Here is a 115,343-nt window from a genome sequence, read left to right as displayed (position 1 = left end):
CCGATCCGGCACACCCCTCCGGACCGGTGACCGAGGAGGGCAAGTGATGACCACGGAGTCGCCCGAGAAGCTGCTGACGCCGGTGCTCTCGGAGTTCTGGGACCAACCGGAGTCCTGGACGCTGGAGACCTATAGGCGACACCACGGCTACGAGGGTCTGCGCAAGGCCCTGGAGATGCCGCCCGACGACGTCATCGCCTACGTCAAGGACGCCGGGCTGCGCGGACGCGGCGGCGCCGGCTTCCCCGCCGGCATGAAGTGGCAGTTCATCCCACAGGGCGACGACAAGCCGCACTATCTCGTCGTCAACGCGGACGAGTCCGAACCAGGTACCTGCAAGGACATCCCGCTGCTCTTCGCCAACCCCCACTCGCTCATCGAGGGCATGGTGATCGCCTGTCACGCGATCCGCTCCAACCATGCCTTCATCTACCTGCGTGGTGAAGTCGTGCCCGTGCTACGCCGCCTGCACCTGGCGGTTCGCGAGGCGTACGAAGCCGGCTACCTCGGCAAGGACGCCCTCGGCCCGGGCAAGAACCTCGAGCTGACCGTGCACGCCGGCGCCGGGGCGTACATCTGTGGTGAGGAGACCGCGCTGCTCGACTCCCTCGAGGGGCGTCGCGGTCAACCTCGGCTGCGTCCTCCCTTCCCGGCCGTCGCCGGCCTCTACGCCTGCCCCACTGTGGTGAACAACGTCGAGACCATCGCCTCGGTTCCCACGCTGATCCGCGAGGGCCAGGACTGGTTCCGCGGCATGGGCAGCGAGAAGTCCCCCGGCTTCACGCTCTACTCGCTCAGCGGCCACGTCGCCCGCCCCGGGCAGTACGAGGCGCCGCTGGGCGTGACACTGCGCCAACTGCTGGACATGAGCGGCGGGATGCGGCCCGGCCACCAGCTGAAGTTCTGGACGCCGGGCGGCTCCTCCACCCCGATGCTCACCGACGAGCACCTCGACGTCCCGCTGGACTACGAGGGCGTGGGCGAGGCCGGCTCCATGCTCGGCACCAAGGCGCTCCAGTGCTTCGACGAGACCACCTGCGTCGTACGCGCCGTCACCCGCTGGACGGAGTTTTACGCGCACGAGTCCTGCGGCAAGTGCACGCCGTGCCGCGAGGGCACGTACTGGCTGGTGCAGTTGCTCCGGGACATCGAAGCCGGCCGTGGTGTCCCCGGCGACCTCGACAAGCTCGACAGCATCGCCGACACGATAAACGGCAAGTCCTTCTGCGCCCTCGGTGACGGCGCGGCAGCACCCATCTTCTCCTCGCTCAAGTACTTCCGCGAGGAGTACGAGCAGCACGTCGCACCGCGTTCGCCCGGCGACGCGACCGCTCGCGGCTGCCCCTTCGATCCGGCCGCGACCACGGCCTGGGCCGACGGCCCGCACGCCAAGACCGCTCACCAGGAGGTGAAAGCGTGACCGTGACAACCGACGCGAAGACCTCCGGTGGCGGCGAGGCCCCACCGCCGGAGGACCTCGTCTCCCTGACCATCGACGGCGCCGAGATCAGCGTCCCCAAGGGCACCCTGGTGATCCGCGCCGCCGAACAACTCGGCATCGAGATCCCGCGGTTCTGCGACCATCCGCTGCTCGACCCGGCCGGCGCCTGCCGGCAGTGCATCGTCGAGGTGGAGGGCCAGCGCAAGCCGATGGCCTCCTGCACCATCACCTGCACCGAGGGCATGGTGGTCAGGACCCAGCTCAGCTCGCCGGTCGCGGAGAAGGCCCAGCGCGGGGTGATGGAGCTGCTGCTCATCAACCACCCGCTGGACTGCCCGGTCTGTGACAAGGGCGGCGAGTGCCCGCTGCAGAACCAGGCGATGTCCACCGGTTCCGCGGACTCCCGGTTCGACGGGAAGAAGCGCACCTTCGAGAAGCCCGTACCGATCTCCGAGCAGGTGCTGCTCGACCGGGAACGCTGCGTACTGTGCGCCCGCTGCACGCGCTTCTCCAACCAGATCGCCGGCGACCCGATGATCGAGCTGCTGGAGCGGGGCGCGCTACAGCAGGTCGGCACCGGCGAGGGCGACCCCTTCGAGTCGTACTTCTCCGGCAACACCATCCAGATCTGCCCGGTCGGCGCGCTCACCTCGGCGGCCTACCGGTTCCGTTCCCGCCCGTTCGACCTGGTGTCCTCGCCCAGTGTGTGCGAGCACTGCTCGGTCGGCTGCGCGACCCGTACGGACCACCGGCGCGGCAAGGTGATGCGCCGGATGGCCGCCGAGGACCCGGAGGTCAACGAGGAGTGGCTGTGCGACAAGGGCCGCTTCGGCTTCCGCTACGCCCAGCGCCCGAACCGGCTGACCACCCCGCTCGTACGGGACCCGGAGACCGGTGAACTGACCGAGACCAGCTGGCCGGAGGCGCTGGCGGCGGCTGCCGCGGGCCTGACGGCGGCCCGCGAGCGCACGGTCCGGGACCGGGAGGCGGACGTCCGCACCGTGGACGCCACCGGCACCGGCGTCGGGGTGCTCGCCGGCGGCCGGGTGACCTACGAGGACGCCTACGCCTACGGCAAGTTCGCCCGGGTCGCGCTCCGCACGAACGACGTCGACTTCCGTGCCCGGACGCACACCGCGGAGGAGGCGGAGTTCCTCGCCGCGCACGTCGCGGGCCGTGGCCTGGACCTGGACGGTACGGGCCTCAGCCACACGGCGGTCGAGCGGGCGCCGGCCGTGCTGCTGGCTGGCTTCGAGTCGGAGGAGGAGGCCCCCGGCGTCTTCCTCCGACTGCGTAAGGCGCACCGTAAACACGGCCAGCGCACGTTCGCCCTGGCGACGCACGCCACCCGCGGCCTGGAGAAGGCCGGTGGCACGCTGCTGCCGGCCGCTCCCGGCACCGAGACGGAGTGGCTGGACGCACTGTCCGGCGGCGTCGGACTCGACGAGCGGGGCGCCGAGGCCGCCGAGGCGCTGCGCGCGGAGGGTTCGGTGCTGATCGTCGGGGAACGGATCGCGGCCGTACCGGGCGCCCTCACCGCGGCCGTACGCACCGCCGCCGCGACCGGCGCGCGACTGGCGTGGATTCCGCGCCGCGCGGGCGAACGCGGGGCCGTAGAGGCCGGCGCCCTGCCGGATCTGCTGCCCGGCGCCCGGCCCGCCGGCGACCCGGGCGCCCGCGAACAGGTCGCGTACGCCTGGCGGGTCGCCGACCTGCCCAGCGGCCAGGGCCGGGACACCGGGGCGATCATCGAGGCGGCCGCCGCGGGCGAGCTGCACGCGCTGGTCGTCGGTGGCGTGGAGGTCGCCGACCTGCCTGACCCGGCGCGCGCCACCGAGGCGCTGGAGGCCGTCGACTTCCTGGTGAGCCTGGAGCAACGCCCCTCCGAGGTGACCGACAGGGCGGATGTCGTCCTGCCCGTCTCGGCCGTGGTGGAGAAGTCCGGCACCTTCCTCAACTGGGAGGGCCGCGCCCGGATGTTCGAGGCCGCGCTGAAGCCGGACCAGATGACCCGCCGACACGTACAGCCGGACGGCCGGGTGCTGCACATGCTCGCCGACGCGCTGGACGTGTCACTGGCGCTGCCGGACGTCCGGGCCACCCGCCGCGAACTGGACCGGCTGGGTGGCTGGGACGGCTCCCGGGCGGCGGCACCGCGGCATCGGACGCGGTCCGCGCCGCAGCCCGGCAGTGGACAGGTGGTCCTCGCCGGCCACCGCATGCTGCTGGACCAGGGCCGACTGCAGGACGGCGACGAGGCGTTGGCCGGCACCCGGCACGCCGCGCTGATCCGGGTCTCCGCCCCGACGGCGGAGGCGTTCGGGCTGGTGGACGGCGCGGAGGCACGTGTGACGGGGCCGGCGGGCTTCGTACAACTGCCGCTGTGCGTCACGTCGATGCCGGATCACGTGGTGTGGCTGCCGCTGAACTCCACCGGGGGCGGCGCGAACCGTGACCTCGGGGCGCTGCCCGGCCAGCTCGTTCAGGTCGGCCCGGCACCGGCACCCGCAGCGGCGCCGGTCCCCGGGGCGACGGACGCGAGCGCGAAGAAGGTGGAGGCGTGATGCACGGCAACGTTCTCGCGGCGGCGGACCTGTCGGCTTTCGGCACGGACCCGTGGTGGCTGATCGGGCTGAAGACCCTCTTCTGCTTCGCCTTCCTGCTCGTGATGATGCTGCTCTGCGTGATCTTCGAGCGGAAGATCCTCGGCTGGATGCAGCTGCGTATCGGCCCCAACCGGCATGGTCCCTGGGGCATGCTGCAGTCCCTGGCCGACGGCGTGAAGCTGATGCTCAAGGAGGACATCACGGTCAAGGGCGCGGACAAGTTCGTCTTCGTCCTCGGACCGGTCATCGGTGTCATCCCGGCCTTCATGGCGATCGCCGTAATCCCGTTCGGCCCGGCCGACGAGGTGTCCGTCTTCGGCACCGAGACCGCCATGCAGTTGACCGACCTCCCGGTCGCGGTGCTCTACATCCTGGCCACCGCCTCCATCGCGGCCTACGGCAACGTGCTGGCCGGTTGGTCATCCGGCTCGACCTATCCGCTGCTCGGCGGCGTACGAGCCACGGCGCAGGTGATCAGCTACGAGGTCGCGATGGGCCTCAGCTTCGCCGCCGTCTTCCTCTACTCCGGGTCGATGTCCACCTCGGCGATCGTCGAGTCGCAGGACGACCGCTGGTTCGCGCTGCTGCTGCCGGTGTCGTTCGTGATCTACCTGGTGGCCATGGTCGGTGAGGCGCATCGGCACCCGTTCGACATGCCGGAGTCCGAGGGCGACCTGGTCGGCGGCTTCAACACCGAGTACTCCTCCATCAAGTTCGCGATGTTCATGATGGCGGAGTATCTCCACGTCATCACCGTATCCGCGCTCGCGGTCACCCTCTTCCTGGGCGGCTGGCGCGCGCCGGCGCCTATCTCCACGTACTGGGAGGGCGCGAACCACGGCTGGTGGCCGATGCTCTGGTTCGTCCTGAAGCTGGCGATGATGATCTTCGGCTTCATCTGGATTCGCGCCTCGCTGCCCCGGGTGCGCTACGACCAGTTCATGAAGCTCGGCTGGAAGGTCCTCATCCCGGTCTCGATGGCCTGGCTGATGCTGGTCGCGACGGTGCGGGTGATGCGGAACGAGGACTACTCCTTCACCGACATCGTCTACTGGGTGGCCGGTGGGGTCATCCTGGTGCTGCTGCTGTCCTTCCTGGTGGACATCTTCCGGGAGCGCGGCGAGAAGGCACGAGCCGCCCAGGAACAGGCGGAAAGCGGGCAACAGCCGGGCGCGGGCGAGTCGTTCGACCCGATGGCCGGGGGCTACCCGGTGCCGCCACTGCCCGGTCAGACACTGCCGCCCACCCCGCGGCGGCGCTCCCGGGCGGCGGATCGTGAGCTGGTCGATCCGGCCGGCGACCCCGCCGACCCGGACGAGTCCTCGACGAGCGGCGGCGGCAAAGCGGCGACCCCGACCAGGGCGGCCGACTCCGCCAACGCAGCCACGTCCCAAGGAAGGGGTGCAGACGGTGCCTGAGAATCCCGTGGCCGGCTTCGGCGTGACCTTCAAGGCCATGTTCAAGAAGCGGCTCACCGAGCAGTATCCGGAGTACAAGAAGCCCACCGCGCCCCGGTTCCACGGCCGTCACCAGCTCAACCGGCACCCGGACGGGCTGGAGAAGTGCATCGGCTGCGAGCTGTGCGCCTGGGCCTGTCCGGCCGACGCGATCTACGTCGAGGGCGCGGACAACACCGAGGAGGAGCGGTACTCGCCGGGCGAACGGTACGGCCGCGTCTACCAGATCAACTACCTCCGCTGCATCCTCTGCGGCCTGTGCGTCGAGGCGTGCCCGACCCGCGCGCTGACCATGACCAACGAGTACGAACTCGCCGACTCCTCCCGCGTCGCGCTCATCTACACCAAGGAGGAGCTACTGGCCGGGCTGGAGGAGGGCATGGTCGAGTCCCCGCACGCGATCTACCCGGGAATGACCGAACGGGACTATTACAGCGGCCTGGTGACGGAGGCCGCTCCCGGCACGGTCCGGCAGGAACCGCACTCCAAGAACCCTGGTAACGAGCCGCCCCAGGAGGCCGCCCGGACCTTCGGCGCCGCCGAACCGGCCGGCGAGCCCGGCCCGGAACCGACGGTCGCGCCCGCGGCGGACGGACAGGCGGTGAACGAGAAGTGAGCACCACCCTCGCCGCGAACGCGCTCGCGGCAACCTCCACCTCCACCGGCGAGGCCGTGCAGTTCTGGGTGCTGGGCACCGTGGCAGTACTGGGGGCGCTGGGCACCATCCTGATGCGGCGTGCCGTGCACTCCGCGCTCTGCCTCGGCGGCACGATGATCATCCTGGCCGTCTTCTACCTGGCCAACGGCGCGTACTTCCTGGGCATGGTCCAGATCGTGGTGTACACCGGCGCCGTGATGATGCTGTTCCTGTTCGTGCTGATGCTGGTCGGTGTCACCGCGGCCGACACGCTACGGGAGACCATCAAGGGGCAGCGTTGGCTGGCCCTGCTGTGCTGCCTCGGCTTCGCGGCCCTGCTCCTCGGGGGCATCGGCAACGCCTCCGTGCGGGGCTTCACCGGGCTGGAGGAGGCCAACGCCGCCGGGAACGTCCAGGGACTGGCCCGACTGATCTTCACCGACTACCTCTTCGCCTTCGAGATCACCGGAGCGCTGCTGGTGACCGCGGCCGTCGCCGCGATGGTCCTCACCCACCGGGAGCGGATCGCCGGTCGCGTCAGCCAGGCGGAACAGTCCAGGCAGCGGGTGCGGGAGAACGTACACGTGCCGCCGCTGCCGGCCCCGGGCGTCTACGCACGCCACAACGCCGTCGACATCCCGGGCCTGTTGCCGGACGGCACGCCCTCGGAACTCACCATCAACCCGACACTGCGCGGACGTGGTCAGGTGCGGGACGTCTCCGGCGAGGCCATGGCCGAACTGGCCGCCCTGGAACAGCGCACCGAGGAACACCTCGGGCGGGACCAGGACCCGGCGGACCGTACGCGAAACGGCCGGGCCGGCGTCCGCAACGGCACGGCGGTGAACGGCTCCGCGAAGGACGGTTCCGCGAAGGACGGTTCCAAGCCGAACGCCGACGGACCCGCGTCGGACGAGCCGCGTGATCCGGACGAGCCGGACGAGACCGGCGCGGACGGCGGCGGCCAGGAGAGCAAGGGCCAGGAGACCGACGGGTCCGGGGAGAAGGAGAAGGCCAAGTGAATCCGGTCAACTACCTCTATCTCGCGGCGCTGTTGTTCGCCATCGGCGCCTCCGGGGTGCTGGTGCGGCGGAACGCGATCGTCCTGTTCATGTCGGTGGAACTGATGCTGAACGCCTGCAACCTGGCGCTCGTCACCTTCTCCCGGATGCACGGCAACCTGGACGGCCAGATCGTCGCGTTCTTCACGATGGTCGTCGCCGCCGCCGAGGTCGTGGTCGGGCTGGCGATCATCGTGTCGTTCTTCCGCTCCCGCCATTCGGCCTCGGTCGACGACGCCAGCCTGATGAAGCTGTAAGGAGTACGACCAGTGGAAGCACTCATCGGGCTGCTCGTCGGAGCCCCGCTCCTCGGTGCGGCCGTCCTGCTGTGCGGCGGTCGCCGGCTCGACCGTACGGGCCACTGGCTGGGCACCGCCCTGGCCGCGGCCTCGTTCGTGATCGGGCTGATCCTGTTCATCGACATGCTCGGCCGGGAAGCCGAGCAACGCGCCATGCACCAGCACCTGTTCAGCTGGATTCCGGTGGCCGACTTCCGGGCGGACGTCGCCTTCCAACTGGACCAGCTGTCCATGACCTTCGTGCTGCTGATCACCGGAGTGGGGACGCTGATCCACCTCTACTCCGTCGGCTACATGGAGCACGACGAGCGGCGGCGCCGGTTCTTCGGCTATCTGAACCTCTTCCTGGCGGCCATGCTGCTGCTGGTGCTCGCCGACAACTACCTGCTGCTGTACTTCGGCTGGGAGGGCGTGGGCCTCGCCTCGTACCTCCTGATCGGCTTCTGGCAGCACAAGACGAGCGCGGCCACCGCCTCGAAGAAGGCCTTCCTGGTCAACCGGGTCGGGGACATCGGTCTGGCCATCGCGGTCATGCTGATGTTCACCACCTTCGGCACCTTCACCTTCGGGCCCGTGCTGGAGTCCACCGGCGCGGCCGGCGAGGGCAAGCTGACCGCCATCGGCCTGATGCTGCTGCTCGCCGCCTGCGGCAAGTCCGCCCAGGTGCCGCTGCAGTCCTGGCTCGGCGACGCGATGGAGGGCCCGACCCCGGTCTCCGCCCTGATCCACGCCGCCACGATGGTGACCGCCGGCATCTACCTCGTCGTCCGGTCCGGCGCGATCTTCAACGCCTCTCCGGACGCCCAACTGGTGGTCGTCACCGTCGGCGCGGTCACGCTCCTCTACGGTGCGATCGTCGGGTGCGCCAAGGACGACATCAAGAAGGCGCTGGCCGGCTCGACCATGTCGCAGATCGGCTACATGATGCTGGCCGCCGGACTCGGGCCGATCGGCTACGCCTTCGCGATCATGCACCTCGTCACGCACGGCTTCTTCAAGGCCGGCCTCTTCCTCGGCGCGGGTTCCGTGATGCACGGGATGAACGACGACGTGGACATGCGGAAGTACGGCGGGCTGCGGAAGTACATGCCGGTCACCTTCGTCACCTTCGGCCTCGGCTACCTGGCGATCATCGGCTTCCCGGGTCTGTCCGGCTTCTTCTCCAAGGACATGATCATCGAGGCCGCCTTCGCCAAGGGCGGCGCCCAGGGTTGGATTCTGGGCAGCTGTGCGCTGCTGGGCGCGGCGATCACCGCGTACTACATGACCCGCGTCATGATCCTCACCTTCTTCGGGCCGGAACGCTGGTCCAAGGAAGGCCCGGACGCGCGGCACCCGCACGAGTCCCCGAAGAGCATGACGATCCCGATGATCGTGCTGGCCGTCGGTTCCGTCGGCGCCGGCTTCGTCTTCGACCTGAACGAGTCCTTCGTGCACTGGCTGGAGCCGGTCACCGCGCTGGAACACGGCCATCCGCCGATGTCCGCGATGACCATCACCGCGGGCACCGTGGTCGCCCTGCTGATCGGGGTGGGCACGGCCTGGGCGCAGTACGGACGCCGGCCGGTGCCCGTACAGGCGCCGCGTGGCAGCCTGTTGACCCGGGCGGCCCGCCGGGACCTGCTCCAGGACGACTTCAACCACGTCGTGCTGGTCAAGCCCGGCGAGTACCTCACCCGCGGGCTGGTCTACCTGGACCACAAGGTGGTCGACGGGTTCGTCAACGGCACCGCCGCCTCGTTCGGCGGCCTCTCCGGACGGATGCGGCGAGTCCAGAACGGTTTCGTACGCAGTTACGCGGTCTCGATGTTCGGCGGTGCGGTGCTGCTCCTCGCCGCGACCCTGCTGATGAGGGCGGTCTGACATGTCATTTCCCCTGCTGACGGTCACGGCCGCGGTCCCGGCGGTCGGTGCGATCGCCACCGCCGCCGTGCCCGCCGCGCGGCGTACGGCGGCCAAGTGGCTGGCGCTCGCCGCGTCCCTGCTGACGCTCGTGCTGGCGGCGGTCGTACTCGTGCGGTTCGACCCCGGAGGCGACCGGTACCAGCTGACCGAATCGCACGCCTGGATCTCGGACTTCGGCGTGCGCTACGAACTCGGGGTGGACGGCATCGGTGCCGTCCTGATGGCGCTGACCGCGCTGTTGATCCCGTTCGTCATCCTGGCGGGCTGGCACGACCCGGACGCCGCGGAGGAGCGTGCCGCGTCCGACCGCCGCTGGCGGCCCACCCAGGGCTTCTTCGCGCTGATCCTGGCCGTCGAGGCGATGGTGATCATCTCCTTCCTGGCCACGGACGTCTTCCTCTTCTACATCTTCTTCGAAGCGATGCTGATCCCGCTGTACTTCCTGATCGGCGGCTTCGGCGACCGCGCCCACTCGCAGGGCGAGGAGGAGGGGTCCCGGCAGCGGTCGTACGCCGCGGTCAAGTTCCTGCTCTACAACCTCGCCGGCGGCCTGATCATGCTGGCCGCCGTCATCGGGCTGTACGCCGTCACCGCCGACCAGCTCGGCGAGGGCACGTTCTCCCTGCAGGCCATCGCCGACGCCCGCGCGGCCGGCGAGCTGGACATGGCGACCAACACCGAACGCCTGCTGTTCCTCGGCTTCTTCTTCGCGTTCGCGATCAAGGCCCCGCTGTGGCCGCTGCACACCTGGCTGCCGAACGCGATGGGGGAGTCCACCGCGCCGGTGGCCGTACTGATCACCGCCGTGGTGGACAAGGTCGGCACCTTCGCGATGCTGCGGTTCTGCCTCGGCCTGTTCCCCGGGGCCAGCGAGTGGGCGACTCCGGTGGTGATCGTGCTGGCGCTGGTCAGCATCATCTACGGCGCGCTGCTCGCGGTCGGCCAGCGGGACATCAAGCGGCTGATCGCATACGCCTCCATCTCGCACTTCGGCTTCATCGTCCTGGGCGTCTTCGCGATGACCTCGCAGGGACACAGCGGGGCCACGCTCTACATGGTCAACCACGGCATCTCGACGGCCGTGCTGATGCTGGTCGCCGGCTTCCTGATCTCCCGCCGCGGCTCCCGGCTGATCGCCGACTACGGCGGGGTGCAGAAGGTCGCTCCGGTGCTCGCCGGCACCTTCCTGGTCGGCGGGCTCGCCACTTTGTCGCTGCCCGGACTGGCGCCGTTCGTCAGCGAGTTCCTGGTGCTCGTCGGTACGTTCAGCCGCTACCCGGCGGCGGGCGTCGTCGCGACCGTCGCGATCGTGCTGGCGGCGCTGTACGTCCTCGTCCTGTACCAGCGGACGATGACCGGTGAGGTGAAGGACTCGGTCAAGCACATGCCGGACCTGCGGCCCAGGGAACTCGCCGTGGTCACGCCGCTGATCGCGCTGCTGATCCTGCTGGGCGTCTTCCCGAAGCCGCTGACCGAGATCGTCAACCCCGCGGTCGAGCACACTCTCTCCGACGTGGAGAAACACGACCCTGCTCCGGATGTGGAGGCGGCCAAGTGAGCACGAATTCGCTCCACAGCCTGTGGACGACGGCGGCGGAGGAGCCGGGGGCGATCCCCACTCCGCACATCGAGTACGCCGAACTCTCGCCGACCCTCATCGTGATCGGTGCCGCCCTGATCGGCATCGTGATCGAGGCGTTCGTCCCGCGCAAGCACCGCTACACGGCCCAACTGCTGGTGGCGGTGACCGCGTTGGCCTCCGCTTTCGCCGCGGTGGTCGGACTCGCCGTGTCCGGGCGCGGCTCCGGCGAGTCGAAGATCGCCGCGATGGGCGCCATCGCGGTGGACGGCCCGGCGCTCTTCCTGCAGGGCACCATCCTGCTGGTGGGGCTGATCTCCGCGCTCATCTTCGCGGAACGTCGGCTGGACCCGGTGGCGCACGGCAAGCAGGTCGACTCGTTCGCCGCCCAGGCCGCCGCCGCACCCGGCGGCGAGGCCGAACGCGAGGCCGTACGCGCGGGCTACACCACCACGGAGGTCTACCCGCTCGTCCTCTTCGCCATCGGCGGCATGCTCGTCTTCCCGGCGGCGAACGACCTGCTGACGCTCTTCATCGCCCTGGAGGTCTTCTCCTTCCCGCTGTACGTCATGTGCGCGCTGGCCCGCCGCAACCGGCTGATGTCCCAGGAAGCGGCGGTGAAGTACTTCCTGCTGGGAGCCTTCTCCTCCGCGTTCATGCTCTTCGGCGTCGCGCTGCTGTACGGCTACTCCGGGGCCATCGACTACGCCGGCATCGCCCGGGTCATCAGCGGCACCGAGCCCACGACCAACGCCACGCTCGCCCAGACCACCGGAAACGACGCCCTGTTGCTGATCGGTGCCGCGATGGTGCTGCTGGGCATGCTGTTCAAGGTCGGCGCTGTCCCGTTCCACATGTGGACCCCGGACGTCTACCAGGGCGCTCCGACACCGGTCACCGGCTTCATGGCGGCGGCCACCAAGGTGGCGGCCTTCGGTGCGCTGCTGCGCCTGCTGTACGTGGTGCTGCCCGGCCTGCGCTGGGACTGGGAGCCGGTGATGTGGGGCGTCGCGATCCTCACCATGCTGGGCGGTGCGGTCCTCGCCCTCACGCAGACCGACATCAAGCGACTGCTGGCCTACTCCTCCGTGGCGCACGCCGGCTTCATCCTGGCCGGTGTCATCGCGACCTCGGAGGACGGCGTGTCGTCGGTGCTCTTCTACCTGGCCGCGTACTCCTTCGTCACGCTGGGCGCCTTCGCGGTGGTCACGCTCGTACGAGACGCCGGCGGCGAGGCCACGCACCTGTCCAAGTGGGCCGGACTGGGCCGCCGTTCGCCACTGGTCGCGGCCGTGTTCGCGGTCTTCCTGCTGGCCTTCGCCGGTATTCCGCTGACATCGGGCTTCACCGGGAAGTTCGCCGTGTTCAAGGCGGCGGCGGAGAGCGGCGCCGGGGCGCTGGTGGTCGTCGGTGTGGTCTCCTCGGCCATCGCGGCGTTCTTCTACATCCGGGTGATCGTCCTGATGTTCTTCCAGGAGCCGAAGGCGGACGGACCGAGCGTGGCCGTGCCGAGCCTGCTGACCACGGCGGCGATCGGCGTCGGCGTCGCGGTCACCGTGGTGCTGGGCGTCGCCCCGCAGTACTTCCTCGACCTGGCCGGGCAGGCTGGCGTGTTCGTGCGCTAGGCCCGACCGGCGTCGCGCCCCGGAGCGCCGCTGTCCAGCCCTTGGGGGCCGGACAGCGGCGCTCCGGGGCGTTTGCCCCCGTTACCCGGGTGACAGATCAGGCACCGGGGTGTCCGCGGCCGCTGTCCTCGGAGGGCTGGGCGGGGCGACGACCTTGGTGAAGGTGGTGGTCCTGCCGGAGCGCCACGTGACCTCGAGGATGTCGCCCGCGAGGCTCTCGGCCCTGCCGCTGCCGTAGTCGGTGCCGCCGCGCCGGCACTTCAGGGTGAACGAGGTGTCGCCCGTCATCCCGCCCGTACACGCCGGACCGTCGGCTACCGGAATGGTCCGGACCTCCTGTCCGTCGAAGGCCAGGGTCATCGCTTCCCGCGGGTCCGCGGCCGGGTGTATCCAGTCGCCCTGCAACTCCTCCCGGCTCACCGCCCCGCTGTCGGTTCCACTCCGTTCCGGGGCGGAAGAGGCGTCGTCGGCCCGCTCACCGTGACCGCCGCCGGCGCCGCGGCCGCTGAACAGCACGGTCGCGAGCGTGCCGGCGCCGACGGCCCCGCACAGGCGAAGAACTCCGCGCATCGGTTCCTCCTCGCTGAGGTGTGGTGAGCTTGCACAGCCCACCCGCGTCGCTCCACCGGGTGCCTCAGGCCGTCCGGCGGCCCGCGCTTGTGGAGACGGGGCCGCCCGGCACCCTGGAGCGGGTGCCGGGCGGTCGTCGTGTGGTCGGTGCCGGGCGCGACGCGCGAGGCCGTGGCGCCGTGTGCGGAGCTCCTACGGCAGTTCCGCGGCGTCGGTGGGAACGTCCGCCGACGGCAGGTCCTCCGGCGAGGTCGGGAGGTCCTCCGGAACACTGGGCATGTCGGCGGGGCCGCGCGTGAAGCTCTCCGTCTCGCCGTTGCCCCAGGCGACCGTCAACTTGTCACCCTCCAGGCTCCGCACCTCGCCCTTGCTGAACTCGGCACCGCCGTCCTGGCACTTCAGGCTGAAGCTGATCGGCTGTCCGGAGCCGACCTTGCCCGCGCAGGTCGTGCCGACGTCCTGGCCGGAGAGTCCCACGCCGCCCTGGTTGAACGCCAGGATCTTGGCGTTGCCCTCGGTGGCCCAACTGCCCTTCAGGTCAGCCGGGTCGACGTTCTGTGTCTCCTCCTGACCCTGGTCCTGCTGCTGACCCTGGTCCGAGGAGGAGTCCTTCTTGTCGTCCCCGCCGTCATCGCTTCCGCCACCGCAGCCACTCAGCAGCAATCCGGCGAGCGCCACCGCGCTGACAGTTCCGGACAATCGCAGTGAGGTTCGCATGTGGTCCCCCTAGGTTGATTCGGCAACGCGAGCCAACATAGCGCAACGAAGCCGTCGTCTCAGCGGGCGGGCTCGATCTGGCCGGTAACCTCCCCCAGACCGATCCGCGCCCCGTTCGGCCCCGGCGCCCACGCGCTCAGTGTCACCGTGTCGCCGTCCTGCAGGAACGGCCCCTTGCCCGCCGTCACTTCGAGAAGCGAGCCGAGCTGGTGCGGCTCCGGCCCACTCACCGTCCCCGAGGCGTACAGGTCGCCCGTACGCAACGAGGCGCCGTTGACCGTCATGTGCGCCAACTGCTGCGCGGCCGTCCAGTACAGCGAGGCGAACGGCGGCTCGGACAGCACCTCGCCGTTCAGCGTGACCGTGATCCGGATGTCGAAGGCGCCCGGCTCGTGACCCCGCTCCGCGCTGTCGTCCAGGTACGGGAGCGGCGTGAAGTCCCGGGCCGGCGGGGCGACCCGGGCCGCGTCCAGGGCCTCCACCGGGGTGATCCATGGGGACACCGAGGTCAGGAACGACTTGCCCAGGAACGGGCCCAGCGGCACGTACTCCCATGCCTGGATGTCGCGCGCCGACCAGTCGTTGAGCAGACACACCCCGAAGACGTGCTCCCGGAACCCGCCCAGCCCCACCGGTTCCGCCAGCCGGGACGGCGTCCCGACCACGAACCCCACCTCCGCCTCGATGTCCAGCCGCGCGGAGGGCCCGTACGTCGGCGTCTCCTCGGCGGGTGGCCTGCGCTGCCCCCGAGGACGTACGACGGGCGTGCCCGAGGCGACGACGGTGCCGGCACGGCCGTGGTAACCGATCGGCAGGTGCTTCCAGTTCGGCGTCAACGGCGCGCTGTCCGGACGGAAGATGCGGCCGACGTTGCTCGCGTGATGCTCACTGGCGTAGAAGTCGACGTAGTCCGCCACCTCGAACGGCATCCGGAGCGTCACCTCCGACAACGGGAGCAGGTGGCGCGCCACGGTCTCCCGGTACGCCGGGTCGGTGAGCCAGCGGCGCAACTCGCCGCGTACGGCCTGCCAGGTGGTACGGCCGGCCGCCAGCAGGGGATTGAGCAGCGGGGCGGAGAGCAACTCCGTGTGTGGTGAGTCGCACTGCCGGGCACAGGCGCCGGCGTCCAGCACGTGGTCGCCGAACCGGACGCCGATCCGGGGCTGTGCGGTGTCCCCCGCGGACGTGGGGGTGAACACGCCGTAGGGGAGGTTGTCCGGGCCGAAGAGGTCGCCTTCGGTGAGATCCAGCGCGGTGGCTGCGGTCATCGTGTGCCTCGCCTTCGAGGTCGTCGCCGGTCAGGGGCGCGGCCATTATGCGCTCGGTTCGCCTCCGGGCGCTCGTACCCGGTGTCGACACTCCTCGACACCGCACTCGCTCTTCCCCTCGGCCTACGGCCTGGGGAGACCCATGCTCACTCGCGGTGTGCCCAACGTGCCTGGTTCCGGGCCGGGGGCGAACCCGGAAGGCGATCGGACCGTCGGGCGGACCGGCGTGCGCAACCGCGAAAGGGGAGGTGAGGGAGCCCGGAATGTCAACGTGCTCCGGGTGATCTTCGCCTGGGCGGGGAGTGCTTGAGAGGTTCTTGGGTACGCGAACGCAGTGATCGTTCGGCGACCGGCTACCCTGCACCGGGAAGGTGGCAGAGAAGGCGACAACAACCGGCAAGCCGCGTAGACAGGAGTAACCCTCGTGAGCGTCGACGGGCCATTCGGGCTGAGCGAGCGCGACCCGGGCCTCGCAGCGGAGGTCCGGATCGGGCTGTCGGCCGTCGAGGAGGGCCTCACGGAGGCCACCAAGAGCGACGTGCCGTTCATAACGGAAGCCGCCCAGCATCTCGTACGAGCCGGTGGCAAGCGTTTCCGGCCGTTGCTGGCGTTGTTGGGCGCGCAGTTCGGGGACCCGAACGCACCCGGCGTCGTGCCCGCGGCCGTCGTGGTCGAACTGACGCACCTGGCGACGCTGTACCACGATGACGTCATGGACGAGGCGGACGTACGCCGCGGGGTGCCCAGCGCCAACGCCAACTGGGACAATTCGGTCGCCGTTCTCACCGGTGACTTCCTCTTCGCCCGTGCCTCCCATCTGCTCGCGGACCTGGGGCAGGACGCCGTACGGGTGCAGGCTGGCGCGTTCGAGCGGTTGGTCACCGGCCAGATCCTGGAAACCGCCGGGCCGCCCGAGGGCAGCAGCCCCATCGACCACTATCTGAACGTGATCGCCGGCAAGACCGGCTCGCTGATCGCGGTCTCGGGCCGTATAGGGGCCATGATGGCGGGCGTCGACGACAGCGCGGTGTCGATCCTGACGCAGTACGGCGAGCGTATGGGCGTCGCTTTCCAACTCGCGGACGACGTGCTGGACATCGCCAGCGACTCGCAGGAACTGGGCAAGACCCCGGGCACCGACCTGCGGGAGGGGGTGCCGACTCTGCCGGTGCTGTACCTGCGTGAGTACGCGGCCACGAGTGGCGCACCGGAGGACCGTGCGCTGTGCGAGCTGCTCGACGGTGACCTCAGCGATCCCGTGCGGCACGCGGAGGCGCTCGCGGGACTGCGTGGGCACCCGGCGTTGCAGCAGGCGAAACAGCACACCATCCGGTACGCCAGGGAGGCGGCCGAGATGCTCGGGCCGCTGCCGGCCTGCCCCGCCAAGGACGCGCTCACGGATCTGAGCGAGGCCGTCGTGCATCGCGCGGGCTGAGAGGACCATCCGGGCGCGCTTTCGGAACGTGCCATTCCAATAGAAGAAGTGTTCGCGTGTCACATCATTCCGTCGATCGTTTCCCATGTATTCGCAGGTGAATGACGCGGGGTGGCATTCTGGGAAAATTCTTCGGTTGGCCCGGAACCGGCGTGGCTGAGAGGCACGTCTCTGCTCCTGTCCGTAACAGGTGAGGAGGCGGGAGAAGTCTCGTGAACTCGAAGAGGATCATCGTCGGAATCTCACTCGCGGTCGCCACGGTAGTCGCGACACCGGCGGCCGGTCACGCGGCGCCGAGCGAGCCGGAGTGGGCGACCAGCCAGTCGGTCACCCACTCCAGCACGGCGGAAAAGGCCGGGTACAAGCGATGCCCGAAGGGCTACTTCTGCGTCTTTACGGGGAAGGACGGAACCGGAGCGATGGCTTCCTTCAAGCGGGGAGCCAGTAATCTGAAGGACTTCGGGATGAACAACAACGTCAGCTCGCTCGCGAATCGCACTGACAAGAGATTCAAGGCGTTCAACCGCCGCGGTTGCGAGAAGCGCATGTTCGTCGTGGGTCCGAAAGACCTGTATCCGCACATCGGGGGGAACCTGAAGAGGAAGTACAACAACAAGATGAGTTCTCTGCACGTGAAGAGGGAGTGCTGAGGCGGTCCTGACGCCGCTGTCGCCCCTGCTCCGCGGGGCGCGGACGTCCGCCTCGTGCCGAGGCTCGGTACGCCTGGGGGGCGCGGGCGTACCGAGCCTCAGGGGTGGATCCTCCTACGGGAGTAGTCGTACGTGGCCCCGCCGTCTGACGCGTATGGGGCGCTGGTTTGGTCCCATGGAGAGACCATCCCGCACCAGTTCGGGTGATAATGGCGGCAGGGGATGGACGAGTGCGAACCACGGAACCGCCGCCGACCACGGAGGTAGGCAGACACATGGCACATATCCCACCGAGGAAACCGGGCAAAAAGGCACTGCGCTACGGCGTGCCCGTCGCCGTGGCGGGTGTCGCGGCGGTGACCGTAGGACTGGTGCCGGCGCTCGCCGACACCGGCGACCCCGAGCTGCCGGAGGTCACCGCCGAGGAGCTGGTGGCGAAGATGGCGGAGTCGAAGACGGATCAGCTGACCGGCACCGTGAAGGTCGACACGGATCTCGGTCTGCCCTCCATCCCGGGCATGGCCGGTGGTGGCGGTGGCGAGGAGCACGGCGGCATGTTCGGTGGCGGCGGCGAACAGGCCGAGGAGCGTGGCGACACGAAGGGCGGCCCGTCCGAGAGCCCCGGCGGTGCTCCGCGGCAGAAGCTCATGGAGCTGGCCTCCGGCGAGCACACGCTCCGGGTGGCGGCCGACGGCCCGGAGAAGCAGCGGGTGTCCATCGTCGAGGACACCGCGGAGTACAGCTTCATCCACAACGGCAAGGACCTCTGGACGTACGACAGCGCCTCGGACTCGGCTTCTCACACCGAGCTTCCGGAGAAGGCGGCCAAGGGCGGACAGCACGAGAAGATGCCCGACCTGACGCCGCAGAAGGCCGCGAAGAAGGCCCTGGCGGCGGTCGACGACACCACCTCGGTGTCCGTCGACGGCACCGCCAAGGTCGCGGACCGGGACGCGTACCAGCTGGTGATCAAGCCGAAGGCGGACGCGAAGTCCACCGTCGAGTCGGTCCGGATCGCCGTGGACGCGGAGAACGGCACACCGTTGAAGTTCACGTTGATGCCGCGGGGCGGTGGCGAGCCGGCGGTCGACATCGGCTACACGGACGTGGACTTCCAGCAGCCGGACGCGGACCAGTTCGACTTCCAGCCGCCCGAGGGCACGGACGTCACCAGGGAGAAGCTCGGTGCGAAGGCCCCCGAGCTTGAGGAGAAGTTCCAGGACAAGTTCAAGGGTGAGGGCAAGGAGCTGCGCTCTGGGCTCGACGGACTGAACGTCCTCGGTGAGGGCTGGGACTCGGTGGTCGAGGTCGAGCTGCCGAAGAACGCGCTGGGCGGCCTCGTATCGGGTGGCAGGTCCGACGCGCCGCAGATCGGGAAGTTGCTGGACGGCTTCACCGACGAGGTGAAGGGTGACTTCGGCACCGGCAGGGTCATCGAGTCCGAGCTGGTCAACGCACTGATCACGGAGGACGGCAAGGTGTACGCCGGCGCGGTGACCAAGGACGGACTGGTGGACGCGGCCGAGGAAGCCGCGAAGTAGGAGCCGTTCACGTTCGCGTGACGGTACGTCACCCGCGGACCGCTGCCCCGGCTGTGGCCGGGACAGCGGTCCGCTTCGGCACAGGGAGCAGCATGGCGCGGACGGCCGAGGCCGTGGTGGAGACCAGCGCACTCAGCAAGCGTTACCGGGGCGGACAGCTGGCCGTCGACAGCCTCGACCTGTCGGTGCCGCGCGGCAGTGTCTTCGGGTTCCTCGGCCCGAACGGCTCGGGCAAGACCACCACCATCCGGATGCTGCTCGGGCTGATCGAACCCTCCGGCGGCGACGTGCGGTTGCTCGGCGAGCCGATGCCGGACGCCGCCAGGCGAGTGCTGCCGCGGGTGGGCGCGCTGATTGAGGGCCCGGCACTCTACGACTACCTCTCCGGTCGGGACAACCTGCTGCGCTACGACGCGGCGGACCCGACCGCCGATCCGCGTACGCGCACCGATCGGGTCGCTGCGGCGCTGGAGCGGGTCGGGCTGGGAGCGGCGGGTCACAAGAAGGCGCGGGCGTACTCGCTGGGCATGAAGCAGCGGCTCGGCCTGGCCGCAGCGCTGTTGCAGCCGCGCCAGTTGCTGGTGCTGGACGAGCCCACCAACGGCCTGGACCCGCAGGGCATGCGGGAGATCCGGACCCTCGTACGCGACCTGGCCGAGGACGGCAGCACGGTCTTCCTCTCCTCCCACCTGCTGGACGAGATCGAGCAGGTCTGCACGCACGCCGCCGTGATGAGCCGCGGCCGGCTGATCACCCAGGGCACCGTCGCCGAGTTGTCCGCGGGGGCGCGCGGCCGGCTCTCAGTCGGTACCTCGGACCCGGCGCGGGCGGCGGCCGTACTGAAGGAGCACGGAGTGCTGGACCTGGACGTGACGGAGGAGGGCGTGACCGGCGAGTTGCCGCTGTCCGACCCGCCGGACCTGGCGGAGCTGAACGCGGCGCTCGTACGGGCCGAGGTGCCGGTGCGTGCCTTCGGCCTGGCCCGGGCCTCACTGGAGGACGTGTTCGTGGCGCTCACCGGGGAGGGCTTCGATGTCGCGGGCTGACACCACATCGGCGGACGACGCCCGCGAGCCCGTGCCGGGCACGGCCCCGCCGGCCGAAGCGGGTGCGACGACGACTCAACCGGAGGCGGGCCCGGCCGGACAGGGGGGCTCGCTGGGGCGAGGTTTGAGCCTGTTCCGCAGCGAGTTGAGCATCACTTTCCGTCGGTGGCGCACGCTGGCGCTGCTGGCCGTGCTCCTGGGTGTGCCCGTGGTCGTCGGGATCGCCGTCAAGATCGAGACCAGCGACGGCGGTTCGGTGGGTGGCGGAGGAGGCGGGGGCGAGGGTCCCGCCTTCATCGCGCAGATCACCAACAACGGCCTGTTCCTGGTGTTCACGGCGCTGGCCGTGACCCTGCCGTTCTTCCTGCCGATGACGGTGGGCGTGGTGGCCGGGGACGCGGTGGCCGGCGAGGCGGCGTCCGGCACGCTGCGGTATCTGCTGGTGGCACCGGCCGGACGGACCAGGCTGCTGTGCGTCAAGTACGCCACCACGCTGGTCTTCTGCCTGGCCGCGACGCTCACGGTGGCGCTGTCCGCCCTGGTCACCGGCGCGCTGCTGTTCCCGGTCGGCGAGGTCACGCTGCTGTCGGGGACGACCGTCTCCTTTGGGGAGGGCCTGCTGCGGGCGTTCGCTATCGCGGTGGTGGTCGCGGCCTCGCTGGTCGGGCTGGCGGCACTGGGCCTGTTCATCTCCACCCTGACCAACAGCGGTGTCACGGCGATGGCGGCCACAGTGGGCCTGCTGATCACCGTGCAGATCCTGGACACCATCCCGCAGTTGGACGTCATGCATCCGGCGCTCTTCCCGCACTACTGGCTGTCCTTCGGGGACCTGCTGCGGGATCCGGTCTACTGGGACCAGTTGGTGAGGAACCTCGGCTTGCAGGGGGTCTACGCCGTCGTCTTCGGCTCGGCCGCCTGGGCCAGGCTGACCTCCCGGGACGTCACCGCCTGAGCTTCAAACGCGCGGTCCGGCGGGACGAGGGAGAACCCTACTCTCGTCGCAACACCCCAACGTTTTCGCGCGATTGGTGGCTTCCGCACGCTCCGAAGTGAATACTGACGGCGCTTCCACCGGGCGTCCCGGACGTCCCGGATGGAAGCGCGGCCTTCGTCCGTAGCCCGCCCGGCGGGCCCCCTCACTTCGGAGGAACCCCATGCGCCGTCAGTTGATCACCGGAGCGTTCGCGACAGGTACGGCCCTGGCGGCGGCGCTCGCCGTGGCCGCGCCCGCGAACGCGGCACCCGCGGACAAGCTGGACGTGATGTCCGGCTGGAGCCAGACCAGCGCCAGCAGCCAGGACGCCTTCCTGAACGCACAGGCGAACCAGGGGGACTGGGCGGCGTACGGCTTCGACTGGAGCACCGACAAGTGCAGCTCCTCCCCGGACAACCCGTTCGGCTTCCCCTTCGAGAACGCCTGTGTCAGACATGACTTCGGCTACCGCAACTACAAGGACGTCGGGCAGTTCGAGGCCAACAAGCCCCGGCTGGACAACGCCTTCCACGCCGACCTGAAGCGGGTCTGCAACACCTACTCCGGCGCGCAGAAGACCGCCTGCGACAGCCTGGCCTGGACGTACTACCAGGCCGTGTCCAACCTCGGGCTGTCGGCCGCCGACGTCTCGGTGCAGACCGGCAAGCCCGTTCAGGTGGCGCAGCCCACCAGCTGATCGGCCGCGTACGACGGATCGACCGGGCTGCCCTGGCATGTGCGCGGGCTGCCCGGTCATCGTTCCCGGGACGCTTGGGTGACCGTCCGGGGTGGGCCGGACGCTGGGCAGGCGGTGCTCGGGGTGGGAGGAACCCGGCGCCGATCGGGGGGAGTTGGCTGACCACCCGCGCGGACGGCGCCGGAACGACGCGAGCCGGGTCGTTCCCGGGCTACCGACGGGCCGCGGGGCGACCCTCGGAGAGTGCCGTCCGGACGGCCGCCTCGATGTCGTCGCTCTGCGCGTCCGAACCGCCCGGGCCGAGGTTCACCATGACCGTCGCCCCCCTGCCGTCGACCGTGGCGGCGGCCATCGTCTCGTACCCCAGGAAGTCACCGGTGTGCCCCCAGTAGCGGTCTCCGCCGGGTAGCTTCCGGGTCTCCAGGCCGAGGCCGTACGCGCGACCGTCCGCGCTGCCCGTGGACCGGGTCGTCATCATCTCCCGGAGCTGGGCCGGGCGCAGCAGGTCCCCGCGAAGGAGAGCGTCCAGGAACCGGTTGACATCGGTGCCACTGGAGATCATTCCGCCGGCTGCGCCCCCGACGGAGGGGTCGACCCTCGTGATGTCCAGGAGCGGCGCGTCCTCGCCGGGCTGCGCGTATCCGCGGGGGCGCGGGCGGGGGATCTCCGCGTCGCGCGGCACGAACGTCTCGCGCAGGCGCAGCGGTTCGATGATGCGCTCGCGGATCACCTCGCCGTAGGTGTGGCCGGTCACCCTCTCGATGATCATGCCGGCCAGCAGGTAGCCCGTGTTGGAGTAGCCCCAGTCGGAGCCTGGCTCGAAGACCGGGGGGTGCTCCAGCGCCGTGTCCACGAGGTCGCGGGGGTCGTGGCGGGCCAGCGGATCCTCGATGACCTCCTGCGGCTTCAGGTAGTCGAGGAAGTCGGGCAGGCCGCTGGTGTGCTGGAGCAGCTGGCGGACGGTGATCTCGCGTCCGTCGTTGCCGTGCCCGCGGACGACGCCGGGCAGGTAGCGTTCCACCGGGGCGTCGAGGTCCACCTGACGCTCGCCCACCAGTTGGAGCACGGCTGTGGCCGTGAACATCTTGGTCATGCTGCCGATCCGGAATCTGCTGTCGCGGTGCACCGGCTCCTCGCTCCGCACGTTTCCGACGCCGCTGGTCAGCACGGTGCTGCCGCGCTGGTCCCGCACCTCGGCGAGGGCACCGGGCGCGCCGTCGACGGTGGTCAGCCGCCGCAGGAGGTCATGCAGCCGGCTGTCGTCGGTGGTGGTGGGGGACTCCGCGGCGGTGGCCGTGGTGGCGGTGCTGCCCGGGAGGGTGGCCCCCGCTACACCGATCGCCACGGCGAGTGTGAGGGCGCTCGCGAGCGCTCGCTTGTGCTTCGTCACGTGTTCCCCGAATCTCGACATCATGGCCGCGGCGTTCCTTCTCGACCGCAGCCGCCCTGTGCCCCGCACCTTGCCCATCGGGCGCGGGTCAGCGCGATGGGGTGATCATCCGGATCGGTGGTGGGGTTGTCCCCCTTCCCGAGAACCGTCCGTCACCGCCCACGGCGGCGGTCGCCGTCCGGATGTGCCGTACCGCCCGGTACCTCCGGTCACCGTCACCGCCGAAGCACGGGTACGACCGCTCGGCGTGGCCCGGAACGGCACCCGGCTCGAGGCACTAGGACTGGCTGGTTTCCGGCCGCTCCTCCCTCGGGGCGTCGGTTGGGGTCGCGCGGTCGGCGTATCCGGTGGGACCACCGGAGGTGGCTTGGTCGGAGGAGCCCCGCGCGGAGGCCGCCCGCACGGCCGCGCGTTCCGCGGTACGGCCGGCCCGCAGTTCCGCCCGGCCCCGCTGCGCACGGCGTAGCGCGTCCCAGGTGAGCAGGGTCAGTGCGGCCCATACGAGCAGGAAGCCGGTCCAGCGTTCGGGCGGCATCGGCTCGTCGAAGACGAAGAGGCCGAGGAGGAACATCGAGACCGGCGCGAGGTACTGCAACAGCCCGAGCGTCGACAGCGGCAGGCGTACGGCCGCCGCGCCGAAGAAGATCAGCGGCAGCGCGGTGGCCAGGCCGGTGAAGGCGAGCAGCAGCCCGTGGCCCAGCCCCTCGGTGGTGAAGCTGGCGTCGCCACGCGCGCTGAGGTAGAGCAGGAAACCCAGCGCCGGCAGGAACTGCATGGCGGTCTCGGCGCTGAAACTCTCCACGCCGTCCAGCTTGACGCGCTTCTTGAGCAGGCCGTACGTCGCGAAGGTCAGTGCCAGGCTGAGCGACAGCCAGGGCACCTGGCCGTACCCCACCGTCAGTACGATCACCGCCAGCGCGCCGATGCCCACCGCCGTCCACTGCGCGGGCCGCAGCCGTTCGCGCAGCAGCAGCACGCCGAAGGCGATGGACATCAGCGGGTTGATGAAGTAGCCGAGGGACGCCTCGAGCACCCGCTCGTGCGCCACCGACCAGATGAACAGGCCCCAGTTCAGCGAGATGACCAGGGCGGCCAGGAAGATCAGCCCGAGCTTGCGCGGCTGCCGCAGCAGCGGCCGTATCCAGGACCAGCGGCGCAGCAGCAGCAACACCAGGGCGGCGGTGGGCAGCGACCACGTCATCCGGTGGGCCAGCACCTCGGTGGCGTCGGTGGATTCGAGGAGGTGCCAGTAGAGCGGGAGGAGACCCCACATCCCGTACGCGGCGAAACCGAAGAGCAGGCCCGTGCGGGCCTGACTGTCGGACTGCATCGGGACCTCCTGCGGGTAAGCGCGTTCGGCTGTGGGTGAGCGGCACCCTGCCGCCAGACGCTCTGAGGCGACTCGACGAAGCTAACGCGTGACCGCCCGGCTGTCATTTCCGTTTTCTGTGACGGTCATGACAGCCGGGCGGTGTGCCGTGTTGATCCGCTACGGGTTCACCCCGGCGTGCGGTGGCCCCGACGCTCCGGTCAGCCGACGACTGTCCAGGTGTCCCGGCCCGCCAGGAGCGTGCCGAGGTCGCCCTTGCCCTGCTGCTGCATAGCGTCCTCGAGCTGATCGGCCATCAGCTTCTCGTAGACCGGACGGCGTACGTCCCGCAGCACGCCGATCGGCGTACGGTGCAGGGTGTCCGGGTCGGCCAGTCGGGAGAGCGCGAAGGCCGTGCCGGGCGACTCGGCGTGCGCGTCGTGCACGAGGATGCCGTCCGTGCCGTGCTCGGCCACCTCGACGATCCGCAGTTCGCCGGTCGCCGGGTCGCGTATGACACCGCGCTCGCCCAGACCGTCCTGGGCGGGGAGCCCGAACCGGATGGGTTCGCCGTGCTCCAGCCGGATGACCGCCTCCTGCGCTTGCTGCTTGTCCTTGAGGACCTCGAAGGCGCCGTCGTTGAAGATGTTGCAGTTCTGGTAGATCTCCACCAGCGCCGTGCCGGGATGGTCGGCCGCGGCCCGCAGCACCGAGGTGAGGTGCTTGCGGTCCGAGTCGACCGTGCGGGCCACGAAGGACGCCTCCGCGCCCAGGGCCAGCGACACCGGGTTGAACGGCGAGTCCAGCGAGCCCATCGGGGTCGACTTGGTGATCTTCCCCGGCTCCGAGGTGGGGGAGTACTGGCCCTTGGTGAGGCCGTAGATCCGGTTGTTGAACAGCAGAATCTTCAGGTTGACGTTCCGTCGCAGGGTGTGGATCAGGTGGTTGCCGCCGATCGACAGGGCGTCCCCGTCCCCGGTGACCACCCACACCGACAGGTCCCGGCGGGCGGAGGCCAGCCCGGTCGCGATGGCCGGGGCCCGACCGTGGATGGAGTGCATCCCGTAGGTGTTCATGTAGTACGGGAAGCGGGACGAGCAGCCGATCCCGGAGACGAAGACGATGTTCTCCTTGGCCAGCCCCAGTTCCGGCATGAAGCCCTGCACCGCGGCCAGCACGGCGTAGTCACCGCAGCCGGGGCACCAGCGGACCTCCTGGTCCGACTTGAAGTCCTTCATCGACTGTGTGCCCTCGGCCTTCGGGACCAGGGACAGCGGTTGCTGGCTGTCGTCCTCGGCGAGGGGAAGGCTCCCTGTGAGGGTGCCGGACAGGTGCTCAGCCATTTGTGATGGCCTCCTTGAGAGCGTCCGCGAGCTGCTCCGCCTTGAACGGCAGGCCGCGGACCTGGGTGTAGGACTCGGCGTCGACGAGGTATGTGGCGCGTACGAGGGTGGCCAGTTGGCCGAGGTTCATCTCCGGCACGAGCACCTTGTCGTAGCCGCGCAGTACCTCGCCCAGGTTCGGCGGGAGGGGGTTGAGGTGCCGCAGGTGAGCCTGTGCCACCCGGTCNCCGACGACTGTCCAGGTGTCCCGGCCCGCCAGGAGCGTGCCGAGGTCGCCCTTGCCCTGCTGCTGCATAGCGTCCTCGAGCTGATCGGCCATCAGCTTCTCGTAGACCGGACGGCGTACGTCCCGCAGCACGCCGATCGGCGTACGGTGCAGGGTGTCCGGGTCGGCCAGTCGGGAGAGCGCGAAGGCCGTGCCGGGCGACTCGGCGTGCGCGTCGTGCACGAGGATGCCGTCCGTGCCGTGCTCGGCCACCTCGACGATCCGCAGTTCGCCGGTCGCCGGGTCGCGTATGACACCGCGCTCGCCCAGACCGTCCTGGGCGGGGAGCCCGAACCGGATGGGTTCGCCGTGCTCCAGCCGGATGACCGCCTCCTGCGCTTGCTGCTTGTCCTTGAGGACCTCGAAGGCGCCGTCGTTGAAGATGTTGCAGTTCTGGTAGATCTCCACCAGCGCCGTGCCGGGATGGTCGGCCGCGGCCCGCAGCACCGAGGTGAGGTGCTTGCGGTCCGAGTCGACCGTGCGGGCCACGAAGGACGCCTCCGCGCCCAGGGCCAGCGACACCGGGTTGAACGGCGAGTCCAGCGAGCCCATCGGGGTCGACTTGGTGATCTTCCCCGGCTCCGAGGTGGGGGAGTACTGGCCCTTGGTGAGGCCGTAGATCCGGTTGTTGAACAGCAGAATCTTCAGGTTGACGTTCCGTCGCAGGGTGTGGATCAGGTGGTTGCCGCCGATCGACAGGGCGTCCCCGTCCCCGGTGACCACCCACACCGACAGGTCCCGGCGGGCGGAGGCCAGCCCGGTCGCGATGGCCGGGGCCCGACCGTGGATGGAGTGCATCCCGTAGGTGTTCATGTAGTACGGGAAGCGGGACGAGCAGCCGATCCCGGAGACGAAGACGATGTTCTCCTTGGCCAGCCCCAGTTCCGGCATGAAGCCCTGCACCGCGGCCAGCACGGCGTAGTCACCGCAGCCGGGGCACCAGCGGACCTCCTGGTCCGACTTGAAGTCCTTCATCGACTGTGTGCCCTCGGCCTTCGGGACCAGGGACAGCGGTTGCTGGCTGTCGTCCTCGGCGAGGGGAAGGCTCCCTGTGAGGGTGCCGGACAGGTGCTCAGCCATTTGTGATGGCCTCCTTGAGAGCGTCCGCGAGCTGCTCCGCCTTGAACGGCAGGCCGCGGACCTGGGTGTAGGACTCGGCGTCGACGAGGTATGTGGCGCGTACGAGGGTGGCCAGTTGGCCGAGGTTCATCTCCGGCACGAGCACCTTGTCGTAGCCGCGCAGTACCTCGCCCAGGTTCGGCGGGAGGGGGTTGAGGTGCCGCAGGTGAGCCTGTGCCACCCGGTCGCCGGCCCGGCGCACCCGGCGTACGGCGGCGGTGATCGGTCCGTACGTCGAACCCCAGCCCAGCACCAGCAGCCGGGCCGGTCCCTCGTGCTCCGCGCCGGGGTCGTCGACCTCGATCGAGGGCACCTCGACGCCGTCCACCTTGGCTTGCCGGGTGCGGACCATGTGGTCGTGGTTGGCCGGGTCGTAGCTGATGTTCCCCGTGCCGTCCTGCTTCTCGATGCCGCCGATCCGGTGCTCCAGCCCCGGGGTACCGGGCACCGCCCACGGACGCGCGAGGGTCTGAGGGTCCCGCTTGTACGGCCAGAACACCTCGGTGCCGTCGTGCAGTTCGTGGTTCGGGCTCTGGGCGAACTGCACCCGCAGGTCGGGCAGCGAGTCCACCTCGGGCACCCGCCAGGGCTCGGAGCCGTTCGCCAGATAGCCGTCGGACAGCAGGAAGACCGGGGTGCGATAGGTCAAAGCGATACGGGCGGCGTCCAGCGCGGCCGTGAAGCAGTCGACCGGGGTGGCCGCCGCGACGATCGGCACCGGCGCCTCGCCGTTGCGGCCGTACATCGCCTGGAGCAGGTCGGCCTGCTCGGTCTTGGTGGGCATGCCGGTGGAAGGACCACCCCGCTGGATGTCGATGACCAGCAGCGGCAGCTCCAGCGACACGGCGAGGCCGATCGTCTCGGACTTCAGCGCGACACCCGGGCCGGAGGTGGTGGTCACGCCGAGCGCGCCGCCGAAGGAGGCGCCCAGCGCGGCCCCGATGGCGGAGATCTCGTCCTCGGCCTGGAAAGTGCGCACACCGAAGTTCTTGTGCTTGGACAGCTCGTGCAGCACGTCCGAGGCCGGGGTGATCGGGTACGAGCCGAGGAACAACGGCAGGTCCGCCTGCTGAGACACGGCGACCAGTCCGTAGGACAACGCGAGGTTCCCGGAGATGTTGCGGTACGTCCCCGGAGGGAAGGCGCTGGTGGCCGGCGCCACCTCGTAGGACACCGCGAAGTCCTCGGTGGTCTCGCCGAAGTTCCAGCCGGCCCGGTACGCCGCGATGTTCGCCCGCGCGACCTCCGGCTTCTTCGCGAACTTGGTACGCAGGAACTCCTCGGTGGAGTCGGTCGGCCGGTTGTACATCCAGGACAGCAGTCCGAGGGCGAACATGTTCTTGGACCGGCCGGCGTCCTTACGGCTCACCTCGAAGTCCTTCAGCGCCTCCACGGTCAGCGTGGTCAGCGGCACCCCGTGCACGTTGTACGCCGTCAGCGAACCGTCCTCAAGAGGGCTGGCGTCGTACCCCACCTTGGCCATCGCCCGCTTGGTGAACTCGTCGGTGTTGACGATCACCTCCGCGCCATGCGGCAGGTCGTGCAGGTTCGCCTTCAACGCGGCCGGGTTCATCGCCACCAACACGTTCGGCGCGTCCCCCGGCGTGAGAATGTCGTGGTCGGCGAAGTGCAGCTGGAAGCTGGACACCCCGGGGAGCGTCCCGGCCGGCGCTCGGATCTCGGCCGGGAAGTTCGGCAGCGTCGACAAGTCGTTTCCAAAGGACGCCGTCTCCGAGGTAAAACGGTCCCCCGTGAGCTGCATACCATCGCCCGAATCCCCCGCGAACCGGATGATGACCCGATCCAACTGCTGGATTTCCTTCGCGTCCGGCGACGGCTGCCCGGCTGGGCTACTGACCTGACTGGTCACGGTAATTCCGACCTCCTCGAAGCGGCTGCTCCACCGTAATCCTACGGGGCGGAGAACCCGGCACCTCGGCCACATGGTGGACGATCGCATGAGACGATCGGTGTAGATTCCGAGTGGCTCGACCCTCCACCCCCTCCCGCCTCCGCGGACTCAGGAGTTCAGGTAGGTCAGCACGGCCAGCACCCGACGGTGATCTCCGTCACTCTGGGACAGCCCCAGCTTCAGGAAGATGTTGCTGACGTGCTTCTCCACCGCGCCGTGGCTCACCACCAGCGTCGCCGCGATCGCGGAGTTCGTGCGCCCCTCCGCCATCAGCTGGAGCACCTCACGCTCCCGTGGCGTGAGCCCCGCCAGCACGTCCTGCTTACGGCTGCGCCCCAACAGCTGGGAGACCACCTCCGGATCCAGCGCGGTGCCGCCCTCCGCGACCCGCACGACCGCGTCGACGAACTCGCGCACCTCGGCGACGCGGTCCTTGAGCAGGTAGCCGATCGAGTGGGTCGAGCCCGCCAGCAGCTCCGTCGCGTACTCCTCCTCCACGTACTGGGACAGCACCAGCACCCCGAGGGTCGGATACGTCGCGCGCAGGCGCACCGCCGCGCGTACGCCCTCGTCGGTGTGGCTCGGCGGCATCCGTACGTCGGCCACCACCACGTCCGGCGCCGTCCCCGTTTCGGACAGCTCGGCGACCGCCTTGATCAGCGCCTCGCCGTCCCCGACGCTGCCCACCACCTCGTGTCCACGATCCGTGAGGAGGCGCGTGAGGCCCTCCCGGAGCAACACCGAGTCCTCGGCGACGACCACACGCACACTGTCCTCCATGTGTTCCGGGCCGGAACGCTGGCCCAGCCCCCGATGTGACGTCCCTGATGTGACGCCCCTGATGTGACGCACCCAGCTTCCCAGACGGGAACACCCGCGCGGAGGTTGTTCGTACGGCCCGTCCGTTCGGTGGAGGTTCCGACCAGGCGCGGAGCCGTACGGGAGGGCAGTACGGAAGCGAGGCCGGGANGCGAGGGTCTGAGGGTCCCGCTTGTACGGCCAGAACACCTCGGTGCCGTCGTGCAGTTCGTGGTTCGGGCTCTGGGCGAACTGCACCCGCAGGTCGGGCAGCGAGTCCACCTCGGGCACCCGCCAGGGCTCGGAGCCGTTCGCCAGATAGCCGTCGGACAGCAGGAAGACCGGGGTGCGATAGGTCAAAGCGATACGGGCGGCGTCCAGCGCGGCCGTGAAGCAGTCGACCGGGGTGGCCGCCGCGACGATCGGCACCGGCGCCTCGCCGTTGCGGCCGTACATCGCCTGGAGCAGGTCGGCCTGCTCGGTCTTGGTGGGCATGCCGGTGGAAGGACCACCCCGCTGGATGTCGATGACCAGCAGCGGCAGCTCCAGCGACACGGCGAGGCCGATCGTCTCGGACTTCAGCGCGACACCCGGGCCGGAGGTGGTGGTCACGCCGAGCGCGCCGCCGAAGGAGGCGCCCAGCGCGGCCCCGATGGCGGAGATCTCGTCCTCGGCCTGGAAGGTGCGCACACCGAAGTTCTTGTGCTTGGACAGCTCGTGCAGCACGTCCGAGGCCGGGGTGATCGGGTACGAGCCGAGGAACAACGGCAGGTCCGCCTGCTGAGACACGGCGACCAGTCCGTAGGACAACGCGAGGTTCCCGGAGATGTTGCGGTACGTCCCCGGAGGGAAGGCGCTGGTGGCCGGCGCCACCTCGTAGGACACCGCGAAGTCCTCGGTGGTCTCGCCGAAGTTCCAGCCGGCCCGGTACGCCGCGATGTTCGCCCGCGCGACCTCCGGCTTCCTCGCGAACTTGGTACGCAGGAACTCCTCGGTGGAGTCGGTCGGCCGGTTGTACATCCAGGACAGCAGTCCGAGGGCGAACATGTTCTTGGACCGGCCGGCGTCCTTACGGCTCACCTCGAAGTCCTTCAGCGCCTCCACGGTCAGCGTGGTCAGCGGCACCCCGTGCACGTTGTACGCCGTCAGCGAACCGTCCTCAAGAGGGCTGGCGTCGTACCCCACCTTGGCCATCGCCCGCTTGGTGAACTCGTCGGTGTTGACGATCACCTCCGCGCCATGCGGCAGGTCGTGCAGGTTCGCCTTCAGCGCGGCCGGGTTCATCGCCACCAACACGTTCGGCGCGTCCCCCGGCGTGAGAATGTCGTGGTCGGCGAAGTGCAGCTGGAAGCTGGACACCCCGGGGAGCGTCCCGGCCGGCGCTCGGATCTCGGCCGGGAAGTTCGGCAGCGTCGACAAGTCGTTTCCAAAGGACGCCGTCTCCGAGGTAAAACGGTCCCCCGTGAGCTGCATACCATCGCCCGAATCCCCCGCGAACCGGATGATGACCCGATCCAACTGCTGGACTTTCAGCACCGGGGCCCTGGTGCCATCGCCGACGATAGAGGAATGTACGCTGATAGACATCGCGACCTAGTCCTTGATCTCGCAGATGACCCCACCGGAGGTCAGGCTCGCGCCCACTTCCACCGTGAGCCCCTTGATCGTCCCCGCGCGGTGTGCGTTCAGGGGCTGTTCCATCTTCATGGCCTCAAGGACGACGACCAGGTCGCCCTCCTTGACGTCTTGACCCTCCTCGACGGCTACCCTGATCACCAGGCCCTGCATAGGCGAGGTAAGGGTATCGCCGAAGAGGGAAACGCCCGGAGTCTTGTGTCGGGGACGCTTGGGACGAGCGCCGCCAACCGCCGCGGCCCGCGTGGTCCTCACGCCCAGTGAGGACGGCAGTGACACCTCCAAGCGCCTGCCACCGACCTCGACGACCACCCTCTCGCGGTCCGGTTCCCCCTTCGCTCCGACGGCCCTGAAGGGCGGGCCGAAGGCCGGGATGTCGTTGCCGAACTCGGTCTCGATCCAGCGCGTGTGGACACGGAACGGCTCGCTGGAGCCGGTGAGTTCGGGGGCGAACGCCGGGTCCTTGACCACGGCACGATGGAAGGGGATAGCGGTGGCCACACCCGCCACGGTGCACTCCACCAGCGCACGCGCGGCGCGCTGCAGCGCCTGCTCACGCGTCGCACCAGTCACTATCAGATTGGCTACGAGCGGATCCCAGCCAGGGTCGATCACGCTGCCAGACTCCACACTGGTGTCCAGGCGTACACCGGGGCCGGACGGCGCTACGACGGAGGTGACGGTTCCGGGCGTGAGCAGGAAGTTCCGGCCCGGATCTGCGCTGGTGACGCGGAACGCGATCGAGTGGCCGAGCGGATTGGGATCGCCGTAACCAAGCTCCTCGCCGTCCGCGAGGCGGAACATCTCACGGACCAGGTCCAGACGGGTGACCTCCTCGGAGACCGCGTGCTCGGCCGGGAGACAGGTGTGGATGTCCAGGAAGGAGATGGTGCCGTCCACGCCGACCAGAAACTCCACGGTGCCCGCGCCGACGTAGCCGACCTCCTTGAGGATCGCCTTCGACACCGCGTACATCCGCGCGTTCTGCTCGGTCGTCAGAAACGGCGCGGGCGCCTCCTCGACGAGCTTCTGGTCGCGGCGTCGCAGTGAGCAGTCGCGGGTGGAGACGACGACGACGTTGCCGTGCTGGTCCGCCAGGCACTGGGTCTGGACGTACCGGGGCCGGTCCAGATAGCGCTCCACGAAGCACTCGCCACGACCAAAAGCCGCCACGGCCTCGCCCGCCACCGAGTCGTACAGCTCGGGAACCTCCTCCAGGGTGTGGGCGACCTTGGGACCGCACCCGTCACCGGCGGCCGGCTTGATGACGATCGGCGGGCCGTGCTCCTTGGCGAAAGCCACCGCCTCCTCGGGTCCGGCCACCGGGTCGGAGGTGCCCGCTATCAGCGGGCCTCCGGCGCACCGCGCGACGCGCCGGGCGGTGGCTCTGTCGCCCAGTGCTCGAATGACCCGCGGCGACGGACCGATCCAGGTCAGGCCCTCGCCAAGGACGGCCTGCGCGAAGTCCGCGCTCTGGGAAAGCAGACCGTGGCCGGGATGAACCGCGTCGGCCCCCGTGGCCTTGGCCGCGACCAGCATCTTGGAGATGTTCAGGTAGGTGGTGTCCGGTGAGTCACCGCCCAGCGCGAACCCCTCATCGCCAGCCCGAACGTGCGGAGTGTCCCGGTCTGGGTCCGCGTAAACGGCTACGCTCGCGATCCCCGCGTCCCGGCATGCCCGAGCGACGCGGAGGGCGGATTCGCCATGGTCGGCGATGAGCACCTTGTGTATGGCCATGGAGACATTTCCTCCTGCGTCGAGAAGTTGCACAAGGGACTCTGTGAGCGCCACGCATCGCCAGTCAGTCGTGCTGCTCCTGAAATGACGTGGCGAGGTAACGGCCCCAACCGTCGGCCGATATCTCGAAGAACTGCCTGGTGTCGAGCTCGAGCCGTAGCTCCTGACGGAACTTGGCGAGGGTGCGCATCGCGCCCAGCGAGTCGTAGCCAAAGTCCAGCAGGTTGAAGTCACCCGTGAATTCGGCACGCGGCACACCAAGTTGCTCTGCCAGAACTCTCCAGACGTAGTCGTCGAACGCGTGCTCGCGCTCGTCGGCGGTCAGCCCGAGTGCCCACTTCAGAACTTCGTCGACCTCCTCCTGTCGCTCGGGCCCGGACTCCTCCAGGTAATCGATGTCCGACAGGATCGGCCGTACCCGCTGGGATTCCAGCAACGGTTTGACTACTTCCCAGTCAACCTCCGCGACGATGCGCTGCCACTCGCCACTAGCGAGCGCGCATCCCAGGTGAGCGAGCGCGCTTTCATGGTGAAGGGCCCGGAATCCGGTGGCGGCCTCCCGCTCCGGCTTTCCGCGCCCGCCCAACCCGCTGACCATGTCCCAGCGGCCCCAGTTGAGCGTGGTCGCTGGGAGGGCACGGGAGCGACGGTGTGCCGCGAGCGCGTCGAGGAACTGGTTAGCCGCCGTGTAGGCACCCATGTGTGTGGCTCCCCAGACGGAGGCCGTGGAGGACATGAGCGCGAAGAAGTCGAGTGGTAGATCCGCCGTCAGCTCGTGCAGCAGCCAGGCACCGTCGGTCTTCGGTCGCAGTACCTCGCGGAAGACCTCCGGTTCCGCTTCGGTCAGGTCCTGGCCGAGGGAGAGTCCCGCCGCGTGCACGACTCCGGCAAGCGGCCGAGAACCACCGCGCAATTCGGCGATGAGACCGCGCATGGCCGTCTCGTCACAGACGTCCACCGCGACGACCCGCACGTCTGCACCCCGATGCTCCAACGCCCGGACAGCCGCGACACGTTCGGCCGTTTCCGGCCTCAGGGTGCCATCGTCCCAGACTTCGCGGGGCGGGAGCCCGGTGCGGCCGACGAGTACCAGGTGCCGTGCCCCCGACTCCACCAACCAGTCGGCGACCAGTGTGCCAACGCCTCCGAGACCTCCGGTGACCAGGTAGACGCCATCCGGCCCGGCCACCCGCGTCGTCGCCGGATCGGCATCGGTACGCCGAGTCAGCCGCGGTACCAGGGACTTGCCGCCCCGCACCGCGATCTGGTCCTCGGCCGGGGCGATGTCGTACAGCAACATGGCTGCCAAGGCGTCCAGGTCCGTATCGGCCTCCGGGTCGAGATCGACACTGCCGCCCCACAGCGCGGGATGCTCCAGCGCGATGGTCTTGCCGAGACCGATCAATGGCGCGGCCCCCACCGTCAGCGGGCCACTCTCCTCGCCTGTCGCCTGAGCGCCCCTCGTCACCACCCACAGCCGGGAGTCGTGCGAGGGAACGGGAGCGCTGCCGTTCTCGACGGGTCGGGCGAGTGAGTACACGATCTGTGCGAGCGCCTCCGGGCCCAGGACGCGTGCTCTCGCCATGTCCGCGGTGTCGGCCACGTCACTGTGCGGCACATCGAGGCCCCACATGTGGACGATCCTGTCCAACGGGCCCGCCTCCCGGACGAACTCGGCAACGGTGTCGACGCCTACCGTCTCCAACCGGCCGGTACCGGTCTGGGCGACGTCAGTCGCGTAGCACATGAGGCACTCGTCACCGGCCTCCTCCAGCCGCTGAGCGAGCAGCTCGGCCATGCCGGAGGCGTCGGCGAGCAGCAGTGTGCGGCCGGGGCGCGCGAGGGCGTCGCCCCCTCGCCGAAGGGAGGTGTGGGCAGGGTGCCAGCTGAGGTCGTAGGCTCCGGTTCCCTTCGAATCGTCCCCGCCGCACGTGGTGGGGGCGCCGGTGAACGTCTCCCCCACCGGGAAGGTGTAACGCTGCCGCTCAAAGGGGTAGAGCGGCAGCTCGATCCGCTGCCAGGGGCCGTCCTGCTCGGGGGACCAGACGATCGGCGCTCCCAAAAGGTAGAGCCGAGCGAGGCTTCTGCGGATCTCAGCGGCGTCGGAACCGCCCTCGCGCACCGACGACAGCCACTGCACACTGTGGTCCGGCATCGCGCGTGCGCCCATGCCGAGCAGTGCTCTGCCGGGCCCCACCTCCAGGAAGGTGCTCACCCCGGAGTTACGAAGCGTCTCCAATCCGTCGTGGAACCGCACGGTGCCGCGTGCGTGACGGCACCAGTATTCCGGATCCCGCAGGGTGTCGCCGTCCACGAAGTCCCCCGTCACGTTGGAGACCAGGGGAAGCGTCGGTGCCCGGGGCGTGAGCGCGGCGGCGGCGCGGCCCAGTTCGGGCAAAGCGGCTTCGGTCAGGGGCGAGTGAAACGCGTGCGAAACCTTCAATCGCTTGGCGGTGACACCGCGCTCCCCCAGCTCGGCCTCGATGGCCTCGATGGCGGCGAACGCTCCGGAGAGTACGGTGCTTTCGGAACCGTTCACCGCCGCGAGGGCCACGCTGTCGCCGCGGTCGCCCACGACGTCCAGGGCGTCGGTCTCCGAGAGAGGCACCGCGAGCATGGCGCCCGGCTCCGATAGTTCGTCCATGGCCCGTGCGCGTGCCGCGATCAATGCGGTCGCTTCCTCCAACGTCAGCACGCCGGCGACGCACGCCGCGGTGATCTCCCCCACACTGTGCCCTAGGACGGCTGTCGGGCGGATGCCCCAGGACAGCCAGAGCTGGGCCAGCGCGTACTCCACAGCGAACAGCGCGGGCTGCGTCCAGCGCGTACGGTCCAGCTCGGCGCCATCGGCCGCGAACACGATGTCCAGCAGAGGCTTTCCCAGGTGGTCGCGGAGAAGTTCAGCGCAGTCCTGGAGCGCGTCATGGAACACGGGCTCGGTCGCGTACAGCTCGCTCGCCATGCCGGCATACTGGGAGCCCTGTCCACTGAAGAGGAACGCGACTTTCGGGCGGGCCCGGAGCGGCGCCCTCCCCGCTTGGGGGGTACCGGTCGCTCCTTCGGCGAAGCGACACAGCTGCTCCGCCATCGCGGCGGGCGACTCACCGACGACAGCGAGCCGGTGGGCCTGATGCGCGCGTTGAGTGTGGGCACTGTGGCACAGATCCCGCAGGGCTCCGCCGTCCGCGCTCCGGCCGAGGTCCTGGAGGAAATCGGCGTACCGGGCTGCGACGGAACGCAACGCTTCGGGGGTGCGGGCGGAAAGGGCCAGCAACTGTGCGTGCTGCGGCAACTGTCGCCGATCCTGGCCCGGATCGGGCTCTGGTGGCTGTTCAACGATGACGTGCGCGTTGGTACCGCTGGCGCCGAAGGAGCTGACTCCGGCCGACCTCGGGCGGCCGTCCTGAGGCCACGGCACCGTCTCGGTGGGAACCCGAAGATGCAGCCGGTGCCACTCCACCATCGGATTGGGCTTGTGGAAGTGGAGGTTGGGCGGGATCACGCCGCGCTGCACCACGAGGATCGCCTTGATCAGCCCGGCGATGCCCGCCGCAGCCTCCAGGTGTCCGATGTTGGTCTTGGCGGAGCCGACGATGAGCTCGTCGGTGGCGTCCCGCCCCGCGCCGAGAACCGCCTCCAGACTGTGCAGTTCGGTGGGGTCGCCGAGTACCGTGCCGGTGCCGTGCGCCTCGACGTAACCGATATCGGTGCCGGCCACTCGCGCGTCGGCCAGAGCGGAGTGGATCACGGCCTGCTGAGCAGTGCCGTTGGGCACGGAGATTCCGCTGGCCCGGCCGTCGTGGTTGAGTGCGCTGCCGCGGATCACGGCGAGGACACGGTCCGAGTCCCGCCGGGCGTCCGAGAGGCGCTTGAGTACGACGATGCCACAGCCCTCGCCACGGCCGTATCCGTTGGCGGATGCGTCGAAGGTTTTGCACCGGCCGTCAGGCGCGACCGCCTGTGACTGGCTGAGCAGCACAAAACCGTAAGGATCGAGGATGGCGTTGACACCGCCGGCGAGCACCAGTTGGGTCTCGCCCGAACGCAGACTGCGCATCGCGTGGTGGACCGCGGTCAGGGAGGACGAGCAGGCGGTGTCGACCACCTGGGCGGGCCCCTGAAAGCCGAAAGTGTGGCAGACCCGGCCGGCGATGAAACTGTTCTCTCCGAAGAGTTGGTAGCTGTCGATCGCGTCGGCGGCACCGAACTGCTGCCGCATGCGCACGTAGTCACTGGTACTGGCTCCGATGAAGACACCCGTCCCAGTCCCGTGGAGCGAGTCCGGTGCGATGCCCGCGTGTTCCAGCGCCGCCCAGGCACTCTCGAGGACCATGCGCTGTTGCGGATCCATGCCGAGTGCCTCTGCCGGTGAGATGCCGAACAGCTGGGCGTCGAACTCTTCGGCCGTCTCCACGTAACCGGCGCGGGTCACGTACGCCTTGCCCGGTACGCCCTGGTCGGGGGCCTCGTACGGTGTCGCGTCCCAGCGGTCCGCGGGGAACGGCCGTATCGCGTCCGTACCCTCGCAGAGCAGCTTCCAGAATGCTTCCGGTGTTTCCGCGGACCCCGGGAAACGCAGACCCAGCCCGACCACGGCGATCGGTTCGTGCGCCATGTGGTCACGCTCCTCCAGCGCGCCGCGGAGTCGGGACACCATGTCCAGCGCCTGGGACAGCTTGTCACCGAAGTCTGCCTGTTCCCCGGTGGATTCCGTGGACGTCATGGAAGCCTTCCTCTGAAGTGGCACGGTGTGAGAAATGTGAGGTCGATAGCGCGGTCCGTACTTCCGGTCTCGACCCTGACAGTGGCGAACCACCCTCACAAGTGGCCTTTGGTATGACTTCGAAGCGGGTTGGACCGGCCCCGACGTGTCCCAAAGGACGAGTCTCGTCCCTGAGTGCCGAACCCGAAATCATCAGTTGTACTGAAGACGGGTATCCGCCGACCCTGTTAGCTTCGCATTCAGTCGCTTCGACCTCTCGAGGAGATTCCCATGCGACAAGAGCAGGACCCAGAGAACAAATCACCGACGCTGCTCAACAATCCGGAGCATGACGTCATAATCCTCGGTGCCGGCATTGCCGGATCGATCCTCGGAGCAATTCTTGCACGCAATGGAGCGCGCGTAGTAATTGTGGATGCCGGCTCGCACCCACGTTTCGCGGTGGGCGAGTCCATGATCCCGTACACCCTGCTCGGACTGCGTATCCTTTCTGAGCGTTACGGCGTCCCTGAGATCGCGACGCTCTCCTCGTACAAGGACTGCAACAGGGACATCGGTACCTCCTTCGGGCAGAAGCGGCACTTCGGCTTCCTGCGGCACACCGAGGGCAACGAACCAAATCCGCGCGAGGGGACCCAGTTCAGCACGCCGGGCATTCTCAACCGCTCCGGTCATCTGTTCCGGCAGGACACGGACGCGTATCTTTTCAACGCGGCCGTGCGCTATGGCTGCACCACGCGGCTCGGTTTCCGCGTAGAGGACGTCGATATCGCCGACGACGGTGTCGCTGTCATCGGTGGTGACGGCACCGAGATCCGCGGCCGGTATCTGGTGGACGCCAGTGGGTTCCGCTCACCCTTGGCCGAGAAGCTCGACCTGCGTGAGAACCCCTGCCGCTTCGCGCATCACTCGCGCTCCCTGTTCACGCACATGATCGACGTGAAGAGCACGGACGAGGTGCTGCGTCACGCCAAGGCGGAGCGGCCCCCCATCCCCTGGAACTCAGGGACGATGCACCACACCTTCGATCGAGGTTGGTTCTGGGCGATCCCGTTCAACAACCACCCGGGGTCGAAGAACCCGCTGGTGAGCGTGGGCCTCACCATGGACCCGCGCAAGTACCCGAAGACCGGGTTGAGTCCGGGGGACGAGTTCCGGGAGTTCGCCTCACGCTTCCCGGCAGTCGAGCGCCAGTTCTCCAGTGCCAAGTCGGTCCGCCCCTGGATCTCCACGGATCGACTGCAGTACTCCTCCCGGCACTCCGTGGGGGCTCGCTGGTGCCTGATGTCGCATGCCGCCGGCTTCCTGGACCCGCTCTTCTCCCGTGGCATCTCGAATACGGTGGAGGTCATCAACGCGCTGTCCTGGCGACTGCTTGACGCACTACGCACCAACGACTTTTCCGCAGAGAAGTTCGAGTACGTCTCCACGCTGGAGCAGGGGCTGCTCGACTACAACGACAAGCTCGTCAACAGCGCATTCATATCCTTCGACCACTACGAGCTGTGGACCGCGGTATTCCGCATCTGGTCGTTCGGCTCCGTTGTGGGCGGGTTCCGGCTCCAGCGCGCACTGTCCCAGTTCCGCAGGACGGGCAACGTCGACATCCTCAAAAAGCTCGAAGACGTACCGAACGTGGGACTGTGGTGGCCCGACCACGCCGAGTACGGAAAGCTTTTCGACTCCATGGTCGATCAGTGCCAGCGGTTCGAGAAGCAGGAAATATCGAGCGCCACGGCAGCGGATGAGCTATACCGTCAACTCGAGGGCGCCGACTACATTCCCAAGGGGCCGGGTTTCGCCGACCGTAACGTCCATTTTCTCCGCCCGTCACCGGCTAAACTCGCCCGCATGGGGATTTGGCTCGCACGCGAGGCACCAGCCGACATCAAGGACATGATCGGCGGCGTTGCCATCGAGATGGCGAAGACCGGAGCTCGCGGGCGCCGACTTTTCTGAGCGGATCCGCAGAGAATACAAACCGAACTTCCAGCAGAAACATCGAATAGAGAGGAAAGAAGATCAGTGGAAAAAGTCAAGTTCCTGTCCTCTGAGTCATTCCAAATGATAAGGGAGCTCGGCGCGAAGCTTCCGGAGTTGCCCGATGCCGATCTGCGGATCCAGTACCTGGTGAAGGATGTTCCGCAGCGTGGCGAGGTCCGATACGGACTCATCATCGAGCAGGGCCGCATCGCGGATGTACGTGAGGGAGTCATCGACGATCCCTCATTCGCCGTCACCATGCCTTACGAGGTGAGCGTGCGACTCCACCGCCTCGAGCTGACACCGCCCGAGGCCGCCGCGTCCGGACAGGTCACGGTCGACGGGGGCAAGGACCAGCTCCCGATCATGATGAACGTCGTCGGCCGTCCCGAGTACCAGGCGATGGTCAAGGAACTCGCCGACATCACCGAGTTCTGAGGGAGCCGCGGGCTGCGGAAGCCGTTCACCGACGAACCCTCCGCAGCCCGCTCAATGTCCACCGCCCTGCGGGGGAGGGCTCGGCCTGGTAGGCCCAAGCGCGTCCGTCCTGTCGAACATCGGCTTCTTCCCGGTTCACCTGACCAGCGGAGATCTTGCATGATGAGCGCTGAACACACGGAGTGGATCACTCTCACCACCCTCGGTGGTATCGCTCTGGTGCTCGTGGTCGGAGCGGCTTTCACCGCCCTCGCGCGCCTCGTGCGCCAGCCTACGGTCATCGGTGAGATCACCGCCGGGATCTGTCTGGGACCGAGCTTGCTGGGGCTGTTGCCCGGCAACCTGCCCGAGTACTTCTTCCCCCCGGAGATCCGGCCAATTCTGAACGTGGCTGCCCAAGTGGGCCTGCTCCTCTTCATGTTCACCATCGGCTGGCACTTCGACCACACCGCTCTGCGAGGCCGACGCCGCGCGACCGGCACCATCTGGCTGAGCGCGGCCGCGCTGCCGATGGCCCTCGGATTCGCCTTGGCCGCTCTCCTGTACAGCTCCTACCAAACGGCGGACGGCGAGCAGGTTGCGTTCCCGCACTTCGCCCTCTTCCTCGGTACCGCCATATCGATCGCCGCCTTCCCGGTCCTGGCCCGTATCGTCACGGACAATCAGCTGCACCACACCCGTGTCGGGAACTGCGCGCTAGCGCTCGCCGCACTGGACGACATTCTGGCCTGGTGCCTACTGGCCGTTGTCGTCGCCCTGGCCTCCGCGTCCGGCGCGGGCACGTTCCTGGGCGTCATCGGATGGGGCGTGGTCTACGTCGGCGTGATGCTGGGAATGGTCCGGCCCGCCCTGGCCTCCGCGTCCGCCCGCGCCAGCACCGCGGCTGCACCCGTAATACCCCTCCTCACCGCTGCCGGAGCCCTCACCTCGGCGTACGTCACCTCGCACATCGGCCTACACGCCATCTTCGGGGCGTTCTTCTTCGGCCTCGTCATGCCTCGCAACGACAAACAAGAACTGCTACGCCAGTCGGCGCTGATCCCGATCGAGCACACGAGCAAGCTGCTGCTCCCCATCTTCTTCGTGGTCACCGGGCTCTCCGTGGACCTGACCTCCCTCACCGCCACCGGCGCCGCGCACACGGTCCTGATCATCGTGGTCGCCTGCGTGGGAAAGCTCGGCGGTGTACTGATCTCCGCCCGCCTGACGGGCATGAGCTGGCACGACTCCTACACGCTCGGCCTGCTCCTGAACACCCGGGGCCTCACCGAACTGGTCATCCTCAACGTTGGTCTCGGCCTCGGGCTGCTCAGTACCGAACTGTTTACCGCGATGGTGATGATGGCGCTCGTCACCACCGCCATGACTTCCCCGCTGCTGTCCCGCACCCTTCGCCGCCCCACGGCCGCCCGCCCGGTGCCCGGCGCCCGGCGAGCGGGACGTACGACCGTCCCCTCCGCTGGATCACGCTGACCGCGCAGCGCTCCCATCAATCGCCGAGCAGGAGAGAACGAACCATGGACTTCGGCTGGAATGACGACCAACTGGCCCGGTACGAGAAGACACTTTCCGACGTACGCTCGGCATTCCCGTTCGAAGACACGTCGAAGGCAACGGTCCACTACCAGCGCGAGGACTGGCTGCGCCTGGGCGAGCTGGGACTGCTCGGGCTCAGTATCCCGACCCGCTACGGAGGAGGCGGGTTCGGGGCACTGGACACCGCGCACCACGTTGAGGCGCTGGGTCGCGGGTGCGCCGAGACCGGCCTGGTCTTCGGGGCGAGCGCCCACTTGTTCGCCTGCGCCATGCCCGTCGTGGACTTCGGTTCGGAGGCACTCCGCGATCAGGTTCTGCCCGGCATATGCACCGGTGAGCTCATAGCGGGCAACGCCATGACGGAGGCCGACGCCGGTTCCGACGTCTCCCAGCTGTCCGTCACCGCGCACCGCACCTCCGGCGGCTGGCTCCTCAACGGCGAGAAGAGCTTCGTCAGCAACGGCCCCCAGGCGGACCTCTTCGTGACGTACGGCACCACCGCCCCGAACGCCGGGCACTTCGGCATCACCGGCTTCGTGGTAACCCGCGACAGGCCTGGCCTTACCGTCGGTGCGCCCATGGAAAAGATGGGCCTGCTGCAGTGCCCCGCGGGCACCTTGCGGTTCAACGACTGCTTCGTCTCCGACACGGAGACACTCGGTGAACCTGGGCAGGGCGGAACGATCTTCCAGCACTCCATGGGGTGGGAACGCTCCTGCCTGTTCGCCGGATACGTGGGCCTGATGGATCGCCTCGTCGACCAGTGCGTCGAACACGCCCGCGCCAGACGTCAGTTCGGTCGTCGACTGACCGGTTTCCAAGCGGTTTCCCATCGGATCGCCGAGATGAAGCTGCGGACCGAGAGCGCACGCCTACTGCTCTACCGCGCCTGCTGGGAGATGGAGCAGGGCCTGCCCGCCACGCTGTCCATCGCGCTGTCGAAACTGGCCGTCTCCGAAGGCGCGCTGAGCAGCGCGTTGGACGCGGTACGGGTCTTCGGCGGACGCGGCTACCAGCGTGCCGACCGCATCGAGGCCGCGCTGCGGGACACGGTTCCCTCGGTGCTCTTTTCCGGAACCTCCGACATCCAACACGAGATCATCACCAGGGAGCTCGGGATATGAGGCTGTACCAGCTGCTCATCGATTCGGCAAGGACATGGCCGGAAGCCCTGGCCGTGGCCAGTTCCCAGGAGCGCGCCACGTACGCCGATCTCGACAGGCTCGCCGACCGCTACGCCACCGCGCTGGCTGCCCGCGGAGTGCGCCCCGGGGACCGGGTGATCATCTGGAGCCATAAGTGCGTGGCCGCGGTCGCCGTGATGCAGGCCGCGCTGCGGATCGGCGCGATATACGTCCCCGTGACCGGTTCCAACCCGCCTGCCCGGCTGTCGCTGATCGTGGACAGCGCGGACCCCACCCTCATCGTGGCGGACGGCGAAGCCGCGGAACGCGCCACCGATGCCGACTGGAGCGAGCGCCTCACGAGCTTCCCGGACCTCCTGGCGAACGACGCGGCCCAGACTCCACCGCCGCCGTACCGGAGCGAGCCCGATGACCCCGCCTACATCCTCTACACGTCCGGCTCCACCGGTACGCCCAAGGGGGTATGCATCAGCCATCGCAACGCGCTGGCGTTCGTCGAATGGGCGGCGGCAGAACTCGAAGTCGGTCCCGGTGACCGATTGTCCAACCACGCCCCGTTCAATTTCGACCTCTCGATCTTCGACCTCTACGCGGCGTTCCTCTCCGGTGCCTCAGTGCATCTGATACCTGAGGACATGGCGTACGCACCCGCCCAACTCGTGCGGTTCCTGCACGAGGAGGGCATCACCATCTGGTACTCGGTGCCGTCGGCGCTCAGCCTGATGATGCGTGACGGCCGACTCCTCGACGACCCGCCCACCGGACTGCGTGCCTGTGTGTTCGCCGGGGAGCCTTTCGCCCTCCCCCAGGTGCAGGAGCTGCGCCGAGGCTGGCCCAAGGTACGGCTGTTCAACTGGTACGGCCCGACCGAGACCAACGTGTGTACGTCCTACGAGGTCACGGAGAGCGACCTGGAGCGCGACACCCCGCTGCCGATCGGCCACGCCTGCTCCGGTGACACGGTGCTGCTGGCGGCCGACGGCGCCGCGGACGAGGGAGAACTCGTCGTCTCCGGGCCAACGGTGATGCTCGGCTACTGGGGGCGGGAACGGCAGGAGGGCCCGTACAGCACCGGAGACACCGCGCGCCAGGACGAGGACGGGACGCTCCACTACGTCGGCCGGCGCGACCACATGGTGAAGATCCGCGGCCACCGCATCGAACTGGGCGAAATCGAGGCGGCACTCACCTCGATGGGCTCCGTCGCCGATGCCGCGGTGGTGGTGGTCGGTTCCGGCGTGGACGCGCTGCTGCACGCCGCCCTCGTGCTCTCCTCCGGCGAGCAGGCTCCCTCGCTCCTCACCGTCAAGCGCCGCTGCGCGGAACGTCTTCCCACCTACATGATCGTGGACCGGATATCGGTCCGCGACGACCTACCCAGAACACCCAACGGCAAAATCGACCGACGACAGCTCGCCGCCGACCTCAAGGCAGGTGAGCTGTGATGGGGACGCCCGCCGCCGGACAGCGACTCTACGGCAATCCGCTGCCCGATTCCGTGGACCGGCAGACCTTCCGCTCCGTGATGGGCTCCTTCGTCAGTGGGGTGAGCGTGGTTACCACACTAGACAGTGAGGGTCCCAAGGGCTTCACGTGCTCAGCTGTCTGCAGTGTCTCCGCCACACCGCCGACGCTGCTGTCCGGGGTCAGCAACCGCAGCGGCACCCTGCGAACAATCCTTGAGACCCGCCGGTTCGCGGTGAACTTCCTCAGCGAACAGGGCGAGAGCATATCCAACCTGTTCGCGTCCGACAGCAGGACGAAGTTCGCGGCACTCGGCTGGGAGCCCGGCAAGGTCACCGGAATGCCACTGCTGGAACCCAAGGTGGCGCACGCCGAGTGCCTACTGACGCAGTCCGTGACGAGCGGAGACCACACCCTCATCGTCGGCAGGATCGTCGGCGGAGGCATCGAAGGGGAACGCCGGCCCCTGGCCTTCTGGCGCGGCGACTACGGGCAGCTACTCCGTCTCGGGCCGTCACACACGGAGGAATCATGAGGGCCAACGAAGCAGAAGCCGTGGCCATCGTCGGCGCGGGATGCCGCTTCCCCGGTGGCGGCACCGGGGTCGAGGGACTGTGGCAACTGCTGCGCAGCGGCACTGACGTGATCACTGAAGTACCGCCGAGCCGCTGGGATATGGAGCGCTATTACGATCCCGAGCCCGGCACCCCCGGCACCATGTACTCCCGCTGGGGCGGCTTCCTGCCGGAGGCGGACACGTTCGACGCCGCCTTCTTCGGCATCCCTCCTCGGGAAGCGCGACAGATGGACCCGCAGCAGCGACTGCTCCTCGAAGTCGCTTGGGAGGCGCTCGAGGACGCCGGGATTCAGCCTCACACGCTCGCCGACAGCCGTACCGCCGTGTTCACCGGCGGGCTCGGCGCAGACTACTTCCTCCTCCACTCCCAGCAGGCCGGCGTCGCCGGGGTCGACCCGTGGTACGCGTCGGGCAAGGAGCCAAGCTTCAGCTCGGGCCGGCTCTCTCACCACCTGGGGCTGCGTGGCCCGAGCATCTCGCTGAGCACTGCCTGCTCCTCCTCGCTCGTAGCGGTACATCTGGCCCGGCAGTCCCTGCTTCTCGGGGAGTCCGACGCGGCGCTCGTGGGAGGCGTGAACCTGCTTCTCGCCCCCGAACTGACGATGTTCCTGTGCCAGGCCGGGGCGATGTCCCCGGAAGGTCGCTGCAAGGTCTTTGACGCGGACGCGGACGGCATCGTACGAGGCGACGGCTGCGCCGTGTTGATCCTCAAGCGACTCAGCGACGCGCTCACCAACGGAGACGACGTACTCGCGGTGATCCGGGGCTCCGCCGTCAACCACGACGGGCACAGCGTCGGCCTGACCGTGCCCAACACCGAGGCCCAGCAGGAACTGCTCCAGGACGCGCTGCGCAGTGCCGGCATGGATCCGCACGACATCGGCTACGTCGAGGCCCACGGGACCGGCACCCCCCTGGGCGACCCGATTGAGATGTACGCGCTCGGCCATGTGCTCGGGCGCGGCAGGCCGCAGGACGAGCCGCTGATGGTCGGCTCGGTGAAGTCCAATCTGGGGCACACCGACGCGGCAGCCGGAGTAGCGGGACTACTCAAGGCGTCACTCGCGGTTCGGTACGGCGAGATCCCACCGCAACTCCACCTCAAGACGCCCAATCCGGGCATCGCCTGGGACATGTGGGGGCTCCGAGCCTCGTCCTCATCGGCGCCACTGCCCTGGCCGAGCAGCGCGAACCGGCCGCGGACCGCGGGCGTGAGTGCCTTCGGCCTCAGCGGCACCAACGCCCACGTGATCGTCGAGGAGCCCCCCGCGCGTCCCACGACCGCGGTCCCCGCCCATGGGACGGGAGGGCACCTGGTGCTGCCGCTGTCCGCGCGCGACGGCGGGGCGCTGCGCCAGTTGGCTGCCGCGCACCAAGCCCGGCTCTCACAGCTGGCCGAGGATTCCGGTGCGGAGAGCGCGAACATCCTTGCCGCCTACGTCGACACCGCCTCCCGGCGCCGTACGCATCACGCACAGCGCAGGCTCGCCGTCGTCGGCGCCGACGCCGCCGAACTGGCCGACGAGCTGGACGCTCAGTTGCGGTACGGGGACGCCTCGGCCGACGCGGCGGCCGACGAGCACCCGGGCAAGCCGGGCGGGGTGTGCTTCGTCTTCTCCGGTCAGGGCAGTCAATGGCCGGGGATGGGACGGCGGCTTTGGGAGCAGGAGCCCGTCTTCCGCGAGCGCCTGGAGCAGTGCGACGCGCTGATCTCCGCGCTCGCGGGCTGGTCGGTCGTCGCGGAGCTGACCGCCGACTCTCAGGAGTCCCGGCTCATCGACACCGAGGTCGCCCAGCCGGTCGTGTTCTCGGTCCAGGTCGCCTTGGCGGCGTTGTGGGACTCCTGGGGTGTGCGACCGCGGGCTGTGGTGGGGCACAGCATGGGAGAGATCGCCGCCGCGCACGTGGCGGGGGCGCTGTCGCTGGCGGACGCGGTACGCATCGTCGTACACCGCGGCCGGCTGCTGCAGACGGTCGTGGGACAGGGCCGGATGGCTTCGGCGACGCTATCCGAGGCGGAGGTGGTCAGCCTCCTCGAGTCCTACGACGGGCGGTTGCACATCGCGGCCGTCAACGGTCCAGACAATACCGTGATCGCTGGTGAGCCGTCCGCGGTTGACGCGTTCGTCGAGGCGGTGCGTGAGAGGGGTGCCGACTGCCGCAGGATGCCCGGGGATTACGCCTTCCACACCCCCGGGCTGGCCCCGTACGGCGAGGAGCTGGCCGACGTCCTGAGCGATCTCGAGCCAGACGAGTGTGCCCTCCCCATGTTCACCACGGTGCCGGACCCGCACGACGGCGCACTGCCGCCGTTCGGTGCGGAGCACTGGGCACGAAACATCTGCGCGCCGGTGCGGTTCGCCGACGCCGTCGGAGCGGCGATTCGGGCCGGGCACCGCATGTTCGTCGAGATCGGGCCGCATCCCGTGCTGGCGCAGCCGATCACCCGGGAGCTGGAGGAGCGGGGACACGAGGGCGTCATCGTGCCGTCGCTGCGACGCGAGACGGACGACGTACGCACCTCCCGAACCGCCCTGAGCATCCTCTACTCGCAGGGTGTGAGCACCGACTTCACCCACGTCAATCCGCGTCATGGGGAGGTCAGCAAGCTGCTGCCGACCTACCCCTGGCAGGGGGAGCGACTGTGGTTCCCGCAATCGGAGACGGACGCCGCGCCCCGAACCGCGCCCCCGCCGGTCGAGACCCTGCCAGAGCCGACGGCCGCGACCGCCGGCAGCCCGGCCGCCGCGTACGACGCCACGGCACTGGCCGAACTTGTCAGCGAACTAGTCGCCCGAGCGTTGGGGTTCGCGGACGGCGACGCGGTCAAGCGCGGCCAGGGATTCGCCGAACTGGGGATGGACAGCCTGGGCGCGGTGCAGCTGGCCAGGTCCCTGGATCGGGCCTTGGGCATGAAACTCCCCAAGACCGTGGCCCTGGATCATCCCACCGTCGACCGGCTCACCGATCATCTGCTGCCACGGCTTCCCGAGGTCGAGGCCGCCCCGCCGCACGAGTCCTCAGCGGCCATTCCGCTGCGAGAGGTGGGGACGCTGCCTAACGCCGTGCGCCTGCCGGAACCGGACGGCTCCGTCGCCCCGGAGCCCATCGCCGTCGTGGGCCTCGGCTGCCGCTTCCCCGGGGGAGCCGCGGGACCCGAGGCGTACTGGCAGATGCTGCGCGAAGGTGTGGACGCCATCCGCACCATTCCCGAGGACCGGTTCGAAGGAGCCGGGCTGTGGCGGGGCGGCTTCATCGACGGCGTGGACCAGTTCGACGCGCCGTTCTTCCGCGTCTCGCCCCGCGAAGCGCGTGTGATGGACCCGCAACAGCGGCTGTTCCTGGAAGTCGCCTGGGAGGCGCTGGAGCATGCGGGGCTACCCCCGAACACCTTGGCGGGCACCCGCACGGGCGTCTTCCTGGGCATGAACTCCACGGACTACGGCCAGATCGTCACCCGCCACCCGGACAACATCGACGCCTTCTACGGAACCGGTAACTCCTTCACAGCCGCCACCGGACGGCTGTCGTACCTGCTCGGCCTCAACGGGCCGAGCCTGGCCGTGGATACCGCCTGCTCGTCCTCGCTCGTCGCCATCCACCTGGCTGTGCAGAGCCTGCGCTCGAACGAGAGCCAGGTGGCGGTCGCGGGAGGTGTCAACCTCATCCTGAACGACACCATCCACCGTTCCACCAGCGCCATGGGCGCGCTCGCCCCGGACGGCAAGTGCAAGACCTTCGACGCCGCGGCGGACGGTTACACCCGCGGTGAGGGGTGCGGCATCGTCGTCCTCAAACCCCTGTCGGCCGCGCGCGCCGACGGCGACGACGTGCTGGCGCTCATCCTCGGCTCAGCCGTCAACCAGGACGGCGCGAGCAGCGGCCTGACCGTGCCAAACGGCCCGGCCCAGGAGGATTTGCTGCGCGCCGCGCTCACCGACGCGGACGTGCGCGCCGACGAGGTCGGCTACGTCGAGGCCCACGGGACAGGCACACCGCTCGGCGACCCGATCGAACTGCAGGCGCTTGGTGCCGTTTTGGGAGAGCGGCGAGAGAGCGAACATTGCTGGGTCGGCTCGGTGAAGACGAACTTCGGCCACCTGGAGGCGGCTTCCGGCGTCGCCGGATTCATCAAGAGCGTCCTGGCGCTGCGGCACGGCCAGATCCCACCGCATCTGCATTTCCGGGATCCGAGCCCGGACATCCCCTGGGACAGCCTCCCTCTCAACGTGCCGACCCGGCCCGTGGCGTGGGAGTCCCGCGACCGGCGGCGAGTCGCCGGAGTTAGCGCCTTCGGCTTCAGCGGCACCAACACGCACGTGGTGCTCGGCGAGGCGCCGTCGGCTCAGCCCGCGCGGGACGGGCGTGAACGGGAACCGGTGGCACAGGACGTCATCGGTGAGGGCACATTCGTCCTACCGCTGTCCGCCGCGACCCGGACGGCGTTGGAGGCGCAGGCACGAGCATACGGCGAACTGCTCACGGCCGACGCTGGTCCACACCCGGACCTCGCCGACCTGACCTACACCACGGCGCTGCGCCGCGGCCACCTCGACCACCGGCTCGTGGCGGTGGGCAACGACAGGGAACAGCTCGCCGAGCGGCTCGACACCTTCCAGCGCGGCGAGAGTGCCCCCGGTATCAGCGTCGGGCAGGCGGGCGAACCGCCGCGGCGAGGCCCAGTGTTCGTGTTCTCCGGGCATGGCTCGTACTGGCGGGGCATGTGCCAGGACCTGATGCGTCACGAGCCCGTCTTCCGAAACGCGATCGAGGCGTGCGACGCGGAGCTGCGTCACCATCTGGACTGGTCGGTCGCCGACACCCTCTCCGAGGGTGCGGAACCCGGGGCCGAGCTGGACCATCAGTTCCTGCTGTTCAGCGTCCAGTACGCGCTGGTGGAACTCTGGCGGCAACTCGGGGTGGAGCCAGCCGCCGTCACCGGCCACAGCATGGGAGAGGTGTCCGCGGCACTGTGCGCCGGTGCGCTCGACCTCTCGCAGGCCGTGGACGTCATGGTTCACCGCACCGAGGTGCTGAAGGACCTCATGGGCACCGGTGCCATGGCCATGATCGGCCTAGCCGCCGAGGACACCGCCGAGGAGCTCACCGGTTACGAGGACCGGCTCTGTGTCTCTGTGGTCAACAGCTACCGGTCCACGGTCATCTCGGGCGAGATCAGCGCCCTGGCCGAGGTCGAGGAGCGGATGCGGCGCAAGAACATCTTCTTCCGGAGGGTCGCGGCGGGCGCCCCCGCGCACAGCCCGCTGGTCGAGCCGCTCCGGGCAAGGCTGGTGGATCGTCTTGCCGAGCTGACGGCGGTCGCCCCGCGCACCCCGCTCTACTCGTCGCTGCTCGGCTCCCGGATGGACGCTCCGCCGGACGCCGAGTACTGGGGCCGCAACCTACGGCAGACGGTCTGGTACGCGGACTCGGTACGCTCGCTCATAGCGGACGGCTATGACACCTTCATCGAACTGTCTCCGCATCCTCTGCAGTTGACGCCGACCGAGCACGAGCTGGACGCCGCAGGGATCACCAACGCCCTGCTGGTGCCGTCGTTGACGCGGAACACCGACGGCCGCGAGGCGCTGCTCAGCGCTCTGGGCAAGCTGCATGTCGAAGGCCGCTCGGTCAACTGGCGGCGGCTGCACCCTGATGGCGGCCGACTCGTCACCACACCGAGCTACGCCTGGCAGCACAAACGCTACTGGGTCGAACACCAGACGGCGCCAGCCGTGGGCCCGGCGACGAGTACGGCGAACAGCCACCCGTTGCTCCTCCGCGAGCTGTTCACCACAGGTCCAGAGGGCTCCCGGATCATGGAAGCCGAGATCGACGGCGACCTGGCCGAACGGCTCGGCGCGGCCGAGACGGGCGCGGCCGCACGGTTGCCCGTGGCGGGGTGGCTCGAGATGGCTCTGGCCGCCGTCACCGGGAACGGCAGCAAGCCGTGCCGACTCGTGGACGTCAACCTCGGGCATCCGTGCTTCGTGACGCCACAGGAGACGGTGGTGGCGCAGCTGGTACTTACCCCCGGGCCGGCCGGTGCCTGCGACTTCGCGCTGCATACCAGACGAGCCGACGGCACCCGGTTCCGCACGGCGGCCACCGGCGGTTCGCTGCCCGGCAAGGGCGACGCGGCACCGTTCCCGCAGGATGGGCTGCCCGCGGCCTGGGCCCAACCCGATGAGCGGCTCACCGACTGGTGCGCCACCGCCGGGGACCGCGCGCCCCGTGTCCTCGCCATGCGCCGTGGCGAAGACGCCCTGGAGGTCGAGGTGGAGCTCCGCCCCGCGACACAGCGGTGGCTGTGCGGTCCGGACCTGCTTGAAACGGCACTTCGGCTACCGCGGCTGGTGGTCGGCGACGACGAGGAACGACTGGCGCTCAGCCGCGTCGGCTCCGTCACGGTGCACGGGACGCCGGGTGACCGCGTACGCATCGTCGCTTGGCGCGGCTCAGAGCACGGCGGTCGGCCACAGGCCCAGCTGCGTATGACCACGCCCGAGGGTGAGGTGCTGGCCGAACTGCGGGACGTGCTCCTGGAACCGGCACCCCAACGGGTGCCGACCGCCGAGGAGAGCCAGCGGGCCGCGCAGAGCCGCTACCGAATCGATTGGCCCGAGCGGCCCCACCCGGCCGAGCCACCCGCCAGCCGCACGGAGGCGGCGGGATGGGTGCTGCTGGCCGACCGAGGTGGCGTCGCCGACGAACTGTCGGATCTGCTGCGCCACTCCGGGCACACCGTACACACCCTCGTACCGGAGGAAGGAGCGCCACTATCCGAACGACTCACCGAGACGCTGCGTCGGATGCCGACGGGCTCGGTGCGCGGCATCGTGCACCTGACCGCGCTCGACCTGCCCGATCACGCGGTCACGGATGACGAGTCGCTCCTGGCGGCGGCCCGGACCGCCGCGTCGGTGCCCGCCGTGGCCGCCGCCGCACATGTGGTCACCGGTGCCTGCGCGGACCCGGCCCGCGTAACCTACGTCACACGAGGTGGGACGCGGCCGGAGAGGGGCGAGCTGCCCGCGCCGCTGCGTGCTCCCGTGATCCGCCTCGCGGGCATCGCGGGAGTGGAACGGCCTGCGGTCTGGGGCGGCGCCGTCGACCTGGATCCACTGGTCCACGACGCCGGGGTGGACGCTGCGGTCATCCTCACGGAGCTCCTGGCCACGGATGACGAGGACCACGTCGCTCTTCGCAACGGTCGCAGGCTGGCTGCCCGCGTCATCCGCTGCGCGCCGTCCGAGCCGCTGCTGGAACAGCAGGCGCTGCGCACCGACCGGACGTATCTCGTCTTCGGGGACGGCGCGGAGTTGGCTGGACACGTCGAGCGCTGGCTGAAGGAGCGTGGAGCGGGTTACGTGGTGACGGCAGGACCACCGGTAGCGGGAGACGAGGGATCGGGACCAGGCCGAGTGACGGGACTGATCAAGGAGGCGGAGGAACGGAACGCCCCCGTCGCCGGTGTGGTCTGGATCGGCACCGACTGGAATCTGGACGCTGCCGACGCCGCGCCGCCGCATCCGGACGAGCTGGCCGCACTCATCGGCGAACGGGCCCTGGGTGCCTGGGCGTTGCATGACGAGTGCCTCGCCGAGGGACTCGAACTCGACCTCTTCGTCATCTTCGGTTCCATCGCCTCGCTGTGGGGAGCGGTCGGCTCCGGCCGGCAGGCCGCACCGGATGCCCTCCTCGCGGCGCTGGCCGAGCACCGGGACTCGCTGGGCCTCCCGGTTCGGCAGATCGCGTGGGGACCGTGGGACGGCACCGGCCTGCTGGACAAGACCAGCGCGGGCCTGATGACCCGAAGCGGCCTGGAACCGTTTGCCCCCTCGGACGCCCTTGAACTCCTGGACCACACGATGGCGGGAGACGACGCCCTGTCGGCGGTGGCCCTGGCCGACTGGAGCCTACTCCTTCCCCTGTATCAGCAGGCGCTGCCCTGGCCTCTTTTCGACGAGCTGGCGGCCGAGGCGAGCGCCGTACCGACCAGTCAGAGCGAGTTGCTCGACCGGCTGAGGGGGCTATCGACGCCAGACCGCGACGATCTCCTGCTCGACTACGTCCTCGAGGAGGTCTCGGCCGTCCTCGGGCTGGACAACGCCGACGAACTGGGACCGGAACAAGGTTTCTTCGAGATCGGCATGACCTCCATCACCGTCCTGGAGATGCGCATTCGGTTGGAGCGCCGCTTCAGCTGCGATCTCCCGGCGACGCTGGCGTTCGAACATCCGACCTCTGCCGCCGTCGTACGCCATCTGTCCACGGAGGTGCTGGGCCTGGAGGAGGCCGCGGCGGACCCGGCGGAAGCGGCACAGCCTGCTCCCCCCACCAGCGCCGCCCCCACACCACCCGGCACCCGGCCGAGTGCCAAGACCGCCGGGTCGAACGACGAGTTGCTCACTCTGCTTGAGGGAGAGCTCGCCGCGGCGGACGAGCTGATCAACCGAACCTCGTCCTGATCGACGACGAATCTCAGAAGGGAAGGACCATGGACGCTTTGGCCGACGCCGTTGTCGCGGGTGCGCCACCTGAGGTACTGGAACGGGAACAGGTGCCGCGCGACTATCTCGCCGCGCACGTACAGGCGGAGGACACCGGCATGTTCGCCGGGGTCGAGGACAAGGACGTACGCAAGTCACTGCGGGTCGGTCGGGTACCCATGCCGGAACTGGCCCCCGACGAGGTTCTGGTCGCCGTCATGGCCAGTGCCGTCAACTACAACAGCGTCTGGTCCGCGATGTTCGAGCCGCTGCCCACCTTCAACTTCCTGCGGCGCTTCGGCAAGGAGAGTGACTACGCGGCACGCCACGACCAGCCGTACCACGTCCTCGGCTCTGACGCCGCCGGAGTGATCGTCCGCGCTGGTGCGGGGGTGCGGCGCTGGCGCGTGGGTGACCATGTCGTCGCGACCTGTATCCAGGTCGACGATCAGGAACCCGCCACGCACGCCGACGGCATGCTAGGGGCTGGCCAGCGCGCCTGGGGATTCGAAACGAACTTCGGCGGACTGGCGCACTACGCAGTCGTACGAGCGAGCCAACTACTCGCCAAACCGGGCCATCTGACCTGGGAGGAAGCCTCCAGCAACATGCTGACGGCCTCCACCGCCTACCGCATGCTGATCAGTGAGCGGGGCGCCCGGGTCAGGCTCGGTGACGTGGTGCTCATCTGGGGCGCGACGGGAGGACTCGGCGCTTTCGCCGTGCAGCTCGTGAAGAACGCGGGCGGCATCCCCGTCGGAGTAGTCAGCTCGGAGCACAAGGAGAAGCTGCTGCGCCGGCTTGGCTGTGACGTGGTGATCAACCGGTCCGAGATCGGCATCGGCGGGGATCTCACCCCGGAACGAACCATCGAGCAGGGCAAACGCCTCGGCCAGCTCATCCGCGCGGAGGTCGGTGAGGATCCGCACATCGCCTTCGACTACGTCGGACGCTCCACCTTCGGCGTCTCCGTGTTCGTCGTACGCCGCGGCGGGACCGTGATCACCTGCGGTTCCAGCACCGGGTACCAGCATGAGTACGACAACCGCTACCTGTGGATGAATCTGAAGCGGATCATCGGCAGCCACGCCGCCAACCTCCACGAACAAGCCGAGTGCAGCCGCCTGTTCAGCCTCGGAAAGCTGGTCCCCGTGCTCTCCACGGTCTACCCGCTGGAGGAAGTGGGTGAAGCCGTGCGGCTGGTCCAGCGCAACGCGCACATCGGCAAGGTCGGGGTGCGGTGCCTGGCTCCGCGGAACGGCACCGGCATCAACGACCCCGACCTGCGGGACCGCATCGGTGAGGAACGGCTCACCACCCTGAGGGATGCCGTGTAGCCGTCTTCCGACAGCGCGCGGCACCTCCTCACCAGTGGAAGAGAGGGGACTGGCAATGGCCAGGCAAGATATCGGCATTCTGAGCACCGGTTCATACGTCCCGAAGGAGGAGATCAGCAACGAGGAGGTGGCTGCCCGGGTCGGAGTGGAGACCGAATGGATCGAGCGGAAGACCCAGATACGGGGGCGCCGCTACGCGGCGCCGTCCGAAGCGACATCCGATCTGGCAATCCAGGCCGCCGAGAACGCGCTGGAACAAGCCGGATTGGAAGCCGAGCAACTCGACTACCTCATCCTCGCGACCTCGACCGGTGACTCGCCCCAACCCCCAACCAGTTACCTGGTGCAAGACGGGATCGGCGCCGCGAACGCCGCGTGCTTCGACATCAACGTGGTCTGCAGCGGGTTCGTCTACGGACTGGAGCTGGCGCGCGCCCTGGTGGCGCAGCGCCCCGCCGCCCATGTCCTGGTGATCGCGGCAGATATCTACTCACGCTGCCTCGACTTCTCCGATCGCCGAACCGCCGTGCTACTCGGAGACGGTGCCGGAGCGGCAGTGGTCTCCGCGGTCCCCGATTCCGCGGGCTTCATCGACTTCCGCCTCGCCAGCCGCGGCGACGCGCAGCGGCTCATCCGAGTGGAGGCGGGCGGCAGCAGGATCCCCACTTCCGAGGCGACCCTGGCGGAGGGCGGTCACTTCTTCCGTATGGAGGGGCGAGGGGTACGGGACTTCGTCATGGAACACTTCCCACCACTGGCGGCGGAGTTGGCGGCGAGCTGTGACGTCGCCCTTGAAGAGATCCACCACTTCGTACCACACCAGCCCAACGGCATCCTGCTGCAGCAGCTCGTCGAGAAGGCCGGTCTGGGCGCCGCGCTCACCCACCGCACCCTGGACAGCTACGGGAACATGGGCAGCGCCTCTGCCGCGGTCACCCTGGACGTGGCCCACCGCGCGGGTGACCTGCGTGCCGGCGACCTCGTCCTGCTCGGGACCTTCGGGGGCGGGATGTCCCTGGGTGCCGGCCTGATGCGCTGGTCGGGGGCGTCATGACGGAACATCTGTCCGCTTGCCCGAGCATACACCGGATCGGCGTCGTCGGTTGCGGGCTGATGGGCCTCGGCATCATCGAGCTGTGCGCACGTGCAGGTCTGGACGTGGTCGGTACGGTGCGTTCACCCAGTGCCGTCGAGCAGCGCCGGGCTCGCCTCGAGGACTCCCTGGCGAACGCCGCGCACCGGGGGAAGATCACCGAGGACGAGGTGCTGGCCTGTCTGGAACGGGTCCACTTCACCACGGACCTGCTGGACCTGGCGGACCGCCAGTTCGTGATCGAGTCCATCACCGAGAACCGTGCCGTGAAGACCGAGCTCTTCACCGAGCTCGACAAGATCGTGGAAGACCCCGAAGCGGTGCTGGCGTCCACCACCTCGTCCCTTTCCATCATGGGGATGGGCCGGACGACGAACAGGCCGACCCATGTGCTGGGAGTCCATTTCTTCAGCCCGGCCCAGACCGTTCCGCTGGTCGAGCTGATTCCCTCACTGCACACGGACGCTTCCGTGGTGGATCGCGCCGCGGACTTCCTGACCGGACCGCTCGGCAAGGAAGTGATTCGCTCCACGGACCGGACAGGCTTCGTGGTCAACACCCTGCTCGTGCCGTATCTCCTGTCCGCGGTGCGCATGGTGGAGTCGGGTTTCGCCACGCCGGAAGTGATCGATCAGGGCATGCGGCGCGGCTGTGGTCATCCGATCGGTCCTCTCAAACTGGTGGACCTCATCGGCATGGACGTCATCGCCTCGGTCGCCAACGCCCTGTACGAGGAATTCAAGGAACCCCTTTACGCGCCACCGCCGTTGCTGCGTCGGATGGTCGAAGGCGGACTACTCGGCAAGAAGTCCGGCCGCGGTTTCTACACCTACACCTAGCGCCGTGCGCATCCCATGCCAGCGCTGTTGCCTGCCAACGATGTTAGTCGACGGGCATCGGAAAGGAGATCTACCCAAGTGCCGCCATCATCCGCCGAAGAACAACTGACGCTTTACTGCCTCGCGCACGCGGGAGGCAGTGCGACTCCGTACCGGTTGTGGGAATCGTTCGTTCCGCGCGGGTGCCGGGTGGTGCCACTGGAGTTACCCGGCCATGGAACTCGATTGCGAGAACCACTGGACGAGGATCTCGACCAGCTGGTCGCGGGACTCCTCCCCACGGTCCGGTCCGCGGACACCGAACGTTTCGCCATTTTCGGGCACAGCTTCGGTTCGATTCTGGGATTCGAATTAAGCCGACAGCTATGCCGATTGGGTACTCCTCCCCGAGCACTGCTGGTAGCGGGACGGAACTCCCCTACCGGAACGCTCTCACACCGACCGATGCACGAACTGACGGACGACCAACTCATCACCGAACTCGCCCACTATGGCGGGCTCCCCGCGGAACTGCTCGCTGTACCGGAACTACTGCGGGCATACCTTCCGGCCATCCGCCACGACCTGCGCCTCACGGAGACATACACCAGGTCGCCAGGGCCGGCGATGCGGGTTCCACTCACTGTCTACGCCGGTCGCCGGGACAAGCTCATCGAGCTACCGCAGGTGTTCGAATGGGCACACGAGACAACGGCGGAATTCCAAATGTCGGTGCTTTCCAGCGGCCATTTCCTACTGGACGAGGAGGAGTTCAGAACCATGCTCGCGGCTCGTCTACGACGGCTCATACACACTTCGGAACCCGCGCCGGCCGCTGAACCCGCGCACACGACGAGCCTGGCACCCAGCGGACTCTGACACACCTGACCATTTCGAGAAGACATCCGGGAATTCACCTTACCCAGGGAGAAGAACAATGGACGTGACCGACCGCGACGTAGTGAGCAAGGTCATCAGCAAGTACATCGGTGACAACTTCTTGGACGGAAGCGATGTCTCTGAGTTGTCCGGCGACACCCCCTTGCTGGAATGGGGTGTACTCAGCTCGATGAACACCTCACTGCTGATCAATTTCATCCAGACAGACCTCGGAGTAGTCGTTCCGCCAACCCATCTCACCGCGAAAAATTTCACCAACGTGACAGCCATCACAAATATGGTGTGCGGTCTCACGGACGAGGCGGCGTAACCCCGCTTCGAATCCTCGGCAATGAGCACAGGACATCCACCTCGGGCGAAGGGCGCCCAGCGAAACGGAGAACACAGTGGACGCAGAGTTCGACGTCGGAATCATCGGCGGTGGTCCGGCGGGTTCGACCATGGCCTCCTACCTCGCCAAGGCGGGTCTCTCAGTGGCCGTCTTCGAGAGCGCGGTGTTCCCGAGGGAGCACGTCGGGGAGTCACTCGTACCGGCTACCACCCCCGTACTGCTTGAGATCGACGCCATGTCCAAGGTCGAGGAAGCGGGATTCCCCAAGAAGTACGGGGCGGCCTGGACCTCGGCCGAGGACCGCGACATCGACCACATGGGATTCCGTGGGCTGACCCACGACTTCCGCGGGGCCGGCGTCATGTTCAACGAACGCAGTCAGGAGGGGGTGGAGCGTGACCACACGTACCACGTGGACCGCGGCAAGTTCGACCAGATCCTGCTCAAGCACGCCGAAGAGTTGGGTGCCAAGGTGTTCCAGGGCGTGCGGGCCGGCAAGGTCGACTTCGACAGTGAGATACCGCAGATCGAGGCCAAAGTAGGCGGGAGAAGCGTCAACATTCCCGTCCGCATGGTGGTAGATGCCAGCGGCCGCCGTACGCACCTGGGAACGCAGCAGAAGTTCAAGGTGGCGGACCAGGTGTTCAACCAGTACGCGGTGCACTCGTGGTTCAAGGGAATCGACCGCCAAGCTCTCACGGCCGACAAGGAACAGGCCGACTACATCTTCGTCCACTTCCTGCCCGTCAGCGACACCTGGGTGTGGCAGATCCCGATCACGGAAACGATCACGTCGGTCGGCGTTGTCAGTCAGAAGCGCCGGTTCCAGGAAACCGGCGGCGACCGCGAGAAGTTCTTCTGGGACACCGTGGGCAGCCGTCCCGCGCTGCTCAACGTACTCAAGAACGCCGAGCAGACGCGACCATTCAAGACCGAGGGCGACTACAGCTACGGCATGACGCAGATCGCCGGCGACAACTTTCTGCTCGTCGGGGACGCCGCTCGGTTCGTCGACCCGATCTTCTCCAGCGGTGTGAGCGTGGCTCTCAACAGCGCCCGGATAGCCAGCCAGGACATCATCGCCGCCGCGGAGGCCGGCGACTTCTCCAAGGCGCGCTTCGCCACATACGAGGCGAAACTCCGCCGTGGTGTGCGCAACTGGTACGAGTTCATCTCCATCTACTACCGGCTCAACATCCTCTTCACCGCGTTCGTCCAGGACCCTCGGTACCGCCTGGACGTCCTCAAGTTGCTGCAGGGTGACGTATACGACGACGAGGAGCCCAAGGCTCTCGCCGCCATGCGCGAGGTGGTCGAGACAGTGGAGAACGACCCCAACCACTTGTGGCACCCGTATCTGGGTGATCTCAAGGCGCCCGCCACCGCGCCTGCCTTCTGAGGGAACCGTGTGACAACGCCATCAGCACCGCCTCCGCCGGCCAGCCGGCGGAGGCGGTGCCAGCCGCTTCCCGCCGCTGGTGCACCCAGCTCACCCGGTAGGGCCGAGCCCCCTCCAGCAGGGTGGTGGCACAGTTCCAGCCTTCCAACGGGTGCCAGTCGCCGTCCTCCCCGAGCGACCGCTCCGGCACGCCGGACCGGGAGAAGCCCAGCCGCTCGAACGGATATCGCATCCCCTGTCCCATCGCCTTGCTGTACGCCTCTTTCAGCGTCCACATCCTCACCAGTTCCGCGCTGCGGTGCTCAGGCGGTAACGAGGCCAGCAGGACGCGCTCCTGCGGGGTGCACACGCTCTGGTCCCACCCACTGCCGTCCAGCGGTCGGTCGGCGGCTTCCGCGTCCACGCCGATGCGGCCGACCCGGCTGACCGCGGCGACCTGCAAGGGGCCTGAATGGCTCAGGCTCACTTCGAGTTCGCCGCAGCCACGGACGTACGGACGCCCGTGCGGCATGTACCCGATGTCCACGCTCTCCGGAGGGGCGCTCAGAGCCACGGCCACGATGTGCCGGAAGAAGACCCGGGACGCGAGATAGCGTTCCCGCGCGCGGTGGTGAGTCAGTTCCAGATAGCGGGGCAGCTGCCCACCCAGAAGGCCGCGCAGCTCGGTCTCATCCGGGCACGGCGGCAACCACTCGAGCTCCCAGCCGTACGCCACGGCCGTTCCGTACCGCCGCAGGCTCTCGCGGACCGGAAACCAGGGGCCGACGGGTCCGGGTACGTGTACCAGGCCGTCGGAGGCGGTGGGCAAGGCATCAGCCGCCCAGGGTCGCCGGCCCGGCCAACGACGTGGCGTGCAGGTCGTAGCTGAGTCCTTCGTCATAGCGCGCCAGCACTTCCCGGTGAATGCGCTCCAAGCAGGGAAACGAGGCCTCCTCGGGTCGGGCGGCGCCGAGCAGTCCCACGATGCGGTGCAGCGCGCCCGTCAGCCAGCACGGCTCGGCCAGGAAGTCCCGTCCCCGGTCTCGTCGCTGCGACCACACCCCGACGCAGGCGGTGGCGGCGACCAGCAGCGCGTAACGCTCCGCGAGGGAACGAGCGTACGGGCCAAGCAGCGCCCCAGGTCCGGCCGCCTCCAGGGGCGCACACGCCTCGCTCAGTTCGGCGGCTTCCGAGACCAGACGGTTGAGCAGCTCGACCAGCGCGGCGCGGCAGCAGGGGTGCGAGGCCACTTCCCCCGCGTGTCCGACGCGCAGCGCGTGGAAAGCCAGCGAACTCAGCAGCGGGTCGTCCGTCGCGCGGGATGAGCAACGCATCGGCCGCGCCAGATCCAGCGCCGGCAGCGGGGCGTCCAGTTGGTACAGCGCGTCCGGAATCGATTCGCCCGGATCCCCGCTGTTGAGCACCCGTCGCCACGTGCGCGCGGGCAGCCGCGCGACCAGCACGGTGTAGGGGGGCACCTCATCTTCCGTGGGCCACAGTGGTGATGCCAGCCTGCTCAGTCTCCGCGAGAACCCCCGGTAGGGGTGGGCGCTGTCACGTCTCGCCACCTCCAACACCGTGCTCAGGTCGTGTCCGGCCTCCTTCAACACCCGTTTGGCGAGATATCCGGCCGCTGCTGAGCAGATGGGCGCCCAGTCGGGCACGAGGTGAGCCGCCCGCGCAGCGCAGAGCGTGACGCAGTCGCTCACCAAGAGATCCAGAAAGGCCCCGGCCAGTACGTCTGCCCCAGGCGGGGCTACGAGTTGGGATTTCTCGGACGCGTACCACGACTCCACCGCAGCACGCAGCAAGGTATCGAGGCGGGCCAGCACCGTCGACGCGTACAGACCATGACTCAACCGGGCGGCACGCAAGGCGAGTTCAAGGCCGCTACCCGGTTCGCCCAGTACGGTTTCCCAGCTGACCGTACGACTCCGTCCACTGGACGGCATCTCGTCGGGGGTGAGCAGCAGCGCAGTGTGATCGCGGTCCGGGCGCCCCGTATCATGGCGCGCCGTGACCACCAGCGCCTGACAGTCGGGCGGCGGCTCTGCCGTCCGTCCCGCGGACAACCGCAGTTCGTCGGCGTGTATTCGGGCCGTGAAGCTGTCGTGCGGCGCGGCGGCGCCACCTCCGGTCGGAGCCAGTCGGCCGCCTCTCAGCAGAAGTTTCCCCACCCGTCGTTGCTGGCGCTCGCAGCCACCGGCCCAGACCCTCAGTGCGGTGGGAAAGCCGCTGACTTGGGGCTCAGCGGCGGCCGGAAGGTCCATCCGGAGGACAGTGCGCACCACTTGGTGCAGTTCCTCCACACGACGTAGTCGACCGCCCACCCGCTCGGGAACGAACTCGGCCGGAAATCCGCAGGCTCGCAGAGCGAGCGAGACCCCATCCGCGGCGCTGCCCGCCTCCGAGAGGGAGCGTTCCAGGATGGCGATCCGATTCACAGCGGACCTTTCCATGCTTGTGTTCGGGCATCCGGCGCTCTTCGTCGGAGCGGGTCCAGCGAACGGCTCCCTACACGGCGGGGCCCATCAGAGTCGACACGGCAACGGTACGTCTGCTTGTCGCTGTTCTGGGGAAACGTGTCCCTCTCGAAGAAATCGACCGGCCCTTCACGAACAGCCGATTCCCCCTCCGCGTGCTGTCTGCCAGCCGCTTGGGGACCGTTGCTCCCGGCTCGCTCGTCCTTGCGCACCGACACTCCGGGGCGAGCCCCCGGCTCGTGACCGCTCCGTCGTCGGTGGAATGCGTCAGCCTCTTCCGACCACTCGGTGCGGGGGAAAGCACGGAGATTGTGTGTGCCCTCCCCTGCGCGGGTTCCCCTGTGCGGTGGGGAGTGGTGACGCGATGTCACACGAGCTCCCCTACGAGCACGGATTGATGGATCTCCTGAAGCACCATGGAAGGCTCCAGACCCAGTTCCCTGGCCAATGCGTTGCGCAGGTGCTGATACACCTGAAGTGCGCGCCACGCACAACCGGTTCGCTGCAGGGAGACCATGAACTGGGCGCAGAGGTTCTCATTGAGCGGGTTTTGAGCCACCAGCACTCTGAGTTCCGGGACGAGTGCCGCGTGCCTACCGATCTGCATGTCGGCGTCGATGCGTTGCTGCAGCACCGACATTCGGGCCTCGTTCATGCGCAGCGCCTCGAACTGCAGCACGTTGCCCACACGTACATCGATCAGTGCCGGCCCCCGCCACATGGCCAGGGCCCCGGTGAAGTGGTCGGAGGCGAGCCGATAATCTCCCGCCTCGGTCGCCCTGCGGCCGGCCTCGGCGAGCCGGTCGAACTCACGGCAATCGAGCCGCCCGCTATCGATGCGGAGCAGGTAGCCGCCCGGCTGCGTCACCAATATGTCCTTGGCCTTCCGGCCATCGCCGTGCACCAGTGCCTGGGTCATCTTCTGGCGGAGCTGTAGTATATACGTCTGGAGAATGGACGATGCGCTCTTGGGCGGGGACTCCCCCCAGAGCTCATCCATCAGTGTGGAGACGGTGACTACTCGTTCACCTTGCAGAATTAATAGCGCCAGCAACTGGCGCAGCTTCGTGGCCGTTGGCACAATCGAGATCCCGCCTTCGACAACGCTCAACGGCCCGAGTACATTTATCTCCACTATGCGACTCCCTTCAGTGATAGCGGTGACCCATGGGGCTCCATAGGTGCGTGCCGTACCGCACGCCACGAGAGGGAACTCAACAGGCCCATACATCAACAGATTGGCTAAGGTACCGAAATCGTTTTCCACTCGACAATGGCGAAAATACGACAATTTCCGTTGAATCGAATTACTTCACTCAGAGGAAGCGATCGAACTCACGGAATGCCAACGATGAGGAGTCTGATACATAAAGAAATCCTGAACATGGCCGGCGGGTTACTCAAGGATGACCATGATGGATGGAACAACGGAAGCGCCAGAGTCCGATGCGGAGACACCCGCGGATGGTTCACCCGCCGGCGAGGCGACGGAGGTGGAGTGCCGCCGGATGCAACTTTCGGCTCCGGATCAGCTTCGCGTCCTACACTGAAAATCTCCCACTTGCAACCTCTCTTGCAGAATCGCATAGAAAGGAACCCCCGTCCCCAGCATTTATTACACTATGATTCTAATTTTACGGTAAACGATCGATCGGAGGGCAAGCGATCGGTTTCCGGAGGGACAACCGACCTCGCCGCGCCAAGCGTCACTGCCTCATCATCTGGTGTCAAGCACTAACGATCAGCCGGCAGGATGCATATCGGTTGGCCAGACCGGGCAGTTTTAGGCCGGTCCTTTGCTTCCCCCTTCGGACCCTTAACTGGCTACACTCACGGCGTACCGCCTTGACCTACCGCACAGGAGCCAGGGCACGACCCAACGGAGCTGCGTAACGAGATCTTGGACGTGGGGTGCGGTCTAGGGGTATGAACTTCGACCTCCACGTCGATTACGATGGACCGCAGCCCACCGACGCCCCAAGGGGCCGCCTCAAAGATCACATCTGACCCGGGGACGGGCCGTTTCCCCTGATAGATCGCCTCATAGTCGACGACCCCCAGGTCGAATACCTCGTCGGACGGCTCTTCCCTCACGCGACTCCTCTCCTGGCACACAGCGAGGGGACGTTCCAGGCTGATATGGCAGCGCCGGCAAGCTGGAACGGTACAGTACCGTACCTCTCGGCGCCATGCGCGTACCTCACCCACTTCACTTCGGGACGCGGTCAGCCTGCCGAGAAGCGGAATGCGAGCGGCAGCACCACGTCATCGACGAGGACTCGGACGTCCTCGGCGTCGACCTCCTCGCCCATGTTGTAACGCCGAAAGAAGATGACGGCTGGTGCCAGGTCCCATAGCGGCTGCACATCGACGTCGGCCGGAATCTCTCCCCGATCCTTGGCCCGGGCGAAGGCACCGATGAGGTTTTGACGGCGCGTGGCGATGTACCCGTCCCGGATCGTGCTGGCCAGTTCGGGGTTGCGACCCAGCTCCCCGAGCAGGTCCATCATCACATCGCCAAACCGGTCCATCTCATCCAGCAGATCCTCCAGCGCGCCGAGCAGGTCGCCACGCAGTGCTCCGGTGTCACGCTCGGCGGGCAGGTCTCGGGTCGCATTCATGAAAGCAGCCACGATCAGGTCTGACTTGGACGGCCAACGACGGTACACCGTGGCTTTGCTCGCGTGCGCTCGGGACACGACGGCATCCACGGTCAGACGGTTGTAGCCCACTTCACGCAGCACCTCAAGGGTCGCGCTGAGCAGCTGGTCTTCGCGGGCCTGCCCGCCCCGCAACGATGTCGACATGCGAGCAGTTTACTCCAGGGTCACCGGAGTGGTACGGTACTGTACCGTACTTATCGGATTCACAAGGGAGCTTCCAATGTCGTCTCCATCCCTGCAACCGGCTGAGCCGTATCCACGCCGCTGGGCCGGACTGAGCGTGCTGGCACTGAGCTTGTTCCTGGTGGTCACGGCGAACATCGCGCTGACCGTGGCACTACGCGATGTCGCCGAGGAGATGCAGACGACGTCGAGCGAGCTGCAGTGGATGCTGGACGCCTATCCGCTCACGGTCGCGGCGCTCCTCTTCGCCCTCGGAGCCGCAGGCGACAAGTTCGGTCGCCGCGCCGCCCTCATGTGGGGCCTGGGAGGCTTCGCGGTATTCAGCGTAATTGGAGGCCTCAGCGACGAGCCGGGCCTGGTGATCGCCGCTCGGGTGGGCCTCGGCATCTCCGGTGCGCTAATCATGCCGGCCACGCTCGGCCTCGTACGCGTCACCTTCACCGAGGACTCCGAGCGCAAGCGCGCTTTGTCGCTCTGGGGAGCCGCCGCCGGCCTCGGCCTCGCCGGTGGCCCGCTGCTGAGCGGTGCCCTGGTTGAGCCGTACGGATGGGAGGCGTGCTTCTACCTCAACGTCCCCATCGCCCTTGTACTCCTACTGGCCACCCCGCCGCTACTGCCCGCCTCCCGCAACCGCGACGCCGGGCGCCTGGACCTGTGGGGCGCGGTGCTCTCCTGCCTCATGTTGGGCGGACTGGTGTACGGCGTCATCGAGGGGCCGAGCAAGGGATGGCTCTCGGCCGAAGTCCTGGGCGCATGGGCACTCTCGCTGGTCTGCATGGTGGCCTTCATCATCGTGGAACGCCGCATCAGCAACCCGATGGTCGACCTGACCTGGTTCACGAACAAGTTCTTCGCCGCCGGGGCCGGCTTCGCCGCACTGATCTTCACCATCGTGATCGGGATGATCTATCTCGTTTCGGTCTTCTCGCTCCAGTTTCTGGGTCATGACGCGCTGGAGGCGGGACTGCGGCTGCTGCCCGCTGGCGTCGCGCTCATCGCTGGCGTGCCCATCGGTGAGCAGGTGTACCACCGCGTCGGACCGCGCTGGCCCATCACGATCGGTGCGGCACTCGCCGCCTGCGGTGCCTATGTCCTGACCACGGCGGACATCTCCAGCGACGACATGGGCCTCATGGTTTCCGGCGTGTTGTTCGGGATGGGTACCGGTTTGGCCATCCCCGCCATGACGGACTCCGTGATGGCCAACGCACCGGCCGCGCGCGGCGGTGTGGTGGGCGGCACCTTCGACGCAGCGATCGAGGTCGGCGCGGCCCTCGGCATCGCGATCTTCGGCAGCGTACTCAACACCGTGTACGCCGATGAGCTGCCGGCACGGGTCACAGGTGCGCTGCCGCCCCCGGCACAGACCGTGGCCGAGGACTCGCTCGGCGGCGCGCTGGGTGTAGCGGCGAAGTTGCCGGATCCCGTGGCTGGACCGCTTGTCGACGGGGCACGCTCCGCCTTCATCGACGGTTACACCACGGCGTCCTACGCGGTGCTCGGTGCGGCGGTCGTCACCGCGGTGCTCGCACTCGCACTGGTGCCCAAGCGCGCCGCGGCGGGGAATGCACCGACAGCCGAAACCCCGGCTCAGATGCCCAAACCCTCCGAGGCTCCGACACATGGAGTCAGGCACCGCTAGACCGGCCAAAGCTTCTGGACCCTTCCGCGCCGGCGGCACTGTGGTTCAGGAGAGCGCGCCCGGGATACCCCCGACCCGGGCGCGCTGCCATGTCCGAGGCCGGGATTCACAGCGATACCGCTGACTCAGCATGGGGAATCTCCTCAACCCGCAGCCAGTGGGAGCCGACGCATCGCGTAGGCTCCCACTGGCATATGCCTCACGACTTGGGGCCGGTACCCCACCTCAATCCACGTCACCCACCCTGACGTGCACCGGTCCGTCTGCTATACCTCCTCTGTAGCACGCATATGGCACCCCTTCCGTACGGTGTGGGACGTGCCAGAGGGAGGAGCCATATGGAGCCCGAAGGGCTGGACGAACACGCCGAGTTCCCTATGACGCATACACTTCAGCCGCCCAGCTACGGTCTAGGTGACGCCATTGCCGGCGTCTCACGCCAACCCCCCACGCACGCGCAACTCTCGACCGCACCGCCAAGCCATGGCTCCGGAGCACGCCGCCTTCCTGGCTCGATTGTGCCGCCGCGTCGAAGGTGCTTCCACCAGAGCGCCATCACGAGGGGGCGCACTTTACAAGAAGTACCTTGTGTTCACTGGTGCATCGAGTTACTAGTTCGTCCTGTCACTGAGCGCGGAATGGACTCGTGAGGAAATGACGCAGCAAGGGAAACCGATAAGGGTTCTGATAGTGAGCGACCGGAGCATCTTGAGGGCGGGGTACCGAACCTTACTCGAAAGTAGCCCGGACTTCAAGGTCATCGACGAGGCCGAAAACATCGCGCAAGCCATCAAGGTCTCCGCGGCAAAGAGCCCCGACATAGCGATGCTGGACTCCGGCAGCTACGCGATGGACCTGGCCGCCATACGCCGCATGGTGGCGCTTCAGGGAGCACGATACACGCTGATGCTGGTGGAGAGCATCAATCAGCACACACGCCAGCTCCCTGGAATCGGCGTCGACGGGGTCCTGCTCAATCAGTCAAGCTCGGAGATGATTTGCGCCGCGTTGCGCATGATAGCCGCAGGATACACGTTGATATCCCCGGCGGGTGCCCCGAGGGTGGAGAGCAACACCGTTACCACAGTGCAGGACACCGGACACCTGGAACTTCTTACCCATCGCGAAGTGGACGTCCTTCGGCTCATCGCGCAGGGACTGACTAATGCAGAGATATCCGCCGAACTCTCAGTGAGCGACAGTACGGTAAAGTCACACGTACAGAATATGTTCAACAAGTTGGAACTTCGCAACCGCGTGCACGCCGTGATATTCGCCTACGAGATCGGGATCGTCACGGCTCAGCCTCCAAGAGAGCCGCAAGACCAGGCTGGTCTCGTGTTGACCTGACCTCGACTCGCCGTCGGGCTCGGCACAAGGCTCGGGCAGCGCGCCCCCGAGGGGCGGCGACACTCACTGCGCCGGGGCTCCCGCGCGCAGTCCGTCCATGACGAGGTTCAGCAGCCGGGTAGCGCGCGGCTGCCTGCCCCCGGGGGTCGAGCTGCCACAGGCCGGCGATGGCCAGGAGGAAATCGTCCGCGGTCACTCCCGGCCGGATGGTGCCGGCTTCCGCGTTGGCGCGGAGGAGGAGTTCGGCTGCGGACGTCACCGGGGCGTGCCCCGGTTCACCTGACGGATCTCCCCGTCCAGCGCGTCCAGCCTGGCGGTCGTCCAGGGCCGGACTCTCGGCGCCGCCCCTCTGCTCCAGTCTGGGGTCCGCCTCCTTCACCGTCGAGTTCGATGCCACGCACGCGTTCCCGCTCAAGCTGTTTCAGCAGGGAGGCGTGACTGTAGAGCAGGTTACGAAAGGTCGGGGCGTGTCGCTCCATCACCTTCTGCTCGGCGAAGGACACTTCCCGGTGGTAGCTGTTGTGCGTGGCCATCGCCTGAATCTCGTTCAGCCGCGGTGGAGGACCGGTGTCCCCGGACGGCTGGGCCTGGGCCGCGGACGAGAGCGCCGCGACCGCGGTGCACGCGATCGCGGCGGAGAGCCATCGACGAAGCGGGCTTGGGTGGGAGTTCGGGACGCTGACGACGTGCCACAACATCCCGCCAGCCCGTTACGCGGTCAACAACGCGCGCCGACCCGCACGAGAAGACCCGACGGCACTATCCCACCGAGGTGTACGCCACCACCCCGCGCCGCATCTCGTCGATCGCCCTACGGGCGTTCTTCGCGACGGTCCCCTCCAACGGCGCCGCGCTGGAGAGTTGCCCCAGGACGTCGATGACCTGCTTGCACCAACGGACGAAGTCGCCGGCGGGCATGTCGACGTCGCGCAGCACCGCGTCCAGCCCGTGCCCCTGGGTCCAGTGGTAGGCCGCCCAGGCGAAGCCGAGATCGGGCTCCCGCTGACCCACCCCCTCGGCCGCGGTGATGCGGTGCTCCTCCTCCAGGGCGTCGAGCCTGCCCCAGATCCGAACCATCTCGCCCAGGGCGTGCTTCGCCCGGCCACCCGGCAACCGGTCTGGCACGGCGTCGTCCGAGGCACGCGCCTCGTACACCAAAGCCGAGACGCAGCCGGCCAGTTCCGCCGGTGTCAGGCCCTCCCAGACCCCCTCTCGCAGGCACTCCGAGGCCAGCAGGTCCAACTCTCCGTAGAGCCGCGCCAGTCGCCGGCCGTCCTCGGTGACCTCGTCGCCCTGCAGGTAGTCGAGGTCGGACAGGAGGGCGTAGACCCGGTCGAAGGTGCGGGCGATGGTGTTCGTACGGCCCTCGATCCGACGCTCCAGTTGCCGGGTGTCCCGTGCCAGCCGCAGATAGCGCTCGGCCCACCGAGCGTGGTCCTCACGCTGGTCGCAGCCGTGGCAGGGATGACTGCGGATCTGCGCGCGCAGCCGTGAGATGTCGGCGTCGTCGACCGCCGTCGAGCGCTGCTTACGGTGCCGCTGCGGCTCGTGGTGCCCCGCCTTGGTGCGCAGCGCCGAGGCGAGGTCCCGCCGGGACTGCGGGCTACGCGGATTGAACGACTTGGGGATACGCATCCGCTCCAGGGGCTCCACCGGCACCGGGAAGTCGATGGAAGCGAGCCGTTTGACCTGACGTTGCGCGGTCAGCACCAGGGGGCGGGGGCCGTCGTGCTGGTCGTACCCCCGCCGGCCGGAGCTTCGGCCGGACGTCGTGCCGGGGTCGAGCACCAGCGCCAGGCCGGCGAACTTGCCGGTGGGGACATGGATGACGTCCCCGGACTTCAGCTTCTCCAGCGCCACCCCCGCTGCCGCCCGCCGCTGCGCGGCGCCCTGTCGGGCCAACTCGGTCTCCCGGTCCTTGAGGTCCCGGCGCAGCTGGGCGTACTCCTGGAAATCCCCCAGCTCACAGTGCATCGACTCGCGGTAGCCCTCCATCCCCTCCTCGTTCCGCTGCACCTGCCGGGAGATGCCCACGACCGCGCGGTCCGCCTGGAACTGCGCGAAGGACGTCTCGAGCAGCTCCCGGGAGCGGTGCCGGCCGAACTGCGCGACGAGGTTGACCGCCATGTTGTACGACGGCTTGAAAGAGGAGCGCAGCGGATACGTCCTCGCGCCCGCCAGGCCCGCGAGCGCCCCCGGGTCCATGCCGCGCTGCCACAGCACCACGGCGTGACCCTCGATGTCGATGCCGCGCCGCCCGGCCCGCCCGGTCAGCTGGGTGAACTCGCCGGGGGTGATGTCGGCGTGCTGCTCGCCGTTCCACTTGACCAGCTTCTCCAACACGACCGAGCGCGCCGGCATGTTGATGCCCAGGGCCAGCGTCTCGGTGGCGAACACGGCCTTGACCAGGCCGCGTACGAAAAGCTCCTCGACGATCTCCTTGAAGGTCGGCAGCATCCCCGCGTGGTGGGCGGCGACGCCCCGCTCCAGGCCCTCGAGCCACTCGAAGTATCCGAGGACGTGCAGGTCCTCGTCCGGGATGTCGGTGGTACGCGCCTCCACGATCTCCCGAACCCGGGACCGCTCGTCCGTGGAGTTCAGCCGAAGGCCGGAGTAGAGGCACTGTTGCACGGCCGTCTCGCAGCCTGCCCGGCTGAAGATGAAGGTGATCGCGGGCAGCAGCCCCTCCGCGTCCAGCCGGTCGATGACCTCCGGGCGGCTCGGCGTCCAGATCCGGCTACGGCGGCGTCGCTCACGCTCCCGGTCGGCCTCCCGCTTGGGACGTCCACGCCGCCGGTCGCCGTTCGAGTCCGGGCGGCTGTTCTCCATCCGGGCTATACGGACGAGGTCGGGGTTGACCTCCTTCTTGTCACCCTTCTCCTCGAACAGGTCGTACATCTGTCGACCCGCCAACACGTGCTGCCACAACGGCACCGGACGGTGCTCGGAGACGATCACCCGGGTGTCGCCCCGCACCGTGTCCAGCCAGTCACCGAACTCCTCGGCGTTCGACACCGTCGCGGACAGGGACACCAACGCCACCGAGGCGGGCAGATGGATGATCACCTCTTCCCAGACGGCGCCCCGGAACCGGTCGGAGAGGTAGTGCACCTCGTCCATGACGACGTACCCGAGCCCGAGCAGCGCGCGGGAACCGGCGTAGAGCATGTTCCGCAGGACCTCGGTGGTCATCACGATCACCGGTGCTCCGGAGTTCACGCTGTTGTCCCCGGTCAGCAGGCCGACCTTGTCGGCGCCGTACCGGGCGGCGAGATCGGCGTACTTCTGGTTGGACAGGGCCTTGATCGGCGTGGTGTAGAAGCACTTGCGCCCCTGGGCCAGGGCGAGATGGACGGCGAACTCACCGACGATGGTTTTGCCGGAGCCGGTCGGGGCGGCGACGAGAACGCCGCTGCCGGCCTCGAGGGCTTCGCACGCTTCGAGCTGGAAGGCGTCGAGTTCGAAGTCGTACAGGTCACGGAAGGGAGCGAGAGCGGTGGCCTCGGCGGCGGCGCGCCTGCGCGCCGCCGCGTAACGCTCTGCGGGGGAGAGTTCCTCGGTCATTGTGTCTACGAGCCTACCGGTCACCACCGACAGCGCCGGGTGATTTACCAGCCGGCCACCACCGGCTGCCCCACTGACCAGCCTCAACCGCCTGGTACGAGCCGCGTGGCCGTGCGCCCGTGGCCCGTACGCGGTCGGCGCGGCTCCGGTCGGCCCTGGGCGGCTCCGGCGGCTCGGTCACTCGGCGGCGAGGACCCGCACCGCGGCCGGCACGCTGCGTGCCGTCAGCGGTAAGGCGCCGACCGGCTCCCCGTCGGCGTAGCCCGTCGTGTCCGGCGCCTCCAGGGTGACCGTACGTGCCCGGTGGACGGTCACCGCGGGATGGCTGAGGTGGCTGCCCCGGTAGACCCGGGGGAAGACCCGCAGCAGGGTGGCACGGCTGCACTCCCCCACCACCGTGATATCGAACAGCCCGTCGTCCATGCGCGCGTCGGAACACATCCGCATGCCCCCGCCGTACGACGGCCCGTTGCCGACCGCGACCAGCGTCGCCGCCAGCTCGACGGGCTCGCCCTCGTCCAGCGTGAGGCGATACGGTACGGCACGCAGCGTGGCCAGCTCGGCGAGCATCGCGAGGTCGTAGCGCGACTTCCCGGTGGGCCAGCGCATCCGGTTCCCCCGGTCGTTGACCCGGGAGTCGAAGCCGCTCGCGAGGACGGATCCGAACCAGCGGTCCGCCACCCGCCCCAGGTCGATGTCCCGGCCCGTGCCGTCCTTCAGGGCCGCGGCGATCCTGCGGCCGGCCTCAGCCGGATCGCGTACGGGCAGTCCGGTGGCGCGGGCGAAGTCGTTTCCCGTGCCGACCGCGACCACGCCGAGCGGCACCCCGGTGCCCGCGACCGCTTGCAGGGCCAGTGAGGCCATGCCGTCGCCGCCCACCGCGATCAGGGCGCCGGTGTCCGACTCGACGGCGGCATGGGCACGGGTCAGGGCGTCGTCCGCATCATGACCGACCACGGTGCGTACGGCGAAACCCGCGTCGCGCAACGCTGCGGCGGCGGGCTGGGCGGCCCGGGCCCCACGGCCCTGGCCGGCCACGGGGTTGACCACCATCGTGATCTCACTGGTCACCGGGTCCGCCTCGCCGTCCGTGCCTACGTGGCATCGTCGAAGCGATCTGGCGGACCGCCCTCGTCCCCGGACCGGGCTCCCGTGTCAGGCGGAGCGGGCTGAGCGACTGGTTCCGGCGCGTGGTCGAGCGTGGACGCCTCGTCGTCGTCCAGGTCGGCGTACGGGTTGGCGCGCCTTCGGCGACGGTCGTTGGTGAGGCACACGCCGGTCGCCCCGAAGTACAGCAGCACGATCGGCAGCGCCAACGCACCCATGGTCAGCGGGTCGCCGGTGGGGGTGGCCATCGCCGAGAAGACGGCGATGGCCACGACCATCACCCGCCACCAGCCAAGCAGCTGGCGCCCGGTGACGATGCCGCCGAAGTTCAGCATGACCAGCAGCAGCGGAAGCTCGAAGGCGAGCCCGAAGACGATCACCAGGCGGGTGATGATGTCCAGGAACTCGTCGAACGGGATCAGGTTGCCCGTCCCCTCCGGCGTGAAGTCCAGCAGCGCGCGGGCGGCGGTCGGCAGCACGAAGTACGCGAGCACCGCGCCGCCGACGAACAGCGGGGCCCCCGCTCCCACGAACGCCCCGGCGTACTTCTTCTCACTGCGGTGCAGACCCGGCGCCAGGAAGGCCCAGAGCTGGTAGAGCCACACCGGGCAGGCGCCGATGACACCGACGGTGAGCGCCACCTTCAGCATGATCGTGAACGGCGCCACCAGTCCCTGGATGGTGAGCTCGGCACAGGCCTCGCCGTTCACCGACTCGCCGAAACCCTTCTCGCAGCCGACGGCCTCGCGCACCGGCTCCGTGAGGAAGTCCGCGATCTGCTTGTAGTAGACGAGCCCGAGGACGGCGACGGCGAGAACCGCCAACACCGCCTTCACCAGCCGGTTACGCAACTCCCGCAGGTGCTCCGCGAGTGGCATCCTGCCCTCGGGGTCCTTCTCCTTCTTACCCTGATTACGGGCTGATGTGAGCAACCCACGTCCTCGGTCAGTTGTCCGGTCGGAAGATCAGTTCCCCTCGCGGGTCAGGTCTGCTTCGTCTGCTGGCTCGGCTCCTGCTCCTGGGTCGGCCGGGAACTGCTCACGTCTCCCGGAGCCGCCTGGATCGTGCGCGGAGTGGACTGCTGGGCGTCGCTCGAGTCGGACTTGTCCTGCTCGGCCCCGTCCCCGCCGTCCTTCTTCATCTGCTTCGCCTCGCTCTTCAGGATGCGAGCCGACTTGCCGAGCGAACGGGCCATGTCCGGAAGCTTCTTGGCACCGAACAGCAGCAGGATCACGAGGAGGATCAGTACGATCTCCATGGGCCTGAGGTTGGGGATCATGTGCCACTACCTTCTCGCCGGGGCGGCGTCATCACTTGCCTGCCGTATGCGTCGGACTGGCTGCGCCATGCTGCCAGCGATCGTAACCCTGTGAAGTGGCCGCCTGGCAATCCCCATGCACACTCCACATGTGGGGTCTCACGGCAAACTCCCAGTGCACGTCCACCGTGTCAGGACGCAGCCCCCTCAGGTTACCGCTCGAACCCCCGGGCGCAGGAGGCCGCCGCCCGTTCGAGATCCTCGGCGGCCTCCGTGATGCGTTCGGAACTGTCACCCACCGCACGGGAGAATCGGCGGACCTCAAGGCCCACCCGGACGGCGAGCACGCCGAGCACCGCGACGCCGGAGAAGGCCAGCGTGAGGAAGAACATGGGCCAGAGCATGCACCGAGCCTAGGGTGTCTCCCCCAGTGCCGTCGCGCACCCCCTCGTACGGGCCGGGCGACGGCGGTGCGACACCGCGCGCCCCGGTCGGGTTCCCCGTCACTCCCCGTACGCGGCCAGCGCGTGCCGCGCCGCCTCGCGTGCGCTCTCGGCCAGTTCACGCGGGGCGACGATCCGGCCGTCCGGCCCGAGCCGCAACGCCAGCCGGCGCAGCGACGCGGGCTCCGGGGTGCGCAGGGTGATGCGCAGGCCGCCGTCCGGCAGTTCCTCGGCGCTGTCATGCGGGTAGTACTCCGCCACCCATCGACCGCCCGGCGCCACCTCGACCACCACCTGTGGATCGTCGACAGCGGGCTGTACGAGCCCCGCGGACAGGTCCCTGGGCTCCACCGCCGGTGGATCGGAGGTCTCGTCCAGCAGCCGGATCTCCGCCACCCGGTCCAGCCGGAAGGTACGGCGGGCCTCCGAGCGCCAACACCACGCCTCGACGTAGGTGTGACCGATGGCGAACAGCCGGACGGGGTCGATCTCCCGCTCGGTCACCTCATCCCGAGCCGGCGAGTAGTAGCGCAGCCACACCCGACGACGCTCCGCGATCGCGCGGTCGAGGTCCGCGAACACTCCGCTCTCGGACTCGAAGGTCACCGACAGCCGGGAGCTGGCGCCCGCCGTCTCCCCAGCCGCCGTCTCCAGCTTCGCGGTCGCCCGCAGCAACGCCTCCCGGTCGCTCTCCCGCAGGCCGGGCAGAGTGGCCACCGCACGCGCGGCGACCAGCAGCGCGGTGGCCTCGTCGGCGGCGATCCGCAGGGGCGCGGCGAGATCGTCGGCGTTCCGCCACCAGATGTGCTCACCGTCGGTGTCGATCTCCAGCAGGTCGCCGCCGCGATAGCTCGTACCACACATGGGCAGCACGTCGAGGTCCGAGATCAGCTCGTCGGTGGTGATGCCGAAGGCACGCGCCACCTCGTCAACCCGCGCACCGGGACGGTCCCGCAGGTAGGTGACCAGGGACAACATCCGGCGTGTCCGGTCGATCGCGTGTGACGCCACAGCCCTCTCCCTCAGCCCTTGGCCACGGCACGCAGCCGGTCCACGACGTCCGCCCGCAGCTCGGCCGGCTCCAGCACCAGCACGTCCGGCCCGAACTCGACCAGCCAGGCGTCCAGGCCGTGTCCGTACGGAATCTCCAACTCGTCCCAGCCGTCGCCGACTTCACGCACCATGCCGGCCCGGGCCCGCAGCGGGTATCCGGCACCGGAACGCAGGCGGATACGCGCACTGCGCGAGGACCGTTCGCCGGCCCAACGCTCGACGGACTCGCGCACGGTCACCTGATCCGGTACGGGCGCGGTGAACGCGGCGGCCTTGGAGCGTACCGCGCCGGTGATACGGGAGAGCCGGAAGACACGTTCGGCCTGCCGGTCCCGGTCGTACCCGGCGAGATACCACTGTCCTCGCCAGCACTCCAGGGTCCAGGGCTCGACCTGGCGGCGCTCCGGACGGGCGGAGTTCGACTTCCGGTAGTCGAAGACCACCGGTCGACGATCCCGGCAGGCGAGCATCAGCGGCTCGAATGCGGCCTCGCGGGCGGGGATGTACGGCTCCAGCGCGCTGTGCGGATACGCCTGCCCCGGCTCCCCGGACGCGCGCCGCGCAGTGGCCCCGTCCGGGCCTTCGCCGGATTCCTGGACCGGCATGCCCCCGGCGGCGTGCAGCTTCTGCAGTGCGCCGGAGGCCGCCCCGGCGAGTCTCGCCTGCTGCCACACCCGGGCTGCGAGCCCCAGCGCGGTGGCCTCCGCCGCGTCGAACGTGATCGGCGGCAGGCGGTTGCTGTCCCGACGGGCCAGATAGCCGGTCTCACCCTCGAGGTTCTCCACCGCGTCGATGACCAGCCCGAGTTCCCGTAGGTCTTCCTTGTCCCGCTCGAACATGCGGTTGAACGAGTCGTCGCCGCTCGCCTCGATGTACGCCTCGACGGAGCCGCGCAGCTCGCGCTTGGTGAGCGGTCGCCGGGCACCGAGCAGACACAGCGCGACGTTCATCAGCCGCTCGGCCTTGACAATCGCCATCGAAGCCCGCCTTCTCTCCGTGCACTCGGGCTGTTGACCGTACCGCTGACCCCGCGGATGGCAAAAACCGAGGGCCCACGCTGGGTGAGCCCTCGGCCATGGTCCGTGTGACCGTCAGACGGCTACCAGGTCGCAGACGAAGATCAGCGTTTCGTGCGGCTTGATACGGCCACCACCCGCGCCCTGCGCCCCGTAGGCGAGATGCGCCGGGATGGTCAGCCGACGACGACCACCGACCTTCATGCCCTGGACACCCCTGTCCCAGCCGGGGATGACCTGTCCGGCGCCGAGCTGGAACTGCAGCGGCTTGCCGCGGTTCCAACTGGCGTCGAACTCCTCACCGGTGGAGAAGGAGACGCCGACGTAGTGCACGGAGACGTTGTCCCCAGCCTTGGCCTCGGGCCCGTCACCCTCCCAGAGCTCCTGAATCTCCAGGTCGGACGGCGGCTCACCCTCGGGAAAGTCGACCTCGGGCTTGTCGATTCTCACGTGTTGCTCCTAGAGACGAGTCTTCCGTACGACTGGCGAGTGACGGCCCGGCGGCTTCCAGGGGCCGCCGACAGGCCGATGGCCTGTTCACCCGCCCAGCGTGCACAGTATTTCACGGGACGGACACGCGTTCCGCGCACCGTTCGCGGGCGCCCGCCCTCTCACCGCGCCGTACGATCCGCGCCGCCCCGGACACGACGTCACTTCACGCTGAGCACGTCCACGCTGAAGACGACGTCCGAGGGGATCTGCGCCCGTGCCTTCTTCGGGAACTCCTCCCGTGGTACGGAGATCACCACCCGGCTGCCCTGCTTCTTCCCCTCGAGGCCCTTCTCCCAGCCGACCATCTGCTTCACCGGGTAATCCTGGGGGCCGGTCTGCTGCCAGGAGTTGGCGAACGGCTCGCCGTTCCAGAGCTTCGCGGTGAAGTTGGCCAGCACCGTGCTCTCGCTGGTGATCTCCTCGCCGTCGCCCTCCAGGACGGTGGTGCTCCGTACGCCCTTCGGAGCCTTCGCGCCCTTTTCCACCTCGATCTTCGGCGCCTTGTCCGTGATCTCGGTGCTGACCTCGGGGAGTTCGGGGTCCGGCTCCTCGACGGGCTTCCCGTCGACCTTGTTCGGCAGTGTCTTCTTCAGGTCCACGACGAACACCAAGGTGGAGTTCTTCGGGATCGGCCCCTGGCTCTTGTTGCCGTACGCCTTGTCCGGCGGAACGACGAGTTCCACTCGGCTGCCCATCCGCTGACCGACCAGGCCCTCGTCCCAACCCGGGATGACGCTGCCCCGACCGAGTTGGAAGCTGACCGGTTCACCGCCCTTCTTCCACGTGGTGTCGAAGACCTTGCCGTTCCAGAGCTGGCCGTGGTACGTGGCGTTCACTACGTCGCCCTTGCGCACCTTCGGGCCCTTGCCCTGCTTCAGCACCTTGGTCTTGAGCTTCTTGGGCGGGTCGCCCTCGCCCTTGTCGATCTTGGGCTTCTCGTCCTGAGCCGACGCGGAGACGGCGGGAATCGCGCCGTCCTTGCTGGGCTCCTCGCTGCCGCACGCCGCGGCGAACGGGATCAGCAGCGGAACGATGAGCGCGGCCGTGGCGCGGCGAGTCCTGGGGGAGGCAGTCATGGGTCATCTCGCGGGGGTGGGGGTGTGTCCGGACGGGCTTTCGCTCAGCAAGCCTACGGCCCCGCCCGGACGCGCCGTAGACCGGCGCGACCCGGCGTCACATCCCGGCGATCAGCTTCTCCACCCGCTCGTCCACGGAACGGAACGGATCCTTGCACAGCACCGTGCGCTGTGCCTGGTCATTGAGCTTGAGATGCACCCAGTCCACCGTGAAGTCCCTGCGCTGCTCCTGGGCCCGCCGGATGAAGTCACCGCGGAGCCTGGCCCGAGTGGTCTGCGGGGGAACCGACTTGCCCTCGAAGATCCTCAGGTCATCGCAGATGCGGGCTGCCTGGCCGCGTCGCTCGAGGAGGTAGTAGAGCCCGCGGCGACGGTGGATGTCGTGATAGGCGAGATCTATTTGGGCGATCCGCGGATGCGACATGCTGATGTTGTGCTTGCTGCGGTACTGCTCGATGAGCTGGTACTTCATCACCCAGTCGATCTCGGTGTCCACCAGGGACAGGTCCTGCGTACGGACGGCCTCCAGCGCCCTGCCCCACAGGTCCAGCACCCGCTCGATCATCCCGGAGCGCAGACCACGCCGCTCGCAGAAGTCCAGTGCCTTCTCGTAGTACTCCTCCTGCACCTCGAGCGCGGAGGCTTCCCGGCCGCTGGCCAGCCGAACCTTGCGCTGCCCGGTGATGTCGTGGCTGACCTCGCGAATGGCGCGGATCGGGTTCTCCAGGGTCAGGTCCCGCATCACGGTGCCGGCCTCGATCATGCGCAGCACCAGGTCCGTGGCGCCGACCTTCAGCAGCGTGGTCGTCTCGGACATGTTCGAGTCCCCGACGATGACGTGCAGTCGGCGGTACCGCTCCGCGTCGGCGTGCGGCTCGTCACGGGTGTTGATGATCGGACGGGACCGTGTGGTGGCGGAACTGACGCCCTCCCAGATGTGCTCCGCTCGCTGGCTCACGCAGTACACCGCACCACGCGGGGTCTGCAGCACCTTGCCCGCACCGCTGACCAGCTGGCGGGTGACCAGGAACGGGATCAGCACGTCGGCGAGCCGGGAGAACTCGCCGTGTCGCGCCACCAGGTAGTTCTCGTGACAGCCGTAGGAGTTTCCCGCGGAGTCGGTGTTGTTCTTGAAGAGGTAGACGTCACCGGCGATGCCCTCCTCGTGCAGTCGCCGCTCCGCGTCGACCAACAGGCCCTCGAGAATGCGCTCACCCGACTTGTCGTGCGTGACCAGTTCGGTCACGCTGTCACACTCCGGAGTCGCGTACTCCGGATGCGAGCCCACGTCGAGGTACAGCCGGGCTCCGTTCCGCAGGAAAACGTTGCTGCTGCGGCCCCATGACACCACACGGCGGAAGAGGTACCGCGCCACCTCGTCCGGTGACAGACGGCGCTGCCCCCGGAACGTACACGTGACGCCGTACTCGTTCTCCAGCCCGAAGATTCGGCGGTCCATGCCTGAACATTACGCCTGATGCCCTGATCTGAAACCGGGATCGCCCACCGCGTCCCGATCATTTTGCGCCCCCGCGACCGGCGCGGACGTCGCCGTACGGCCCGCGCGCGGCACGTCCAGCACACGCCGCGTCGCCAACAGCACCAACAGCGCCGCCAAACCGCCGAGGGCGGCGACGGAGAACCCCGCCGCGGTTCCGCCCCGTTCGACGACCGGCCCGACCACAGCAGTCCCCGCGGCGGTCCCGACCCCGAAGGTGGTCACGAGCCAGGAGAACGCCTCGGTGACCGTGCCCCTCGGCGCGTGCCGATCCACCACCACGAACGCACACGCCAGTGCGGGCGCCAGGAAGACCCCCGCGACACCGGCCAGGACCGTCATCGCCACCGGCCCCGGCGTCAGTACGAGGGGTACGTAGCCCGCCGCCAGCGCCGTGACCAGCGCCCGCAGTCTCGGCTCGGCGGGACCGGACCACGGCCGGGCGCCGTAGACCACACCGCCCACCAGCGCACCGGCACCCAGCGCGGAGAGGAGGTAGGTGGAGATCAGGCTGTCGCCATGGGCGTCCGCGTAGGCCACCGCCGCGACCGCGATACTGCCCAGCGCGGCTCCCACGAAGAAGAACGCGCCGAGCAGGGCCAGCAGTCCGCCGGAGCGCAACGCGCCCAGCCAGTGCCCCTCGCGAGGTTCGGACCGCCAGCGACGGGAGGGCTCGGAGATCACGACCGACAGGGCACCGAGCACGCCGAGCGCGTTGATGACGTACAACGCCGCCGCCTCGTTCCCGTACGCCACCAGCAGAGTCACCAGCAGCGGCCCGACGGCGAACATCACCTCCTGGGCCACCGCGTCCAGGGCGTACGCCGCGTGCACCCGGTCCTGACGCCGCAGCACGCCGGGCCAGAGCGCACGCAGTCCGCCTTCCAGCGGCGGCGTGCACACCCCGGCGACGAACACGGCCAGCCCCGCGAACACCGCCGAGTCGATCCCCCCGATGGCGAACACCGTCATGCCGAGCGCCGAGAGCACAGCCGAGGGGAACATCACCCGCGGCTGACCGAACAGGTCCACACAGCGCCCCAGCAGGGGCTGGCCGAGCGCGGTGGCCAGCCCGTACACCGCGGAGAGCACGCCCGCCAGGGTGTACGAGCCACCCTCGGCGCGCACGAACAGCACGATGGCCAAGGGAGCGGTGGCGTTCGGCAGTCTGCCGATCAGCGTGCCGCAGAGCAGCCGCACGGCGTATCTGGCACGCAGCAGTTCGGCATAGCCGGTCGCCATTCGTCACTCCTTCTCGCGGGGTCCCCCACAGGGAAGTTTTACGTATAACTCCTTCGGGGCCATACGTACCATGGCGGCAATACAGGGGTCCAGTGGAATCCACCCGAGGACAAGGAGCCGCGCGTGGCCAGCGCGAGACAGCACACCGGGCAGGCGGCCGACCCATCGACTCCGGCGCGCCCCACCGGCCGGGACGTCGCTCGGCACGCCGGCGTCTCGCAGGCGACCGTGTCCCTCGTGCTGGGTGGTAAGTGGCAGGGCCGGGTGTCGAGCCGTACGGCGGAGACGGTGCGCGCGGCGGCGGAGGACCTGCGCTACCGGCCCAATCTCGCCGCGCGCCATCTGCGCCTCGGTCGTACGCGTACGGCGCTGCTCGTCGTGCCGGCGCTCAGCAACGACTTCTTCTCCCGGGTGCACGCCGGTGCCGCACGAGTGGCCAGGGAACACGACCTGGGGCTCGTGCTCTATCCCTCACCCGAGGGCATCGCCCCCGCTCCCGACCCCTTCGAGTCCACGCCGGCCACCCTGGACGGGGTGATCGCGTCCTCGATGGCTCCGGAGGCACTGGCCGCACTGCACGGCGACCTACCGCTGGTGATGCTGGACAGCGACCCGGCCGGCACGCGGGCCGCAGCGACCGTGAATCCGGACATCGCGGACGGGATGCGACGGGTCGCCGAGCATCTCCTCGCGCTCGGGCATCGGCGTATCGCCCATGTCTCCGCCTCAGTGGGTTCCTGGACCTTTCACCACCGCGCCCGGGCACTGGCCCAGGCCCTGGCGGGCACCTCCGCCTCGCTGGTGTGCACGGAACGGTCCGCGCTCACCGTCGCCGGCGGGCTGCGCGCCGCGACCCGGGCGCTCGCCACGGACCCACGACCCAGCGCCCTGGTCTGCGATGACGACCTGCTGGCGGCGGGAGCGTGCAAGGCGGCCCGCCGGCACGGCTACCGCATCCCACAGGACGTCTCGGTCACCGGCTTCGACGACCTGGACCTGGCGACCGCGCTGGAGCCGGAGCTGACCACGGTCCGGCTGCCTGCCGAGGAGGTCGGCGCCACCGGTATGCGGGCACTGATCGGTGTGTTGGAAGGGCGGCAGCCGGACACCGCGCTTCTCCCGGTCGCGCTGGCGCGACGCGGCTCGACCGGGCCGGCCGCCGGGCAGCGGTCCCCGGGAGCGGAAACCGGCTGAGGACCGGCCACGCCGCTGCCCCGAGGCCGCGCGTACGGGGAAGCAGGCGTCGCGCCGCATCCACGCAAGCCCCTGCGCCGCGACGAGGCGCCGGTCCCGGTCCGCGCACGAACCGTCATCGCACACGTTCGAGCCAACCGCCCGGGGAGCGACGGGACTTCTCGCCGGTCGGTCAGTCGGTGCTGTCCGCGTCCGAGTCGGTGTCCTTGCCGCCGCTCTCCGAGCCGGATGAGGACGCCGGACCGTGCTCCTCCAGCAACCGCGTCAGTTGACTCCCCAACACCCGCTTGAACTTCCGTTCCTGCGGCCGGTTACGGTCCAGCACCGCGACCTCGAGCTGCTCGGCCGTGAGGCTGCGTTCACCGCCGTTGTTGTCCCGGGAGAGCGACTCGACGGCAAGCCCGAGGGCCTCCCCGAGCGACATGGCGTCCCGGTGGCGCTGGTCCAGATAGGTGGAGATCTGGTCGGAGTTGCCGCCGACCGCGACCGAGCCGTGCTCGTCCACGATGGAGCCGTCGTGGGGCAGCCGATAGATCTGGTCGTCCTCGGGGCCGGCGCCTACCTCGGCCACGATCAGCTCCACCTCGTACGGCTTCTCCGCCGCGCTCGAGAAGATCGTGCCCAGGGTCTGGGCGTAGACGTTCGCCAGGCCGCGCGCGGTCACGTCCTCCCGGTCATAGGTGTAGCCGCGCAGATCGGCGTAACGCACCCCGCCGATCCGGAGGTTCTCGAACTCGTTGTACTTGCCGACCGCCGCGAAGGCGATCCGGTCATAGATCTCGCTGACCTTGTGCAGCGCCCGGGAGGGGTTCTCAGCGACGAACACGATGCCGTCGGTGTACTGCAGCACGACCACGCTCCGTCCACGCGCGATGCCCTTGCGGGCGTACTCCGCGCGGTCCGCCATGGCCTGCTGGGGTGAGACATAGAACGGCGTCGACACCGGCTCCCGTCCCTTCCTGTTTTCCTACGACTGAACGGCCTGACAGGTGTGCGACCCCTAAAGGGGCGGTGCTTGCGGTCCGTTGGGCTGCTGGAGACGACCCTCGTACACCGCCCGGACCACCTCGGAGACCTCGGCTTCCGGAAGACGCCGGAAGCCGCTCTCACCGATGACCGCCACAATGGGATAGATGTTGCGGGCCATGTCCGGACCGCCGGTGGCCGAATCGTCGTCCGCCGCGTCGTACAGCGCCTGTACGGTCACGGTCGCGGCCTGCTGCTCCGTCATGTCCTCCCGGAACAGCTTCTTGAGCGCGCCACGGGCGAACACCGAGCCGGAGCCGACCGCCGTGAAGCCGAACTCCTCGGAACGGCCACCCGTGACGTCGTACGAGAAGATGCGCCCCTTCTCCCGGTCCACGTCGTATCCCGCGAAGATCGGCACGACGGCCAGGCCCTGAAGCGCCATGCCCAGATTCCCCCGGATCATGGTGGAGAGCCGGTTCGCCTTGCCCTCCAGCGAGAGCTGCGACCCCTCGACCTTCTCGAAGTGCTCCAACTCCAGTTGGAACAGCTTCACCATCTCCACCGCGAGCCCGGCGGTCCCGGCGATACCGACCGCGGAGTACTCGTCCGCGGGAAAGACCTTCTCGACGTCCCGCTGGGCGATGGCGTGGCCCATCGTCGCGCGGCGATCCCCCGCCAGCACCACACCACCCGGATACGAGGCCGCCACGATCGTCGTGCCGTGCGGCGCCTCCACGGCCCCCTGAACGGGCGGCAGCGGCCGACTGCTCGGGAGACGCTCCGGTGCGTGGGTGGACAGGAAGTCCATGAAGGACGAGGAGCCCGGCGTCAGGAAGGCAGCGGGTAGACACCCGGTGCTACGAGTTTCGGCTTCCACACGTTTCCTTCCGAATAGGAGCTGGCCCGGCGCATCGTATCCGGGTCATCTCGCAGTGGTGTGCGGCGCGTTGCGCTGACCGCGAGCGTACCGCCGAGCCGCGCGCGCTTCGACGGGCGTACGAACCCCGCTCCGGCGCCAGGGGACGTGACTCCGGCGGTGGCGCGTCGGGCGCGCCCGGGGGCACGCCCGACCGCCGTCCGAGCAAAGCCTCCTCCGGGAGCCCGGAGCACGCCACGGCCACCCGGCGGGGGTGGTGTGCCGATGGTCCCGGAGGTGCGGGCGGGATGACTACTGTCCGCCCTTCTGGACGAAGGAACGCACGAAATCCTCGGCGTTCTCCTCGAGCACGTCGTCGATTTCGTCGAGGACGGAGTCCACGTCCTCGGACAGGGCCTCCTGGCGCTCCTTGAGGTCCTCGGAAGCCTGTGTTTCCTCGGACTGTTCCTCGGTCTCCTCGGTTTGGCGGGTCGCCTTCTGCTGTCCGCCGCTGTCCCTGGTCGCCATTTCCCTCACCCCGCTCGGTTCGGTCGTACGCGAGACGTACAAGATCAGACCCTACAAGGCGGGACCGACATCGGCCCTGCACTTCCCTCAAGCCCGAAAGCCACCTCGATCATTCCCGAATCCGGACCGCTTAGCCGCCGCTCGACGATCAGCTTCCGGACAACAGCCGTACGAGCTCCTCCGCCGTACGGCAGTTGTCCAGTAGTTCCTTCACGTGGTCACGCGTGCCACGCAGCGGCTCCAGCGTGGGCACCCGTTGAAGCGAGTCACGGTCCGGCAGATCGAAGATCACGGAATCCCAGGAAGCGGCTGCCACGTGATCGGCGTACTGCTCGAGGCACCGCCCGCGGAAATAGGCGCGAGTGTCCTCCGGAGGCTTGGTCACGGCCCCGCGTACGGCTTCGTCGTCCAGCAGCCGCTGCATCTTGCCGCGGGCCGCGAGACGGTTGTAGAGACCCTTGTCAGGGCGCACGTCGGCGTACTGCAGATCCACCAGGTGCAGACGGGAGGAGTCCCAGCCGATGCCGTCCCGGCGGCGATAGCCCTCCATCAGCTCCCGTTTGGCCACCCAGTCCAGCTCCCCGGACAGACTCATCGGGTCCTGCTCCAGCCTGACCAGTACGTCCTCCCACCTGGCCAGCACGTCCGTCGTCTGCTCGTCCGCGTCCGCCCCCCACCGCTCCTCGACGTACTTGCGGGCCAGCTCGCAGTACTCCATCTGGAGCTGTACTCCGGTCAGCTTCCGCCCGCTACGCAGCGTGACCAACTGCTTCAGCGAGGGGTCGTGCGAGACCTGGTGAAGGGTTTGGACGGGCTGGTCGACCGCCAGGTCCACGGCGATGAAGCCGTCCTCGATCATGGACAGCACGAGTGCCGTGGTGCCGAGCTTGAGGTAGGTCGAGACCTCGGAGAGGTTCGCGTCACCGACGATGACGTGCAGCCGACGGTACTTCTCCGCGTCGGCGTGCGGTTCGTCCCGGGTGTTGATGATCGGACGCTTCAGCGTGGTCTCCAGCCCGACCTCGACCTCGAAGTAGTCGGCCCGCTGGCTGAGCTGAAAACCGTCCTCACCGCCGTCCTGCCCCAGGCCCACCCGGCCGGCGCCGCACACGACCTGCCGGGAGACGAAGAACGGCGTCAGGTGCCGCACGACGTCCGAGAACGGCGTCTGCCGCCGCATGAGGTAGTTCTCGTGCGTGCCATAGGAGGCGCCCTTGTTGTCGGTGTTGTTCTTGTAGAGATGGATCGGCTGAGCACCGGGCACCTCGGCGGCCCGCTGCGCGGCCTGGGCCATGACGTGCTCGCCCGCCTTGTCCCAGCGGACCGCGTCGAGCGGGTTCGTCACCTCGGGGGCGCTGTACTCGGGGTGCGCGTGATCCACGTACAGCCGCGCGCCGTTGGTGAGGATGACGTTGGCCAGCCCGATGTCCTCGTCGGTGAGCTGGCTGGAGTCCGCCGCGTCCCGTGCGAGGTCGAAGCCGCGGGCGTCGCGTAGCGGATTCTCCTCCTCGAAGTCCCACCGCGCGCGCCGGGCCCGGTGCATCGCGGCGGCGTAGGCGTTGACCACCTGGGAGGAGATGAGCATCGCGTTGGCGTTGGGATGGCCGGGGACGGAGACGCCGTACTCCGTCTCAATGCCCATTACTCGGCGTACGGTCATGCCGTCCTCCTTGCCCGACCGTGATCCGCTGTGAGCCCACTGCCGCTCCGACGTGGTGCCAGGTGGTGCGCGAGAGCTCCCCGTGGGCCACCCGCCACCGGGCGACCGCGGGCCGGCCCGGGTGGTTGCCGACAGGCGTCGGCGCCGTGCGTCGAAGGGGCCTCTCGAGGTGTGCGCCCAACTGGCAGGATCACTGTGGGTTTCCTTCCGGAACTGGCTGGAAACGCTGGGGAAACAGTCCGGCTGCGGGCGCCCCGCAGGGTGCCCGCAGCCGGCCCGGACTTTTCACAGATACTGACCGGTGTTGGCCACCGTGTCGATGGAGCGCCCGGTGTCCGCGCCCTGCTTCCCGGTGACGAGCGTGCGGATGAACACGATCCGTTCGCCCTTCTTGCCGGAGATGCGGGCCCAGTCGTCGGGATTGGTGGTGTTCGGCAGGTCCTCGTTCTCCTTGAACTCGTCCACGCAGGCGGCGAGCAGGTGGGAAACCCGCAGACCCTTCTGGTTCTGCTCGAGGAACGCCTTGATGGCCATCTTCTTCGCCCGGTCGACGATGTTCTGGATCATCGCCCCGGAGTTGAAGTCCTTGAAGTAGAGGACTTCCTTGTCACCGTTGGCGTAGGTGACCTCCAGGAACCGGTTCTCCTCCGATTCAGCGTACATCTGCTCGACAACCGACTGGATCATGCCCGCGACGGTGGCCTTCGGGTCACCGTTGTGCTCAGCGAGGTCGTCGGTGTGCAGCGGCAGCACCGGAGTGAGGTACTTCGTGAAGATGTCCCGGGCCGCCTCGGCGTCCGGACGCTCGATCTTGATCTTCACATCGAGGCGGCCGGGGCGCAGGATGGCCGGGTCGATCATGTCCTCGCGGTTCGACGCCCCGATGACGATGACGTTCTCCAGACCCTCCACACCGTCGATCTCGGAGAGCAACTGCGGAACGATGGTGTTCTCCACGTCCGAGCTGACGCCGGAACCACGGGTGCGGAACAGCGAGTCCATCTCGTCGAAGAACACGATGACGGGCGTGCCCTCGCTGGCCTTCTCCCTGGCCCGCTGGAAAACCAGGCGAATGTGCCGCTCGGTCTCACCGACGTACTTGTTGAGCAGCTCCGGGCCCTTGATATTGAGGAAGTAGCTCTTCCCCTGGGGCTTCCCGGTGACCTCGGCGACCTTCTTGGCAAGGGAGTTGGCCACGGCCTTGGCGATCAGCGTCTTGCCGCAGCCGGGCGGGCCGTAGAGCAAAACCCCCTTGGGCGGGCGGAGTTCGTGCTCCTGGAAGACATCGGGGAAGAGATACGGCAGTTCCACCGCGTCCCGGATGAGTTCGATCTGACCGCCGAGACCGCCGATCTTGGCGTAGTCGATGTCCGGCACCTCTTCGAGGACGAGTTCCTCGACCTCGCTCTTGGGCACGACCTCGTAGACGTAGCCGGAGCGGGACTCGAGCAGCAACGCGTCCCCGGCCCGCAGAGTGGCCTCCAGCAGCGGCTCCGCGAGGCGTACGACCCGCTCCTCGTCAGTGTGCCCCACCACCAGGGCGCGCTCGCCGTCCTCCAGGACCTCCTTGAGGGTGACGATGTCGCCGGCGCGCTCGAACTCCATGGCCTCGACCACGTTGAGCGCTTCGTTGAGCATGACTTCTTGTCCCCGTCGAAGCGATCCGAGCTCGACACTGGGGCTGACGTTCACCCGCATCTTGCGGCCGTTGGTGAAGATGTCGGCGGTGTCGTCCTCGTTCGCCTGCAGGAAGGCGCCGAAGCCGGCTGGTGGCTGGGCCAGCCGGTCGACCTCCTCCTTCAGGGCCACAATCTGGTCCCGGGCCTCACGGAGGGTGCCCGTGAGCCGCTCGTTCTGCGCGGACACGCCAGCCAGATTGTTCTGCAGCTCGACGATCCGCTCCTCGAGAATCCGAGTGTGTCGCGGAGAGTCGGCGAGCTTGCGGCGCAGGACGGCGATTTCCTGCTCGAGATAGGCGACCTGACCGTCCGGGTCTTCGGAATCCCGGTCCGGCTGGATGCCGCGGTTGATGTCGTCGTCGTGGGCTGCCACGGTCCTCACCTCCTCCAGGGGGAGCTGGACGCTTCCTGACCCTACCTGGGCCGGTGCGGGTTGAAACCCCTAGATCACAAAGACGGTCGCGTACGTCCGATCTTCACCCTTGCGCGCTCCCCTCACCTGAGGGGAATACCCACCGATCAGCATCGGAAAGCAGGCCGGCTGTATCGTCGAACGGGTCAACACCCTTCCAGGGTGCCCTTGTTTCGACTCAACCGCGGAAACGGCAGGCAACAGGATGAGCACCGGCAACGAAGCTCTCGAGGTCTGGATCGATCAGGACCTTTGCACCGGCGACGGCATCTGCGCGCAGTACGCACCCGAGGTTTTCGAGCTGGACATCGACGGTCTCGCGTACGTCAAGAGCGCCGAGGACGAGCTGCTTCAGCAGGAGGGGGCCACCACGCCGGTGCCGTTGCCACTCCTGCAGGACGTCGTGGACTCCGCGAAGGAGTGTCCCGGCGACTGCATCCACGTACGGCGTGTGTCCGACCGTGTGGAGGTCCACGGTCCGGACGCGGAGTAGCCAACACGGCCCGGGCGGCCCATCCGCACGGCGCCCGGTCCCACCGACGGGGCGCCGTGCGGGGCAGCCGCCGCACGGACCGGCTGTCGTACTGACTGAGCGCCGGGGGCCCGCCGCTGGCGCGGCCAACCGGCCATACTGGTAAGGCGTGTCGTTTGGATCTCCACGGATCGGGGAGTGAGGTCTGGGACGCGCGGCTGCGAGGCGGAGAAGGAGAGCGCGGCGGCACCGCGTGCCACGACGAGGACAGCGCGGCAGATGCGCTTGCCACGGCCCGCGGGCCCGCAGAGAAGCGGACGATGCGGCCTTAGACGCTGCCCGCGACGGGAGCGGGCACGAGTACGAACTTCCCTTCGCGCCACTCCCACTTCACCTCGCGCTGCCGGTCCGGGCAGCAGCGGGGCACGTCGGGGGACGAGTAGCCGTGCAGCGTCGCGCGTACGGTGCCGGCCGTGCGTTCGCCCACCGTGAAATCCTCCGTGGTCATGCCCTCGGAGGCGGGAAGCAGGGTCTCGACCACTCGTGGTGGCTCCGCCGGCTCCGCGGGGTGGGCGAGCACGAAGATGCCGTGCGGCGGGGCGCCGTTCCCGCTCGCGCAGCGGACCAGCGCGACGGTCTCGGCACGACCGTCACCGTCGAAGTCGGCCGCTCCCTCGTCCAGCACCCGGACGCCCTGCCCGGAAGTCCCGGGACACTCGAGGGGGTAGCGGGCCGCCGACGAGTCCGGACCGGCGGGTGCGGCGTCGGACGACCCCGCCTGTGCGTCCTGCGGCTGTACGGCCGCGGCCAGCCCCAGCACGGCCGCGAGGGCCGCCGCGGTGGCGAGCCAGGGCACGACCCGGCCACGAGCGTGTGGGAAGTCGGGTCCTGCCGAGAGTTGCACGCGGGAGGTCTCCTGTGGAACACGGTGACGAGGTGCCCCGCATCGTGCCACAGATCACATCGAGGTGGCACGGCCGGGTCCCTTACGGGCTCCGGCCCCGCCCCGCGGTCACACCGAGGGTGGCAGCTGCCCGCAACACGGCGCGACGTCGCGTACGTTGACGGGCATCGGCACCAGCGGCCGGAAGCGGCGGTCCCGAAACCCCCGGCCGACGGTGCCGGAGCCCAACTCCCCGGCCCGGCGCCGCACCTGCGCCTACTTGGAGCCGCTGCCGGGGCCCGTGTAGTCCGCGCCGTAGGCACCCTTCGACGGACGTCGCCGACGCAGTGGCGGCTCCACCCCGTCCGCGAGGCGACGTGCGGTGAGCAGGAAACCGGTGTGCCCGATCATGCGGTGGTCGGGGCGCACCGCCAGCCCCTCGACGTGCCAGTTCCGCACCATCGTCTCCCAGGCCTGCGGCTCGTTGAAGGTGCCGTGCTCCCGTAGGGCTTCGACGGCCCGCGCCAGCTGGGTGGTTGTGGCGACGTACGCGCACAGGATGCCGCCGGGCACCAGCGCCTTGGAGACGGCCTCCAGGCACTCCCAGGGCGCGAGCATGTCCAGGATGACGCGGTCGACGTCGGTTTCCGCGAGGTTGTCCTGAAGGTCACCGACGGTGAGCGTCCAGGCGGGGTGCGGCTCCCCGAAATAGCGCTCGACGTTCTGCTGGGCGATCTCGGCGAAGTCGGCCCGACGCTCGTAGGAGTGCAGCATCCCGTGGTCGCCGACGGCGCGCAGCAGGAAGGTGCTGAGCGAACCCGAACCCACGCCCGCCTCCACGACGCGCGCCCCGGGGAAGATGTCCGCCATGGCCAGCACTTGACCCGCGTCCTTGGGATAGACGACGGCGGCGCCTCGTGGCATGGAAAGGACGTAGTCGGGGAGCAGGGGACGCAGCGCGAGATACGCGACATTGCCCGTGGTACGGACGACACTGCCCTCGGGCGCGCCGATCAGCTCGTCGTGCGGGAAGGCACCCTTGTGGGTGTGGAAGCTCTTCCCAGCTTCGAGCGTGAACGTGTGGTGGCGTCCCTTGGGGTCGGTGAGCTGGACCTGGTCCCCGACTCTGAAAAGCCCACGACGGCGGGCTGCACCGGTCGGTTCGCACATGGTCCCAGACTATCCGGTCACCGTACGTGGTTCGTCCCGCGGCCCCCACCACACGGCCGAGAGGTCAGGACGGCTTGCCCATCGCGGCGACGAACGCCTTCTCCACATCCCCCGTGGACAGCACGCCGTAGATCTCGCCGGTCTCCTCGACCACCAGGTACTCGGTCGCCGGCTCGGCCCGGAGGTGGTCCAGCAGCTCCTCCCCCGCCAGCTCGGCCGGCACCCGCATTCCCGCCTTGAGCTCCTGCGCCAGCGTGCTCACCGCCACCCAGGGACGACGGTGCTCGGGCACTCCGACGATCGCCGCCTCCCGTACGAGCGAAAGCGGCTCACCCCGCGCGTCGACGACCACCAGCGCACGGGCGCCGGCCTCGTTCGCACGGCGCAGCGCCTCGGAGAGCGGCGTTGCCGATTCCACCGGCACGGCACGGCGAGTGAGCGTACGTGCTCGCAGATCCGGGAGTCGCTCGCGCAGCCGTGCCATCCGCAGGGCGTTCCCCGCGCCGGTCCAGATGATCGCGGCGAGGATGGCGGCGAGCAGGGCGTCCGTGAGCGTGTCCACACCACCGACACCCTCGTCGGTGAAGCCACCGGCGTGGGTGGCGAGGGGGAACCCGATCAGCACCACGATCGCCAGCGCCCGACCCGTCCAAGCCGCGGCCACGGTGCCGGTCATGGGCCTGCCGCTGAGCTTCCACACGACCGCCCGCAGCATCCGTCCGCCGTCCAGCGGCAGCCCGGGCAGCAGGTTGAACACGGCGACGATGAGGTTGGAGATCATCAGGCCGGCCAGCAGCACGCCGGGCACGGTGCCCGGCTCGACCAGCTGCATGCCACCGTAGAAGACTCCGGCCAGCACCAGGGAGAGCAGTGGGCCGACGAAGGCGAGGACGAACTCACGGCCCGGCGTCTCGGATTCCTTCTCGATCTCCGAGACGCCACCGAAGAACTGCAGTTGGATACGCCGCACCGGGAGGTTGAAGCGCAGCGCGGCGACCGTGTGGGCGAGTTCGTGGACCAGCACCGAGGCGTAGAAGGCGACCGCGAAGAAAAGGGCGATCAGATACCGTGCGCCGCCCAACTCCGGCAGCACGCGATCCAGCTGACCGCCGAACACCCAGGTGATGAGGGCCGCCACCAGGAACCAGCTGGGCGCGACGTACACCGGCACCCCGAAGGGGCGGCCCATGAGGATCCCACCACTGCTCAGCTGCCATCCACGGCTCTTCGTACCACCCTCGGCCGAACCACTCCGGGTCGTCTGGGTCGTCTGGTGCGTACGCCCCTCGGCCGACGCCCGGTCCGCGGCTTCCGCCTCGGTACGGTCACCGAGACCGTCGCCGTCGTCACGCGCACTGTCGTCGCGGCTCTGGCCGGCCCGGTCCCCGCTGTCCTCGCCGTACGCCCCGGCTGGCTCGTCACCGCTCGGTTCGGGCGTGTCGAGTCGGGTGTCCGGCCTGCCCCGCTCGGGGCGGTCCTCGCCGCCCTTGCTGCCTGCGCCGTCCTGGCCGCCGGGTCCGCTGGGCGGTCGGTCGCCGTTGTCCGTGTCCGCCACGGGTTCCTCTCTGCCGCTGCCCTCGCACACCGCTGCAATCACGATCATGCCGTGCGAGGACGTCTGCCGTCGATGGTATGCGTCCGTTGTCCCTCCCGGATCGTAGGGTCTTGACCCATGACAGCCTTCCGTCCCGCGGGTCGCTCGCGCCCCGCCGCACCACCGGCCTCCCTCTCCCCTTCGCGGGCGAGTGACTTCATGCAGTGCCCGCTGCTCTACCGCTTCCGGGTGATCGACAAACTGCCGGAGGAACCCTCGGTGGCGGCGACCAGGGGGACGCTGGTGCACGCGGTGCTCGAGCGGCTCTTCGACTCCCCCGCCGCGGAGCGCAGCGCGCCCCGGGCGAAGGGGATGGTGGCGGCGGAATGGCGACGCCTCCTTGCCCAACGCCCGGAGCTGGCGAAGTTGTTCAGCCCGGAGGAAAGGGCGGACGAGGCGACGGAGGGCGGCGACGCGCCGGCCGGCGAGGAGCTCGCGCTGGACGAGGAGAAGCTGTCGAGGTGGTTGGGCGAGGCCGAGTCCCTGGTCGAGCGCTGGTTCACGCTGGAGGACCCGACACGGTTGGAACCGGCCGAGCGGGAGTTGTTCGTCCAGGCGACGCTGGACTCCGGGCTTCGACTGCGCGGCGTCATCGACCGGGTCGACATCGCACCGAGCGGTGAGGTGCGTATCGTCGACTACAAGACGGGCAAGGCACCGAAGCCGGAGTTCGCTTCGGAGGCGCTGTTCCAGATGAAGTTCTACGCCCTGATGCTGTGGCGGCTGAAGGGCAGCGTGCCGCGTCGGTTGCAGCTGGTCTATCTGGGCAGCGGGGACGTCGTCAGCTACGACCCCGAGGAGTCTGACCTCTTGGGTGCCGAGCGCAAGCTGCTCGCCCTGTGGGACGCCATCAGCCGGGCCACCGAGTCCGGGGACTGGCGGCCCCGACCGAGCAGGCTGTGCGGCTGGTGCGACCACCAGGCGCACTGCCCGGAGTACGGCGGGACTCCCCCGCCGTATCCGCTCACCGTCCAGCCGCGACTGCCCGAGCCGCGTACGGAGGCCGCGACCACCCAAAATTCGCCCGCATCACCCCCCGCTGAGGGGTCCTGAACGCTGTGCCGGCCGAAACCGCGCGACGGGCCATCTCTGCCGGGGGCGCGCTGCTCGGCGGGACAGCACCGTGGGTGAGAATGGGGGCACCATCCGCCCCCTCCCCGTGAAGGAGACCCCCGTGGCGATCCGCGTCCTGCTGGTCGATGACCAGCCGCTGCTGCGCACCGGCTTTCGCATGATCCTGGAGGCGGAGAACGACGTCGCGGTCGTGGGCGAGTCCGGCGACGGTGTCCAGGCCCTCGAACAGGTACGGGCCCTGCAACCGGACGTGGTGCTGATGGACATCCGGATGCCCCGGATGGACGGAGTGGAGGCGACTCGGCAGATCACCGGGTCGGGCAGCAACGACGGGGCGGCCAAGGTCCTGGTGCTGACCACCTTCGACCTGGACGAGTACGTCGTCGAGGCGCTGCGCGCCGGGGCGAGTGGCTTCCTCCTCAAGGACGCGCCCGCGCACGAGCTGGTGCAGGCCATTCGCGTGGTGGCGGCGGGTGAGGCGATGCTCGCGCCCTCCATCACCCGGCGGCTGTTGGACAAGTACGCGGGACAGCTCCCCTCCAACGAGGAGCCGGTTCCGGACACCCTGGGCACGCTGACCGAGCGGGAGGTCGAGGTCCTGAAGCTGGTGGCGCGCGGCCTGTCGAACGCCGAGATCGCCGCCGACCTGTTCGTCAGCGAGACCACGGTGAAGACACACGTCGGCCACGTCCTGACGAAGCTCGACCTGCGTGACCGGGTGCAGGCGGCCGTCTACGCGTACGAGAGCGGGCTGGTGCGGCCGAACACGCCGTGACCGGCGGGTCCGCGGGTCAACGGCGAGCGGCGGCGGGAGCCGTGCCTCAGTCGGCCATGCCCCGGCTCAGCTCCCACAACTGCAGCACGGAAGCGTCGTTGAGCGCCCATTCCACACCGGTGATGTCGTCACGTGCGGCGATGTACTGCTTGCCCTGCCAGAGCGGCAGTACGGGGATGTCCTCGGCGACGATATCCTGTGCCCGTCCGAAACTCTCCGCGGTGGCGGCGCGGTTGGTTTCCGACCGGGTTTCCGGGATGATGGTCTCCCGGATTTCCTTGCTGACGTACGGGGTCTTGAGGAAGCCGTTCTCCTCGAAGAACGGCCCTATGAAGTTGTCCGGGTCGACGAAGTCCGGAAACCAGCCGAAACCGTAGACGTCGTACTCACCCTCCGCGGCCGCTGGGCGGAATTTCTTCCAGGGCGTGCCCTTGATATCGACGTCGAAAAGGCCGGTGGCGTTCAACTGCTTCTTGAGCGCCTTGAACTCTTCCTCCGTGGTGACGCCGTAGTGGTCGGTGGTGTAGTGCAGGGTGAGTTCGACCGGTGAGGTGATTCCGGCCTCCTCCAAGGTGCTGCGCGCCGCGTCGGTGTCCGGTTCGCCGTACTTGTTGAAGAAGGAGTTGCGGTGCCCGGTCAACCCGGCCGGCACCAGGGAGTACAGCGGCTCGGCGGTGCGGCGGTACACGTCCCGTACGAGCGCCTTGCGGTCGATCACCTGCGCCATGGCACGCCGCACCGCCTTCTTCCCGGTCGTCGGGCCCTCGGTGTCGAAGACGAGGTAGCGGATCTCCTGCCCGGACGACTCGACGATGTCGATCTCGTCGTTGGTACCGTTCTCAAGGCGCTCGACCTGTTCCGGCGAGATGGTCCGGTTCATCACATCGATCGCGCCGTTCTTGAGCGCCTTCTCCATCTTCGCGGAGTCGTCGAAGAAGCGGAATTCCACCTTCGCGTTCCGCACCTCGAGCGTGCCCTCGTAGTCCGGATTCCGCTTCAGGACGGCCTTGTTGGCCCCGGGCTCGAAAGACTCCATGACGTACGGGCCCGAACCGACCACCTCGTGTCCCTTCTTGAAGGACTTACGCGGATAGGTCTCGCTGTCCACGATCGCCCCGGCCGGCGTCGCGAGCTTGTACGGGAACGTCGCGTCCGGCTTCTTGAGATGGAACACCACCTCGGTGGCACTGGGCGCCTCGACCTGGTCGACGTTCCTCAACAGACCGGCCGGGCCGGAGTCGAAGCCGATGTCGAGCATGCGCTCCACGGAGAACTTGACGTCCTTGGCCGTGAGTTCGTGCCCGTTGGAGAAGGCCAGCCCGTCCCGCAGCGTGCACCGGTACTGCTCGCCCCGCTCATCGGTGAACGCGCACTTCTTGGCGGCCTCCATCTCCGGCTCGGTGCCGGATCGCGGCGGTCTCAGCAGCGTCTGGAAGGTGCTACGCATGACGTTCCAGGCGCTGACGTCGTAGCCCGCCGCCGGGTCGAAGGGAGCCGGCGTCTCCTTGCTCAACTCGAACTGGTCCGTCGTTCCCACGGCGATGGTGGCCTCCTGGGAGTCGCCTCCGTCGCTGTCGCCACAGGCGGTTACCAAGAGAGCGAGCACTCCTGCCAGAGCAGGCAGCGCCAGGGTCTTTCGCTTCATTATCGACGGTCTCCCTCGCCCGGCCCGGGCGGCTACTGGTGGATCTGTGGCCGAGAGCAAGACATTAGTAGCTGTCTCACCTGATATCTGAACAGGGTTCCGCGCAGGCTCGACACCCCTTTACCGAAAGATGCAATGCGTTCGATACCCGGACGGCCGCGCATTTTTCCCAGGAAGCAATCAATACGGACATACGAGGCCAGCGCCGACAACCCCCTCGTCGCCGGGAGCACGACTGTCTCCACATGTCGACACACCGGCATGTGACAAGAGTCACCGGCTCCAGTCCACCGGTCCTGTTCCACTGCCGGGCAACTGAGAATGGCTACGCCCTCGCCCTCGGTTTTCCTTCCGGATACGGAAGATCACCAGCACGCCCGTCCCGCCTCGAATTCACCCGCTCAATGAGCGGCCCGCCACCACCGAATGCAGAAACGCGAGATCCACCTCTTCCAACGAACTCAAGACCGTACGACCGACCGCCGGTTCGATGGGCGTCACCGAGGGAATCGCCACCACCCGGCAGCCAGCGGCCTCAGCCGAGGTGACCCCGGTGACGGTGTCCTCCACCACCACGCAGCGCGTCGGAGCGGCTCCCAGCCGCTCGGCCGCGATCAGGTATGGGTCCGGGTGTGGCTTCGTACGCGCCAACTCGTCACCCGCCAGCGTGCAGCGGAAGTGCTCGGCACCGAGCGAGACCAACATGCGGTCGATCACCTCGCGGTGGGAGGCGGACACCAGCCCCACCGGCAGTTCGTGTGCCGCTAGTTCGGCGAGCAGTCGCCGGGCTCCCGGCATCAGTGGCACACCGCGCTCCAGTCGGGCGAGGAAGGCAGCGTTCAACAGCACCGTCAGCTCACCGAGCGTGATGTCGGCGCCGGTCGCGCTGATGAGGAATCCCGCGCTCCGCGACATCGGCCCGCCCACCACCTCATGGCGCCAGGACTGGTCCAGTTCGTGACCGAGGTCCGCGAACACCTCGACTTCGGCGTCCCACCAGAGGCCCTCGGTATCGACCAGGGTGCCATCCATGTCCAACAGCACTGCCTGCAGCGCGGAGTCATCCGCGGTCCGGGTGACGGCCCCGGGTAGAGAGCTGGTCATACACACACCTCCTGAGAAAGCCGCGGCCGGTTGCCCACTGGCCTGTACCAGCGGGCAACCGGCCGCGTCCGGACCGACAAGTGTACGACGATCAGCTCACCCGGCCGCGAACGGCTCGCGGCCCCGGTGCCCGGTTACCCGACGATCTCACCGGGCGTTGAAGTAGTTCGCCTCCGGGTGGTGCAGCACGATCGCGTCAGTCGACTGCTCTGGGTGCAACTGGAACTCCTCGGACAGCTCCACGCCGATGCGCTCCGGCTGGAGCAGCTCCGCGATCTTCGCCCGGTCCTCCAGATTGGGGCAGGCGCCGTAACCGAGAGAGAACCGCGCGCCGCGGTACTTCACCGCGAACATGTCCGCCATCTCGGTCGGGTCCTGCCCGGAGTATCCGAGTTCCGAACGCACCCGGGCGTGCCAGTACTCAGCCAGTGCCTCCGCCAACTGGACGGACAGGCCGTGCAGTTCGAGGTAGTCCCGGTAGGAGTTGCTGGCGAACAGCTCGGCGGTCGCCTCGCCGATCCGGCTGCCGACCGTGACCACCTGGAAGCCCACGACGTCTGTCTCCCCGCTGTCCTCCGGGCGGAAGAAGTCGGCCAGGCACAGCCGACGGCCCCGGCGCTGGCGCGGGAAGGTGAACCGGGTGCGCTCGCTGCCGTCGTCGTTCAGGACGATCAGATCGTCGCCCTTGGAGTGGCACGGGAAGTAGCCCTGTACGACAGCGGCTTCCAGCAGGTTGTCCGTCTGCAGCTTGTCCAACCAGCCCCGTAGCCGCGGACGGCCCTCGGACTCGACCAGGTCCTGGTAGCTGGGACCGCCTCCCTTGCGGGACTCCTTGAGCCCCCACTGACCCTTGAACAGCGCGCCCTCGTCCAGCCAGGACGCGTAGTCCGCAAGCTGGATACCCTTGATCACCCGGCTGCCCCAGAACGGCGGTGCGGGCACCGGCACGTCCGTGGCGACGTCCGAGCGGATCGAGCCGTCGTTCGGGGGCTCGTCCTCGAACTCGATGTCCCGCTTCGGCACCCGACGTTGCTTCAGCTCCGGCAGCGTGGCGCCGGGGACGCCGCGCTTGACGTCCATCAGCGCGTCCATCAGCCGCAGCCCCTCGAACGCGTCCTTGGCGTAGCGGACCTCGCCCTCGTAGATCTCGTGCAGGTCCTGCTCGACGTACGCGCGGGTCAGCGCCGCGCCGCCCAGGATGACGGGGAAGTCCCCGGCCATCCGGCGGGAGTTGAGCTCCTCGAGGTTCTCCTTCATGATCACGGTGGACTTGACCAGCAGCCCGGACATGCCGATCACGTCCGCCTTGTTCTCCTCCGCCGCGTCCAGGATGGCGGCGACGGGCTGCTTGATGCCGAGGTTGACCACGTTGTAGCCGTTGTTCGACATGATGATGTCGACCAGGTTCTTCCCGATGTCGTGCACGTCCCCGCGCACGGTGGCCAGCACGATGGTCCCCTTGCCCGAGTCGTCCTCGGACTTCTCCATGTGCGGTTCCAGATAGGCCACCGCCGTCTTCATCACCTCGGCGGACTGCAGCACGAAGGGCAGCTGCATCTGTCCGGAGCCGAACAGCTCACCGACCACCTTCATGCCGGCCAGCAGCGTGTTGTTGACGATCTCCAGGGCCGGCCGTTCCAGCATGGCCTCGTCCAGGTCCTGTTCCAGGCCCTTGCCCTCACCGTCGATGACGCGCTGCTGCAGCCGCTCCTCCAGCGGAAGCGCGGCCATCTCCTCGGCACGAGAGTCCTGCATGGACTTCGCGTCCACCCCCTGGAACATCTCCAGCAGGCGGGACAGTGGATCGTAACCCTCCGCACGCCGGTCGTAGATCAGGTCCAGCGCGACCTTGACCTGCTCCTCGTCCAGCCGGGCGATCGGCAGGATCTTCGAGGCGTGCACGATCGCGGAGTCCAGACCGGCCTTCACGCACTCGTCCAGGAACACCGAGTTGAGGACCACCCGGGCGGCCGGGTTCAGTCCGAAGGAGATGTTCGACAGGCCGAGCGTGGTCTGTACGTCCGGGTGGCGCCGCTTCAGCTCCCGGATCGCCTCGATCGTGGCGACGCCGTCCTTGCGCGATTCCTCCTGCCCGGTGCAGATGGTGAAGGTGAGGCAGTCGATGAGGAGATCCGACTCCCGGATGCCCCAGTTCGTGCCCAGGTCCTCGATGAGCCGCTCGGCGATGGCCACCTTGTGCTCCGCCGTACGGGCCTGCCCGTCCTCGTCGATCGTCAGGCCGATCAGTGCCGCGCCGTGCTCCGCGGCCAGCGCGGTCACCTGTGCGAACCGGGACTCGGGACCGGCGCCGTCCTCGTAGTTGACGGAGTTCAGCACGGCACGGCCGCCCAGCTTCTCCAGTCCCGCGCGCAGTACGGCGACCTCGGTCGAGTCGAGCACGATCGGCAGCGTGGAGGCGGTGGCGAAGCGCCCCGCCAGCTCGGCCATGTCCTCGGCGCCGTCCCGGCCGACGTAGTCGACGCAGAGGTCGAGCAGGTGCGCGCCCTCCTTGATCTGGTTACGCGCCATGTCCACACAGTCGTCCCAGCGGCCCTCGAGCATCGCCGTACGGAACTTCTTCGACCCGTTGGCGTTCGTACGCTCCCCGATGGCGAGGTACGACGCGTCCTGTCGGAAGGGCACGCTCTGGTACAGCGAGGCCGCGGCCGGCTCCGGAGTCGGCGTGCGCTCGCCGGGCTGCTGTTCGCGGACCCGCTCCACCAGCTGGCGCAGATGCTCCGGTGTCGTGCCGCAGCATCCGCCCACCAGCGAGAGACCGTAGTCGGCGACGAAGCCCTCGTGGGCGTCGGCCAGTTCGGGGGCGGTCAGCGGGTAGTGCGCGCCGTTCTTGCCGAGCACCGGCAGACCGGCGTTCGGCATGCACGACACCGGGACGCGGGCGTGCTGCGCCAGGTAGCGCAGGTGTTCGCTCATCTCCGCGGGCCCGGTGGCGCAGTTCAGCCCGATCATGTCGATCCCGAGCGGCTCCAGGGCGGTCAGTGCCGCGCCGATCTCGGAACCCAGCAGCATGGTGCCGGTCGTCTCCACGGTCACGGAGCACAGCACCGGGAGGTTCGAGCCGGTGGCCTCCAGGGCTCGCCGAGCACCCAGCACGGCGGCCTTCGTCTGCAACAGGTCCTGGGTCGTCTCCACCAGGAGGGCGTCGGCGCCGCCGGAGATCATGCCCTCGGCGTTCTGCTGGTAGGCGTCCCGCAGCCGCGCGTACGGCGCGTGGCCCAGCGTCGGCAGCTTCGTGCCCGGTCCCATCGACCCGAGCACCCAGCGCATCCGGTCGTCCGTGGCGGTGAACTCGTCGGCGACCGAGCGCGCGATGGCCACGCCGGCCTCGGACAGCTCGAAGTTCCGGTCCGTGATGTCGTACTCCGCGAGGGCCGCGAAGTTCGCGCCGAAGGTGTTCGTCTCCACGCAGTCGACGCCCACCTCGAAGTAGGCGCGGTGCACGGAGGCGACGATGTCCGGACGGGTGACGTTCAGGATCTCGTTACAGCCCTCGAGCTGCTGGAAGTCCTCCATCGAGGGGTCCTGTTCCTGGAGCATCGTCCCCATCGCGCCGTCGGCGACGACCACTCGGGAGGCGAGTGCCTCACGGAGGGCGTCGGCACGGGCGTTCGTGCTGGTGGACGAGCTACTGGGCAAGGCCATGGAAATGCTCCCTGGAGTGCGACGGCTGTCGGCTTTGCGCGGTTCAGTGGAACAGCGCACGAGTGCAAGCGTAGCGGGCACGGCAAGAGCGCATCGGGTACACACCCCCGGGAATGCCGCAGGAAGGCCGCAGGCCGGGCCGGGGCCGACTTCCAACGACCGGTGTCAAGCGATAACGTTCGGCATTGTCGAATCAGCACAGGCACAGCAGGTCACGGAGGTTCCGCGATGGCCCGGAGTATCCAGTCGCTGGAGCGCGCGGCGGCGGTACTACGCCTGCTGGCCGGTGGCGAGCGGCGGCTGGGCCTGTCCGACATGGCCTCCGCGCTCGGTCTGGCCAAGGGGACCACCCACGGCCTGATCCGTACCCTCCAGCAGGAGGGCTTCGTCGAGCAGGACGGGAACACCGGGAAGTACACCCTGGGCGCGGAGCTGCTCCGGCTGGGCAACAGCTATCTGGACGTGCACGAGTTGCGCGCCCGCGCCCTCGTGTGGACGGATGACCTGGCCCGCTCCAGTGGCGAGAGCGTGTACCTGGGCGTGCTGCACCAGCAGGGCGTGTTGATCGTCCACCACGTCTTCCGGCCCGACGACAGCCGGCAGGTCCTCGAGGTCGGCGCCATGCAGCCGCTGCACAGCACCGCGCTGGGCAAGGTGCTGTGTGCCTACGATCCGGTGGCGCACAGCGAGGCCTTCGACGAGGCCCGCGGCGCGTTCACGGACCGCACGGTGACCGGCGCCGAGCAGTTCGAGTCGGTGTTGGAAGCCACCCGGGCGCGCGGCTGGGCCAGCGATGTCGAGGAGACCTGGGAGGGGTTGGCCTCCGTCGCGGCGCCCGTGCACGACCGGCGCCGAATGCCGGTCGGGGCGGTCGGCATCACCGGGGCCGTGGAGCGGGTGTGTGAGGAAGCCGACACCCTCCGACCGCGCGTGGTGGCGGCCGTACGGGACTGCGCGCGTGCCGTCTCCCGGGATCTCGGCTCGGGTCTGTCCGCCCCCGCCCGCGCGTAGCCGGTATCGGCCCATGACCACGCGGAAGTGCTGCGGTTCTTTCCCTTGACGAGGAACACCCCAGGGACAAGACTGCCGTCCGGCGGTCGACATTGTCGAACATCGGACGGGCTGATCCACTCGCCCCGCTCGATCCGCTCGATCCGCTCGACCCTTCCTCATCTCTGGACCAAGGACAAAGGAGTCACCGGGTGCCCAGCTCCGACATATTCATTGGCGAGGTGGTCGGCACCGCGGTGCTGGTCCTCCTCGGTGGCGGCGTGTGCGCCGCGGTCACGTTCAAACGCTCCAAGGCGTTCGAGGCCGGCTGGGTCGCGATCGCCTTCGGTTGGGGCTTCGCGGTGCTCACCGGCGCGTACATCGCCATCGGTGTCTCCGGCGCCCACCTCAACCCCGCGGTGACCATCGGCCTGGCCATCGAGGGCGGCACCGAGTGGAGCGACGTACCGCTCTACATCCTCTCCGAGATGATCGGCGCGATGCTCGGTGCGACGCTGGTCTGGCTCTCCTACTACGGCCAGTTCCTCGACCACCTCACCGCACGGCAGTCGGACGCCGCCGAGCCGGCGGGGTCGGCCACCGCGCCGAAGCGGGACGAGCCCGGCCCCGTACTGGGCATCTTCTCCACCGCACCGGAGATCCGGAACTCCTGGCAGAACCTCGTCACGGAGATCATCGCCACCACCGTGCTGGTCATCGCCATCCTCACGCAGGGCCTGAACCAGGACGGAGACGGCCTCGGCGCCCTCGGCGCGCTGATCACCGCCCTCGTCGTGGTCAGCATCGGCCTGTCCCTCGGCGGTCCCACCGGGTACGCCATCAACCCGGCCCGCGACCTCGGCCCACGACTCGTGCACGCCGCGCTGCCACTCCCCAACAAGGGCAGCTCCGACTGGAGTTACGCGTGGGTGCCGGTCGCCGGACCGTTGATCGGCGGCGCGCTGGCCGGCGGCCTCTACAACATCGCCTTCGCCTGAGCCGCGCCCTCCCGGAAGCCAGCCCGTACGGTCGCGTACGTCCGACAGTCCTCGGCGGCCACCGACCGACCACCAGATACCGGAGCACCCCATGAGTGACACGCACTCCACCGGCCCGTTCATCGCGGCCATCGACCAAGGCACCACGTCCAGCCGTTGCATCGTCTTCGACCAGGACGGCCGGATCGTCTCGGTGGACCAGAAGGAGCACGAGCAGATCCTGCCCAAGCCCGGGTGGGTGGAGCACGACGCCGCGGAGATCTGGACGAACGTCCAGCTCGTCGTCTCGGGGGCGCTGGACAAGGCAGGCATCACACGGTCCGACGTACGCGCCCTGGGCATCACCAACCAGCGTGAGACCACCCTGTTGTGGGACAAGGCGACCGGGCAGCCGGTGCACAACGCCCTCGTCTGGCAGGACACCCGGACGGACGCGCTGTGCAGGGAGCTCGGCCGCAACGTCGGCCAGGACCGGTTCCGCCGGGAGACCGGTCTGCCCCTGGCCTCCTACTTCGCCGGCCCGAAGATCCGCTGGCTGCTGGACAACGTCGACGGGCTGCGGGAGCGCGCCGAGCGTGGCGAGCTGCTCTTCGGCACCATGGACTCCTGGGTGATCTGGAACCTCACGGGCGGGGTGGACGGCGGCGTACACGTCACGGATGTGACCAACGCCTCCCGCACCATGCTGATGAACCTGCAGACCATGGAGTGGGACCCGAAGATCTGCGCCTCCATGGGCGTGCCGATGGAGGTGCTCCCCGAGATCCGCTCCTCCGCGGAGGTGTACGGCGAGGCCCGGGGCGAGCTCGCCGGGGTCCCGGTCGCGTCCGCGCTGGGTGACCAGCAGGCGGCGCTGTTCGGCCAGACCTGCTACTCCCCCGGCGAAGCCAAGTCGACCTACGGCACCGGCACCTTCCTGCTGATGAACACCGGTGAGGAGGCGGTCAACTCCTACAACGGGCTGCTGACGACCGTCGGTTACCGGATCGGGAACCAGAAGCCGGTCTACGCCCTCGAGGGCTCCATCGCGGTCACCGGCTCGCTCGTGCAGTGGATGCGGGACCAGATGGGCCTGATCAACAGCGCGGCCGAGATCGAGACCCTCGCCAGTTCCGTGGAGGACAACGGCGGCGCCTATTTCGTGCCAGCCTTCTCCGGGCTCTTCGCGCCGTACTGGCGCTCGGACGCCCGCGGCGTCATCGCCGGCCTCACCCGGTACGTCACCAAGGCCCACCTGGCCCGGGCGGTCCTGGAGGCGACCGCCTGGCAGACCCGGGAGATCGTCGACGCGATGCAGAAGGACTCCCGCGTCGAGCTGTCGTCCGTACGCGTGGACGGCGGCATGACCTCCAACAACCTGCTGATGCAGACGATCTCCGACTTCCTCGACGCACCGGTGGTACGCCCGCTGGTCGCCGAGACCACCTGCCTCGGCGCCGCGTACGCCGCGGGGCTGGCCGTCGGTTTCTGGCCGGACACCGACGCCCTCCGGGCCAACTGGAAGCGTGCCGCGGAATGGACGCCGCGGCTGGACGTGGAGACCCGGGAGAGGGAATACAACAACTGGCTCAAGGCCGTCCAACGGACCATGGGCTGGATCGAAGAGGAGAACTGATCAGCTTGAGCACCACCCACAGCGTCCCCGTCCCCGGGGCGCGACCCGCCGCCGGCAGCCGCGCGAGCCGGGCCGAGACCAGAGATCGGCTCGCCGGTACGACGTACGACCTACTGGTCATCGGCGGCGGCATTCTGGGGACCTCGGTCGCCTGGCACGCGGCGCAGTCCGGACTGCGGGTGGCGATGGTGGACGCGGGCGACTTCGCCGGCGCCACCTCGTCCGCGTCGTCCAAGCTCGTGCACGGCGGTCTCCGCTACCTCCAGACCGGCGCGGTCCGGCTGGTGGCGGAGAACCACCAGGAGCGGCGGGTCCTCGCCAGGGACGTGGCGCCGCACCTGGTGCGCCCGCTGCCGTTCTACGTCCCCGTCTACAAGGGCGCGCCGCACGGCGCGGCGAAGCTGGGCGCGGGCGTCTTCGCCTACTCCGCGCTCTCCGGGTTCGGCGACGGAGTCGGGCGGGTCATCCGGCGTTCGAAGGCGGCCGCCGCCAACCCGGGCCTGCGTACGGAGAACCTCAGCTCCGTGGCGGTCTTCGGCGACCACCAGATGAACGACTCCCGGATGGCCGTGATGACCGTACGGGCCGCTGTGGAGGCCGGGGCGGTGGTCCTCAACCACGCCGAGGTCCAGGGGTTGCGGTTCACCCGTGGCCGGGTCTCCGGCGCGGAGCTGCACGACCGGCTGGAGCAGGCCGACTTCGGGGTGGACGCCCGGCTGGTGCTCAACGCGACCGGCCCCTGGGTGGACCGGCTGCGCGAGCTGGAGCAGCCGGGCGTCGCGCCCAGCATCCGGCTGTCCAAGGGGGCCCACCTGGTGCTCCGGCAGCGCGCGCCCTGGGGCGCCGCCATGGCCACGCCGGTGGACAAGTACCGCATCACCTTCGCCCTCCCCTGGGAGGACCAACTGCTGCTGGGCACCACCGACGAGGCGTACGAGGGCGATCCGGCCGAGGTCCGCGCCACCGAGGCCGACATCCAGCAGATCCTGGACGAGGCCTCGCTGTCCGTACGCCCCGAGCACCTGTCCCGGGACCTGCTGAGCTACGCCTTCGCCGGGCTGCGGGTGTTGCCGGGCGGGCCCGGTGACGTGGAGTCCGCCCGGCGCGAGACCGTCGTCACGGAGGGCCGGGCCGGCATGCTGTCGGTGGCCGGTGGCAAGTGGACGACCTACCGCCACATCGGTCGTACGGTCCTGGACAAGCTGGCCAAGCTGCCGAGCGGCGCCCTCTCCCGTACCGACGGCGGCCCGGTTCCGGTCCCGGTCGGTTCGCTGGTGCGTCGTACGCCGCTGCCCGGCGTGGCCAACCCGGACGCGGTGGCGCATCGGCTGCTCGCCGACTCCGGGGCGACGGGCGGCCGGATGGACCCGCACACGGCGCGCCAACTGGCCACCCACTACGGCTCGCTGGCCTTCGAGATCGCCGAACTGGCGAGCGCGGACCCGGCGCTGGGCGAGCGCATCCACCCTAACGGGCCGGAGATCTGGGCTCAGGTGGCGTACGCCCGGGACCAGGAGTGGGCAGAGACCGTGGAGGACGTGCTGCGCCGCCGGACCACGCTGACCGTGCGTGGGCTGGACACCGAGCCGGTACGGGACGAGGTCACCCGGATGCTCGCCGAACGGCCCGACTGACCGCCCAGCGAAGGGGACGGTGGGTGCTGGGGTGGTAGGGGCGGGGTCGGTGCGTGTCACCGGCCCCGTCGTCGTACGCGCCGTGCCGCGCCGCTCGCGTCGTTGGCGGCGGCGCTGATCCGCCGGGCCGCGGTGACCCGCTCGGCCAACCGCGCGTGGTGTGCGCCGGGCCAGAAGATCCGGGAGCAGCTGTCGCACCGGGTGAAGGAGTCGTACGTACGCCGTGTGCCCGGCGGGATGCGGTCCGCGATGTCCTCCTTGGCCACCGGGACCAGACTGCCGTTGCAGGACGGGCAGCGGGTCCACGGGGCGAGAGGGACATCGAAGCGGGTCAGCACGTCCATCAGCTGTTCGTCCGGTTTGCCGCCGCGGACGTACGCGCCGAGCCACAGCGCCCGTCGGCGGAGCAGGCCGCGATCCTGGGTGAGCAGAATCCGCTGCTCGGCGTTCGCCCGGGTGACCAGCTCCGGATCGGCGGCGTCGTTGCGGTAGGCGGTGTCGACGCCGACGAGCCGCAGTCGGCGCGCCAGCGCGCCCAGGTGCACGTCCAGCACGAACCTCGGCGGCCAGGGCGCGGCGGACGGCATCGGCTGCGGACGCGGCACGCTCTCCACCGCGATGTGCGACCCGGGCGCGGGACGGTACGAGGGCGGCACCGGCGCCCCGTCGGCGCGCAGCTCCCCCACCTCGGTAAGCGGTACGCCCAGGGCCTCCACGAGATGGCCGACGGTTGCTTCCTCGTCGTACGCCCACCGCACGCCGTCCCGTACGCCCTCGTGTCCGGATTCCGCCGACGGGCCTGCGCGGTGGCGGACGGGAAGGAAGAACCGCAACTGGTCGGACACCCGGATGTCCAGGTGCCGCGCACGCCCCTCGGGCACGCCGTCGCCCGCCGGGTGCGGGTCGCCCGTACCCGTCACGGCTGCCAGGTCGAAGGGCTGCCGCGCACCTCGAAGCCCGAGTGTCCGGAGGGCTCCTCGTCGGTCACCCTCACCTCCGCCACCCGCGCCGCCGGCGGGCCTGTCCGGGTCCACTCGGTCAGCCTGCCGACCCCGTCCGGCTCGCCCTCGAACACCGCTTCCACGCTGCCGTCCGGGAGGTTGCGTACCCAGCCCCGCACTCCGTGTGAGGCGGCTATCCGCTGACAGCTGTCCCGGAAGAAGACGCCCTGCACCGCACCCGTCACGATCACGCGCTTGCACGCCACAGCCATGTCCACCTCACTCGCCTGTCCGGCTCACGCCCACCCCGGCCCAGGGTCGGTCTCCTCCCATGGTCACCCCGGCCGGGGCATGCGGCACTCCTGCACCGCGGCGGCGGGAACGTACGGACGTGACGGGCCGGTGCGGTGTGCCGTGTGCCGTGCGTGTGGCGGGCGGCAGGGTGTCCCCGCCGCATTCCGTCGGCACGCGGGCCCGACTCGGACGGGCTTCCGGGCTACGCTCCACGTCGACTTCGCCATGGTCCGCGGGGACTGGCGGAGCACCGCCGTCACTGGTGTAATCCACAGCCCACGCCAGGGCTGCGGACCCGTGGGCCGGCACGCCGTAGGGTGGTGCCGGCACGAACGAGGAACGGCAGCCGGTTCGGAGCGCGGCGCTTCGTATCCGGCCGGAAGGAGGCGCTGGGTGATCGAGCTCGAGGAGGTTCCCGAGCTGGTCGACCCGGTCATGGTGGCCGCGTTCGAAGGCTGGAACGACGCCGGTGACGCCGCCTCCGCGGCGATCGGGCATCTGGATCGGGAATGGAAGGGCGAGGTGTTCGCGGCGCTGGACGCCGAGGACTACTACGACTTCCAGGTCAACCGGCCGCTCATGTGGTTGGACGGCGAGACCCGGAAGATCACGTGGCCCACGACCCGGCTCTCGGTCGTGCGGATCGAGGACTCCGACGGCAAGGGCAGACCGCGCGACCTCGTGCTGGTACGCGGCGTCGAGCCGAGCATGCGCTGGCGGTCCTTCTGCAACGAACTGCTGGGCTTCGCGCACGAACTGGGCGTGGAGATGGTGCTCGTGCTGGGAGCGCTGCTGGGCGACGCGCCACACACCCGTCCCGTACCAGTCACCGCCGTGACCTCCGACCCGGACGTGGCGCGTGGGCTGAGCCTGGACGAGTCGCGTTACGAGGGCCCGACCGGCATCGTGGGCATCCTGCAGGAGGCGTGCACACACGCGGGGATACCAGCCGCGAGCCTGTGGGCTTCGGTGCCGCACTACGTCTCGCAGCCGCCGAATCCCAAGGCGACGCTCGCGCTGCTGAACCGCCTGGAGGACCTGCTCGAACTGCGCATCCCGCTGGGGGAGTTGCCCGAGGACGCGCGTGCCTGGCAGCTGGGTGTGGACCAACTGGCCGCCGAGGACAGTGAGGTGGCGGAGTACGTCCAGTCGCTGGAGGAGGCCCGGGACACCGCCGAGTTGCCGGAGGCTTCGGGCGAGGCCATCGCCAAGGAGTTCGAACGCTATCTGCGTCGCCGGGACGGCGGTCCCGGCTCCGGCGGCGACCGTGGCCGCGCCGCCGGGAGCGGACGTTCCCCGTACGCCCGCGACACGGGCGCGCGTGGACGCGCCCGGCCGCCGGAGGCACGACCGAACCGGGACGCGGGTGCGGACGAGCCGGCAGCGGGGGCCGTGCCGGGGGACGAGAGTCCGGGCGAGGACCGGCGCGAGGACGCGGGCGAGCGTCCGAGGAAGGACGCCGACTCCCCCGGCGACACCGGGAGCCCGGAGAACGGCGGTTCCGGGAGCGAGAGTTCCGGGAGCGGGCCGTCGAAGTCCACCGGCACGGAGGAGCCCGGCGAGAACGACTGAGCGACTCGTATCGCCGGGGCCGACCGCGTATCGCCGAGGCCGGTCGCCCGTCGCCGAGACCGGCCGGGGCGCACGCCACGCGCCGGCCTCGGCGACGTGTGGCCCGCGGGCATCCGCGTCGGACCAGCCGGCGCTTTCCGACCCGGTGCTCGACGGCGACCCCGCCGGGCACCGGGTCGGACGGTCACGGAACTGTCAGAGCGCCACGCCCAGCAACGCGTCCACCGCGCGCGATACGAGGCCGGGCGCCCCCTCGTCCGTACCGCCGTCGCCGTGCTGGGCCACGACCCAGCGGTCGACGGCGGCGAGGGCGGCCGGGGTGTCCAGGTCATCGGCGAGGGCCACCCGGATCTCCTCCAGCAACGCGTCCGCCGGTGGCCCGTCGGGACGGGACACCGCGTCCCGCCAGCGGCTCAGGCGCGCGTTCGCCTCGCCGAGCGCCGCTTCGGTGTACTCCCAGTCGGCACGGTAGTGCTGGGCCAGCAGCACCAGCCGGATGGCGGCGGGATCGACGCCGTCCGCGCGGAGTCGGGAGACGAAGACGAGATTGCCCTTGGACTTGGACATCTTCTCGCCGTCCAGAGCCACCATCCCGGTGTGCACGTAGCTGGCGGCGAAAGGATACTCCTCGGTCACCGCCTGCGCGTGCGAGGCGCCCATCTCGTGGTGCGGGAAGATCAGGTCGGATCCGCCCCCCTGCACGTCGAAGCCCATGCCGAGGTGCTTCAGGGCGATCGCGACACACTCGATGTGCCAACCGGGACGGCCGCGGCCCAGTGAGCCACCGTCCCAGCTCGGCTCGCCTTCCCGTTCGGCCGTCCACAGCATCGGGTCCAGCGGGTTCTTCTTCCCGGGACGGTCCGGGTCGCCCCCGCGTTCGGCGGACAGCAGCCGCATGGCCTCGGCATCCAGACCGGAGACACCACCGAAGTGCGCGTCGGACTCCACCGAGAAGTAGACGTCGCCATCGAGATCGTAGGCCGCGCCGCGCTCCCGCAGTCGTTCCACGAGCGGCACGATCTCGGGGATGACCTCCACCGCGCCGACGAAGTGCCGTGGGGGGATCATCCGCAGCGCCGTCATGTCCTCGCGGAACAGGTCGGTTTGACGCTCCGCCAGGGCCATCCAGTCCTCGCCGGTCTCGGTCGCCCGTTGCAGCAGCGGATCGTCGACGTCGGTGACGTTCTGTACGTAGAGAACCTGCCGCTTGGTGTCCAACCACACGCGCTGCACGAGATCGAAGGCGTGGTACGTCGCCGCGTGCCCGAGATGGGTGGCGTCATACGGTGTGATACCGCAGACGTACATCCGGGCCACGGGACCGGGGGTGAGGGTCACCCGCCCTCCGGTCGCGGTGTCGTGAATCCTGAGGTCGCGGCCCTGCCCTGGCAGAGCGGGGACCTCGGAAGCGGGCCAGGCATACATGTTCTGAGCCTAACCGCACGAGTGTTCCCGCCACGAGCCAGCCCCGGCCAGAAGATCCGCATTGACCGGATCGTGGCCCCCTGGCCGACCAGGGCGTCTTGACAGCGCCGCGCCCGCTTCGGCGACTACACCGGCGGCCACGGTATCGCCGGCCACCGCCCGCTGGGCAGCGGATGCCGACCGGTCGCGAGGAGGTCGCCGACCCGTTTGCGTACGGCGTCCACCTCCGCTTCGGTGATCAGCTCCGCGAGTCGCCCGGCCAGTTCGGCGCCGTCGGCAAGCTGTCCCGACAGCCGGCGCAGCACCTCCAGGCCCTCGGTGGTCAGCGGCTCTCCCGCCCAGCCCCACAGCAGGGTGCGCAGCCGGTCCTCGACGTGGAAGGTCACCCCGTGGTCGATGGCGTAGAGCCGTCCCTCCCGGCTGGTCAGCAGGTGCCCGCCCTTGCGGTCGCCGTTGTTGACCACCGCGTCCAGCACTGCGAGCCGCCGCAGTCGCGGGTCGTCGGCATGCACCAGCAGCGCCGTACGCCCCTCGCCGACCTCCGCGAAGCCGACGGCCTTCCAGCCGGGTCCCGGCTCGTCGGTTTCCACGAGCGCCAGGAGGGAATCACCCGCGTCCGAGGCCGGATCGCCCTCCCCGACGGTCGACTCGGGTTCCCCTGGCTCCGCTGGCTCCCCGGGCTCGTCCGCTCCCGTCCTCGGCACCGGACCGACCCACAGCTGGCACATGCCCTCGCCGTACGGCCCGTCCCGCAGCACGGTGACCGGAACCAACTCGTCCCAGCCCATCGCCCGGGCGACCTGATAGGCCGCCACCTCGCGCTGGGCGAGGGTGCCGTCCGGGAAGTCCCACAACGGGCGTTCGCCGGCCACCGGCTTGTAGACGCAGGGCAACGCCTCGGGCCCCTCGCCGACAACGCCGTGCAGTACGGCGTTCGAGGCGCCGCGGATCTGCCCGCGTACCGTCAACTCACCCTGTGTCAGCAGTCGTCGCACGTGATCCGCGCCCGTGCCCGCGAGGTGTGTCATTCGCCGCGTCGGTATCCGTTCTGCCGCGGGCACACGTGCCCCTCCGGGTCGAGCGGCAGGCTGCACAGCGGGCAGGGCGGACGGCCGGCGTTCACCACCTCGAGCGCCCGTTTGGCGAAGGCCCGAGCCATCGCGCCGTTGATCCGTACACGCAGCATGGGCGGACCGTTCTCGTCGTCCTGCAGGAGCCGCTCCTCGGCCTCCGCCAGGTCCTCCTCCTCGTCGGACTCCAGCTCCACCAGGGCCTGCGCCTCCACCACCATGCACTCTCGGTCGCCGTCCCAGGCGAGCGCCATGGTGCCGACCCGGAACTCCTCCTCCACCGGGGACTCCAGCGGTCGGGTGTCGTCCACCTCAGCGGGGGCGACGGCCGGCACCGGGGCGTTGCCCCCAGAGCGCCGCACGACCTCGTCCAGCAGCTCGTCGATCCGCTCCGCGAGCGCCTCGACCTGTGCCTTCTCCAGGGCGACGCTGGTGGTACGACCGGTCGCGGAGGCTTGCAGGAAGAAGCTTCGGCGGCCAGGCAGACCGACCGTACCGGCCACGAACCGGTCCGGCGGGTCGTACAGGAACACCTGACGGGACACGTCCTGCTCCGTTGTGTTGACTGCTGGGTTCACCCGCACCCTACTGCGCTTCCCGATCACCGCGGTTACGCGCCGCCCCCCACCGGTGCGACGCTCCCCGCCACGTCGGCCCCCGACCGGTCGCCGGCCGGGTCGGCACGCGCGTCCACACCCGCCTCGTCCGTCGCCTCGTCCGCTGTCTCTCCCACGGCCGGCGGGGCCAGTGACCCCAACTCGCCGGTCTCGCCGAGCCGCACCAGGAAGGGCCGCGAGGGCGTGTACCGCAGCACGCTCACCGAACAGGGCCCCACGGCGATCCGCTGGAAGAGATCCAGGTGCAGCCCCAGGGCGTCGGCGACCAGCGACTTGATGATGTCGCCGTGCGAACACATCAGGTACAACGCGTCCGCGCCGTGCTCCTGCTGGATGCGCGCGTCCCAGTCGCGTACGGCCGCCACCGCGCGGGCCTGCATGTCCCGCATGGCCTCCCCTCCGGGGAAGACCGCCCCGGAGGGATGCTGCTGCACGGTGGCCATCAGCGGCTCGTCCGCCAACTCGGCGAGGGCCCGGCCGGTCCAGTCGCCGTAGTCGCACTCGCCGATCCGGTCGTCGGTGTGCACCGGCAGGTCCGGACGGGCCCGGCACAGCGGTGCCACGGTCTCGCGGCAGCGTTGCAGCGGGCTGCTGACCACGGCCGCCAGCGGAAGCTGGTCGAGTCGCCCGGGAAGTTCGGCGGCCTGTGCGCGGCCGTGCTCGTCGAGGGCCACCCCGGGCGTCCATCCGGCCAGGAGGCCCGCGGTGTTCGCGGTGGAGCGGCCGTGCCGTAGGAGAAGGAGCGTGGGCATGGCCGCCAGCCTACGACCTACGGCGAAGCCGCCCACGGGGAGCGCCTCCGGTACCGGGCGGCGCTCCCGGGGCGCGCTCCCGGGGCGCCTTGCCGGGGCGCCTTGCCGGGGCGGCCGTGTCCGGCTTGCGGGGGCCCGGCGGACGGGCAGAATGCCAGCGTGCTCGTCGACTCCGCGGTGTACCGGCACGGGCGCCGCGGCCCGGCCCCGGCGGAGGTCTCGGCCGCCCTGGAACAGGTGCGGCAGGAACCGGACGGCTTCCTGTGGATCAGGCTGCATGAGCCGACCTCGGACGAGTTCGAGGAGGTTCGTACGGCGTGCCGACTGCACCCGCTGGCCGGTGGAGGACGCGCTGGCCACGCACCAGCGCCCCAAACTGGAGTCGTACGAGGGGTCGCTGTTCCTCGTACTCAAACCGCCGCGCTACGACGACTCGGACGGGTCAGTCACGGCGGACGAGCTGATGCTGTTCGTGGGCGACTCGTTCGTGGTGACCGTGGGCCACGGCACGGCGAGCCCCCTGAGCGTCGTCCGCCAGCGTTTGGAGCGCGAACCCGAGGTACTGCGGCACGGCCCCTCAGCCGTCCTGTACGCCATCAGCGACACGGCCGTCGACCACTATCTGGACGTCGCCGCGGAGTTGCACGTCGACCTCGACGAGTTGGAGGAGCAGGTCCTCACTCCGGGTGGCCCGAGCGGCGGGCGGACGGCCGAGCGGATCTACGCGTTCAAGCGGCAGGCGCTGGCCTTCCGCCGGGCCGCCAGCCCACTGGCGGAACCGATGACCCGGCTGGCCGACTCCGCGCTGCCGTTGGTGTCGGAGCGCACGCGGCCGTTCCTCCGGGACGTGCAGGACCACCTGATCCGTACGAACGAGCAGATGGACGCCCTGGACGGACTGCTCTCGGACATCCTTTCGGCGTATCTGGCGCAGGTCAGTGTCCGGCAGAACGACGACATGCGGAAGATCTCCGCGTGGGCGGCGATGTTCGCCGTACCCACCCTGATCACGGGTGTGTACGGCATGGACTTCGCGTACATGCCCGAGCGGGAGGTGGCCTGGGCCTACCCCGCGGTGCTCGTGCTGGTCGTCGTGGTCTGTCCGCTGCTCTTCCGCTTCTTCAAGCGGCGCGGCTGGCTCTGACCCCACCCGGTCAAGCCAGTCCGCTGGCCTGACCCGGCCCGGGTCAGGTCAGCCCAGGCCCGCCCGCTCCAGGGCCCGCACCCCGGCACGGAGCGAGGCGAGCCGCTCGTCCAGGCTGAAGCCGGCCGGCGCGAGCGAGAGGGTCGTGACGCCGGCCTCCGCGTAAGCCCGCATCCGCTCAGCGATCCGCTCCTCCGGGCCGATGAGCGTGGTCGAGTCGATCAGCTGCTCCGGCACCGCCGCCCCCGCGCCGTCCTTGTCGCCGGCCAGGTACTTCTCCTGGATCTCCGCGGCCGCCTGCTCGTAGCCCATGCGCTGGGCCAGCCGGTTGTAGAAGTTCTGCTTGCGGCTGCCCATCCCGCCGACGTACAGCGCCGTGTACGGACGGAACAGGTCGGCCAGCGCCGACACGTCGTCGCCGACCGCCATCGGTACCGTGGGACACACGTCGAACCCGTCCAGCTCCAGGCCGGCCTTCGCGCGGCCCGCGCGCACCGGCCCGAGAGTCGTCTCCTCGGCGTGCTCCGGCGAGAAGAGCACCAGCAGCGCCCCCTCGGCGATCTCACCGGTCTGCTCGAGGTTCTTGGGGCCGATCGCCGCGATGTACATCGGGACGTGTTCGCGTACGGGATGCACGGTGAGCTTGATGGGCTTGCCCGGCCCGTCGGGCAGCGGCAGCGTCCAGTGCTCGCCCTCGTACGCCAGCCGCTCCCGAGCCATGGCCTTGCGGACGACCTCGACGTACTCCCGGGTACGGGCCAGCGGCTTGTCGAACTTGACGCCGTACCACCCCTCCGACACCTGGGGCCCGGAGACGCCCAGCCCGAGCCGGAACCGGCCCCCGGAGAGCGTGTCGAGAGTCGCGGCCGTCATGGCCGTCATCGCCGGCGTGCGTGCCGGGATCTGGAAGATCCCGGCACCGACGTCGATCCGTTCCGTCTGTGCCGCCACCCAGGAGAGCACCGTGGGCGCGTCCGAGCCGTACGCCTCGGCGGCCCAGCACACGGCGTATCCGAGCCGGTCGGCCTCCTGGGCCACGGCGAGATTGTCCGCGTCCATCCCGGCGCCCCAGTAACCGAGGTTGATCCCGAGCCGCATACGGCCCCCTTACCCATCAGTAACGTAATTTTCCTCGGACTCTAGCGCGCGGCCGCAAGTACCCTCAACAGGCATGGAACAAAGGCGCCTCGGCCACACCGGTCTGCGGATCTCCCGACTGGGACTCGGCACGTTCAACTGGGCCCGGGACACCGGGGAGGGAGAGGCTGCCGAGCAGCTCAAGGTCTTCCTGGACGCCGGCGGCACGCTCGTCGACACGGCGGACGTCTACGCGGACGGTGCGGCTGAGTACCTGCTCGGACGGCTGTTGGACGGGCTGGTACGACGCCAGGACCTGGTCATCGCCACGAAGGCCGGCAGTGTGCCCGATCCCGCGCACCGCTTCGACGCCTCCCGCGGTCACCTGTTGCGCGCCCTGGACGCCTCGTTGGAGCGACTGGGCACCGACCACGTCGACCTCTGGCAGGTGCACGCGTTCGATCCGACCACGCCACTCGACGAGACCCTGCAAGCGCTCGACACCGCCGTACACAGCGGACGCGCGCGCTACGTCGGGATCACCGACTTCTCCGGCTGGCAGCTCGCGAAGGCCGCCACCTGGCAGCTCGCGGTGCCCGGCACCCGTACGCGACTGGCGTCCGCGCAGCTTGAGTACTCCCTGCTGCAACGCGGGGTGGAGCGCGAGGCGCTGCCGGCTGCCAGGGATCTCGGCCTCGGACTGCTGCCCTCCTCGCCACTCGGCCGCGGGGTACTGACCGGCAAGTACCGTCAGGGCATACCGGAGGGGTCACGCGCCGCCTCACAGCAGCTCGCGCCGTTCGTCGCGCCGTACCTGGACGACACCGCCGGCCGTGTCGTGGACGCGGTCACCACCGCCGCCGACGGGCTCGCCACCAGTCCGTTGCAGGTGGCGCTGGCGTGGGTACGGGACCGGCCGGGCGTGGCGGCGCCGATCGTCGGTGCCCGCACGGCGTGGCAGCTCACCGAGGCGTTGTCAGTGGAGGGGCTTAGCCTTCCGAGTGAGATCAGTCGGGCGCTGGACGACGTGTCGGCCCCGGTGCACCGCTACCCGGACCAGGACTGGAGTGAGCTGTGACCAGTGAGCCCAAGGCAGCCGAACTCCTCGCGGCCGTGCGGGCTGTGGAGAGCGGAGAGCGCTCCGCCGCGTCGTTCTTCGCCGGGACAGAGGCGTCGCGCCGGGCGGCCGAGCCCGGACGGCGGGCGAGCACGCCGGCCGCGACTCCGCCGGGT

Annotated in this window: 83 protein-coding genes and 6 pseudogenes (1 of these 89 running past the window's edge); 42 read left to right on the top strand and 47 right to left on the bottom strand. The window is 69.0% G+C overall.

Annotation, left to right across the window (positions count from 1 at the left end; all coding sequences use genetic code 11):
* The 10 genes and pseudogenes from AN216_RS12245 to nuoN all read left to right on the top strand — a co-directional run.
* Nucleotides 1-47, top strand: a pseudogene (locus tag AN216_RS12245) (NADH-quinone oxidoreductase subunit NuoE); its annotated part reaches 183 nt to the left of the window's first position; the annotation flags it as partial.
* Nucleotides 47-1,420 (top strand): NADH-quinone oxidoreductase subunit NuoF, encoded by a 1,374-nt coding sequence (nuoF, locus tag AN216_RS12240; RefSeq protein ID WP_070196689.1) that lies wholly within the window; start codon nt 47-49, stop codon nt 1,418-1,420. The pseudogene AN216_RS12245 and the gene nuoF, both read left to right, overlap by 1 nt.
* Nucleotides 1,417-4,005 carry an NADH-quinone oxidoreductase subunit G gene (locus AN216_RS12235; protein WP_070196688.1) on the top strand — a complete coding sequence of 863 codons (2,589 nt, stop codon included), beginning with the start codon at nt 1,417-1,419 and terminating at the stop codon, nt 4,003-4,005. Before nuoF ends, AN216_RS12235 begins: the two co-directional genes overlap by 4 nt.
* A complete protein-coding gene (nuoH, locus tag AN216_RS12230) occupies nt 4,005-5,465 on the top strand; it encodes an NADH-quinone oxidoreductase subunit NuoH (RefSeq protein WP_079166516.1) in 1,461 nt (486 codons plus the stop codon). Before AN216_RS12235 ends, nuoH begins: the two co-directional genes overlap by 1 nt.
* A gap of 37 nt (nt 5,466-5,502) precedes the next feature.
* Nucleotides 5,503-6,120, top strand: a complete 618-nt coding sequence (gene nuoI / locus AN216_RS12225) for an NADH-quinone oxidoreductase subunit NuoI (RefSeq protein WP_244502436.1) — start codon at nt 5,503-5,505, stop codon at nt 6,118-6,120.
* Nucleotides 6,117-6,950, top strand: a pseudogene (locus tag AN216_RS12220) (NADH-quinone oxidoreductase subunit J); the annotation flags it as partial. The gene nuoI and the pseudogene AN216_RS12220, both read left to right, overlap by 4 nt.
* Before the next feature lie 209 nt (nt 6,951-7,159).
* Nucleotides 7,160-7,459, top strand: a complete 300-nt coding sequence (gene nuoK, locus AN216_RS12215; RefSeq protein ID WP_070196687.1) for an NADH-quinone oxidoreductase subunit NuoK — start codon at nt 7,160-7,162, stop codon at nt 7,457-7,459.
* A gap of 12 nt (nt 7,460-7,471) precedes the next feature.
* Complete coding sequence (gene nuoL / locus AN216_RS12210; RefSeq protein WP_070196686.1) at nt 7,472-9,364, top strand: NADH-quinone oxidoreductase subunit L; 1,893 nt, start codon at nt 7,472-7,474, stop codon at nt 9,362-9,364.
* Nucleotide 9,365: 1 nt separating this feature from the next.
* Nucleotides 9,366-10,964: an NADH-quinone oxidoreductase subunit M gene (locus AN216_RS12205; protein ID WP_070196685.1), complete on the top strand. Its 1,599-nt coding sequence runs from the start codon at nt 9,366-9,368 to the stop codon at nt 10,962-10,964.
* Nucleotides 10,961-12,610, top strand: coding sequence for an NADH-quinone oxidoreductase subunit NuoN (nuoN, locus tag AN216_RS12200; protein WP_070196684.1), 1,650 nt, complete (start codon nt 10,961-10,963; stop codon nt 12,608-12,610). The genes AN216_RS12205 and nuoN overlap by 4 nt, the downstream gene beginning before the upstream one ends.
* Nucleotides 12,611-12,691: 81 nt before the next feature.
* Here the strand turns inward: nuoN and AN216_RS12195 are convergent, their stop codons facing one another.
* From AN216_RS12195 to fahA, 3 genes are all read right to left on the bottom strand, one after another.
* Nucleotides 12,692-13,180 (bottom strand): hypothetical protein, encoded by a 489-nt coding sequence (locus AN216_RS12195; RefSeq protein WP_070196683.1) that lies wholly within the window; start codon nt 13,178-13,180, stop codon nt 12,692-12,694.
* A 192-nt stretch (nt 13,181-13,372) separates the two neighbouring features.
* On the bottom strand, nt 13,373-13,897 hold the full coding sequence (locus AN216_RS12190) for a hypothetical protein (RefSeq protein WP_139140909.1): 525 nt from the start codon (nt 13,895-13,897) through the stop codon (nt 13,373-13,375).
* 59 nt (nt 13,898-13,956) lie between these two features.
* Complete coding sequence (gene fahA, locus AN216_RS12185) at nt 13,957-15,165, bottom strand: fumarylacetoacetase (protein WP_070196681.1); 1,209 nt, start codon at nt 15,163-15,165, stop codon at nt 13,957-13,959.
* A gap of 424 nt (nt 15,166-15,589) precedes the next feature.
* On the opposite strand from fahA, the gene AN216_RS12180 reads away from it, so the two are divergent.
* From AN216_RS12180 to AN216_RS12155, 6 genes are all read left to right on the top strand, one after another.
* Nucleotides 15,590-16,600, top strand: a complete 1,011-nt coding sequence (locus AN216_RS12180) for a polyprenyl synthetase family protein (RefSeq protein ID WP_070196680.1) — start codon at nt 15,590-15,592, stop codon at nt 16,598-16,600.
* Nucleotides 16,601-16,812: 212 nt separating this feature from the next.
* Nucleotides 16,813-17,250 (top strand): peptidase inhibitor family I36 protein, encoded by a 438-nt coding sequence (locus AN216_RS12175; RefSeq protein ID WP_070196679.1) that lies wholly within the window; start codon nt 16,813-16,815, stop codon nt 17,248-17,250.
* Between the two features lie 275 nt (nt 17,251-17,525).
* Nucleotides 17,526-18,791, top strand: a complete 1,266-nt coding sequence (locus tag AN216_RS12170) for a LolA family protein (protein ID WP_070196678.1) — start codon at nt 17,526-17,528, stop codon at nt 18,789-18,791.
* Between the two features lie 92 nt (nt 18,792-18,883).
* A complete protein-coding gene (locus AN216_RS12165; protein ID WP_070196677.1) occupies nt 18,884-19,837 on the top strand; it encodes an ABC transporter ATP-binding protein in 954 nt (317 codons plus the stop codon).
* Entirely contained in the window at nt 19,824-20,792 is a 969-nt protein-coding gene (locus AN216_RS12160; RefSeq protein WP_070196676.1) for an ABC transporter permease, read from the top strand. The genes AN216_RS12165 and AN216_RS12160 overlap by 14 nt, the downstream gene beginning before the upstream one ends.
* 202 nt (nt 20,793-20,994) lie before the next feature.
* Nucleotides 20,995-21,510 carry a phospholipase gene (locus AN216_RS12155; RefSeq protein WP_070196675.1) on the top strand — a complete coding sequence of 172 codons (516 nt, stop codon included), beginning with the start codon at nt 20,995-20,997 and terminating at the stop codon, nt 21,508-21,510.
* Between the two features lie 211 nt (nt 21,511-21,721).
* On the opposite strand, the gene AN216_RS12150 is transcribed toward AN216_RS12155, so the two are convergent.
* From AN216_RS12150 to AN216_RS12115, 9 genes and pseudogenes are all read right to left on the bottom strand, one after another.
* Entirely contained in the window at nt 21,722-22,924 is a 1,203-nt protein-coding gene (locus AN216_RS12150) for a serine hydrolase domain-containing protein (RefSeq protein WP_244502433.1), read from the bottom strand.
* A 253-nt stretch (nt 22,925-23,177) separates the two neighbouring features.
* On the bottom strand, nt 23,178-24,230 hold the full coding sequence (gene rarD / locus AN216_RS12145; protein WP_079166514.1) for an EamA family transporter RarD: 1,053 nt from the start codon (nt 24,228-24,230) through the stop codon (nt 23,178-23,180).
* 200 nt (nt 24,231-24,430) lie between these two features.
* On the bottom strand, nt 24,431-25,447 hold the full coding sequence (locus AN216_RS12140) for a 2-oxoacid:ferredoxin oxidoreductase subunit beta (protein WP_244502256.1): 1,017 nt from the start codon (nt 25,445-25,447) through the stop codon (nt 24,431-24,433).
* A 332-nt stretch (nt 25,448-25,779) separates the two neighbouring features.
* Nucleotides 25,780-26,792, bottom strand: a pseudogene (locus tag AN216_RS12135) (2-oxoacid:ferredoxin oxidoreductase subunit beta); the annotation flags it as partial.
* A 97-nt stretch (nt 26,793-26,889) separates the two neighbouring features.
* Entirely contained in the window at nt 26,890-28,806 is a 1,917-nt protein-coding gene (locus AN216_RS12130) for a 2-oxoacid:acceptor oxidoreductase subunit alpha (RefSeq protein WP_070196674.1), read from the bottom strand.
* Between the two features lie 150 nt (nt 28,807-28,956).
* A complete protein-coding gene (locus tag AN216_RS31285; protein WP_170843106.1) occupies nt 28,957-29,628 on the bottom strand; it encodes a response regulator transcription factor in 672 nt (223 codons plus the stop codon).
* Nucleotides 29,629-29,808: 180 nt separating this feature from the next.
* Nucleotides 29,809-31,233 (bottom strand): annotated as a pseudogene (locus AN216_RS31280) (2-oxoacid:acceptor oxidoreductase family protein); the annotation flags it as partial.
* A 6-nt stretch (nt 31,234-31,239) separates the two neighbouring features.
* Entirely contained in the window at nt 31,240-33,012 is a 1,773-nt protein-coding gene (locus AN216_RS12120) for an acetyl/propionyl/methylcrotonyl-CoA carboxylase subunit alpha (protein WP_070196732.1), read from the bottom strand.
* Nucleotides 33,013-33,082: 70 nt separating this feature from the next.
* Complete coding sequence (locus AN216_RS12115) at nt 33,083-37,741, bottom strand: beta-ketoacyl synthase N-terminal-like domain-containing protein (protein ID WP_070196673.1); 4,659 nt, start codon at nt 37,739-37,741, stop codon at nt 33,083-33,085.
* A gap of 270 nt (nt 37,742-38,011) precedes the next feature.
* Between AN216_RS12115 and AN216_RS12110 the strand changes: the two genes are divergently transcribed.
* From AN216_RS12110 to AN216_RS12050, 13 genes are all read left to right on the top strand, one after another.
* Complete coding sequence (locus AN216_RS12110; RefSeq protein WP_070196672.1) at nt 38,012-39,700, top strand: NAD(P)/FAD-dependent oxidoreductase; 1,689 nt, start codon at nt 38,012-38,014, stop codon at nt 39,698-39,700.
* 66 nt (nt 39,701-39,766) lie between these two features.
* The gene (locus tag AN216_RS12105; protein ID WP_139140908.1) at nt 39,767-40,162 is read left to right on the top strand and encodes a hypothetical protein; all 396 of its coding nucleotides are present in this window, start codon (nt 39,767-39,769) and stop codon (nt 40,160-40,162) included.
* Nucleotides 40,163-40,321: 159 nt separating this feature from the next.
* On the top strand, nt 40,322-41,635 hold the full coding sequence (locus AN216_RS12100) for a cation:proton antiporter (RefSeq protein ID WP_244502432.1): 1,314 nt from the start codon (nt 40,322-40,324) through the stop codon (nt 41,633-41,635).
* A 44-nt stretch (nt 41,636-41,679) separates the two neighbouring features.
* On the top strand, nt 41,680-42,822 hold the full coding sequence (locus AN216_RS12095) for an acyl-CoA dehydrogenase family protein (RefSeq protein ID WP_070196670.1): 1,143 nt from the start codon (nt 41,680-41,682) through the stop codon (nt 42,820-42,822).
* Complete coding sequence (locus tag AN216_RS12090) at nt 42,819-44,288, top strand: amino acid adenylation domain-containing protein (protein ID WP_070196669.1); 1,470 nt, start codon at nt 42,819-42,821, stop codon at nt 44,286-44,288. The genes AN216_RS12095 and AN216_RS12090 overlap by 4 nt, the downstream gene beginning before the upstream one ends.
* Entirely contained in the window at nt 44,288-44,842 is a 555-nt protein-coding gene (locus tag AN216_RS12085) for a flavin reductase family protein (protein WP_070196668.1), read from the top strand. The genes AN216_RS12090 and AN216_RS12085 overlap by 1 nt, the downstream gene beginning before the upstream one ends.
* The gene (locus AN216_RS12080) at nt 44,839-53,355 is read left to right on the top strand and encodes a type I polyketide synthase (protein WP_079166512.1); all 8,517 of its coding nucleotides are present in this window, start codon (nt 44,839-44,841) and stop codon (nt 53,353-53,355) included. The genes AN216_RS12085 and AN216_RS12080 overlap by 4 nt, the downstream gene beginning before the upstream one ends.
* Before the next feature lie 29 nt (nt 53,356-53,384).
* Entirely contained in the window at nt 53,385-54,713 is a 1,329-nt protein-coding gene (gene ccrA / locus AN216_RS12075) for a crotonyl-CoA carboxylase/reductase (RefSeq protein WP_070196666.1), read from the top strand.
* Nucleotides 54,714-54,768: 55 nt separating this feature from the next.
* A complete protein-coding gene (locus AN216_RS12070; RefSeq protein ID WP_070196665.1) occupies nt 54,769-55,767 on the top strand; it encodes a 3-oxoacyl-ACP synthase III family protein in 999 nt (332 codons plus the stop codon).
* Entirely contained in the window at nt 55,764-56,645 is an 882-nt protein-coding gene (locus AN216_RS12065; RefSeq protein ID WP_070196664.1) for a 3-hydroxybutyryl-CoA dehydrogenase, read from the top strand. The genes AN216_RS12070 and AN216_RS12065 overlap by 4 nt, the downstream gene beginning before the upstream one ends.
* A gap of 15 nt (nt 56,646-56,660) precedes the next feature.
* The gene (locus AN216_RS12060; RefSeq protein WP_079166511.1) at nt 56,661-57,503 is read left to right on the top strand and encodes a thioesterase II family protein; all 843 of its coding nucleotides are present in this window, start codon (nt 56,661-56,663) and stop codon (nt 57,501-57,503) included.
* A 58-nt stretch (nt 57,504-57,561) separates the two neighbouring features.
* Nucleotides 57,562-57,834: a hypothetical protein gene (locus AN216_RS12055; protein WP_070196662.1), complete on the top strand. Its 273-nt coding sequence runs from the start codon at nt 57,562-57,564 to the stop codon at nt 57,832-57,834.
* 76 nt (nt 57,835-57,910) lie between these two features.
* The gene (locus tag AN216_RS12050; RefSeq protein WP_079166510.1) at nt 57,911-59,254 is read left to right on the top strand and encodes an NAD(P)/FAD-dependent oxidoreductase; all 1,344 of its coding nucleotides are present in this window, start codon (nt 57,911-57,913) and stop codon (nt 59,252-59,254) included.
* On the opposite strand, the gene AN216_RS12045 is transcribed toward AN216_RS12050, so the two are convergent.
* The 4 genes from AN216_RS12045 to AN216_RS12030 all read right to left on the bottom strand — a co-directional run bounded on the left by AN216_RS12045 (nt 59,223) and on the right by AN216_RS12030 (nt 64,523).
* Nucleotides 59,223-59,969, bottom strand: a complete 747-nt coding sequence (locus AN216_RS12045) for a 4'-phosphopantetheinyl transferase family protein (protein WP_170843101.1) — start codon at nt 59,967-59,969, stop codon at nt 59,223-59,225. The genes AN216_RS12050 and AN216_RS12045 overlap by 32 nt on opposite strands.
* Nucleotides 59,970-60,066: 97 nt before the next feature.
* Nucleotides 60,067-61,677 (bottom strand): acyl-CoA/acyl-ACP dehydrogenase, encoded by a 1,611-nt coding sequence (locus AN216_RS12040; protein WP_070196660.1) that lies wholly within the window; start codon nt 61,675-61,677, stop codon nt 60,067-60,069.
* 406 nt (nt 61,678-62,083) lie between these two features.
* A complete protein-coding gene (locus AN216_RS12035; protein ID WP_244502431.1) occupies nt 62,084-62,827 on the bottom strand; it encodes an AfsR/SARP family transcriptional regulator in 744 nt (247 codons plus the stop codon).
* A 1,114-nt stretch (nt 62,828-63,941) separates the two neighbouring features.
* On the bottom strand, nt 63,942-64,523 hold the full coding sequence (locus tag AN216_RS12030) for a TetR/AcrR family transcriptional regulator (protein WP_070196658.1): 582 nt from the start codon (nt 64,521-64,523) through the stop codon (nt 63,942-63,944).
* A 76-nt stretch (nt 64,524-64,599) separates the two neighbouring features.
* Here AN216_RS12030 and AN216_RS12025 point away from each other — a divergent pair, with 76 nt between their 5' ends.
* Nucleotides 64,600-66,204 carry an MFS transporter gene (locus AN216_RS12025; protein WP_070196657.1) on the top strand — a complete coding sequence of 535 codons (1,605 nt, stop codon included), beginning with the start codon at nt 64,600-64,602 and terminating at the stop codon, nt 66,202-66,204.
* 654 nt (nt 66,205-66,858) lie between these two features.
* Nucleotides 66,859-67,554, top strand: a complete 696-nt coding sequence (locus AN216_RS12020) for a response regulator transcription factor (RefSeq protein WP_070196656.1) — start codon at nt 66,859-66,861, stop codon at nt 67,552-67,554.
* Nucleotides 67,555-67,617: 63 nt separating this feature from the next.
* On the opposite strand, the pseudogene AN216_RS30190 reads toward AN216_RS12020, so the two are convergent.
* The 13 genes and pseudogenes from AN216_RS30190 to AN216_RS11965 all read right to left on the bottom strand — a co-directional run.
* A pseudogene (locus AN216_RS30190) lies at nt 67,618-67,828 on the bottom strand (SbtR family transcriptional regulator); the annotation flags it as partial.
* A 1-nt stretch (nt 67,829) separates the two neighbouring features.
* Nucleotides 67,830-68,252 (bottom strand): Ca2+-dependent phosphoinositide-specific phospholipase C, encoded by a 423-nt coding sequence (locus AN216_RS30685; protein WP_079166507.1) that lies wholly within the window; start codon nt 68,250-68,252, stop codon nt 67,830-67,832.
* Between the two features lie 61 nt (nt 68,253-68,313).
* Nucleotides 68,314-71,118 carry a DEAD/DEAH box helicase gene (locus AN216_RS12015; protein ID WP_070196655.1) on the bottom strand — a complete coding sequence of 935 codons (2,805 nt, stop codon included), beginning with the start codon at nt 71,116-71,118 and terminating at the stop codon, nt 68,314-68,316.
* Between the two features lie 177 nt (nt 71,119-71,295).
* The gene (locus AN216_RS12010; RefSeq protein WP_070196654.1) at nt 71,296-72,189 is read right to left on the bottom strand and encodes a diacylglycerol kinase; all 894 of its coding nucleotides are present in this window, start codon (nt 72,187-72,189) and stop codon (nt 71,296-71,298) included.
* Between the two features lie 23 nt (nt 72,190-72,212).
* Nucleotides 72,213-73,157, bottom strand: a complete 945-nt coding sequence (tatC, locus tag AN216_RS12005; protein WP_244502429.1) for a twin-arginine translocase subunit TatC — start codon at nt 73,155-73,157, stop codon at nt 72,213-72,215.
* Between the two features lie 50 nt (nt 73,158-73,207).
* Nucleotides 73,208-73,504, bottom strand: coding sequence for a Sec-independent protein translocase subunit TatA (gene tatA, locus AN216_RS12000; protein WP_070196652.1), 297 nt, complete (start codon nt 73,502-73,504; stop codon nt 73,208-73,210).
* A 191-nt stretch (nt 73,505-73,695) separates the two neighbouring features.
* Nucleotides 73,696-73,887 carry a hypothetical protein gene (locus tag AN216_RS11995; RefSeq protein WP_070196651.1) on the bottom strand — a complete coding sequence of 64 codons (192 nt, stop codon included), beginning with the start codon at nt 73,885-73,887 and terminating at the stop codon, nt 73,696-73,698.
* Nucleotides 73,888-73,986: 99 nt separating this feature from the next.
* A complete protein-coding gene (locus AN216_RS11990; RefSeq protein WP_070196650.1) occupies nt 73,987-74,937 on the bottom strand; it encodes a helix-turn-helix transcriptional regulator in 951 nt (316 codons plus the stop codon).
* 11 nt (nt 74,938-74,948) lie between these two features.
* Nucleotides 74,949-75,956, bottom strand: a complete 1,008-nt coding sequence (locus AN216_RS11985; protein ID WP_070196649.1) for a helix-turn-helix transcriptional regulator — start codon at nt 75,954-75,956, stop codon at nt 74,949-74,951.
* Between the two features lie 114 nt (nt 75,957-76,070).
* Entirely contained in the window at nt 76,071-76,445 is a 375-nt protein-coding gene (locus tag AN216_RS11980; RefSeq protein WP_070196648.1) for an FKBP-type peptidyl-prolyl cis-trans isomerase, read from the bottom strand.
* Nucleotides 76,446-76,645: 200 nt separating this feature from the next.
* On the bottom strand, nt 76,646-77,563 hold the full coding sequence (locus tag AN216_RS11975) for an FKBP-type peptidyl-prolyl cis-trans isomerase (protein ID WP_070196647.1): 918 nt from the start codon (nt 77,561-77,563) through the stop codon (nt 76,646-76,648).
* A gap of 97 nt (nt 77,564-77,660) precedes the next feature.
* Nucleotides 77,661-79,022: a Pup--protein ligase gene (pafA, locus tag AN216_RS11970; RefSeq protein WP_070196646.1), complete on the bottom strand. Its 1,362-nt coding sequence runs from the start codon at nt 79,020-79,022 to the stop codon at nt 77,661-77,663.
* Nucleotides 79,023-79,031: 9 nt separating this feature from the next.
* Nucleotides 79,032-80,303, bottom strand: a complete 1,272-nt coding sequence (locus AN216_RS11965) for an MFS transporter (protein WP_070196645.1) — start codon at nt 80,301-80,303, stop codon at nt 79,032-79,034.
* A 123-nt stretch (nt 80,304-80,426) separates the two neighbouring features.
* On the opposite strand from AN216_RS11965, the gene AN216_RS11960 reads away from it, so the two are divergent.
* Nucleotides 80,427-81,497, top strand: coding sequence for a LacI family DNA-binding transcriptional regulator (locus AN216_RS11960; RefSeq protein WP_070196644.1), 1,071 nt, complete (start codon nt 80,427-80,429; stop codon nt 81,495-81,497).
* Nucleotides 81,498-81,669: 172 nt separating this feature from the next.
* Here AN216_RS11960 and prcA read toward each other — a convergent pair whose 3' ends face one another.
* The 5 genes from prcA to arc all read right to left on the bottom strand — a co-directional run bounded on the left by prcA (nt 81,670) and on the right by arc (nt 87,562).
* Complete coding sequence (gene prcA, locus AN216_RS11955) at nt 81,670-82,440, bottom strand: proteasome subunit alpha (protein ID WP_070196643.1); 771 nt, start codon at nt 82,438-82,440, stop codon at nt 81,670-81,672.
* Nucleotides 82,441-82,497: 57 nt separating this feature from the next.
* Nucleotides 82,498-83,343 (bottom strand): proteasome subunit beta, encoded by an 846-nt coding sequence (gene prcB, locus AN216_RS11950; protein ID WP_070196642.1) that lies wholly within the window; start codon nt 83,341-83,343, stop codon nt 82,498-82,500.
* Between the two features lie 291 nt (nt 83,344-83,634).
* On the bottom strand, nt 83,635-83,850 hold the full coding sequence (locus AN216_RS11945) for a ubiquitin-like protein Pup (protein WP_070196641.1): 216 nt from the start codon (nt 83,848-83,850) through the stop codon (nt 83,635-83,637).
* Nucleotides 83,851-83,998: 148 nt separating this feature from the next.
* Nucleotides 83,999-85,510, bottom strand: coding sequence for a depupylase/deamidase Dop (gene dop, locus AN216_RS11940; RefSeq protein ID WP_070196640.1), 1,512 nt, complete (start codon nt 85,508-85,510; stop codon nt 83,999-84,001).
* Nucleotides 85,511-85,795: 285 nt separating this feature from the next.
* Complete coding sequence (gene arc, locus AN216_RS11935) at nt 85,796-87,562, bottom strand: proteasome ATPase (protein WP_070196639.1); 1,767 nt, start codon at nt 87,560-87,562, stop codon at nt 85,796-85,798.
* A gap of 244 nt (nt 87,563-87,806) precedes the next feature.
* On the opposite strand from arc, the gene AN216_RS11930 reads away from it, so the two are divergent.
* The gene (locus AN216_RS11930) at nt 87,807-88,094 is read left to right on the top strand and encodes a ferredoxin (protein WP_070196638.1); all 288 of its coding nucleotides are present in this window, start codon (nt 87,807-87,809) and stop codon (nt 88,092-88,094) included.
* Nucleotides 88,095-88,401: 307 nt separating this feature from the next.
* Here the strand turns inward: AN216_RS11930 and AN216_RS11925 are convergent, their stop codons facing one another.
* The 3 genes from AN216_RS11925 to AN216_RS11915 all read right to left on the bottom strand — a co-directional run bounded on the left by AN216_RS11925 (nt 88,402) and on the right by AN216_RS11915 (nt 91,729).
* Nucleotides 88,402-88,977 (bottom strand): hypothetical protein, encoded by a 576-nt coding sequence (locus tag AN216_RS11925; protein ID WP_070196637.1) that lies wholly within the window; start codon nt 88,975-88,977, stop codon nt 88,402-88,404.
* A 255-nt stretch (nt 88,978-89,232) separates the two neighbouring features.
* On the bottom strand, nt 89,233-90,126 hold the full coding sequence (locus AN216_RS11920) for a tRNA (adenine-N1)-methyltransferase (RefSeq protein ID WP_070196636.1): 894 nt from the start codon (nt 90,124-90,126) through the stop codon (nt 89,233-89,235).
* A 64-nt stretch (nt 90,127-90,190) separates the two neighbouring features.
* A complete protein-coding gene (locus AN216_RS11915) occupies nt 90,191-91,729 on the bottom strand; it encodes a site-2 protease family protein (protein WP_079166506.1) in 1,539 nt (512 codons plus the stop codon).
* 69 nt (nt 91,730-91,798) lie between these two features.
* Between AN216_RS11915 and AN216_RS11910 the strand changes: the two genes are divergently transcribed.
* A complete protein-coding gene (locus AN216_RS11910; protein WP_079166505.1) occupies nt 91,799-92,773 on the top strand; it encodes a RecB family exonuclease in 975 nt (324 codons plus the stop codon).
* Nucleotides 92,774-92,894: 121 nt separating this feature from the next.
* On the top strand, nt 92,895-93,569 hold the full coding sequence (locus AN216_RS11905) for a response regulator (RefSeq protein ID WP_070196634.1): 675 nt from the start codon (nt 92,895-92,897) through the stop codon (nt 93,567-93,569).
* 46 nt (nt 93,570-93,615) lie between these two features.
* On the opposite strand, the gene AN216_RS11900 is transcribed toward AN216_RS11905, so the two are convergent.
* From AN216_RS11900 to metH, 3 genes are all read right to left on the bottom strand, one after another.
* Nucleotides 93,616-95,214: an ABC transporter substrate-binding protein gene (locus AN216_RS11900; protein ID WP_070196633.1), complete on the bottom strand. Its 1,599-nt coding sequence runs from the start codon at nt 95,212-95,214 to the stop codon at nt 93,616-93,618.
* 393 nt (nt 95,215-95,607) lie between these two features.
* Nucleotides 95,608-96,318 (bottom strand): HAD family hydrolase, encoded by a 711-nt coding sequence (locus AN216_RS11895; RefSeq protein WP_070196632.1) that lies wholly within the window; start codon nt 96,316-96,318, stop codon nt 95,608-95,610.
* Between the two features lie 147 nt (nt 96,319-96,465).
* Nucleotides 96,466-99,981 carry a methionine synthase gene (gene metH, locus AN216_RS11890; protein WP_070196631.1) on the bottom strand — a complete coding sequence of 1,172 codons (3,516 nt, stop codon included), beginning with the start codon at nt 99,979-99,981 and terminating at the stop codon, nt 96,466-96,468.
* 228 nt (nt 99,982-100,209) lie between these two features.
* On the opposite strand from metH, the gene AN216_RS11885 reads away from it, so the two are divergent.
* The 4 genes from AN216_RS11885 to AN216_RS11870 all read left to right on the top strand — a co-directional run bounded on the left by AN216_RS11885 (nt 100,210) and on the right by AN216_RS11870 (nt 105,218).
* On the top strand, nt 100,210-100,992 hold the full coding sequence (locus AN216_RS11885) for an IclR family transcriptional regulator (RefSeq protein ID WP_070196630.1): 783 nt from the start codon (nt 100,210-100,212) through the stop codon (nt 100,990-100,992).
* 191 nt (nt 100,993-101,183) lie between these two features.
* The gene (locus tag AN216_RS11880; protein ID WP_070196629.1) at nt 101,184-101,969 is read left to right on the top strand and encodes an MIP/aquaporin family protein; all 786 of its coding nucleotides are present in this window, start codon (nt 101,184-101,186) and stop codon (nt 101,967-101,969) included.
* A 91-nt stretch (nt 101,970-102,060) separates the two neighbouring features.
* Nucleotides 102,061-103,584, top strand: coding sequence for a glycerol kinase GlpK (gene glpK, locus AN216_RS11875; protein WP_070196628.1), 1,524 nt, complete (start codon nt 102,061-102,063; stop codon nt 103,582-103,584).
* Between the two features lie 5 nt (nt 103,585-103,589).
* Nucleotides 103,590-105,218 (top strand): glycerol-3-phosphate dehydrogenase/oxidase, encoded by a 1,629-nt coding sequence (locus AN216_RS11870; protein WP_070196627.1) that lies wholly within the window; start codon nt 103,590-103,592, stop codon nt 105,216-105,218.
* Nucleotides 105,219-105,274: 56 nt separating this feature from the next.
* Here the strand turns inward: AN216_RS11870 and AN216_RS11865 are convergent, their stop codons facing one another.
* Nucleotides 105,275-106,075 (bottom strand): Mut7-C RNAse domain-containing protein, encoded by an 801-nt coding sequence (locus AN216_RS11865; protein ID WP_070196729.1) that lies wholly within the window; start codon nt 106,073-106,075, stop codon nt 105,275-105,277.
* A 59-nt stretch (nt 106,076-106,134) separates the two neighbouring features.
* Nucleotides 106,135-106,431, bottom strand: coding sequence for an acylphosphatase (locus tag AN216_RS11860; protein WP_170843100.1), 297 nt, complete (start codon nt 106,429-106,431; stop codon nt 106,135-106,137).
* Nucleotides 106,432-106,846: 415 nt separating this feature from the next.
* Between AN216_RS11860 and AN216_RS11855 the strand changes: the two genes are divergently transcribed.
* On the top strand, nt 106,847-108,025 hold the full coding sequence (locus AN216_RS11855; RefSeq protein ID WP_079166504.1) for a PAC2 family protein: 1,179 nt from the start codon (nt 106,847-106,849) through the stop codon (nt 108,023-108,025).
* Between the two features lie 195 nt (nt 108,026-108,220).
* Here the strand turns inward: AN216_RS11855 and mshC are convergent, their stop codons facing one another.
* The 4 genes from mshC to AN216_RS11835 all read right to left on the bottom strand — a co-directional run bounded on the left by mshC (nt 108,221) and on the right by AN216_RS11835 (nt 111,889).
* Nucleotides 108,221-109,450, bottom strand: a complete 1,230-nt coding sequence (gene mshC, locus AN216_RS11850) for a cysteine--1-D-myo-inosityl 2-amino-2-deoxy-alpha-D-glucopyranoside ligase (protein ID WP_070196626.1) — start codon at nt 109,448-109,450, stop codon at nt 108,221-108,223.
* A 125-nt stretch (nt 109,451-109,575) separates the two neighbouring features.
* Complete coding sequence (locus tag AN216_RS11845; protein WP_079166503.1) at nt 109,576-110,511, bottom strand: SCO1664 family protein; 936 nt, start codon at nt 110,509-110,511, stop codon at nt 109,576-109,578.
* Entirely contained in the window at nt 110,475-111,065 is a 591-nt protein-coding gene (locus tag AN216_RS11840; RefSeq protein ID WP_070196624.1) for a DUF3090 domain-containing protein, read from the bottom strand. The genes AN216_RS11845 and AN216_RS11840 overlap by 37 nt, the downstream gene beginning before the upstream one ends.
* 65 nt (nt 111,066-111,130) lie before the next feature.
* Nucleotides 111,131-111,889 (bottom strand): histidine phosphatase family protein, encoded by a 759-nt coding sequence (locus AN216_RS11835; RefSeq protein WP_070196727.1) that lies wholly within the window; start codon nt 111,887-111,889, stop codon nt 111,131-111,133.
* A 159-nt stretch (nt 111,890-112,048) separates the two neighbouring features.
* Between AN216_RS11835 and corA the strand changes: the two are divergent.
* Nucleotides 112,049-113,033, top strand: a pseudogene (corA, locus tag AN216_RS11830) (magnesium/cobalt transporter CorA).
* A gap of 48 nt (nt 113,034-113,081) precedes the next feature.
* Here the strand turns inward: corA and AN216_RS11825 are convergent.
* The gene (locus AN216_RS11825) at nt 113,082-114,131 is read right to left on the bottom strand and encodes an LLM class F420-dependent oxidoreductase (protein ID WP_070196623.1); all 1,050 of its coding nucleotides are present in this window, start codon (nt 114,129-114,131) and stop codon (nt 113,082-113,084) included.
* 73 nt (nt 114,132-114,204) lie between these two features.
* Here AN216_RS11825 and AN216_RS11820 point away from each other — a divergent pair, with 73 nt between their 5' ends.
* Complete coding sequence (locus tag AN216_RS11820) at nt 114,205-115,188, top strand: aldo/keto reductase (protein ID WP_070196622.1); 984 nt, start codon at nt 114,205-114,207, stop codon at nt 115,186-115,188.
* The last annotated feature ends 155 nt before the right edge of the window (nt 115,189-115,343 follow it).

The organism is Streptomyces oceani (assembly GCF_001751245.1).
In the GTDB taxonomy this organism is placed as follows: domain Bacteria; phylum Actinomycetota; class Actinomycetes; order Streptomycetales; family Streptomycetaceae; genus Streptomyces; species Streptomyces oceani.
The sequence above is the reverse complement of the archived record's forward strand: the minus strand, read 5'-3'. Positions and strand labels throughout refer to the sequence as shown.

Excerpts from the sequence above, each read along its gene's own strand:
- nuoF (WP_070196689.1), top strand. The coding sequence starts at position 47 with ATGACCACGGAGTCGCCCGAGAAGCTGCTGACGCCGGTGCTCTCGGAG.
- nuoH (WP_079166516.1), top strand. The coding sequence starts at position 4,005 with ATGCACGGCAACGTTCTCGCGGCGGCGGACCTGTCGGCTTTCGGCACG.
- nuoI (WP_244502436.1), top strand. The coding sequence starts at position 5,503 with ATGTTCAAGAAGCGGCTCACCGAGCAGTATCCGGAGTACAAGAAGCCC.
- AN216_RS12205 (WP_070196685.1), top strand. The coding sequence starts at position 9,366 with ATGTCATTTCCCCTGCTGACGGTCACGGCCGCGGTCCCGGCGGTCGGT.
- AN216_RS12195 (WP_070196683.1), bottom strand. The coding sequence starts at position 13,180 with ATGCGCGGAGTTCTTCGCCTGTGCGGGGCCGTCGGCGCCGGCACGCTC.
- AN216_RS12190 (WP_139140909.1), bottom strand. The coding sequence starts at position 13,897 with ATGCGAACCTCACTGCGATTGTCCGGAACTGTCAGCGCGGTGGCGCTC.
- fahA (WP_070196681.1), bottom strand. The coding sequence starts at position 15,165 with ATGACCGCAGCCACCGCGCTGGATCTCACCGAAGGCGACCTCTTCGGC.
- AN216_RS12170 (WP_070196678.1), top strand. The coding sequence starts at position 17,526 with ATGGCACATATCCCACCGAGGAAACCGGGCAAAAAGGCACTGCGCTAC.
- AN216_RS12165 (WP_070196677.1), top strand. The coding sequence starts at position 18,884 with ATGGCGCGGACGGCCGAGGCCGTGGTGGAGACCAGCGCACTCAGCAAG.
- AN216_RS12160 (WP_070196676.1), top strand. The coding sequence starts at position 19,824 with ATGTCGCGGGCTGACACCACATCGGCGGACGACGCCCGCGAGCCCGTG.
- AN216_RS12155 (WP_070196675.1), top strand. The coding sequence starts at position 20,995 with ATGCGCCGTCAGTTGATCACCGGAGCGTTCGCGACAGGTACGGCCCTG.
- AN216_RS12150 (WP_244502433.1), bottom strand. The coding sequence starts at position 22,924 with ATGATGTCGAGATTCGGGGAACACGTGACGAAGCACAAGCGAGCGCTC.
- rarD (WP_079166514.1), bottom strand. The coding sequence starts at position 24,230 with ATGCAGTCCGACAGTCAGGCCCGCACGGGCCTGCTCTTCGGTTTCGCC.
- AN216_RS12140 (WP_244502256.1), bottom strand. The coding sequence starts at position 25,447 with ATGAAGGACTTCAAGTCGGACCAGGAGGTCCGCTGGTGCCCCGGCTGC.
- AN216_RS31285 (WP_170843106.1), bottom strand. The coding sequence starts at position 29,628 with ATGGAGGACAGTGTGCGTGTGGTCGTCGCCGAGGACTCGGTGTTGCTC.
- AN216_RS12115 (WP_070196673.1), bottom strand. The coding sequence starts at position 37,741 with ATGACGTCCACGGAATCCACCGGGGAACAGGCAGACTTCGGTGACAAG.
- AN216_RS12110 (WP_070196672.1), top strand. The coding sequence starts at position 38,012 with ATGCGACAAGAGCAGGACCCAGAGAACAAATCACCGACGCTGCTCAAC.
- AN216_RS12100 (WP_244502432.1), top strand. The coding sequence starts at position 40,322 with ATGATGAGCGCTGAACACACGGAGTGGATCACTCTCACCACCCTCGGT.
- AN216_RS12095 (WP_070196670.1), top strand. The coding sequence starts at position 41,680 with ATGGACTTCGGCTGGAATGACGACCAACTGGCCCGGTACGAGAAGACA.
- AN216_RS12090 (WP_070196669.1), top strand. The coding sequence starts at position 42,819 with ATGAGGCTGTACCAGCTGCTCATCGATTCGGCAAGGACATGGCCGGAA.
- AN216_RS12085 (WP_070196668.1), top strand. The coding sequence starts at position 44,288 with ATGGGGACGCCCGCCGCCGGACAGCGACTCTACGGCAATCCGCTGCCC.
- AN216_RS12080 (WP_079166512.1), top strand. The coding sequence starts at position 44,839 with ATGAGGGCCAACGAAGCAGAAGCCGTGGCCATCGTCGGCGCGGGATGC.
- ccrA (WP_070196666.1), top strand. The coding sequence starts at position 53,385 with ATGGACGCTTTGGCCGACGCCGTTGTCGCGGGTGCGCCACCTGAGGTA.
- AN216_RS12070 (WP_070196665.1), top strand. The coding sequence starts at position 54,769 with ATGGCCAGGCAAGATATCGGCATTCTGAGCACCGGTTCATACGTCCCG.
- AN216_RS12065 (WP_070196664.1), top strand. The coding sequence starts at position 55,764 with ATGACGGAACATCTGTCCGCTTGCCCGAGCATACACCGGATCGGCGTC.
- AN216_RS12060 (WP_079166511.1), top strand. The coding sequence starts at position 56,661 with ATGCCAGCGCTGTTGCCTGCCAACGATGTTAGTCGACGGGCATCGGAA.
- AN216_RS12055 (WP_070196662.1), top strand. The coding sequence starts at position 57,562 with ATGGACGTGACCGACCGCGACGTAGTGAGCAAGGTCATCAGCAAGTAC.
- AN216_RS12030 (WP_070196658.1), bottom strand. The coding sequence starts at position 64,523 with ATGTCGACATCGTTGCGGGGCGGGCAGGCCCGCGAAGACCAGCTGCTC.
- AN216_RS12025 (WP_070196657.1), top strand. The coding sequence starts at position 64,600 with ATGTCGTCTCCATCCCTGCAACCGGCTGAGCCGTATCCACGCCGCTGG.
- AN216_RS12020 (WP_070196656.1), top strand. The coding sequence starts at position 66,859 with ATGACGCAGCAAGGGAAACCGATAAGGGTTCTGATAGTGAGCGACCGG.
- AN216_RS30685 (WP_079166507.1), bottom strand. The coding sequence starts at position 68,252 with ATGTTGTGGCACGTCGTCAGCGTCCCGAACTCCCACCCAAGCCCGCTT.
- AN216_RS12015 (WP_070196655.1), bottom strand. The coding sequence starts at position 71,118 with ATGACCGAGGAACTCTCCCCCGCAGAGCGTTACGCGGCGGCGCGCAGG.
- tatA (WP_070196652.1), bottom strand. The coding sequence starts at position 73,504 with ATGATCCCCAACCTCAGGCCCATGGAGATCGTACTGATCCTCCTCGTG.
- AN216_RS11995 (WP_070196651.1), bottom strand. The coding sequence starts at position 73,887 with ATGCTCTGGCCCATGTTCTTCCTCACGCTGGCCTTCTCCGGCGTCGCG.
- AN216_RS11985 (WP_070196649.1), bottom strand. The coding sequence starts at position 75,956 with ATGGCGATTGTCAAGGCCGAGCGGCTGATGAACGTCGCGCTGTGTCTG.
- AN216_RS11975 (WP_070196647.1), bottom strand. The coding sequence starts at position 77,563 with ATGACTGCCTCCCCCAGGACTCGCCGCGCCACGGCCGCGCTCATCGTT.
- pafA (WP_070196646.1), bottom strand. The coding sequence starts at position 79,022 with ATGGACCGCCGAATCTTCGGGCTGGAGAACGAGTACGGCGTCACGTGT.
- AN216_RS11965 (WP_070196645.1), bottom strand. The coding sequence starts at position 80,303 with ATGGCGACCGGCTATGCCGAACTGCTGCGTGCCAGATACGCCGTGCGG.
- AN216_RS11945 (WP_070196641.1), bottom strand. The coding sequence starts at position 83,850 with ATGGCGACCAGGGACAGCGGCGGACAGCAGAAGGCGACCCGCCAAACC.
- dop (WP_070196640.1), bottom strand. The coding sequence starts at position 85,510 with ATGACCGTACGCCGAGTAATGGGCATTGAGACGGAGTACGGCGTCTCC.
- AN216_RS11930 (WP_070196638.1), top strand. The coding sequence starts at position 87,807 with ATGAGCACCGGCAACGAAGCTCTCGAGGTCTGGATCGATCAGGACCTT.
- AN216_RS11920 (WP_070196636.1), bottom strand. The coding sequence starts at position 90,126 with ATGTGCGAACCGACCGGTGCAGCCCGCCGTCGTGGGCTTTTCAGAGTC.
- AN216_RS11915 (WP_079166506.1), bottom strand. The coding sequence starts at position 91,729 with ATGATCGTGATTGCAGCGGTGTGCGAGGGCAGCGGCAGAGAGGAACCC.
- AN216_RS11910 (WP_079166505.1), top strand. The coding sequence starts at position 91,799 with ATGACAGCCTTCCGTCCCGCGGGTCGCTCGCGCCCCGCCGCACCACCG.
- AN216_RS11900 (WP_070196633.1), bottom strand. The coding sequence starts at position 95,214 with ATGAAGCGAAAGACCCTGGCGCTGCCTGCTCTGGCAGGAGTGCTCGCT.
- AN216_RS11895 (WP_070196632.1), bottom strand. The coding sequence starts at position 96,318 with ATGACCAGCTCTCTACCCGGGGCCGTCACCCGGACCGCGGATGACTCC.
- metH (WP_070196631.1), bottom strand. The coding sequence starts at position 99,981 with ATGGCCTTGCCCAGTAGCTCGTCCACCAGCACGAACGCCCGTGCCGAC.
- AN216_RS11885 (WP_070196630.1), top strand. The coding sequence starts at position 100,210 with ATGGCCCGGAGTATCCAGTCGCTGGAGCGCGCGGCGGCGGTACTACGC.
- glpK (WP_070196628.1), top strand. The coding sequence starts at position 102,061 with ATGAGTGACACGCACTCCACCGGCCCGTTCATCGCGGCCATCGACCAA.
- AN216_RS11860 (WP_170843100.1), bottom strand. The coding sequence starts at position 106,431 with ATGGCTGTGGCGTGCAAGCGCGTGATCGTGACGGGTGCGGTGCAGGGC.
- mshC (WP_070196626.1), bottom strand. The coding sequence starts at position 109,450 with ATGTATGCCTGGCCCGCTTCCGAGGTCCCCGCTCTGCCAGGGCAGGGC.
- AN216_RS11835 (WP_070196727.1), bottom strand. The coding sequence starts at position 111,889 with ATGCCCACGCTCCTTCTCCTACGGCACGGCCGCTCCACCGCGAACACC.
- AN216_RS11825 (WP_070196623.1), bottom strand. The coding sequence starts at position 114,131 with ATGCGGCTCGGGATCAACCTCGGTTACTGGGGCGCCGGGATGGACGCG.
- AN216_RS11820 (WP_070196622.1), top strand. The coding sequence starts at position 114,205 with ATGGAACAAAGGCGCCTCGGCCACACCGGTCTGCGGATCTCCCGACTG.